Raw genomic sequence first — 114,726 nt, 5'->3', positions numbered from 1 at the left:
CCTGCCGACGCCGCTGGCCGGATCGAGCGCGCCGCGGCTGCCGCTCGATCCGGGCGGCCATCTGGCGAAAACGCGCGCGGTGCGCGATTTCTTCGACTATTGTCTGACCGCGCAAAGCGACCTGAACGCGCCTGCGCTCGACGCACTGGTCGCACGCGAGGTCGCCGCGCAGCTCGACGGCACCGTCGCGCAGGTGGAGGCGCTCGACGTGTGGCACCGGTATCGCGTGTACCTGGCCGAACTGGCGAAGCTGCCGGGCGCGGGTGCGGTGGCCGACAAGTCCGACCTCGCCACGCTGCAGCTCGCGCTCGACCAGCGCGCGTCGATCGCGCGTCGCGCGCTCGGCGAGTGGAACGAGCCGTTCTTCGGCGCGGAGCAATGGCGGCAGCGCTATGACCTCGCGCGGCTGAAGATCGCGCAGGATCGCACGCTGACCGATGCGCAGAAGGCGGAGCGGCTCGCTGCACTCGAACAGCAATTGCCGCCCGACGCGCGTGCGGAGCGGCAGCGCGTCGCGCAGCAGCAGGCCGCGATCGCGCAGATTGCGCAGCTGCAGAAATCGGGTGCGACGCCGGACGCGATGCGCGCGCAATTGACCCAGACGCTCGGCCCGGAAGTCGCGGAGCGCGTCGCGCGCATGCAGCAGGACGACGACGCGTGGCAGCGGCGCTACGCGGACTATGCGGCGCAGCGCGCGCAGATCGTCGCGCTGGGGCTGACGCCGCAGGAGCGCGACGCGGAGATCGCGGCGTTGCGCCAGCGCATGTTCACGAAACCGGGCGACGCGGTGCGCGCGGCGTCGCTCGACCGCGGCGCGGCAGCCGCAGCGGCAGCGCAGTAGGCCGCCGCAGCGGCGCGCGCGGCTTCACGCCGCGCGCGTCATGCGTGACGGCAGGTGGCGCTCGATCGTCGCCGCGAGCGTGTCGAACGCGGGGCCGATGCTTTCGTGCGCGACGCACGCATAGCCGAGCAGCAGGCCCGGCCGTGCGGCGTCGGCCTGGCTGTAGTAGCTCGTCAGCGGCCGCACGATCACCCCCGCGTCGAACGCGCTCTGCGTGACCGCGCGATCGTCGCACGCATCGGGCAGGCCCAGCACGAGATGCAGGCCGGCTTCGTCGCCCATCACCGGCAGCGCGTCGCCGAACCGCGCATGGATCGCATCGATCAGCAGCTGCCGGCGCTCGCCGTACAGCGTGCGCATGCGCCGCACGTGCGAGGTCAGGTGGCCGTCCATGATGAACTCCGCGAGCACGGCCTGCTGCATCAGCTGGCCCTCGCGGTACAGCTCGGACAAACCGGTGCGGAACGTGTCGACGAGATGCTCCGGCACGACCATATAGCCCATCCGCAGGCCCGGGAACAGCATCTTGCCGAGGCTGCCGACGTAGATCACGCGGCCGCCGTCGTCGAGCCCCTGCAGTGACGCGAGCGGGCGGCTGCCGTAGCGGAATTCGCTGTCGTAGTCGTCCTCGATGATCCAGCAGCGGGTCTGCCGCGCGTATTCGAGCAGCATCCGGCGCCGCGCGAGGCTCATCACCATGCCGAGCGGATACTGGTGCGACGGCGTGACGAGCACGAGCCGCGGCGGATGCTGCAGGTCGCTCGCGCGCGGGTCGAGCCCTTCCTGGTCGACCGGCACCGGCGCGAGCGTCAGCCCGGCCGCCTGCAGCACGCTGCGCACGCCCCAGTAGCACGGCTCCTCGACCCACGCGCGATCGCCGATGTCGGACAGCAGGCGCACGGCGAGATCGATCGACTGGTGGATGCCGGTCGTGATGATCACCTGGTCCGGCGAACACTTCACCGAGCGCGCGACGCGCAGGTAATCGGCGAGCGCGCGCCGCAGCGGCCGGTAGCCGCCGCCCGGCGCGTAGGTCAGCAGCTCCGGGTTCGCCTCCTTCCATAGCCGCGCCTGCAGGCGGCTCCATGTCCGGCTCGGAAATTCCGACACGTCCGGCACGCCCGGCATGAACGCCCCCCACTGGCGACGCGACACGCCCGCATGTTCGATCAACTGGCGGCCGCGCATCGACAGGCCGCCCTGCGCGCCGTCCTGCGGCGCTGCCGCGCCGTTCGCGGGCGGCGGCGGCGCGGCGCCCGGCGCGTGCATCGCCGCGGCGTCCGGGCGCGTGTCGGCGACATAGGTGCCGCTGCCGGTGGTCGTCAGCACGTAGCCCTCGGCGGTGAGCTGGTCGTACACATGCAGCACGGTATTGCGCGCGATCGACAGGTCGGTGGCCAGCGTGCGCGAACTGGGCAGCTTGGTGCCTGGCCCTAATTCTCCGGTCAGGATCGCCTGCTGCATCAGCTGCAGCAACTGGCGGTACATCGGCTCGGACGAGCTGCGGTCGATGCGCGCGGCAAGCCAGTCGGCAAGGATCACGGTATCCAAAGTGGTCCTACTAGGAATATTGAAATGGTTCCCTAGTATAGAACCGTGCCAGCCGTATAGTCGTCTGCATCTCAATAATGCGTGTCGCGTTGCAAGGGGACAGCCTCGATGAAGACCGATGAAGTGATCGTCAGCTTTCGCGGTGTGCGGAAGACCTACGACGGCGAGACGCTCGTCGTCAAATCGCTCGACCTGGATATCCGCCGCGGGGAATTCCTGACGCTGCTCGGGCCGTCCGGCTCGGGCAAGACCACCTGCCTGATGATGCTGGCCGGCTTCGAGTTCCCGACGGGCGGCGAGATCCGCCTGGAAGGCGAGCTGCTGAACAACGTGCCGCCGCACAAGCGCAACATCGGCATGGTGTTCCAGAACTACGCGCTGTTCCCGCACCTGACCGTCGAGCAGAACGTCGCGTATCCGCTGACGGTACGCAAGCTGCCGGCCGGCGAGCGCGCCGAGCGCGTCGCGCATGCGCTGAAGATGGTGCAGATGGAACGCTTCGCGAAGCGCTACCCGGCGCAGCTGTCGGGCGGCCAGCAGCAGCGCATCGCGCTGGCCCGCGCGCTCGTGTTCGAGCCGCAGCTCGTGCTGATGGACGAGCCGCTCGGCGCGCTCGACAAGCAGCTGCGCGAGCACATGCAGTACGAGCTGAAGGCGCTGCATGAAAAGCTCGGTGTGACGTTCGTGTACGTGACGCACGACCAGGGCGAGGCGCTGACGATGTCGGACCGCGTCGCCGTGTTCGACAAGGGCATCGTGCAGCAGCTCGACACCGTCGACCGCCTGTACGAATCGCCGTGCAACGAATTCGTCGCGAACTTCATCGGCGACAGCAACCGGCTGCGCGGCACGATCGCGCGCGTCGACGGCGAATTCTGCGAATTCCGCCTCGGCGACGGCACCAGGCTCGTCGGCCGCAATGTCGGCAATGCCGTGCCCGGCGCGGACGCGGTCGCGTGCATCCGTCCGGAACGCATGAACCTTGCGCCGCATGCCGCGAATGGTCATACGAATGGCCATGCGAACGGCGCGGCCGCGAACCTGCTGACCGGCGAGGCGCGCAGCCTCATCTACTTCGGCGACCACGTGCGCATGCGCTGCGCGGTGCCGGGGCAGGACGAATGCTTCGTCAAGGTGCCGCTCGGCACCGGCGCGCTCGACGCGTTCGCGCCCGGCGCGCCGGTCGGGCTCGCGTTTGCGCCCGAGCACCTGCGCGTGTTCGCGTAAGCGCGGTTTCACGATTTTTCCCGCAGTACGTCGTCAATAACAACGGCTCACTTCCACCACGATAGGAACCATCATGAATCGAGCAAGCTTTACCGCACGCCGCACCGCGTTCGCGCTGGCGCTGGCGGTATTCGGCGCGTCGGCATCGGCGGCCGAGATCACGGTCGTCAACTTCGGCGGCGCGAACGGCGATGCGCAGAAGGTCGCGTTCAACCAGCCGTTCGAGAAGTCGACGGGCACCAAGGTGACCGCCGTCGAATACAACGGCGAGCAGGCGAAGGTGAAGGCGATGGTCGAGGCCAAGCACGTCAACTGGGACGTGGTGGAGGTCGAATCGGGCGACCTGAACCGCGGCTGCGACGAGGGCCTGTACGAGAAGCTCGACTGGTCGAAGATCGCGAAGAAGTCCGAGCTGATTCCGGAATCGCCGCAAACGTGCGGCGTCGGCTTCTTCGTGTGGTCGACCGCGCTCGCGTACAACGCTGACAAGCTGAAGACCGCGCCGACGAGCTGGGCCGATTTCTGGGACGTGAAGAAATTCCCGGGCAAGCGCGGCATGCGCAAGGGCGCGCGCTACAACCTCGAATTCGCGCTGATGGCCGACGGCGTCGCGCCGAAGGACGTCTACAAGGTGCTCGGCACGAAGGCCGGCCAGGACCGCGCGTTCAAGAAGCTCGACGAGCTGAAGCCGAACATCCAGTGGTGGGAGGCGGGCGCGCAGCCGCCGCAGTTCCTGGTGGCCGGCGACGTCGTGATGTCGACCGCGTACAACGGCCGCATCAGCGCCGCGCAGAAGGAAGGCAAGAACCTGAAGGTGGTGTGGAACGGCAGCATCTACGACCTCGACTACTGGGCGATTCCGAAGGGCACGCCGAACAAGGCGCTCGCCGAGAAGTTCATCGCGTACTCGCTGACGCCGAAGCCGCAGCAGGACTACGCGCAGCACATCTCGTACGGCCCGGCCAACATCGCCGCGATCAAGGCGCTCGACGCGAAGACGCTCGCGAACCTGCCGAACTCGCCGAGCAACGGCAAGAACGCGGTGCTGCAGGACATCGGGTTCTGGACCGACCACAGCGACGAGCTCGAACAGCGCTTCTCCGCATGGGCGTCGAAGTGATCGCGTTGCAGGCCTGACGCAACCGGCCGCGCGACGCGAGCGCAACACGACGCGTCGCGCGGCATGCCGCCGGCCCCTGGTCCGGCCGGAGAGAACCGTTGAATACCATGACGATCGCTTCCTCTTCGTCGACGCCGTCGACTGCCGCGCTGAAACGCGAGCTGAAGGCCGCCGAATCCCGCAAGCGCGCGATGGCGCTGCTGCTGGTCGCGCCGCTCGCGCTGTTCGTGCTGCTCATCTTCGTCGTGCCGATCGGCGCGCTGCTCACGCGCGCGGTGCAGAACCCGGAAATCGCGACCGCGCTGCCGAAGACGGTGGCCGCGCTGTCCGGCTGGGACCGCAAGGCGCCGCCTGCCGATGCCGCGTACGCGGCGCTTGCCGCCGACATGACACGGGTGGCGGACAGCGAGGCGATGGGCGCGCTCGCGCGGCGGCTCAACACCGAGATTCCCGGCTACCGCTCGCTCGTCGCGAAGACGGCGCGCGCGATGCCGCTCAAGGGCGACGACGGCCAGGCGCTGTCGCCCGCGCAGCAGCGCGCGAAACTCGTCGAGCTCGACGCGCGCTGGGGCGACGCCACATACTGGCAGGCGATCGCGAAGAACGGCAGCGCGTATTCGCCGTTCTACCTGCTCGCCGCGCTCGATCACAAGCAGGACGGCTTCGGCAACCTCGTGCAGGCCGATCCGGACCAGTCGATCTACCTCGCGATCTTCGGCCGCACGCTCGTGATCGGCGTCGCGGTGACGCTGTTCGCGCTGCTGCTCGGCTATCCGCTCGCGTACTGGATCTCGACGCTGTCGGAGCGCCGCGCGAACCTCGTGATGATCCTCGTGCTGATTCCGTTCTGGACCTCGGTGCTGGTGCGCGTCGCCGCGTGGATCGTGCTGCTGCAGAGCGAAGGGCTCGTCAACAAGGCGCTGATCGGCAGCGGGCTGATCGCGCAGCCGCTCGCGCTGCTGTTCAACCGCGTCGGCGTGTACATCTCGATGACGCACATCCTGCTGCCGTTCATGATCCTGCCGCTGTACAGCGTGATGAAGGCGATTCCGCCGACTTACCAGCGCGCGGCCGTGTCGCTCGGCAGCCATCCGTTCGCCGCGTTCTGGCGCGTGTACGTGCCGCAGACCTATCCGGGCATCGGCGCGGGCGCGCTGCTGGTGTTCATCCTCGCGATCGGCTACTACATCACGCCCGCGCTGCTCGGCGGGCCGAACGACCAGATGGTCAGCTACTACGTCGCGTACTTCACCAACGTGACGATCAACTGGGGCATGGCGTGTGCGCTCGGCGGGCTGCTGCTCGCGGCGACGCTCGTGCTGTACGCGATCTACAACCGCTTCACGCGCTCGAACGTGAGCCTCGGCTGAGCCGCGGGAACAAGGGAAGGGGAATCCGAACATGAAACTGCTCGCCAGGCCGCTGTTCGCGCCGCACATGTCGTTCGTCGAGCGCGCGTGGTACGTCGCATTGCGCGTGCTCGTCGTGCTGACGCTGCTGTACCTGATCCTGCCGGTGCTCGCGATCGTGCCGCTGTCGTTCTCGTCGAGCACGTTCCTCGTGTATCCGATCCCGGGCTTCTCGATGCGCTGGTACGAGAACCTGATCGCGTCGGACGAGTGGCGGATGGCCGCGAAGAACAGCTTCATCGTCGCGCCGTCGGCGACCGTGGTTGCGACCGTGCTCGGCACGCTCGCGGCGATCGGGCTCACCAAGGCCGACTTCCGCGGCAAGGGGCTGCTGATGGCCGTGCTGCTGTCGCCGATGATCGTGCCGGTGGTCGTGGTCGGGGTGGGGATGTACCTGTTCTTCGCGCCGCTCGGCCTCGCGAACACCTATACGGGGCTGATCGCCGCGCACGCGGCGCTCGGCGTGCCGTTCGTCGTCACGACGGTGGCCGCGACGCTGCAGGGCTTCAATCACAACCTGGTGCGCGCGAGCCTGTCGCTCGGCGCGAATCCGGTCACGACGTTCTTCCGCGTGACGCTGCCGGTGATCGCGCCGGGCGTGATGTCGGGCGCGCTGTTCGCGTTCGCGACGTCGTTCGACGAGGTGGTGGTCACGCTGTTCCTCGCCGGCGCCGACCAGACGACGCTGCCGCGCCAGATGTTCACCGGCATCCGCGAGAACATCAGCCCGACGATCGCCGCGCTCGCGACGATCCTGATCATCTTCTCGACGAGCCTGCTGCTCGCGCTCGAATGGCTGCGCGGGCGCAATGCGCGGCGCGCGGTGTCCTGACGGGCAAACGGCGCGCGGCCGGGTGGGCCGCGCGCCGTTCGTCATGCCCGCACGTCATGCGTCACGCATCGCTCAGAACCCGCCCGACTTGACCAGCTGGTTCAGGTTCGCGATGTTCAGGCTGCCGAAGCCGGTCGTCAGATCCCAGCCCGTGGCGGCCTTGTAGCCATAGCCCTGATAGCCGTTGTTGCCGGACACGACGTCATAGCGGACCAGCGACGGGTGCGACGGAACCGCGCTGTAGAAGTTGCCGGCCGGGAACCCGACGCCCGTGCCGTTCGCCGCGAGAATGCGCGCCCAGAAGCCCGTGAACAGCGGCGCGGACAGGCTCGTGCCGCCGATCTGCTGAAGCTGGCCGTAGTTGTAGATCAGCGCGCCGGTGCTTTGCGCGGCGTCGAACGACACGTCCGGCAGCTGGCGGTTGCTGCCCGACTGCCACGACGGGGCCGGCAGGATCGTGCTGACGCCGCCGCCCGTCGACCACAGCTTGCCGTTGCCGTCGAGGCCTTCGTTCCATACCGTCTCGTTCGAGAACGCGCCCGAGGAGGTGGTGTACAACGTCGTGCCGCCGATCGCGAGCACGTGCGGCGACGAGGCCGGCCACGACACCGTGTAGTTCGCGCCGTCCGGATAGCCGCGGTTGTTGCACTCGTACACGCCTTCGTCGCCGGACGACACCGAGAACGTCTGGCCCTGCGCGGCCGCCGTCGTGAAGATCTGCTCCTCGGCGTCGAGCGTGCCGTCGGCGTTCGCATCCGTCTCGCACCAGCCGAGCGACACGTTGATCACCTTCGCCGTGTTGTCCGACACCGCGCGGTTGAACGCCTGCGTGAGCCCGGTGTTGCCCGACGCGTTCAGGTCCGCCATGTAGAACACCAGCTTGCCGACCTGGCCGCCCGCCGCGCCGACGATCGACTGGCTGTCGAGGTCCCATTCGCCCTGGCCGTCCTGGTCGTCGCTGTAGGTGCCGCCGGTGCCGTTGGTCTTGACGGTCTGCGTCGACACCGTGCCGTAGCCGTTGCTCGACGTGAAGGTCTTCAGGTCGCGCAGCGTCTGCGCGACGCCGCCGATCGTGATGATGCCGACCGTCACGCCGGCCGCGGTCGGCACGCCGGTCGCGTTGTACAGGCCCGGGAATTCCTTCGGATAGTGGCCGGTTGCCGTGCCGGCGGCGAGCGGCGTCGGCTTCGACACGTTGCCGATGCGCAGCAGCGGATGGGCGCGCGCGACGTTCTGCAGCCCCAGCACCGAGCCGACGACATCGCCGAGCGCGCGCGGCACCTGCGCGGTGGACGCGTTCGCGAAGCCCGAGCGGCCCGCGTACTGGAAGTGCACGAGCGACGTGTTGAACGCGGTCTTGATCGTGCCGGCCGTGCCGCTCGCGGACACGAGCAGCCGGTTCGGCGCGACCTCGATGTTGACGAAGCCGCTCTTGCGCAGATAGTCGACGACCGTCTTGACCTGCGCGTCGGTCGGCGCGTAGTCGGCGAGGAACTGTTCGTGCGTGAGGAACTGACGGTAATGCGCGCTGCCGGGCCGGCTGACGTCGCGGGCGAGCTGCTTGAGCTGCGCGGCGTTGCGCAGCTTCAGGCTCACGACGACGTTGGTCGTTTCGCCCGCGGCCAGTTCGAGCGACGGCGCCGCACTGCGCGCCAGCAGCTGCGGGCCGGTCAGAAAGGCCTTCGTATGCGTGTCGACCCAGTCCGTCGCGCCGTGCGCGGCGCCGGCGGCGAGCAACAGCGGCCCCACGCACGCGAGCAGGCGCGGAGACGGGAGGGGAAGCGAAAACCAGGCATTCCGTTTCATCGGGTGTCCTTATGAGGAAAGACGACTTGGTTGGGACCCCCGGCCCTTGTGGGGCCGCGAGCGGAGACGAGCGTAGGGCGTCGATGTGCCGCAAGTAGCTGCCAGATTTCCCAGCTGTCAGATCTGACAAGGATCCCGGCCGCGGGGGCGTCGCCGGCATGGCGGGCAGGGCGGTTCGGCCGGGCGGCCGGCGGGCGGCTGAGTGCGGCGATTGCGTGAATGCGGGCAGCGCGTGTGCCGTGGAGGCAGGCGGCGGATTCGTCGCGGCGGCGGCCCACCTGTTACAGCGGCGCACGCAACGCAGGCGATCGGTGCACGCCGGGCATTGCGCTCGCAACGCCGCCGCGCACTATGTGGTCAGTGGCGCGGCGGCAGGCCGCCGCCGCAGCGGCGCGGGACGTCCCGCGCGCGGGAAACCGGCCGATGCCGCCCGGGTTGTGCCGAATGGTGGAACAGCGCGCGCGATAGTCTTGCAGGCGGCTTTCGGATCGGGCGTCGCGCGCCCGCTTTAGAGCGAACGCTCTATTTCCGGCGCGGACGAAAAAAAACCCGGCGCGAGGCCGGGCTTCCAAATCGGCCGCAGCCGCCGAAGCGGCCACGGCACCTGCAAAAGCAGGCGCTTACGCTGCGAGCAGCGAGCGCAGCACGAACGGCAGGATACCACCGTGCTTGTAATAGTCGACTTCGATCGGCGTATCGATGCGCAGCAGCACCTGCACGCGCTTCGTTTCGCCGTTCTTGCCGTGGATCACGAGCGTGACGTCCTGTTGCGGCTTGAAGTCGTCGCCCAGGCCTTCGATGTCGAACGTCTCGTCGCCGGTGATGCCGAGCGACTGGATGCTGTCCGAGCCCTTGAACTGGAGCGGCAGCACGCCCATGCCGACCAGGTTCGAACGGTGGATCCGCTCGAAGCTGCGGGCGATCACGGCCTTCACGCCGAGCAGCTGCGTGCCCTTGGCCGCCCAGTCGCGCGACGAGCCGGTGCCGTACTCTTCGCCCGCGAACACGACGGTCGGGGTGCCCGCGTCGACGTACTTCATCGCCGCGTCGTAGATCGACAGCTGTTCGCCGCTCGGCTGGTGGATCGTCAGGCCGCCTTCGACGCGCGTGCCGTCGGCCTTCGCCGGGATCATCAGGTTCTTGATCCGGACGTTCGCGAACGTGCCGCGCATCATCACGTCATGGTTGCCGCGGCGCGAGCCGTAGCTGTTGAAGTCGGCCTTCTGCACGCCGTTCTCCTTCAGCCACTTGCCGGCCGGCGAATCTTCCTTGATCGAGCCTGCCGGGCTGATGTGGTCGGTCGTGACCGAATCGCCGAAGATGCCGAGCGCGCGCGCGCCCTTGACCGTGACGATCGCGTCGGCCGGCTCCATCGAGAATTCCGTGCCGAAGAACGGCGGCTCCGCGATGTAGGTCGACTTCGGCCAGTCGTAGACCTGGCCCGATTCGCCTTCGATCTTGCTCCAGAGGTCGCCCTTCTTGGTGAGCTTCGAGTAGTTGTCCTCGAACTTCTTCGGATCGAGCGCGTACTTCAGCAGCGCGTGGATTTCCTCGCTCGTCGGCCAGATGTCGCCGAGGTAGATGTCCTTGCCGCCCTTGCCCTGGCCGACCGGTTCGGTCATCAGGTCGCGCGTGATGTTGCCGGCGATCGCGTAGGCCACGACCAGCGGCGGCGATGCCAGGAAGTTCGCGCGGATGTTCGGGTGGATGCGCGCCTCGAAGTTGCGGTTGCCCGACAGCACGGCCGCCGCGACGATGTCGTTCTTGACGATCGCTTCGTTCAGTTCCGGCGTCAGGTCGCCCGCGTTGCCGATACAGGTCGTGCAGCCGTAGGCCGCGACTTCGAAGCCGAGCTTCGACAGGTACGGCAGCAGGCCCGTCTTCGTCAGGTATTCGGTGACGATGCGCGATCCCGGCGCGAGCGACGTCTTGATGTGCGGTGCGACGCTCAGGCCGGCTTCGACGGCCTTCTTCGCGAGCAGGCCCGCGGCCAGCAGCACGCTCGGGTTCGACGTGTTCGTGCACGACGTGATCGCGGCGATCAGCACGTCGCCGTTCTTCACGTCCACGCCGTTGCTCGTCGTGTATTGCGTGTTCAGGTCGTCCGCCTTCTTCGCGAAGCCGTTTTCCGCGACCGGCTTCGAGAACAGGTCGGTGAACGTCGACTTGACGTTGCCGATCTCGATGCGGTCCTGCGGGCGCTTCGGGCCGGCCAGCGACGGGGCGACCGTGAGCAGGTCGAGCGTCAGCGTCTTCGTGTAGTCGATGTCGCCGGCCTTCGGAATGCCGAACAGGCCCTGCGCCTTGAAGTAGTTCTCGAACGCGGCGATTTCCGCCTTCGTGCGGCCCGTGCCCTTGAAGTAGTCGATCGTCTTCTCGTCGACCGGGAAGAAACCCATCGTCGCGCCGTATTCCGGGGCCATGTTCGCGATCGTCGCGCGGTCCGGCAGCGAGAGCGACTTCGTGCCTTCGCCGAAGAACTCGACGAACTTGCCGACGACCTTCTCCTTGCGCAGCATCTCGGTGATGGTCAGCACCAGGTCGGTGGCCGTCACGCCTTCGCGCAGCTGGCCCTTCAGCTCGACGCCGACGACGTCCGGCGTCAGGAAGTACACCGGCTGGCCGAGCATGCCGGCTTCAGCCTCGATGCCGCCCACGCCCCAGCCGACCACGCCGATGCCGTTGATCATCGTCGTGTGGCTGTCCGTGCCGACGAGGGTGTCCGGGTAGTAGACGGTGCCGTCCGCGTCCTTCTTCTGGTGGACGCCGCGCGCGAGGTACTCGAGGTTCACCTGGTGGACGATGCCGATGCCCGGCGGCACGACCTTGAACGTGTCGAACGCCTGCATGCCCCACTTCATGAACTGGTAGCGCTCGTTGTTGCGCTGGAATTCCAGCTTCATGTTCAGGTCGAGCGCGTCCTTCTGCGCGAAGTAGTCGATCTGGACCGAGTGGTCGACGACGAGATCGACCGGGACCAGCGGCTCGATCTTCTTCGGGTTCTTGCCCGCGCGCTTCGCCACACCGCGCATGGCCGCGATGTCGGCGAGCAGCGGCACGCCCGTGAAGTCCTGCAGCACGACGCGCGACACGACGAACGGAATCTCGTCGACGCGCTTGTCCGCCGGCTTCCAGTTCGCGAGCTGTTCGATGTGCTCCTCGGTGATCTTCTTGCCGTCGTAGTTGCGCAGCACGGACTCGAGCACGATCCGGATCGACACCGGCAGGCGCTCGATCTTCGTCTTCAGTTCCTTGCCGAGCTGCGGCAGCGAGTAGAACTTGCCTTTGCCGGAACCGCTGTCGAATTCCTTGAGGGTCTTGTGGAGATTGTGGGCCATGGTGATTTTCCTGGGTTCAAGTCTAGGAAACAATAAGTCCTGTATCTGACCTGGGGGCTGTTTGCGGATGAAACGTGCATGCGTTGCCCCGAGAAAGGCCGCTCGCAAGGACGGCGACGCTGCGAGCGGCCTTTCTCGGGGCAACCCAAATTTTGAAATTTACGACACGGGAATGCCCCAAATCGGCCGCATGGCGGCGTCGTTCGTCGCTTGTTTGGCACGGCCAAACGGCGCTCCTCACTCCTTGCCCTGCGACCGATTTGGGGCATTCGCATGCACGTTTCATCCGCAAACAGCCCCCTATATCACATACAAGTCGACGTACTCATTGACCGGCATCGCTTCGAGCTTTGCCTGGTCCAGCGACACGTCGAGAATCGCTTGTTGCTGCTTTGCCGGGAAGCGGCGGGCGAGGTTGGTCCTGAACTTCTCGACCAGGAGCGGGATGCCGTCGGCGCGGCGTCGCTGGTGGCCGATCGGGTATTCGACCGCCACTTCGGCAAGCGTCGATCCGTCCGCGAACTCGATCGTCAGCGCATTCGCGATCGATCGCTTGTCCGGATCGTGGTAATCCTTCGTGAACTGCGGATCCTCGACGCACACGGTTTTCGCGCGCAGCGCGTCGATGCGCGGGTCCGCGGCGACCGCGTCCTCGTAGTCGGCCGCCGTCAGCCGGCCGAACAGCAGCGGCACCGCGACCATGTACTGGATGCAGTGGTCGCGGTCGGCCGGGTTGGCGAGCGGCCCCTGCTTGTCGATGATGCGGATCGCGGCCGCGTGCGTGCGGATCGTGATCCGGCGGATGTCGTCGGTCGTGCGGCCCGCCGCGGCGAGCTGCGCGTGCAGCTGCAGCGCCGCTTCGGCGGCCGTCTGCGCATGGAATTCGGCGGGGAACGCGATCTTGAACAGCACGTTTTCCATCACGTACGTGCCGTACGGGCGCTGGAAGCGGAACGGCTGCCCTTTGAACAGCACGTCGTAGAAGCCCCAGGTCGGCGCGGTGAGCGCCGACGGGTAGCCCATCTCGCCGGTTTTCGCGATCAGCGCGAGGCGCACCGCGCGCGACGTGGCGTCGCCGGCCGCCCACGACTTGCGCGAACCCGTGTTCGGCGCGTGGCGGTAGGTGCGCAGCGCGTGCCCGTCGACGAACGCGTTCGACACCGCGTTCAGCAGTTCGTCGCGCGTGAGCCCGAGCAGCTGGCCGACCACGGCGGTCGACGCCACCTTGACGAGCAGCACGTGGTCGAGCCCGACCTGGTTGAATGAATTCTCGAGCGCGATGCAGCCCTGGATCTCGTGGGCCTTGATCATCGCGGTGAGCACGTCGCGCATCGCGAGCGGCGGCTTGCCGGCGGCGATGGCGGTGCGCGACAGCCAGTCGGCCGTCGCCAGGATCCCGCCGAGATTGTCGGACGGATGCCCCCATTCGGCGGCGAGCCAGGTGTCGTTGAAGTCCAGCCAGCGCACCATCGCGCCGATGTCGAACGCGGCCTGGACCGGATCGAGCTGGAACGCCGTGCCGGGCACCTTCGCGCCGTTCGGCACGATCGTGCCCGGCACGACGGGCCCCAGGAGCTTGGTGCACGCGGGGTAGGACAGCGCCTCGAGCCCGCAGCCGAGCGTGTCGATCAGGCAATGTCGCGCCGTCTCCCGCGCGAGCGGGCTGTCGGCCGCGGTGTTCAGCACGTAGTCGACGATGTCGACGAGTACCGTATCCGGGGCGGGGCGGACGTTGGAGACCGGGGCGGGCATCGAGGCGCCTGGGGGGAACGCGCTTAGTTCGTGACCGGCTTCAGCTCGTTCGACTGCGTCGGCGCCGGCGAGCCCTGCGCCATTTCCGGCGTCACGCACTCGTCCGCGAGGCGCTCGCCGCCGTTCGCGTCGCTGAACAGCATCGCCTTGGTCGGGATCACGACCAGCTTGAAGCCCGCGGCCGGATCGTAGAACGTGTCCGCGCCCGTCGTCGTTGCCTGGCGCGGCAGCTTGTAGTTCTTCTTCGCCCAGTGGACCGTGATCACCTGGTCACGCTTCATGTCGCCGGCGAGGTCGAACGACAGGCCTTCCTTGCACGACCACTTGGTTGCGCCTTCCGGCACCGAATCGACCTTCGCGGCGGCGGCGGCCTTCGCCTTCTTGCTGCGCGGGATGATGCGCTTGGCCGGTGCCGGGCGCTTGGCCGTTGCCTTCTTCGCGGTCGTGCCCGCTTCCTGGGCAAACGCACTCGGAGCCGACACCAGCATCGTGGCGGACAGGGCGCCGATGGCGGTAGCGATCAGGAGTTTCTTCATGGAGTCAGAACCTTTCGAAAATCAGTTGACAAGGCCGGCAGCGTCAGGCAGCCGGCCGGATTGAACTGCACGCGCCCCGGAAGCGCGCAGCGGCCGCTATTTTCACCTATTTGGCCACGCATATTTCAGGTTTTCGGGCTCCGTTACGTTTTTTGTCGATTGGCAACCAGATGGCCGATTCACGCCCCGGGCGCGGCGGCCTTGCCGAACAGCGGCGCGGCCTCGGCGGGCACCGCCTGGCCGGTCGCCCGCGCGCGGCGCAGCACCGACCAGTAATAGCGGTAGCTCGCGCGGTCGTGCAGCGTGTCGCCGTGGCGCGTCGGGCCCCAGTCGGCGGCCTGCGCGGCCAGCAGGATCTCGGCGGCGAGCGCGACTTCGTCGGTGCGCGGCGCGAACGCGTCGACGATCGGCCGAATCTGCGACGGGTGGATGCTCCACATCCGCGTGAACGCGAACTCGTCGCGCGCGCGGCGCGCGTCGTTCGCGACGACGCCCATGTCGCGCACCTCGGTCGTCACGTTGTGCGACGGCGTCTTGCCGTGCGCGTGGCAGGCCGCGGCGATCTCGAGCTTCGCGCGGCGCACGAGCGGGTGCTCGAACTGGCCGGGCGAGCGCATCGCGGTGTCGGGAATCGCGCCATGGTGCGCGGAAACGAAATCCATCAGGCCGAAGCTCAGCGTGCCGACCAGCGGCAGCGCGGCGAGGGCGGCCGCGTGCGCGAGCGCGCCGTGGGTTTCGACCAGCACGTCGACCGGAATCGGCTGCGCGATGCCGAGCTCGCGGCGCGTGCCCTCGATGAACGCGCACATCTCGGCCGCGTCGGCGGCGTTGGCGATCTTGGGCAGCGTGAGGTAGGCCGGCGGGCGCGCCGCGCGCAGGATGATGCGCACGTCATCGCGCCAGTGCGGGTGGGAAAAGTCGTGGATCCGCGCGCCGACCCGCCCGAAGCGGTTCTCGGCGCCGCCGAGCAGGCTGGCGACCAGCCCCGCGTGCGCGGCTTCCTGGCCGACGGCCGCGCCGTCCTCGCAATCGAGCGTGATGTCGAACACCGGGCCCAGTTCGGCCTGCAGCGCGAGCGACTTGCGCATCAGCTTCTCGCTGCCCGCATAGTGGTCGCAGCATGGCAGGATCGCGGGCGGGGACGCCCCGTCGTACAGCACTTCGGCAGGAGTGAGCGCGGACATCTTCTTCTACGTCAAGGAGGCGGGCCAACGTGGAGAAAATCGGATTCGGGCGCGTTCTGGGCCTGCGCGGCGCACCGCGCACGCGGCAAAACGCATCCGGATCGGATCGGGGGCGGGGCGGCAGCCGCCGCCGCCCCGCGCCGAGGCCGGGCGCCCAAGGGCTGCCCGGCCAGCGCCTGCTTACTTCAGCAGGTGAGCGACGCCGTCGCGCTCTTCGAGCAGCTCGGCCAGCGTGCCGTCCATCTTCTCGCGCGAGAACGCGTCGATTTCCAGGCCTTCGATGCGCTTGTACTCGCCGTTTTCGCACACGACCGGCACGCCGTAGATGATGTCTTCGGGGATGCCGTACGAGCCGTCCGACGGGATGCCCATCGTGACCCACTTGCCGTTCGTGCCGAGCACCCAGTCACGCACGTGGTCGATCGCGGCGTTCGCCGCCGACGCTGCCGACGACAGGCCGCGCGCTTCGATGATCGCCGCGCCGCGCTTGCCGACGGTCGGGATGAACGTGTCGCGGTTCCACACGTCGTCGTTGATCAGCTTCAGCAGCGATTCGCCTTCGGCGGTCGCGAAGCGGAAGTCCGGGTACATCGTCGGCGAGTGGTTGCCCCACACGGCGAGCTTCTCGATCGAAGCGACCGGCTTGCCCGACTTGGCCGCGAGCTGCGACAGCGCGCGGTTGTGGTCGAGGCGCAGCATCGCCGTGAAGTTCTTCTTCGGCAGGTCCGGCGCCGACTTCATCGCGATGTACGCGTTCGTGTTGGCCGGGTTGCCGACGACCAGCACCTTCACGTCGCGGCTCGCGACTTCGTTCAGGGCCGCGCCCTGGACCGTGAAGATCTCGGCGTTCGCCGACAGCAGGTCCTTGCGCTCCATGCCCTTCGAGCGCGGACGGGCGCCGACCAGCAGCGCGACGTCGGCGTCCTTGAACGCGACCTTCGGATCGTCGGTGATCACGACGCCCGCGAGCAGCGGGAACGCGCAATCGTCCAGTTCCATCACGACGCCTTTGACGGCGGCTTGGGCTTGCGGGAGGTCGAGCAGTTGCAGGATGACCGGCTGGTCCTTGCCGAGCAGGTCGCCGTTCGCGATGCGGAACAGCAGCGAGTAAGCGATTTGACCTGCGGCGCCGGTGACGGCAACGCGCTTAGCGGGCTTAGCCATTGAAAATCTCCAGGACGGGTGAAGCGAGGGATGCTCGTGAAAACGCCATTCTATGCGCGTTATGCGAAGCGTTGCATTGAAGCAGGGCGGAGGACTCGCGGTTGCTTGCGCGGTGACCTGGAGACGGGCCGAGGCACGTGGCCGGGGGCGCGCCGTGCGACTCGCGAACCCTTGCTCGCCCCGGAGTGTAGGAGCCGACGGGCCCAAAGTCAAACAGTATCATATGTCTTATATAAGACAGATGTTTTGCGGAATTTGAGTGGACGAAAAACCTGGGTTTGTGATGAAATGCGCGCCATGACATCGAACCAGGCGAACAACGCGAATCCGACCGGCGCAGGCGGCCCAGGGCAGCCGGGCGCGGCCGAGGTCGCGCCGGCGCCGTCGCCGACGTTCAGCCCTTTATACCAGCAGATCAAGGCATTGATCACGCAGAGCCTGGAAACGGGCGAATGGAAGCCGGGCGAGATCATCCCGAGCGAGGTGGAGCTCGCGGCCCGCTACAAGGTCAGCCAGGGCACCGTGCGCAAGGCGATCGACGAGCTGGCCGCGGAAAACCTGGTGGTTCGCCGGCAAGGGAAGGGCACGTTTGTTGCGACGCACAATGAAGACCGCGCGCAATTCCGCTTCCTGCGCCTGCTCGCCGACGACGGCGCGGAGCACGCGCACGTGAGCCGCCTGCTCGAGTGCCGGCGGATGCGCGCGCCGGCCGAGATCGCCCGCCAGCTCGACCTGAAGCCGGCCGACCCGGTGGTGCAGGTGCGCCGCCTGCTGGAGTTCGAGAACGAGGCGACGGTGCTGGACGAGATCTGGCTGCCGGGCGCGATGTTTCGCGGGCTCACGTTCGAGCGGCTGAGCGAGTACAAGGGGCCGCTGTACGCGATGTTCGAGACGGAGTTCGGCACCCGCATGATCCGCGCGTCGGAGAAGATCCGCGCGGTGGCCGCGGAGCCGGCGGTGGCCGACCTGCTGCACGTGCCGCCGGGCTTCCCGCTGCTGTCGGTCGAGCGCGTGTCGTACACGTACGGCGATCGGCCCGTGGAAGTGCGCCGCGGCTGGTACGTCACCACCGGGTACTACTATCAGAACGACTTGAGCTAGAAATGAAGTGGCTCACGCCGAATGCATTCGCCATCCCCATGTAGCGCGAAGCATGTTTCGGGCCGCCTTTATTCCGTGTCGCGTAACGATCCTGAGCAGGTTTTCGCTGCAGCGCGATATAAAAAGGCGCTAAAATTGCGGATTAGTGTGACAACATAAGTAGGGGTCTAGCATGACTGACGCAGTAAGAAAGCCGAGGCCGGAATACCGGAACATCGGATTCGGCGATATCACGATGAAATATCGCATGCCGCTGGCAGCGATCTTGTCGATTCTCCATCGAGTCAGCGGCGCGCTGCTGTTCCTGTTCCTGCCGTTCCTGCTGTTCCTCTTCGACCAGAGCCTCACCTCCGAGCTCAGCTTCGAAGGCTTCAAGTTCTTCCTCTCCAACATCGTCGTCAAGCTGATCGTCCTCGCGCTGTCGTGGGCGTTCTTCCATCACTTCTGCGCCGGCATCCGTCACCTGCTGATGGACGTCAACCACGACGCGGTCACGAAGGAAAGCGGCAAGAAGACGGCCGTCGTCGTGTTCGTCGTCTCGATCGCCCTCACGATCGCCATGGCCCTCAAACTGTTCGGAGCATTCTAAGAAATGGCAGCCAACAACCGAATCGGCTCGAAGCGCCTCGTCGTCGGCGCACACTACGGCCTGCGCGACTGGCTCGCGCAACGCGTGACGGCCACGATCATGGCCGTCTACACGGTCATCCTGCTGGTGCTGTTCTTCGGCGCGCATGATTTCTCGTACGAAGGCTGGGCATCGATCTTCGCCGCGCAATGGATGAAGCTCGCGACCTTCGTGATGCTGCTCTCCCTCTTCTACCACGCATGGGTCGGCGTGCGCGACATCTGGATGGACTACGTGAAGCCCGTCGGTGTGCGCCTGCTGCTGCAATCGCTGACCATCGTCTGGCTGCTCGCATGTGCGGGCTACGCCGCGCAGATTCTCTGGAGAGTGTAAAGAATGGCTGCAATCAAAAATTCCCTCCCGCGTCGCAAGTTCGACGTCGTGATCGTCGGCGCGGGCGGCTCCGGTTTGCGCGCGGCGCTGCAACTGTCGCGCGCGGGCCTGTCGGTCTGCGTGCTGTCGAAGGTGTTCCCGACCCGCTCGCACACGGTCGCCGCACAGGGCGGCATCGGCGCGTCGCTCGGCAACATGAGCGAAGACAACTGGCACTACCACTTCTACGACACGATCAAGGGCTCCGACTGGCTCGGCGACCAGGACGCGATCGAATTCATGTGCCGTGAAGCGCCGAACGTCGTGTACGAACTCGAGCACTTCGGCATGCCGTTCGACCGCAACGCGGACGGCACGATCTACCAGCGCCCGTTCGGCGGCCACACCGCGAACTACGGCGAGAAGCCGGTGCAGCGCGCCTGCGCGGCCGCCGACCGTACCGGTCACGCGCTGCTGCACACGCTGTACCAGCAGAACGTCGCGGCGAAGACGCAGTTCTTCGTCGAATGGATGGCGCTCGACCTGATCCGCGACGCGGACGGCGACGTGCTCGGCGTGACGGCCCTCGAAATGGAAACGGGCGACGTCTACATCCTCGAAGGCAAGACGACGCTGTTCGCGACGGGCGGCGCAGGCCGGATCTTCGCGGCATCGACCAACGCGTTCATCAACACCGGCGACGGCCTCGGCATGGCGGCCCGCTCGGGCATCGCGCTGCAGGACATGGAGTTCTGGCAGTTCCACCCGACCGGCGTGGCCGGCGCGGGCGTGCTGATCACCGAAGGCGTGCGCGGCGAAGGCGGCATCCTGCGCAACGCGAACGGCGAGCGCTTCATGGAGCGCTACGCGCCGACGCTGAAGGATCTGGCGCCGCGTGACTTCGTGTCGCGCTCGATGGACCAGGAAATCAAGGAAGGCCGCGGCGTGGGTCCGAACAAGGACCACGTGCTGCTCGACCTGTCGCACATCGGCGCCGAGACGATCATGAAGCGTCTGCCGTCGATCCGCGAAATCGCGCTGAAGTTCGCGAACGTCGACTGCATCAAGGAACCGATCCCGGTCGTCCCGACCATCCACTACCAGATGGGCGGCATCCCGACCAACATCCACGGCCAGGTCGTGGGCACGTCGCGCGACCACAAGGAGCCGATCAACGGCTTCTACGCAGTGGGCGAATGCTCGTGCGTGTCCGTGCACGGCGCGAACCGCCTCGGCACGAACTCGCTGCTCGACCTCGTGGTGTTCGGCCGCGCGGCCGGCAACCACATCGTCGAGCACGTGAAGAACCAGCGCGATCACAAGCCGCTGCCGGCCGACGCAGGCGAATTCTCGCTGGCGCGCCTGAACAAGCTCGACAAGTCGACGTCGGGCGAATACACGCAGGACGTCGCGAACGACATCCGCGCGACGATGCAGAAGCACGCAGGCGTGTTCCGCACGTCGGCGCTGCTGAAGGAAGGCGTCGACCAGATGGCCGGCCTGAAGGCACGCGTGGAAAACATCCACCTGAAGGACAAGTCGAAGGTGTTCAACACCGCGCGCGTCGAAGCGCTCGAGCTGGAGAACCTGATCGAAGTCGCCCGCGCGACGATGGTCTCGGCGGAAGCCCGCAAGGAAAGCCGTGGCGCGCACGCGCACAGCGACTACGAGCACCGCGACGACGAGAACTGGATGCGCCACACGCTGTGGTACAGCGAAGGCGACCGCCTCGACTACAAGCCCGTTCAAATGAAACCGCTGACGGTCGAGTCCGTACCGCCGAAGGCCCGTACGTTCTAAGCCGAATCAAAGGAATCTGAAATGGCAAAACGCATTTTTGAAGTCTACCGCTACGATCCGGACAAGGACGCAGCGCCGCGCATGCAGACGTACGAACTGGATCTCCAGCACGAGCGCATGCTGCTGGATGCCCTGGTCAAGCTGAAGGCCGTCGACGAGACGCTGTCGTTCCGCCGTTCGTGCCGCGAAGGCGTGTGCGGTTCGGACGCGATGAACATCAACGGCAAGAACGGTCTCGCCTGCCTGACGAACCTGAACGACCTGCCGCAGAAGATCGTGCTGCGCCCGCTGCCGGGCCTGCCCGTCGTGCGCGACCTGATCGTCGACATGACGCACTTCTTCAACCAGTACCACTCGATCAAGCCGTACCTGATCAACGACGCGCCGCCGCCCGAGAAGGAGCGCCTGCAGTCGCCGCAGGAACGCGACGAGCTCGACGGCGTGTACGAGTGCATTCTGTGCGCAAGCTGCTCGACGTCGTGCCCGAGCTTCTGGTGGAACCCGGACAAGTTCGTCGGCCCGGCCGGCCTGCTGCAGGCTTACCGCTTCATCGCGGACAGCCGCGACACCGCGACCGGCGAGCGTCTCGACAACCTCGAGGATCCGTACCGTCTGTTCCGTTGCCATACGATCATGAACTGCGTCGACGTGTGCCCGAAGGGCCTCAACCCGACGAAGGCGATCGGCAAGATCAAGGAACTGATGGTTCGCCGTGCGGTTTAAGGCCGGGTTGCAATGAGCGACGATTCGCATCAATCCGACCCGCACCGCCGCGCGCGCCTTCGCTGGCGCGCGCGGCGGGGTCTGCTGGAAAACGACATCATCTTCGAGCGTTTCTTCGGCAGATACGAGCATGACCTCACCGATGCAGACGTAGGCGCGTTGTCGCGCCTGCTCGATCTGAGCGACAACGACCTGATGGACTTGCTCCTCGCGCGCAAGGAACCAGAAGGCGACCTAGACAGCCCGGACATTCACCGGCTGTTGGAGATGCTGCGCAACGTGTAACCGCGTTTCGCCCGTTATCGAATCCCGTTTCTATATTTCGATTGAGGATGTGCCATGACTCCGTCTGATGTTAAAGCCACGCTATCGTTCAGCGACAACTCGCCTAGCGTCGAACTGCCGATCTACAAGGGCACGATGGGCCCGGACGTGATCGACATCCGCAAGCTGTACGGCCAGACCGGCAAGTTCACGTACGACCCGGGCTTCATGTCGACGGCGTCGTGCAATTCGGCGATCACGTACATCGACGGCGACAAGGGCGAACTGCTGTATCGCGGCTACCCGATCGACAACCTCGCGCAGAACGCCGACTTCCTCGAGACCTGCTACCTGCTGCTGAAGGGCGAACTGCCGAACGAAGCGCAGAAGAAGGAATTCGTCGCGACCGTCACGAAGCACACGATGGTCCACGAGCAGATGCAGTTCTTCTTCCGCGGCTTCCGTCGCGACGCGCACCCGATGGCGATCCTGGTCGCCGCGGTCGGCGCGCTGTCGGCGTTCTACCACGACTCGCTCGACATCAACGACCCGCGTCACCGTGAAGTGTCGGCGATCCGCATGATCGCTAAGCTGCCGACGCTCGTCGCGATGGCCTACAAGTACAGCATCGGCCAGCCGTTCGTGTACCCGCAGAACAATCTGTCGTACAGCGCGAACTTCATGCGCATGATGTTCGCGAACCCGTGCGAGGAATACCAGGTCAACGACGTGCTCGTCCGCGCGCTCGACCGCATCCTGATCCTGCACGCCGACCACGAGCAGAACGCATCGACGTCGACGGTCCGCCTGGCCGGCTCGTCGGGCGCGAACCCGTTCGCATGTATCGCGGCCGGTATCGCATGTCTGTGGGGCCCGGCGCACGGTGGTGCGAACGAAGCCGCGCTGAACATGCTCGAGCAGATCGGCACGCCGGACAACATCCCCGAGTTCATCAAGCAGGTGAAGGACAAGAACTCGGGCGTGAAGCTGATGGGCTTCGGCCACCGCGTGTACAAGAACTACGACCCGCGTGCGAAGCTGATGCGCGAAACGTGCTACGAAGTGCTGAACGAACTGGGCCTGCACGACGACCCGCTGTTCAAGCTCGCGATGCAGCTCGAGAAGATCGCGCTGGAAGACGAGTACTTCGTGTCGCGCAAGCTGTACCCGAACGTCGACTTCTACTCGGGCATCGTCCAGCGCGCGCTGGGCATCCCGACGTCAATGTTCACCTGCATCTTCGCGATGGCACGTACGATCGGCTGGATCGCACAGTGGAACGAAATGATCGCGGATCCGGAACAGAAGATCGGCCGTCCGCGTCAGCTGTTCATCGGCGATACGCCGCGCGAAGCGAATCCGATCAACGCACGCTAAGCCGCGTGCGGCGCGAATGGCCGAACGGCCGTTCGCGTCCGGCAATCGCAACACCAGAACACCCCGGTGGGTCAGCCCGCCGGGGTGTTTTGCATTTCGGGCGGCCTGCGCCCGGGCAGGCGGCCGAATCGGTCGCCCCGCGTGCGCGAATTCGACGGAATCGGCTGCGCGCACGGCCGAAATCGACGCAACTGGCCCATTTTGACTCCCGATAATGGTTTGGCACCCGGGGCGGTCGCGCGGCAGATCGCGCAGGCCGCGCCCCATTCCAAGGAGGAGTCGATGCAGTTCACGCAAGCCATCGTTCGCCGGCCCGCCGCATCGTGCGGCGCGGGCCTCACCACCGCGCTGCTCGGCGCGCCCGACCACGACAAGACGCTCGCGCAGTTTGACGCGTACTGCGACACGTTGCGCACGCTCGGCGTCGCGATCACCGAATTGCCGCCGCTCGATGCGTTTCCCGATGCGCACTTCGTCGAGGACGTCGCCGTCGTCACGCCCGAATTCGCGGTGATCACGCGCCCCGGCGCGCCCGCGCGGCGCGGCGAGATCGATCACATCGCCACGCCGCTCGCCGCGCATCGCGAGCTGCTGCCGATGCGCGACGGCCGGCTCGACGGCGGCGACGTGATGCTGGTCGGCAAGCGCTTCTTCATCGGCCTGACCGGCCGCACGGATGCCGCCGGCATCGCGGCGTTCGAGGCGCTGGTGTCGCCGTACGGCTATACGGTCGTCGCGGTGCCGGTCGGCGAGGGCCTGCACCTGAAGTCGGTCGTCAACAGCGTGGGCGACGACACGCTGCTCGTGAACGAAGCGCTCGACGCGCACCCGGCGTTTGCCGGGTTCCGCCGGATCGTGGTCGCACCGGCCGACGAATACGCGGGCAATACGCTGCGCGTGAACGACGCACTGATCACGCCGGCCGGCTACCCGCGCGTGCACGCGCGCCTCGAGACGCTCGGCCTGCCGCTGCGCGTGATCGACACGAGCGAGTTCCGCAAGATGGACGGCGGGCTGACCTGCCTGTCGCTGCGGTTCTAGCCGGCTGGCACGCGGTGCGGTTCGGCCGGATAATGTGGCGCGCGTGCGAGGCGGCAGACGCCGCGTGCGCAAGCCACGACCCGACTGGAGCGAACCCGGATGCCCGACAAGAAGATGCAGCTCGACAAGATCGATCTCCGGATCCTCGACATCCTGCGCAACGATGGACGCATTTCATACCGCAAGCTGTCGGAGCTCGTGAACCTGACGCCGCGGCCGTGCCAGGCCCGCGTGGAACGGCTCGAGGCGATGGGCGTGATCGCCGGCTACCGCGCGGTGATCCATGCGCCGCGCGACAAGAAGTCGATCGTCGTGCTCGCGCAGATCGTGCTCGCCGACCACGGCCGTTCGCAGGCGCCGTTCGAGGAGGAGATGCGCGCGAACCCGGCGGTGCTCGACTGCTGGCTCGTCAGCGGCACGTTCGATTTCCTGGTGCGGCTCGCGTGCGACGATCTCGACGAGTATCGCCGGATCGCGAACGCGTGGCTCGAGAGCCCGCGCTACCGGATCGAGAAAATCGTGACGACGGCCGAGCTGCAGGTGATCAAGCGCAGCGCCGCGTGACGCCGCCGGGCGGCACCGCTTCAGCCGGAACCTGAATATTGCAGTCAATCGGCGCGCGAAGCCGCGCCTGATGATCTGCATCCCGAATCAAATTGGACGGACCGACTCTTTCAGGGTGAATGCTATGGACGCCATGCAAGCGACTGACGCAGGAATCGCATTGCCGCAGACGACGTTGAAGCGCCGCCTGCAAAGCCGCCATATCGCGATGATCGCGATCGGCGGCTCGATCGGCACGGGGCTGTTCGTCGCCTCCGGCGCATCGGTCGCGCAGGCCGGGCCGGGCGGCGCGATCGCCGCGTACGTGGTGATCGGGCTGATGGTCTATTTCGTCGTGACGGGGCTCGGCGAGATGGCCGCGCTGATGCCGGTGTCGGGCTCGTTCGCGGTCTACGGCGAGAAATACGTCGACGCGGGCTTCGGCGTCGCGCTCGGCTGGACCTACTGGTACAGCTGGGCGGTGACGATCGCGATCGAGCTGGTCGCCGGGCAGATCGTGATGCGCTACTGGTTTCCCGGCGTGCCGGGCATCTGGTGGGGCGCCGCGTTCCTGGTGCTGATCTTCCTGCTGAACACGCTGTCGGTGCGCGGCTTCGGGGAATCGGAGTACTGGTTCTCGCTGATCAAGGTCGTCACGGTGATCGCGTTCATCGCCGCGGGGCTGCTGATCGCGGCAGGTGCGATCGGCGCCGGCCACGCGGCAGGCTGGCGGAACTTCACGATCGGCGATGCGCCGTTCGTCGGCGGCGTGCACGCGATGATGAGCGTCGCGCTGATCGCCGGGTTTTCGTTTCTCGGCACCGAGCTGGTGGGGATCACGGCCGGCGAATCGGAGAACCCGCGCACGACGATCCCGCGCGCGGTGAAGCAGATCTTCTGGCGGATCATGCTGTTCTATGTGCTTGCGATCTTCGTGATCGGCCTGCTGATTCCGTACACCGACCCGAACCTGCTCAAGAGCGACGTGACCGACATCGGCGTGAGCCCGTTCACGCTGGTCTTCAGCCACGCGGGGTTTCCGATCGCGGCCGGCGCGATGAACGTCGTGATCCTGACCGCGGTGCTGTCCGCGGGCAATTCCGGCACGTATGCGGCCACGCGGATGCTGTATACGCTCGCGACCGAGGGCCGCGCGCCGGCGATGTTCGCGACGCTGTCGCCGGGCGGCGTGCCGCGCAATGCGCTGTACGCGACGATGGCGGTCGGCGGGCTGTGCTTCCTGACGTCGCTGGCGAACAACCAGCGGATCTATCTGTGGCTGCTGAACACGGTCGGCATCACGGGCTTCATCGCGTGGCTTGGCATCGCGGTCAGTCACTACCGCTTCCGCAAGGGTTTGCTGAAGCAGGGCTACCGGCTCGACCAGCTGCCGTATCGCGCGAAGTGGTTTCCGTTCGGGCCGCTGTTCGCGATCGCGATCTGCGTGGCGATCTCGCTCGGGCAGGACTATCAGGCGTTTTTCGCGGAGAAGATCGACTGGATGGAGGTGCTGTCGATCTACGTGTGGATTCCGCTGTTCGTCGCGATCTGGTGGGGCTACCGGCGGGCCCGCAACAGCCGGCTCGTGCGCTACGACGAGATGGATATCGGCCCGTGGCTGAACCGGCCGGTCGACGCGGTGGATGCGGCGGCGGGGGTGCACGGCCCGGGCCGGTGAGCCGGCGCGTCAGCCCGCCTTCTTCAAATACGCCTTCATGAAATCGACCCACGCGCGCACCTTTTGCGGCACGTGCGGGGTCGACACGTACAGCGCGTACACGCTCTGCCGCGGAAACCGGTAATCGGGCAGCGCGTCGAGCAGCGCGCCGCTCGCAAGATCGTCGCGCACCAGCCATTCCGGCAGCAGCGCGACGCCGCTGCCTTGCCGCGCAAGCGCTTGCAGCACCGACGCGTTGTCCACCACGAGCTGCGGCTTCGCGGCCGGCCGGAACACCTGCTCGCTGCCGTCGCGGTGCACGAGCGGCCACGCGGCAATCCGTTCCAGCCGGCTGTGGCCGAGCTGCGGCAGGCGGGCCAGCGCGTCGGGGGAGTCGATGCGCGGCACGCCGGCGCGTGCGGCCAGGCCGGGCGCCATCACCGGCCGCACTTCATACGTGCCGAGGCACACGCCGCGATACGGCAGATCCCGGAACTGCTCGGAGCGGCCGAGCCGGATCGCGACGTCGAAGCGGTCGCGCACGAGATCCGCCTGCGCCGTATGCGTGTCGAGCCGCACCCGCAGCGCGGGGTGCCGCTGCGTGAACGCATGCAGCGCGGGCGCGACGACCCGCGACGCGTATTCGACCGTCGACGTCACCCGCAGGCTGCCGTGCATCCCGCCGTGCTCGCCGCGTGCGTCGTCGATCGCGCCGTCGGCTTCGTCGAGCACGCGCACGCAGCGCGCGTAGAAGCGTTCGCCTGCGTCCGTCAAGGCGACCCGGCGCGTCGTTCGCGTGAGCAGCGTCACGCCGAGCTCGGTTTCGAGCTGCTTCACGTTGAAGCTGACGGCCGCGCGCGCCTGGTTCAGCGCGGCCGCGGCGGCCGTGAACGATCCCGCTTCGACGACGGCGCGGAAGATCGCGAAACGATCGAGGCTCACCATGGTTGTGTCGATCACCCTGCTTGAAAACGAAGTCCGGAGCGAAGGGTACCGGGAATGTGCGGCGGCGTGGGGCTTAGCCGCCGTTTGCCGCGCTGGGCGCCGCCTTGGCGTGGGGCTTAGCCGCCGTTTGCCGCGCTGGGCGCCGCCTTGGCGTGGGGCTTTGCCGCCGTTTGCCGCCCTGCGTGCCGCCCCGGATTGTCATGATTTTTCGACGGGACCGTTCGCGTCGCCAGCCTTACCGGCGCCGCGGCCGGCCCCTAAACTGCGGCGTTTCGTTCGATTTCCGCCGACATGTCCGCTCGTTCCAGGGTTGCCGCCGTCTATCTGCTCGGGTTCGCCATCGATCTCGCGTGCATGTTCATGCTCAACGCCGCGTATCCGGCGCTGCAGCGCGAGCTGCACGCATCGGTCGCGCAGCTCGCGTGGGTCGGCAACACGTACGTGCTCGGCCTGACCGTCGTGATTCCGCTCGGCGCATGGCTCGCGCGCCGCTTCGGCGAGCGGCGGGTGCTGATCGCATCGCTGCTGCTGTTCGGGTTCGCGAGCCTCGGTGTCGCGCGTGCCGCGTCGATCGGCGCGCTGCTCGCGTGGCGGCTGGCGCAGGGGCTCGGCGGCGGCCTGCTGATTCCGGTCGGGCAGGCGCTCGCGTATCGCGCGTATCCGCCGGACGCACGCGCGCACCTGACGTCGGTCGTGATGATGGTCGCGCTGCTCGTGCCGGCGCTGTCGCCCGCGATCGGCGGGCTGATCGTCGACCGGATGTCGTGGCGCGCGATCTTCGTCGGCATGCTGCCGCTTGCAGTTGCGACCGGCGGGCTCGCATTCGCGTGGCTGCCGGCCGACCGCGCGGGTGCGCGGCCGGCGCCGCTCGACTGGCCGGGGCTCGGCCTGAGCGCCGCCGCGCTCGTCGCGCTGCTGCTCGGCCTGACGTTTGCCGGCCGGCCGGGCGCGGGCCGGCTCGCGCTCGCGATGCTCATGGCCGCGGGCGCCGCCGGGCTCGGCTACGTGGCGCACGCGCGTCGAGCGGCCGCGCCATTGCTCGACCTGCGGCTGCTCGCGCAGCCGCTGCTGCGCGCGGGTGTCGTCGTCTATCTGTGCGTGCCGGGCGTGTTCGCCGGCGTCAATCTCGTCGCCGCGCTGTATCTGCAGAACGAACTGGGGCTGAGCGCCGCGCATGCGGGCGCGCTGATGCTGCCGTGGGCGATCGCGTCGTGCTGCGCGATTGCGACGACACGCCGGGGGTTCGCGCGCTGGGGCCCGAGGCCGCTGTTCGCATGCGGGATCGCGGTCGATTGCGCGGGCATCCTGCTGCTCGCGACCCCGCTCGCCGCGCTCGAAGCGGGGCGCGTGGTCGCGTTCGCCGCGATGGGCTTCGGCGCGAGCCTGTGCACGAGCACCGCGCAGAGCGCCGCGTTCATCGACGTGCCGGCGGACCGCATGGGCGACGCGAGCGCGCTATGGAACCTGAATCGGCAACTGAGCTTCTGTGTCGGCGTGGCGGTGCTCGGCAGCGCGTTCAACGGGCTGTCGTCGCTCGCCGCGGGCGGCGCTGCGCTGCTGCCTTACCGGCAAAGCTTCGTGCTGGCGGCGCTGTTGACGCTGATCCCGCTGCTGCTCGTCGCACGACTTGCGCCGCGCGGCTCAAGCAGCGCACAACCGGTTTCCCGACAATCGTGAAGGACCACCCATGAACCTGCCGAATCCGTATTTCCAGGAAGTCGTCGACGCGCATGTCGATATCGAGCAATGGCTGTCCGGCCGCGCGGCCGGCGGGCGGCCCGCGCCGGTGCTCGCGCGGCTGCTTGCCCGTTTCTCGCCGCGGTTCACGATGATCACGCTGCAGGGCGCGGCGATCGATTTCGCAGGTGTCGACGCGCCGTTCTCGCAGGGGCACGGCGTGCGCCCCGGGCTGCGGATCGAGATCGACGCGCTGCAGGTGATCGCCGAATGGGACGGCGGCGCGGCGATCGGCTATCGCGAGACGCAGGCCGACGACGCAGGGCGGCGCACCGTGCGGCGCTCGACCGCCGTGTTCGAGCGCGACGCTCGCGGACGCATCGTGTGGCGGCATTTGCACGAGACGCCGGCGGCGGAGTGAGGCCGAGCGCGTCGAGAGCGGGCTGCGTCGCGCCGGCGGATCGACGGCCGGCCGCGGCGCGACGCAGCGCCCGCAGGACGCTTACCGCGCGACGGCCTCGAGCAACGCCGCCGCGGCGAGCTTGCCGATATTGTTGGACGCGAGCGGGCTGTCGCCGGTGATCAGCTTGCGGTCCTGGTGGCAGCGGCCGGTGATGTCCCGGTTCAGCACCGTGACGCCGAGCTTCTCGAGGCTTTCGCCGACGAGCCAGGGCAGCGGGCCCGGCATGTAGCCGATGTCGAGGTTCGCCCCCTTGTCCAGCGAATCGGGGAACACGCAGATTTCGTAGCCCTTGAACGGATAGCGGCCCGGATCCTCGTCGACGGCCGACGCCAGCAGGCACGACGGGCCGTGGCACAGCGTGACGATGTGCCGGTCGTGGTCCAGCGCCCACTGCAGCGTGCGCTTGACTTCCCGGCTGTGCGGGATGCCGGCCAGCACGCCGTGGCCGCCCGGCACGAACACGGCGATATAGGGCGAATCCGCGCCGAGGCTGCTTTCCAGCACGTCGGACAGCTTCAGCGGCGCCTTCAGCTTCGGCAGGTATTTCCGGTAGGTGCCCTGGACGGCCTCGTCCTCGCCGGGCATCGCCCACAGTTCGAGCTTCGCGGGGTTGCCGGACAGCGTCGCGATGTCGATCTCGAAGCCGGCCTTGTCCATGTGATACATCGGCAGCAGCATTTCGACCGGGTGATTGCCGGTCGAGAACATCTTGCCGTTGGTCATCAGGATGTAGCGCTCGTCGCTCGCAATCATCAGGACTTTCCACTTGCCGCCCCGGTACGGATTCGGGTAATCCGTGCCGTCGAAGTCCGTTTTCGACGACGTGTACATCGACAGGGAGTAGGGCGAAGGGAAGAACGCATTGTTCTCGGCGGGATCGGGGGTGGGCGCTTTGTCCAGGTCCTGGCGTTCGGAAGTCATGGCTACTCCTTTCTCGGGTTGGAACTTACGGCGGGCCGCAATGGGCGCCCACGCGCTCGCCGCGGGACGCCTTCGGGCGAATCTTACCGTTGCGTCCGGCGCGTGCGTCCCCCCGAACAGGTGGGCTGACGCGAACGCGATCCTTCTGCATGGCGCGCGCGGCGCCGGCTCACCCCCTGACAGGGGGGGTGTCCGGCCGGTGGCCGCTGGGTATCGTGGTCGACATTCCGGCTCGGGCGGCGCACCGCTTCCGGCCGGCCGTTTCGCATGCATTCCCGCATAGGAATGAAGAGGAGACGCCACGGTTTCGCGGTCCGACGCGCCCCGCAGCACGACCCCGGTCACCGGTGTCGGCGGCGGGCGCGGCCGCATCGGCAATCGTCGTCCGCTTATGGAGGCATTCATGAATGAGTCGTCCACGCCTGCGCCGGCGGCCCCGGCATCGTCCGCCTGCGCGTACCCGCTGCTGATCAAGCAGCTGCTGCATACGCCGCTCGCGACGCGGCCCGAGCAGGCGATCGTCTACAGCGACCAGGTCCGGTACGACTACTGGACGTTCCGGCACCGTGTCGGGCAGCTTGCCAGCGGGCTGTCGGCGGCCGGCGTCGCGCCCGGCGACACGGTGGCCGTGATGGACTGGGACAGCCACCGCTACCTCGAGTGCTACTTCGCGGTGCCGATGATGGGCGCGGTGCTGATGACCGCGAACGTCCGGCTGTCGCCCGACCAGCTGCTCCATACGCTGAACCACTCGGGCGCGCGCATCGTGCTCGTCCATCGCGACTTCCTGCCGCTGCTCGACGGCCTGCGCGCGCGGCTCGAGACGGTGCGCCGCTTCGTGCTGATCGGCGACGGCGAGCCGACGGCGCTCCCCGACGGCTTCGTCGACGAATACGAAAACCTGGTGGCCGGCGGCTCGCCCGATTTCGTGTTCCCCGATTTCGACGAGAACACGCGCGCGACCACGTTCTACACGACCGGCACGACCGGGCTGCCGAAGGGCGTCGCGTTTACCCATCGCCAGCTCGTGCTGCACACGCTCGCGGGAATGGCGGCGCTGTCGAGCGCGCGCGAGCGCGGGCGCGTGCACCGCGACGACGTGTACATGCCGATCACGCCGATGTTCCACGTGCATGCATGGGGCATGCCGTATATCGCGACCGCGCTCGGGCTCAAGCAGGTGTATCCGGGCCGCTATGCGCCGGACGGTTTGCTCGCGCTGATCGCGCGCGAGTCGGTCACGTTCTCGCATTGCGTGCCGACGCTGCTCGGGATGATCCTGGACAGCCCGGCGTCGGCGTCGGTCGACCTGTCGTCGTGGAAGGTGCTCGTCGGCGGCTCGCCGCTGTCGGACGGGCTGGCGCGTGCCGCGCTCGCGCGCGGCATCGACGTGTACACCGGCTACGGAATGTCGGAAACCTGCCCGCTGATGACGATCGCGCAGGTCGATCCGCCCGCTGGCGGCGACGACGCGCCGTGCGGCGACGACGTCGCGCGCCGCACGCGCACGGGGCTGCCGCTGCCGCTCGTCGACCTGCGCATCGTCGATGCGAACCTGCGCGACGTGCCGCACGACGGCCGCTCGAGCGGCGAGGTGGTGGTGCGCATGCCGTGGGCGACCGCCGGCTATCTGGGCGACGAGGCCGCGTCGGCGGCGCTGTGGGAGGGCGGCTATCTGCATACGAACGACATCGGCGTGATCGACAAGGACGGCTGCCTGCAGATCACCGACCGCATCAAGGACGTGATCAAGACCGGCGGCGAGTGGGTGTCGTCGCTGGCGCTCGAGGACATCCTGTCGCGGCATCCGGCGGTGCGCGAAGCCGCGGTGATCGGCATCAAGGATGCGAAGTGGGGTGAGCGGCCGCTGGCGCTCGTCGTGCTGGCCGACACCCATGTCGGGCGCGTCGGGCCGGCCGAGCTGCAGGCGCACGTGAAGGGCGTCGCCGATCGCGGGCTGATCTCGCGCTACGCGGTGCCGGAAAAGCTGCTGATCGTCGCGTCGATCGAGCGCACCAGCGTCGGCAAGATCAACAAGCGGGCGCTGCGCGAGCGCTACCAGGACGCGTGACGCGCACGCGCGGTCAGCCGCGCGTCGTCCCGCCGAGATCGTCGAACAGCCGCGCGTTGTCCCAGTACGCGCGGATTCGCGCGATGCGCCCCGCGGCGTCGAGTTCAAAAATGAACGCGTGCTTCAGCGAGAACGCATGGCCGCGATTCGCGATGCCGAGGAAATCGCGCGCCTGCGTGCCGCCGATCGTCACCTCGACCGTCACGTGACGGCCGGCGCTGTCGGGGTGGAGCGCAGTGATTTCGTTCGACAGATCCGGAAAGGCGTCGATCAGCGATGCCCAGATCGCCTTGCCCTGCACGGCGGCTGGCCCGGCCGCATCGAGCGGCACGTAGTCGATCGTCGCATGCTCGGCGCACAGCGCGAGCATGCCGTCGATGTCGTGGCGCCGATAGCGATCGAAGAACGCTTCGGCGATTTCGCTGCAATTCATGGCGGCTCCCTGCGCACGGGCGCGCAACGGTGGACGCGAGCGGGCGCATGCCGGCCGCATCGTCGAGCACCCAGCATGAAGCGGCGGCCCGCATCGGCGTAACCCCCCGAATGGGGGGCTGATCGTCCGGCGGCCGATCGACAAGAATGCGAGCCTTTGCATTCGACCGGCGCGACCGGCGCGACCGGCCGGACGATGCCGCATGGCCCGGTCAGGAGAACCCTGACTATCGGCGGCCGGCATCGTATGTTTATGCTGTTACGCGGAACATCGCGGCCGCCCGCGCCGGCCGGGCGCCCGAGTGCGGTTGCCATCGGGAGAACATCGCGACAATGACGTCCAGGAAAAGCAGGCAGGCGGCGCTGTCCGTCGAGGCCGACGCGATCGACGTGCTGGTGCGCACCAAGCTGGTGCCGGCGCTGGCGCGCGAGCTCGTGCCGCGATCGATTCCGATCGGGCGGCTGAGGCGCGGCCTCGAGCGCCGGCTGACGGTCGTCAGCGCACCGGCCGGCTACGGGAAGACGACGCTGCTCGCCGAGTGGCGCAACGTGCTGCTGTCGACGGGCGTGAAGGTCGCGTGGGTCAGCCTCGACCTGGACGACGACAACCCGTCGATCTTCTCGTCATACCTGATCGAGTCGATCGTCGGCGCGACGGGCGGCATCGGCAGCCGCGCGCAGCGCCTGCTGCGCGATCGCGCGCTGATTCCGCTGAAGGTCGTGTTCGACGAATTGCTCAACGAGCTCGATGCGGCCGGCGTCGAACTGTTCGTGATGCTCGACGATTTCGACCGCCTCGCGTCGCCGGTGATACACGACGCGGTGTTCGGGCTGCTGCGTTACGCGCCGTCGAACCTGCACGTCGTGCTGTCGTGCCGCGCGACGCCGGCGCTGCCGCTCAGCCATTTCGAATCGCGCGACCAGCTCGTGCGCGTGGACGCGGACGACCTGCGCTTCGACGAACAGGAAACCCACGCGTTCTTCGACCGGGTGGCCGGGAAGGCGCTCGACGCGGCCAGCCTCGAACGGCTGCGCGCGGCGACCGAAGGCTGGGTGTCGGGCCTGCAGCTCGCCGCGCTCGCGCTGCGCGACGAAAGCGACGAAAACGACGCGGCGCGCGTCGCGGAGCAGGTCGGCAACGCGCGCGCGGGCATCGCCACCTACCTGAACGAGAACGTGATGACGCACGTGCCGGACGCGATCCGGCATTTCCTGCTCTGCACCGCGGTGCTGGACCGGATGACGCCGCCGCTGTGCGACGCGCTGACCGGCGCGCGCGACGGCGCGGACTGCCTCGAATGGCTGAGCGTGCACAACCTGTTCATCAAGTCGATCGACGGCGGGCGCGAATGGTATCGCTATCACGCGCTGTTTTCGCAGTATCTGCGCGAGGAACTGGCGCTGCGGCAACCCGGGGCGATCGCCGCGCTGCATCGGCGCGCGAGCGAATGGCATGCGGGCCGCCACCAGTGGCCGGACGCGGTGAGGCACGCGCTCGCGGCCGGCGATTTCGACGCGGCCGCGGCGTGGGTCGAGGCGTGCGCGATGAAGTTCATCGCGGCGAGCGACGTGCGCACGGTGCTCGACTGGGTGTCGCGGCTGCCCGACCATGCATCGAAGGGGCGGCTGCGCCTGCGCGTCGCCCATGCGTGGGCGCTGGCGCTCGCGATGCAGACGGTCGATGCGCGCCACGCGCTCGAAGCGATCGAGGCGGATATCGACGCGGGGCGGCTCGGCACGGACGACGTCACCGCGACCGAGCTGCTCGCGGTGCGCTCGCTGATCGCGGCCCTGTCGGATCGCAGCGCCGAATCGCTGCATCTCGGCGAGCGCGTGATGGCGGCCGGCCCGAAGCCCGGCTCGTGGATCGAGCAGATCGGCCAGACCACGCTGATCTTCGGGCTGAGCTACGCGGGGCGCATCGACGATGTGCTGGCGCTGCGCGCGCGTGCGGAGCGGGCCGCGCACGGCGACGTGCCGCTCTATGCGAACGTGTACCGGCGCAACATGTCGGGCTTGGCCGAATTCGTCGCGGGGCGCCTGCACGACGCGTCGAAGACCTTCGAGGCGGCACTGCAGTCGGCCGAGCGCGCGGCGGGGCGGCTGTCCGCGGCGACGGCGCTGTCGGCCGGCTACCTGTCGTCGATCTACTACGAATGGAACGACCTCGCGAAGGTGCGGGAAGCGCAGCGCGAGCGCTTCCAGATCGCGATGCAGGCGTGCTCGCTGGGGCCGCTGCAGCGCTTCATGCAGACCGCCGCGCTGCTCGCGTTCGACGCCGGGCAGGCCGTGCGCGCGCACGAGATTCTCGACGAGGCCGACCATGTCGCCTGCGGCCGGCAATGGCTGCGCCTGCGCGTGGCGTGCATGGCGACCGGCATTCGCCTGTACCTGAAGGAAGGCAACCTGACGCGCGCGAACCGGCTCGGGCATGCGCTTGCGTCGCTGGTGCCGGCCGCGCCGCCCGATGCGGTGTCGAGCTACGTCGAGACGTGGCAGATCGCGCAATCGGCGCAGGCGCGGCTGCTGCTCGGCGACCAGCGCGAACATGACGCGGCGAGCCTGATGGCGGCCGTGCACGAACAGGTCGCGGCGCGCGGGTTCGACTGGCTCGCCGCGCAGGCCGCGACGCTGCGCGCGGCGGCGCTCGAGCAGGCGGGGCACGCGGACGCCGCGCTCGACGTGCTCGCGCAGGCGCTCGAATACGGCCAGCGCAACGGGCTCGTGCGCACGTTCATCGACGAAGGCGCGGTGCTCGAGCGGCTGATCGCGCGCATGCAGGCGCAGGCGGAGCGTTTTCCGCAGGTCAGCGCGTGGTACGTGCGCGAGCTGGCGCAGGCGTTCGATGCGCACCGCAAGTCGGCCGGTGCGCAGGCCGCGCGGTCCGAGACGGCGCAGACGGCCGGCAACCTGAGCGCGCGCGAGGTCGAGATCCTCGACTATGTCGCGCGCGGGCTGTCGAACAAGGAGATCGCCCGCGCGCTGCGCGTCGCGCCGGAGACGATCAAGTGGCACCTGAAGAACATCTTCGAAAAGCTCAACGTCACGTCGCGCATCCAGGCGGTGCGCAGCGGGCTCGCGCTCGACCGGCCGCGTTCGCGCATGCACGACGGCGACGCGTGAGCGCGCCGGCACCGGCTTCAATCCTTCGACGAATCGGCAGGCGGATTCGCATTGCGCCCGGCGTGATGCAAATTTGCATCCGTCGATCGGCAATTCACGACGTGCGATCGCGCAGGGCGATCGATAGACTGCCTCTTCATCGCGATGCGGCGAAGCGGGGAGGTCCCCGGATTCGAGCGCGCATCGGCGTACTGCAGAGGATCGAATCGTGAATGATCAAATGAAAGCACTCCCGACCGAGATGAGCGCCGTCGAAATCGTGCGCCCCGGCGGCCCCGAAGTCCTGGTTCCGACGACGCGCCCGGTGCCGTCGCCGGCGGCCGGCGAAGTCCTGATCCGCATTCACGCGGCCGGCGTGAACGGCCCGGACGTGTTCCAGCGCAAGGGCCTGTACGATCCGCCGCCGGGGGCGTCGGATCTTCCCGGCCTCGAGATTGCCGGCGACGTCGTCGCGCTCGGCGCGGGCGTCACGCGCTTCGCGATCGGCGACAAGGTTTGCGCGCTGATTCCGGGCGGCGGCTACGCGGAGTACGCGGTTGCGAACGAGAGCAACACGCTGGCGATTCCCGAAGGCCTCGGCATGGTCGAGGCGGCCGCGATGCCGGAAACCTTCATGACGGTGTGGCTGAACCTGTTCCAGCGCGGCAAGCTGGCGCGCGGCGAATCGGTGCTGATCCACGGCGGCGCGTCCGGCATCGGGACGACGGCGACGATGCTCGCGAAGGCGTTCGGCGCGTCGACGATCATCACGACGGTCGGCTCCGACGCGCAGCGCGACGCGAGCCTGCGGCTCGGCGCGGATCTCGCGATCGATTACCGGAACGAGGATTTCGTCGAGGCCGTCAAGCGCTTCACCGATGGCAAGGGCGTCGACGTGATCGTCGACATCATCGCCGGCGACTACGTCGCCCGCAATTACGCGGCCGCCGCGATGAACGGGCGGATCGTGCAGATCGGCGTGATCAACGGGCCCGCGAAGGAGCTCGACCTGTTCCCGATGCTGACCAAGCGCCTGACGCACATCGGCTCCACGCTGCGTTCGCGCACCTACGCGGAGAAGGCGCAGATCATCCACGAGCTCGAAGCCGCGGTGTGGCCGCTGATCAAGCAGGGCGCGGTGAAGCCGCTGATCCATCGCCAGTTCGACCTGCGCGATGCGCGCGGCGCGCACGAGCTGATGGACTCCGGCCTGCACATCGGCAAGATCGTGCTGAAGACGGCGGCCGGGCAGCGCGACTGATCTGAACAATGGCCGCCGGCCGCAAGCAATCCTGACGAGCGTTTCACACTGCCGGGCAGCGCGACAGCCCCCCGTGCGGGGGGTGATTGCGCGCGCATGAATCGCCGACAATCCGGTTCAGCGCACGGGCCACGCACCCGGGACGTCATTCGGGCGCAATGAAAGGCGATGGATCGGAATGGACATGCTTGAAAACATGCGGACCTTCGTCCGCGTTGCGCAGGCGGGCAGCTTCACCGCGGTCGCGAAGCAGACGGACGTGGCGATCGCGCAGGTGTCGCGGGCGATCGCCAGCCTCGAGGAGTACGCGCAAACGCGGCTGCTGCACCGGACGACGCGCAAGATCGCGCTGACCGACAGCGGGCGGCGCTACTTCGAGCGCGTGTCGTCGATCCTGAGCGACGTCGACCAGGCGAACGCCGAGGCGCGCAACGCGCTCGTGCGGCCGTACGGCCGGCTGCGCATCCACACGATGCCGGGGCTCGGCCAGAGCCACGTGACCGCGTCGATCGTCGCGTACCAGGAAAGGTTCGCCGACGTGTCGGTCGAGATCACCTATTCGCAGCGCATGCCGAACCTGGTCGAGGAAGGCTACGACATCTCGATCCTGACCGCATCGAGCCTGCCGGATTCCGCATACATCGCGCACACGTACGGCAAGAGCCACAGCATCCTCGTTGCATCGCGGGACTACCTCGACACGCACGGCACGCCGTCGACGCCGGCCGATCTCGACGCGCACGCGTGCCTGCGTCTCGACACGCCGGCCGAGCCGAACGGCGAATGGCTGCTGCATGGCGAGGACGGCAGTGTCGTATCGCATTCGGTGCTGATGGCCCCGTTCCAGGTGAACGCGCCCGAGGCGATGATGGTGGCGTTGCGCGCGGGGCGCGGCATCGGCTCGCTGGCGATCTATTCGGCGCTCGACGAGCTGAGAAGCGGGCGGCTCGTCCGGGTGTTGCCGGGCTACCGGCTGCAGCTGCTGGACGTCTATGCGATCTATGTGTCGCGGCAGTTCATGGATGCGAAGGTGCGGACCTTTCTCGATCACCTGCGCAGCACGCTGCCGCCCGCGTTGAGCGCGGACGAACAGGCGCTGGAGGCGATGGCGATGCAGGCTCGCAGCGAGGTGTAGCAAGCGGGCGCGCATCCGCCGTTTTCCGTTGGTTCTTGTCACGTGGAGGAGGGGAAGATGAAGGTACGCAGCATGATCGTTGTCGCCGGTGTCGCCATGGCGTCGTCGCTGGCGTGTTACGCGCAATCCGCCGCGCCCGATGCCGCGGCGCCGGGCGCGCAGGCGGCACAAGCCGCGCCGGCGCCGGCGTCGCCGAAAGCCGCAAAGAAGGCGGAGCGCGCCGCGAACCGCGCGTTCGCGAAGAAGGTGCGCCTGGCCATCATGAAATCGCCCGGCATCGGCGATGCGCAGGTGACGGTGTTCGCGAAGGCGAAGACGGGCGAGGTGACGCTGGCGGGCGTCATCACGGACCAGTCGCAGGACCGCGCCGCGGTCGAGGCGGCGCGCGGCGTGCAGGGCGTGACGTCGGTGACGAGCAAGCTCGGGCTTCGGCTCGAAGGCGGGCAATGACGCGGCCCGCGTGACGCGCATCGCGGCACGATGCCCGGCCCGGCAAGGCGGTGGTCCGCCGGCCGGGCCTTTTTGCGTGAACGACGCGACAACGCTGCCGATCCGGCGGTCCGTCACACCCCCCAAGCGAGGGGCTGCATTTGCGCCGCCCCGCTCCTAAGCTCGTTCCACCCGATACCCGCTCGCCGCCGATCCGGTGGCGCGGTTCGAGGTGCCGCACGCTTCGCGAAGCCCGATGCATGCCGCTGCCGAAATGCAGCCGGCGCATACCATTAGAACAACGAAAAGCTCGGTCGAAGCGGCGGCGAAGCTGTCGATCCGTCAACTGAAAATGGAGGAGACTCATGGAGTTGAATGCAAGCGCGGTCTCGCGCATTCGCGCGCACGCGACGTTTCGCGAACTGGCGGCGCGCCGCGCCCGCCTGTCCTGGTCGTTGATCGCAGGCGTGCTCGGTGCGTATTTCGCACTGGCTGCCTGCGTGGCGTTTCGCCCCGGGCTGCTGCGTGCGCCCGTCGCGGCAGGGCACGTGACGACCGTCGGCGTGGTGGCGGCGATCGCGGTGATCGTGGTCGGCTGGGCGTTCACGTGGCTGTACGTCTGGCGCGCGAACGGGAAGTTCGAACGGCTCAACGACGCGCTGCTCGGCGAGGTGACGAAATGACGGGCCCGGCACGACTTGCGGCGGCGCTGATCGCGCTCGCGCCCGGCGGATTCGCATGGGCCGGGCCGGCCGTGGAGGGGGCGCGGCGGCAGCCGCTGAACCTCACGGCGATCGCGATGTTCATGGCGTTCGTGTGCATCACGCTCGGCATCACCTGGTGGGCCGCGAACCGCACGAAGACGGCGAACGACTTCTTCACCGCGGGCGGCGGCATCAGCGGATTCCAGAACGGCCTCGCGGTGGCGGGCGACTACATGTCCGCCGCGACGCTGCTCGGTGTCGTCAGCCTCGTCTACTCGAAAGGCTATGACGGCCTGCTCTATGTGGTGGGCTTCTTCGTCGGCTGGCCCGTGATGCTGTTCCTGATGGCCGAGCGGCTGCGCAATCTCGGCAAGTTCACGTTCGTCGACGTCATCGCTTACCGGCTCGATCCGGTCAGCACGCGCTGGATGGCGGCAACCAGCTCGCTGACGGTGGTGTTCTTCTACCTGATCGTGCAGATGGTCGGCGCGGGCGAGCTCGTGCAGCTGCTGTTCGGGATCGACTACAGCTATGCGGTGGTGGGCGTCGGTCTCCTGATGATCGTGTACGTGACGTTCGGCGGCATGATCGCGACCACGTGGGTGCAGATCATCAAGGCCGTGCTGCTGATGTTCGGCGGCACGCTGCTCACGGTGCTCGCGCTCGCGCATTTCGACTTCAGCTTCGAACGGCTCGCGGCGCGGGCGGTGGCGGTTCACCACGGCGGCAGCATGCTGCTCGGGCCGGGGCGGCTGTTCGCGGACCCGGTGTCCGCCGTGTCGCTGTCGCTCGCGACGGTGTTCGGCCTGTCCGGGCTCCCGCACGTGCTGATGCGCTTCTTCACGGTGCCGAACGCACGCGAGGCGAGGAAGAGCGTGTTCGTCGCGAGCACCTGCATCGGCTACATGTTCGTCGCGATGTTCGTGATCGGCCTCGCGAGCATCGTGATCGTCGGCACCGATCCGCAGTTCTTCGAAGGCGGCCGCGCGGGCGGCACGCTGCTCGGCGGCGGCAACATGGTCGCGATGCATCTGGCGCGCGCGACCGGCGGCGACCTGTTCCTCGGCTTCCTCGCGGCGGTGACGTTCGCGACGATCCTCGCCGTGGTGTCGGGGCTGGCGCTGGCCGGCGCGTCCGCGGTGTCGCACGACATCTATGCGAACGTGCTGTGCAAGGGGCGCGCGAGCGGCGACGCGGAAGTGCGCGTGACCAAATGGACGACGCTCGCGATCGGCGCGATCGCCGTGGCATTGGGCATCGTGTTCAAAGGGCAGAACCTCGCGTTCCTGGTCGCGCTGGCGTTCAACGTGGCCGCGTCGGCGAATTTCCCGCCGCTGGTGCTCTCGATGTACTGGAAGGGGCTGACGAGCCGCGGCGCGGTGTGGGGCGGCTTCGCCGGGCTCGTGTCGTCGGTCGGGCTGGTGATCCTGTCGCCGGCCGTGTGGAAGGCCGTGCTCGGGCATCCGGCCGCGATCTTTCCGTACGATCATCCGGCGCTGTTCACGATGCCGCTGGCGTTTCTCGTGAGCATCGTGGTGTCGTCGCGCGACCGGAGCCGGGCGGCGAACGACGAACGGCACGCGTTCGATGCGCAGTTCGTGCGCGCGCAGACCGGCCTCGGCGCGGAGCAGGCGGCGCGCCATTGAGCGTGCGGCGCGGCGTGCCGTGTGCATGGCGCGTTCATCAACGCTTTCCGTCTCCTGCGACGACTTGCGCGGCCTGCTGCGGCACGGGCAGCGGCGAATCGGGCGCGGCAATGGCGCTGAGCATGAAATGCAGGCTCGCGAGCGCCGCCTGGAGATGTGGCGCGCTTCGTCGTGCGCCGCTTTCCTGCGCCATCTGCCGACGCAGCGCATCGATCGCGGCCTGCACCGCGCGCGTGGCGTCGGCGGCGCGGGCCGGCGTCGGCGCCTGGAACAGCGCCCGGATCGCGCGGCATGCCTGATCGGCGGATGCCAGCCACGCGGGCGCGATATCCGATCCGGCCCGCGATGCGGCCTGTGCCATCGCATCGCGCAGGTCGATCACCGCGGAGCCGGTTTCGAGCACCGCGAGAAACCATTCGAGCGATTCGCCGATCGCCGCGCGATCGTCCTGCGAAATCGTCCGCAGTTGGTACATGAGATCGCGGGTGCGGCTCTCGAAGCGCGCGCGCAGCGTCGCAAGCGCGCCGGTACAGGCAAACGCGACCTGCTCGCGCAGGTCCGCGACCAGATGCCGGCGCAGCGCGCGCATCGTCGGCGGCAGGAACAGTTCGAACGCGAGCGCCGCCATCAGCATCGACAGCACCAGCGCGATCGCGTCGTTGATGAACGAGGTCGGGTCGTATGCGACGACGTTGTCGGGGCCGGTCAGGAAGCAGAAGTAGATGCAGTAGCCGACGCCGTAGCCGGCCAGCGACGGGCGCGTCGTCAGCCAGCAGCCGAGCGCGAGCGGCGGCGCGAGCACGACGCAGAGCAGCGGGAAGCCGTCGATCGCCGGATACACGAAGAACATCACGACGAGCCCGATCGCGGACGCGCAGGCCGTGCCGATCGCCATCTGGAACGCCGTCCGGGACGGCCGCGCGGACGACGCGACGAGCGCGCAGATGGCGCCGCCATTCAGCACGAGCAGCGCGCCGGACGGCCACGCGGTCGCGATCCAGAACAGGCTGAGCACGAGCGTCAGCAGCATCGCGCGCGTGCCCGCGACGGCCGCGACGAGCGGATTGGTGCGCGGTTCGAAGCGGGCGGGCCATTGTTCGCGCGCGTGCGCGGCCGACGCGAGCGACACGCAGGTGCGCGCGTAGGCGACGTAGCTGTCGACGAAGCGGTCGAGCAGTTCGATCGCCGTGTCGAATTCCTGCAGCGCCGGGGCGCGGGCCGCATCGACGCGCGTTCGCACTGCGTCCGCGCGGCCGGGCAGCGCCGCCCGGAAGGCTTCGAGCGATGCGACGAGCGCTTCGGCGAACACGTGCGCGTCGTCCGGCGCGCGCTGCCGTGCCGCATCGATTCGCGCGGCCAGTTCCGACAGGCAGCCGTCGATGGCCGCCGCGGCCGGGCCGGGTTGTCCGGCGTGCAGCCGCGCGACCCGCTGGCTCAATGCGTGCAGGCGCGTCGACGCCGCCATCCATTCCGCATTGAGCCGGGTCAGGCGGCCGTTGCTCAGGCGGGTGTCCGGCGTTTCGAACACGGCGGCGCTGCGGGCCGCCTCCGAATGAACGGTTTCGTCGACCACACGCAGGTTCAGCGCTTCGAGAAAGGCCCGCTCGGTGCGCCCGCCGAGCACCGTGCGCACGTCGTCGGCGAACTGCATGAAGCCGCGCCGGTTCGCGCGATGGAGCTGCGCGCTCAGGTGCTGCGGGAAGACCAGCGCGCTGACGGCGCCCGAGCACAGGATGCCGATCGTGACCTCGGTCACGCGCGTCATGGCCGACAGGAACGCGGCGTCCGGGTGCTGCCACGACGGAATGCCGATCAGCGCGGCCGTGTAGCCGGCGAGCACGAACCCGTAGGTGCGGAAGTTGCGGTTGCGCGCGGCGCCGGCCGTGCATACGCCGATCCACAGCGCCGTCGCGCCGAGGAAGAGTTCGGGCGTCTGGCCGAACAGGCCGATCAGCACCAGCATCGCCAGCAAGCCGACCACCGTGCCGCAGATCCGGTACAGGCTCTTCGCGAGCACCATCCCGCTCTGCGGCTGCATCAGCACGAACACGGTCGTCATCGCCGTGCGCGGCATCGGCAGCTCGAGCTTCATCGCGATGCCGAGCGCCAGCAGTGCGGCGAGCAGCGTCTTGAACACGTAGAGCCACGTGACGCCGCTCGTGCGTGCCCAGTCGCGGGCGGCATCGGCGAGGGCCGAAAGCGTTTGGTTATCCGAAATGTGTGACGGTGATTCTGGAGGCGAGGCGCGCATGAGGGGCTGGGTGCATCCTGCATGCATGACGCTGCGCGGATGCCGGTGGGCGAATTGACGGGGGGATTGTAGGTGCGCGGCAGGCGTTCGAGTGTTGCGCGTCACGTTAAACGCTTTTCCCGAATCGGGATCGACGCGGCGCGACTTGCCGCGAGCGGCGCCGCCCGCTCCGCGGAAAACCGGCGACCACGCCGATCCGGTTTTCGCGGGCGATGCGGCGCCGGGCCGTCAGCCCTGCTTCAGCACGTCGAGCAGCGCCTTGGCCGCCAGCTCGGACGACGCGGGGTTCTGGCCGGTGATCAGCAGCCCGTCGATCGCGACGTACGGCTCCCAGTCGTTGGTTTTCGAATAGCGGCCGCCGTTCGCCTTCAGTTCGTCCTCGACGAGGAACGGCACGACGTTGGTCAGGCCGACGAGTTCTTCTTCCGAATTCGAGAAGCCGGTGACGGACTTGCCGGCGACGAGCGGCTTGCCGTCCGGCGCCTTCGCATGGCGCAGCACGCCCGGTGCATGGCACACGGCCGCGACCGGCTTGGCCGTCGCGACGGCCCGCTCGATCAGCGCGATCGAATCGGCATCCTCGGCGAGATCCCACAGCGGCCCGTGTCCGCCCGGATAGAACACCGCGTCGAAATCGTCGATCGATACGTCGGACAGCTTGAGCGTGGCCGCGAGCGCCGCGCGTGCGGCGGCGTCCGCGTCGAAGCGGCGGGTCGCATCGGTCTGGAATGCGGCGTCCGCGCTCTTCGGGTCGAGCGGCGGCTGGCCGCCGGCGATGGAGGCCAGCGTGATGTCCGCGCCGGCATCCTTCAGCACGTAGTACGGCGCGGCGAATTCTTCGAGCCAGAAGCCGGTTTTCTCGCCGGTCGAGCCGAGGGTGTCGTGGGAGGTCAGGACGAAAAGCAGTTTCATGGTGTGTGTCGATGAGAGGAGGGGGATGAAAAAACGTCGTGCGGCATTGCGTCAGGCACCAGCCTGGGCGATACGCACGACGACCTTGCCGAAATTCTTGCCCGCGAGCAGCCCGATCAGTGCGTCCGGCGCGCGTTCGAGGCCGTCGACGACGTCCTCGAGCGGCGTCACGTGGCCGGCCTTCAGCCATTCGCGCATGTCGTGCAGGAACGGCTGATAGCCGCTCGCGTAGTGGTCGAGGATGATGAAGCCGCTCCATGCGGATGCGCTTCTTCAGCAGCGTGTCGGTGAGGCGCGGCAGGCGATCGGGGCCCGGCGGCAATTCGCTGTCGTTGTATTGCGAAATCAGGCCGCACACCGGCACGCGCGCGCCGACGTTGAGCAACGGCAGCACGGCGTCGAAGATCGGGCCGCCGACGTTCTCGAAATAGACGTCGATGCCGTTCGGGCAGGCGTCGGCCAGTTGTCGCGCGAGGTCCGGCGCGCGCCGGTCGAGGCACACGTCGAAGCCGAGCGTGCCGGTGACGTAGCGGCATTTTTCGGCGTCGCCCGCGATGCCGACCACGCGGCAGCCTTTCAGCTTCGCGATCTGGCCGACGGCGGCGCCCACCGCGCCGCTCGCGGCGGCCACCACGACCGTTTCGCCCGGCTGCGGCTGGCCGATCTTCAGGAGTCCCGTATAGGCGGTGAAGCCCGGCATCCCGAGGATGCCCAGCGCATGCGACGGATGCTCGAGCGCCGTGCCGAGCGGCATCAGGTCGGTGCCGTCCGACAGCGCATAGTCCTGCCAGCCGCTATCGGCGAGCACGAGGTCGCCGACGGCGAACGCCGGGTGCTTCGACGCGACCACACGGCTGACCGTGCCGCCGACCATCACGTCGCCGAGCGCGACCGGCGGCGCATAGGACGGCGCGTCGCTCATGCGCCAGCGCATGTAGGGGTCGAGCGACAGGTAGAGCGTCTGCAGCAGGACTTCGCCGCTGGACGGCGCGGGAACCGCGGCGGTCTCCAGGCGGAAGTTCTGCGCGACCGGCGCGCCGGCCGGACGGCTGGCCAGCACGAGCCGGCGATTGACTGTTTCGGGGTGTGACATGGGTGACCTCGGGATTGCGGTGTTCGCCGGGCGGTTAGGGCGCGCCGGCCGGTGCGATGCGCGGGTTCTGTTGCGCGAAAAAGTAGACCAGTCGTCTATAAAATGATCCAAAAAAAGCGCCGGATGACCTCCGACGTCCCGGCGTCCGGCTCGCGTGCCGGTCCGGCATCGCCGCCCGGACGGCGGGAGGGCGATGGAGAGCCGGGAGTCGTGCCCCCTGGATGCAGGCGGCGTGGCGGTCGGGACGGTTCATGCAGCGGATCATACGTTCCAAGTAGACCAGTCGTCTAGTAAATTCCGGGCAGACGAGCTGTCCCTCCCCATTCGGGGGGCTCCGTCGCACGGGCCATGCGGCGCAAGACGACACACCCTAGATGAACCGCAGCAAATAGATCGTGACCGTCAGCGTCGCCGCGGAGACGACGCTCGACGCGACCAGCGTGGCGCCCGCGGTCGGATCGTCGATGTCGTACGCGAGGCCGAACAGGATGCCGAACGAGCCGCACGGAATCGCGGCCAGCAGCACGAGCTGCCCGGCGAGCGGCGCCGGCACCGCGAACAGCCGCACGCACAGCCACGCGAGCAGCGGCTGCACGAGATGGCCGAGCAGCAGCGCCACGAACACCTCCGCATTCAGGCGGATCGGCAGCGCGGCGAGGATCAGGCCGGTCGAGAACAGCGCGAGCCCGGCCGTCGTGCCGCCGATGAGGCCGAGCGACTGGCCGATCAGCGCCGGCAGATGCCAGCCGAGCAACGAAAATGCGATGCCGGCGAGCGGCGCGACGACCACCGGCCTGGTGAACGTGTTGCGCAGCGCGCGTGCGAGCAGCGGTGCCTGCGGCTGGCGCGGGCGCCCGGCGCTTCGGGCCCGTTCGAGCAGGATCAGGCAGGCCGGCGACATCACCACCGACGCGATCGTGATCGCGAACGCGACGGTCAGCGTGCTCGACTCGCCGTACACGGCGACCAGCAGCGGCAGCCCGACCGCCGCGAAGTTCGGCATGCCGACCGTCACGGCCCGCACGGCGCGGCGGCTCGCATCGACGTGGAACACGTGCTTCGACAGCGCGAGCGACGCGAAGTACGGCACGAGCATGACGATCGTAATCACGGCGATCGGCGCGAGGTGGCTCGCGAGCGCCGCGCGCGGCATCTTCGCGGTGTAGACGAACAGCGCGAACGGCAGCGCGTAGTCGACCAGCATCGTGTTGATCGACACGATCGGCAGGTTGCCGGCGTGGGATTTCCGGGCGAAATAGCCCATTGCGATCGAAAAGAAGAACGGCACCAGTGCGTGCGCGAGTTCGGAAGTCATGGCGGGTCCGGATCGGGTAACAGGGGCGCCGCGCAGCACGGTCGCCGCTGCCACCTTGATGCGCCGGCGGCGTTTTTTGACCCCCCCGGAACGGGGGTACAGCGCGCGGCGGCGCGGCGCTATGGTGGGCGCAACGCGTCGACGGGCCGGCAGCGCGCCGGCCGACGCCGTGGGCCGGCGCGTCGTGCCGGCCATCGTTTTCGCTTCCGGAGAATTGCCATGGACAACGCATCAGGGCTGAGCAGGCAGGACGTGATCGAACGGGCCTTCGCAATGCCGCTGAATTCGCCGCCGTATCCGCCCGCGCCCGACAAGTTTCTCGACCGGCCCGCGCTGACGGTCACCTACCGCTCCGATCTCGAGCGGATCCGGCAACTGGTGCCCGAGCCGCTCGAACTGCGCGACCCGCTCGTCAGCATCGCGTTCCTGTACATGGTCGCGCCGGGCCTCGGCGACTACTACGAGATCAGCCAGAGCATTTCCGCCTATCTCGACGGCGAGGCCGTCAGCTTCCGCCCGTCGATGTACGCGGGCAACGTCAACGCGATCCTCGACGGCCGCGAGATCTGGGGGCTGCCGAAGAAGTTCGGCTCGCCGATGCTCGCGCTGCAGACCGACACGCTGGTCGGCACGCTCGACTACAGCGGCAGCCTCGTCGCGAAGGCGACGATGGCGTACAAGCATCGGGAAATGGACTTCGACCGGGCAAGACAGGCACTCACGACGCCGGGCGTCGTGCTCAAGATCATTCCGCACGTGGACGGCAAGCCACGCATACTGGAGCTCGTGCGGATCGACTACCAGGACGTCGTCGTGAAGGGTGCGTGGACGGGGCCGGGCACGCTCGAGCTGTTTCCGCATGCGCGCGCGCCGCTCGCGGAGCTGCCGGTGCGCGAGATCGTGTCGGTCACGCACACGATCTGCGATACGACGCTGCCGTACGGCAGGGTCGTCCACGATTACCTCGCCTGATGGCGAACCGAGGAGTCACTTGTCATGGTCATTGAAATCGCCCAGATCGACCTGATCGAAAACGGCGCGTCCGGATTCGAGCGCGCGGTTGCGCAAGCGAAGCCGCTGATCGAGCGTGCGCCCGGCTGTCACGGCGTGCGGCTCTATCGCGGCATCGAGCACCCCGACCGCTATCGGCTGATGGTGCAGTGGGAGAGCGTCGAATTGCACGACGTGTTTCGCCGGACCGCCGATTTCCAGCGCTGGCGCGAGCTGGCGGGGCCGTTCTTCGCCGGCCCGCCTTCGGTCGAGCATGTGAGCGAGGTTTGATGCGCCGGGTGCGGCGCCGTGCGCGAGCGCGGCGCCGACCGGCTTGGGTTCGGACATTCACGCAAGGAGATCGCGCGGTGGCGCTCACCGATATCAGCACGCAGATTCAACTGGCGCGGCGGCCGAACGGCCAGCCGGTCGTCGCCGATTTCGCAACGGTCGAGGTGCCGCTGCCGCCGCTGTCGGCCGGCGAGATCCGGGTCCGCAACGACTACGTGTCGGTCGATCCGTACATGCGCGGGCGGATGGACGATCGGCCGTCGTACGTCGAGCCGTTCAAGCTGAACGAGACGATGACGGGCGCCGCGATCGGCCGGGTGGTCGAAAGCGCGTCGGGCGACTTCTCGCCCGGCGACCTCGTGCTGCACCGGTACGGCTGGCGCGATGTCGCGCAGGGCGCGGCGGAAGACTTCGCGCGGGTGGACGAGGTGCCGGGCCTGCCGGCCAGCGTTCATCTCGGCGCGCTGGGCGCGACCGGCATGACCGCGTACGTCGGCTTGCTCGCGGTCGCGCGGCTGCGTGCGGAGGACGTCGTGTTCGTGTCCGCGGCGGCCGGCGCGGTCGGCTCGCTCGCGGGCCAGATCGCGCGCCTCAAGGGCGCCGCGCGCGTGATCGGTTCGGCCGGCAGCGACGCGAAGGTGGCGGCCGTACGCGATCGCTACGGATACGACGCGGCGTTCAACTATCGCCGCGCGCCCGTGCTCGAGCAGCTCAGGGCGGCGGCCCCGGCCGGCATCGACGTGTATTTCGACAACGTGGGCGGCGATCATCTCGAAGCCGCGCTCGCGACGTTCAATTACGGCGGGCGCGCGGCGATCTGCGGCGCGATTTCGCGCTACGACGATGTCGGCGCGGCACCGGGGCCGCGCTTCATGGAAAACATCGTTTATCGCAGCCTGACGTTGACGGGCTTCCTGCTGCACGACTATCGGCAGTATCGCGACGCGTTCGTCGACGAGATGGCCGCGTGGCTGCGGGGCGGGCAGGTCGTGTTCGACGAGACGATCGTCGACGGCATCCGCCGCGCGCCGGATGCGTTCATCGGGCTGATGAACGGCACCAACACCGGCAAGATGCTGGTCAGGATCGCGTGAGCCGGCGGAGGGCCGGCGTGGCGTCCGGCTATCGGGCCGCCTTCGGCTTCGCTGCCGCGCTGCGTTCGCCCGGCGCGCGCACGAGCGCCACGATGGCCTTCACCGCTTCGTCCTCGATCCCCTTGATGTCCGACGGAAACCGGTTGCGCTGCGGGATCAGCACGAACAGCCCCTCGATCTGGCAGGTGATCAGCGCGGCCCTGCGCGACAGTTCGAGCGGCGTCAGGTCGGGGTTCACGTCCGACACGAACGCGCCGATCACGCGGCGCTGAAACTGATAAGCGTCCTCCACGCTCTTGCGCGCGAATTCGTGCGTGTGGGCCAGCGCCTGGATGTTCACGAACAGGCTCTGGGTCCGGGGCAGCTTGCCATCCTCGATCAGCAGCCGCACGACCTTTTCCAGCCGCGCTTCCGGCGACAGTGTCGCGTCGGTCCGGATGCCGTCGTAGGAGCGCGAATACGTCGCGATGGTTTCCGTGATGATGGCCGCAAACAGGTCTTCGCGGGACGGGAAGTAGTGCTGCAGGTTCGACAGCGCCAGGCCGGCGCTCGTCGCCACCTTGCGCATGCTCAGGCCGCCGTAGCCTTCCTTCACGAAGATGTCGATCGCGCTCGCCAGGATGCGGGCGACGGTCTGGCGCCCGCGCTCGGTCAGCGTGCGCGGGCCTTCGCCCGGCTGCGGTTCCGCAGGCGCGTCCGGCCGTCGGCCGGCATGCGTGTTTCGTCGGGGCTTGTTCTGCTCGTCGTCGTGGCTCATCTGTTCCATCGGGATGGATGCGTTTCCTGGCGCGCCGGAATCGGTGGATTCCGGCGCTCGCGATGCGCCATTGTCGGTCAGTCGACTCATCCCGAGCAAGACGCCGTCCTGTTTTCGATTGCTGAGAACTGCGACGGGATGCGCGGTGCGTGTTTGCGATTCACCAAAATATAGGTCGATTGGCCTATTTGCAGGATCTGAATTTGAGGTTCGCCGAGGCTGAGCGGGCCGGGAGCTTGCCGGATTCGTATCGCTCGCATGCGGGACATCGATCACCTCGTCGTGCCCCAGCTCGCGATCGATTGCCATCGCGATCCGGCTCAGTCCGCGCCGCCCATGTGCTTCAGGAACCGCCGCTGCGCGACGATCAGCTCGCGGTAGGTGAGCACCCGATAGGGCACGCCGTGGCGTGCGGCGATCGGCGCGGCGAGTGCCGCGAGTGCATCGCAGTGGCGATGGTGCCAGGTCGGGAACAGATGATGGGTCGCGTGACGGTGCAGCCCGCCGAGCCAGAACGCGAGCCAGCGCGGCTCGGGCAGCCAGTCGACGGCAGTATGCAGCCCGTGCTCGCGCCAGCCGTGCGGCAGCGGTTCGCAGTCGGGCGCGCGGTAGAACGCGACGTCGGCCCAGTGGGTGCCGAGCAGCAGCCCGACGACGAAGCACGACGCGCACATCTGCGCGAGCACGTAGGCGGCAACGACGCTGCCCCATCCCACCCCCATGCCGTGCAGGACCCAGACGGGCAGCGCGAGCATCAGCGCGAAGTGCGCGAGCTTCGCGCCGACGAACACGAGCCAGCCGCGCATGCCGGGCAGCGGGCGGTGCCGCGCGACGGGCGTCTTGCCGAGCCGATCCGACCAGTCGTAGATCCAGCCGATGTACGGCATCGACAGTGCCGCGATCAGCGGCCAATACAGGTGCTGGTAGCGATGGTGCGGGCGACGTGTCTGGAACGGCGTCTGGCACAGGAAGAAGTTTTCCTCGAGATCGAGGTCGCGGCCCTCGATGTTCGCGTACGGGTGATGAAATGCGATGTGGCGCACGCGCCAGTACGCCGGCTCGATCCCGAGCGGCACGGTGACCGCGCGCGCGATCCACGCGTTCAGCCGGCGGCCCGAGGTGGGCGATACGCGAGGCGGTCCGATCAGCGTGCCGTGCGCGGCGTCGTGCATGAAGTTGATGGCGAGCACGGCGAACAGCATCACGAACGCGACGTACCCGAGCGCGAAGCGCGCCGGGCCGCCGGCCGTCAGCGCGAAACCGCCTGCGCCAAGCGCGGCGGTCAGCAGGGCGGCGCCCTTGAGCCACTGCCGCGCGTCCGCGTAGCGGTGGTCGTCCGCCCCGCGCAGGTAGGCGGCGGATGCGGCGCGCAGCTCGGCGTCGAATGGCGGCGTGCCTTCGGGCCACACATGGGTGGCGGGCCGCGGGTCCATCAGCGTGCTCCGAGCATCGTGCGGTGCCGCTCGCGCGCGAACAGGCAGGCGGCGCCGTGCAGTCCGACCAGCGCGACGAGCGCACAGCCGAGCGGGTCGCGCCAGCCGAACCCGCCGACGAAGCAGAGCGGCATAGCGAGCGCCGCGGTGCTCCATGCGGCGCGCGCCCACGCGCGTCCGTCCGACAGCGCGCCGAGCGCGATCGTCTGCGCGGCGATCCAGCCGAACAGCAGCGGCTCCTGCGGCGCAGGGAACGTGCCTTGCCGGTGCACGTAATAGATGACGACCGCGAACAGCGCGAGCCCGCCCATCGCGATCCAGCCGTCGCCGAGCCGCAGCGGATCGCGCGCGGGCAGCCGGGGCGTCGCGAGCCCGAGGTAGCGCAGTAGCGGGATGTTGTTTGCCCAGAACGGGTTGTCGGTGCGCACCGCATCATGCACGCCGTAGCGGATCGGCGCGTGCGGCAGCTCGGGCTGGTAGGTGCCGAACAGCGTGTCCCAGATCAGCAGCGTGCCGCCGAAGTTCTTGTCGATGTATTCCGGGTTCAGGCCATGATGAACGCGGTGGTTCGCCGGCGTCACGAAGAAGCGGTCGAGCCAGCCGGACCGGTAGATCGTGCCGCTATGGTTGTAGAACTGCACCGAATAGTGGAACCCGCCCACCAGCACGAACGCCTCGACGGGCACGCCGAGCACGGCGAGGCCCGCGAAGAACGGGATCGACGTGAGCGACGAGTACCAGGAATTGCGCACGCCGAGCGACAGGTTGAAATGCTCGCCTTCGTGGTGGACGACATGGACCGCCCACATCAGCGGGATCTTGTGATGCAGCCGGTGCAACCAGTAGAAGCAGAAATCCCACGCGAAGAACGTGAAGATCCACACGCCGGGCGTGCCGAGCCGGTCGACCCAGTGCAGGTTCGCGTGTGCGGACAGCCACGCGAACGCCGCGACCTCGACGCCGCGGAACAGCCACAGCACGATGTGCCCGGAATTCAGGTTGAAGATCACGTCGCGCCACGGCGCGCGCTGCCCGCGCAGCCAGCGCAGGCCGGCCACGTCGGCGACGACGAGCGCCAGCATCACGGCGAGCGGTAAAGCGAACACATTCATCAGGTCAGCCTCCGGGAGAACGCGGGCAGCCTTGCGGCGAGCATCCCGCAGACGAGCGCGACGAGCACGCCCGCTGAAATGTCGAGCGCCAGGTGGCGGCGCGTCTGTACGATCGAGCAGGTGATCGCCGCGCTCCACAGCACGACGAGCGCGCTGCGCCATGGGCGGCGTGGGTCGATCAGCGCGCGTGCGGCGAGGCAGGTCAGTGCCGCGTGCAGCGACGGCAGGCAGTTCTGCGCGGAATCGCCCGCCGCGAGGAGCCGCAGCGTGACGGCGCTCGGTGACGTGCCGTCGACCGGCGGGTAATTCAGCGTGGTCGGGAACAGCACGAAGACGATGCCGGACGCGAGCGCACTGAACTGCATCGCGCGCATCAGCCACGGCACGCGCGCGGCGTCCGCACGAAGATACGCGTACGGGATCAGCGCAAAGAACGACAGGTAGAGCCACACGCCGCGCGGGTCGAACGGGACGAGCCGGTCGAGCGCGCTTTCGGCGAGCACCGTCCCGGGGCCCTGCAGGACGCCGGACAGGGTATAGGCGACGCCGACCGCGCCCCAGCCGAGCGCCATCGCGCGCAGTCGCGGCGGCAGCGTGATCATCGCGCCTCCTTCGCGCGGACGATGCGGCGCCGCTTCTGCGTGAAGTCGCGCGCGGGCACGGCCGGGCTCAGCGTCCATGCGAGCGCGTCCGTGGCGACGCCGAGCCGCGCGAACACGTCGACGAGATGCTGCCGGCAGGCGGCGAGCATGCCGGACGCCGCGCCGTCCGCGCCCGTGTCGACCGCGAGCGTGAGCGTGAGCGCGGCGGGCGCCGTCTGCGTCAGCCGGTAGTCGGCGTGCAGCGGCAGCGCCTGCGCGAGCGCCCGCGCGCACACGTCGGCGAACACGGTGCACGGCGCCCCGTCGCGGCCGGGCAGCACCAGCATGTCGTCGCAGCGTCCCTCGATCCGCTCGATCGCGAGCGCCGGGCTGCCGCACGGGCAGGGCGCGCGGCGCACCGCGAGCACGTCGTCGAGCCGGTAGCGGACGATCGGCTGTGTGGAACGCGTGAAATCGGTGATGACCGGCACGAAGCGCGTGCCGTCGAGCCACTGCGGTTCGACGTGGAGGAATTCCTCGTTCAGGTGCAGCGTGCCGTGCGTGCACGTCGCGCCCAGGAAGCCCTCGGTCGCCTGGTAGACCTCGTCGACGCGCCCGAACGTTTCGGCCAGCAGCACGCGGTCGAGCGGTTCCAGCACTTCGGCGACCGCGATGACGCGAGCCGGGCGCACGGCCAGCCGGCCCTCGCGCACGGCGAGCGCGAGCGAGCACAGCACCTGGGCCGGCGCGACGACGATCGTCGGCCGGTACGCGTCGAGCTGCGCGACCAGCGACTCGAACGGCTCGAACAGGTCGTAGAACGCGAACGACAGCCACGGCGTGCGCACCGCCGTGTACAGCCGGTTGTTCGCGCGCAGGAACAGCGCGACCCGTTCGCGATGCAGCAGCCCGTGCGGCAGCAGCTTCGCGAGCAGCACGCCGGCCCATGTCGCGCGCTCGGCCGGGCTCGCGACGAACACGCCGCGGCTGCCGGACGTGCCCGACGACAGGCCGACGCTGTAGTGCCCGAGCATCGGGCTGAAGTCGCGCGACTGCTCGGCGCGATGCGCGCACGCGAGCACCTCGTCGAGCGTCAGCCCCGCGGTGTTCATCGTATCGAAACGCGTGAGCATCGCCGCCTTGTCCATCAGCGGCCATGCGTCGCGCGGCTGGCTCGCGTACGGCGCGAACCACGGGCTGCGCGCGAGCACGGTGCGTGCGAAGCGGTCGAGCCCGCGCGCCTGGTGGCGCTCGAGCGCCGTGCGGTCCGCGAAGCGGCGCGTGCGGGTGCGGGCGTAGGCCCACAGCAGGCGGTGCGGCTGCATCACAGTGCGCCCTCGTGCGTGAGCAGGATCGTCGCGCGGCCGCCGGCGTCGAGGCGATGCAGCCGGTCGAGCGTCGCGTAATAGGCGCGCGGATCGTCCATGATCAGGTGCGCGATCCGCGACGGTCCGCGCGGCTCGCGGTAGCCCTGCGGCGACCATGCCGAATCCGACGCGAGCAGCACCCAGCCGCTGTCGGTCGCGACGAACGCGCCGAGATGGCCCGCCGCGTGGCCGGGCAACTCGACCAGCAGGATGTCGCCTCCGGCATTCGGCAGCGTGTAGGCGTGCTCGAACGGCGCGAGTTCCGCGGGCAGCGCGACGCGCTCGAAGCTTTCGACGAAGCGCGCGCGCGTGTCGAAGTCGTCCGGCATCAGGCCCGGCACGAAGCCGCGCCTGAGCGCCGCGATGCCGCGCAGCGGGCGCGTCGCGCGCCAGCCGTCCCCGGAGCAGATCATCGGCACGCCCGGGAAGTCGCGCAGGCCCGCGATGTGGTCGCCGTGGAAGTGCGACAGCACGATGCCGTCGAGATCGGCGGGCCGCAGGCCTTCGCGCGCGAGCTGCGCGGCGATCGCGTCGGCGGCGTCGAAGTGCACGGGCGTCACCTTGCGGTACAGCGCGAACACGCCGCGCCGCGTGTGGTCGAGGAAGTGCGACGCGTAGCCGGTGTCCCACAGCCAGCGCCGGCCGTTCGCCTGCAGCAGGTAGCAGCGCGACGGGAACGCGCACGCGGAGAAGCCGGCGCCGCGCAGCGCGACGCAGCCGGGATGGGTGCAGTAGCCTGCTTCAAAGGCCGTAATGGTTGCCATGCGTACGAATCCAGTCCGCGGTGAGACGAATGCCGTCGTCGATCGAGAACGGCGGCCGGTAGCCGAGCAGCGCGGCGGCGCGTGCGTTGCTGAGCGTCATGTCGAAATGGAGCGCGCCGATCCCGTAGCGCGTGAGCAGCGGCTCGCGGCCGCGCACGTGGCCGCCCAGCTCGGAGACGCGCGCGAGCGCGTCCAGGAGCGGATACGGCAGCGGGCGGATCCGGTAGCGCAGCTGCAGCGCGTCGCCGAGCAGGCGCGCGAGCAGCGACGCGAGCGTGCACGGCTCGAAGTTCGTGATGTTGAACGCGGCGCCCGATGCGACCTGCGCGTGCGTCGCGACCCGCAGCGCATGCACGACGTTGCCGACGTAGGTCAGGTCGACGAGCGCGGCGCCGCCGCGCGGCAGCGGCAGCACGCCGCGTCGCGCGTGCAGCAGCTGCAGGATGCGTGGCACGATCACGCGGTCGTGCGGGCCGAACAATCCGCGCGGGCGCAGCAGCACGAAGGTCGTGCCGGGATGCGCGCCGGCGAGCGCGCACAGTTCGTCTTCGGCCTGCGCCTTGGTCGCCGCGTAGTGATTCACGAAGCGCGCGGCGCGATACGACTCGTCGATGTCGCGGTGATGCCGGTAGTCGAAGTAGATCGACGGCGTCGATACGTGCACGAAACGCGGCACGCCGCGCGCGGCGGCGGCTTGCGCGAGCCGGCGGGTCGCGGTCACGTTCGACGCGACGAAGTCGTTCAGCCGGCCCCACGGCGACGACAGCGCCGCGCAGTGCCACACCGCGTCGACGTCGCGCAGCAGCGCGTCGGCCTGCGCGTCGTCGAGCGTTGCGAGTTCCGCCGGCACGAACTCCGCGCCGGCCGCGCGCAACGCGTCGCCCGCTTCGAGATTGCGGCCGGTTGCCCGCACGGCGCGGCCGTCCGCCAGCAGTGCGTCGACGGCGTTGCGGCCGAGCCCGCTCGTCGCGCCGGTGACGAGGATCTTCATGCGACGAGCACCATTCCGCCCACCGTCAGTCCGGCCGCGGTGCCGATCAGCAGCGCGCGGGTGCCGCGCGTGAAGCGTCCCTGCTCGATCGCTTCGTGCAGCGCGGTCGGGATCGACGCCGCGACCTGGTTGCCGTGCTGCGCATAGATGTCGACGAGCGAGTCGGGGCGCATGCCGAGACGCTTGCGAATGTGTTCCATCGCGAGGTGGCTCGCCTGATGCGGGATCACGACGTCGACGTCGCGCGCTGCGCGCGCGTTGCCGCCGAACAGCTGCTCGAGGAAGCCGCCGATTACCGTGGACGCGAGCCGGAACACGCGCTTGCCATCCATCCGGAACAGGTAGTCGGCCGGCTCGGCGCCGTTGCGTGGATTGCGGCGCGTGCCGCCCGCCCGAATCTCGCAGAACGCGTTGCCGGCGGGATAGGTTTCCATCCGGAATGCCTCGATGCCGGTGGCCGCATCGCCGCGCTCGACGATCGCGGCGGCCGCGCCGTCGCCGAAGATCAGCGATGCTTCCGGGTCGTTCCAGTCGATGCCGCGCGACGCAAGGTCCGACGCGACGATCGCGATGCGCCGGTACGCGCCGCTCGCGAGCAGGCTCGCCGCGACCTGCAGCGCGACGACGAAGCTCAGGCAGCTCGCGTTCACGTCGAACGCGGCGGTGCCGGCCGGCAGCCCGGCCGGCCCGAGAATCCGGCTCGCGGTGCTGGGCAGCGCCTGCTCGCCGACGCCCGACGCGGACAGCAGCAGGTCGATCGACGCGGGGGCGACCTGGCCGCGGTGCAGCGCGTCGCGCAGCGCGGCCGCGGCAAGCCCGGATTGCGTTTCGGCATCTTCGGCGTAGTAGCGGACGTCGATGCCCGACTTCTTGCGCGAGAAACCCGGCGGGTGCTTGAGCAACGCGTCAAGCGCGCTGGACGAGACGCGCCGCGACGGCAGCGCCTTGCCGGTGCAGATGATCTGGATGGGCAGCATGGCGGGGAACGGTGGAAGCGGGATGCGCGCGGTCATGCGTGAACGCGGCACGCGATTCTCGGCCTTGAAAGGCAATGACGGACTTCGGCGGAATGGATATCAGGCGCGAAGTATTCGATGAAACAGGGCGCCTTTCTTTCTCTCGGTTTGATTATCATTTTGAACGTTATTGCGCTATTCCATGGACGGATTCGAATATCGATCCGCCCGTGGCCTGCGCCTTTAAAGCAGGGCAACCGTGCCGGCCCACGTCGCTTGCAGCCGGGACGCGATACGGCAAGCGGTCCGCATGCTAACAAAATCGGTCGCTTTCAGGGCAGCGTAATTGAAAAAGTTCACCTTTCGGTACTTTCCGGTGCGCAGTGTGATGCTCGTGAAAATCCGCGCGTTGAAATGGTCCGGCGTCGCACGTGAAATCAAGTCGATCGAAAATTGCGAGGAATCTGTGACGCCTATTCGGCTCTTTGCATGAGACCTGCAAGATCACGCCGTGCTGATGAGTCGCGATATCGAGCCGTCGCTGCCTTTTCTCGATAATGGGGTGCAGGCCTTTGCGGGAAGCACCCGTCTCTCGTCTCGGACCGGGCGGCGAGTCTTGCCCGCTTCTGCCGCGGTTCGCCACCGCCCCCTGCCGGGTAATACCGATACAGGTATTGCCACTACCAGCCAAACCACTGTTTTTAATGGGTTTTTTCGCGCTTTGCCTGCGCCGGAGCGCGATCTGCGTGGCATAATCGACCGCATCCGCAAGCCTTGAAGTCACAACGACCCCGCATACCCATGGCACAGACGCTCTACGACAAACTGTGGAATTCCCACGTGGTCCACACCGAGGAAGACGGCACGACATTGCTCTACATCGACCGTCAGCTGCTGCATGAAGTCACGAGCCCGCAGGCGTTCGAAGGGCTGAAGATGGCGCAGCGCCCGGTGTGGCGCATCAGCGCGAACCTCGCCGTGTCGGACCACAACGTCCCGACCACGGATCGCAGCCACGGCATCGCCGATCCGGTCTCGAAGCTGCAGGTCGACACGCTCGACGCGAACTGCGACAGCTTCGGCATCACCCAGTTCAAGATGAACGACGTGCGCCAGGGCATCGTGCACATCATCGGGCCCGAGCAGGGCGCGACGCTGCCGGGCATGACGATCGTGTGCGGCGATTCGCACACGTCGACGCACGGCGCGTTCGGCGCGCTCGCGCACGGCATCGGCACGTCCGAAGTCGAGCACGTGCTCGCCACGCAAACCCTGCTGCAGAAGAAGAGCAAGAACATGCTCGTGAAGGTCGAGGGCCAACTGCCGCGCGGCTGCACCGCGAAGGACATCGTGCTCGCGATCATCGGCAGGATCGGCACCGCGGGCGGCACGGGCTACGCAATCGAATTCGGCGGCTCGACGATCCGCGCGCTGACGATGGAAGGCCGGATGACGGTCTGCAACATGGCGATCGAGGCGGGCGCGCGCGCCGGCATGGTCGCCGTCGACGATACGACGATCGACTACCTGAAGGGCCGTCCGTTCGTGCCGACCGGCGCGGAATGGGAGCAGGCCGTCGAATACTGGCGCCAGTTCAAGTCGGACGACGGCGCGCAGTTCGACAGCGTCGTCGAGCTGAACGCGGCCGAGATCGTGCCGCAGGTCACGTGGGGCACGTCGCCGGAAATGGTCACGTCGATCGACGGCCGCGTGCCCGATCCGGAACGCGAGAAGGATCCCGTCAAGCGCGACGCGATGGAGCGGGCGCTGGCCTACATGGCGCTCGAGCCGAACACGCCGATCGAGGCGATCGCGGTCGACAAGATCTTCATCGGCTCGTGCACGAACGCGCGCATCGAGGATATTCGCGCGGCCGCGTACGTCGTGAAGAAGCTCGGCCGCCGCGTCGCGTCGAACATCCGCCTCGCGATGGTCGTGCCGGGCTCGGGCCTCGTGAAGGCGCAGGCCGAGCGCGAAGGGCTCGACAAGGTGTTCACGGAAGCGGGCTTCGAATGGCGCGAGCCGGGCTGCTCGATGTGCCTCGCGATGAACGCCGATCGCCTGGAGCCGGGCGAGCGCTGCGCATCGACGTCGAACCGCAACTTCGAAGGCCGGCAGGGGCAGGGTGGCCGCACGCACCTCGTCAGCCCGGCGATGGCGGCCGCGGCCGCCATCGAAGGCCATTTCGTCGACATTCGCAAGCTGGGGTGACGCGTGAACGCATCGATCATCGGCCGGCTGGCCGGCATGCTGGCACTGGCGGGGCTCCTGTTCGGCCTCGCGGGCTGCAACACCGTCGCGGGCTTCGGCCAGGACGTGAACGCGGCCGGCAATGCGATCAAGCGCGCCGCCGAGTGACGCGCGGCGCCGGAACCTTGTCGACGTGCGCCGGCTGAGTGCCGGCCCACCCATCGGATAGACGGATCATGGAAAAATTCATTGTGCATACCGGCGTCGTGGCGCCGCTCGATCGCGAGAACGTCGATACCGACGCGATCATCCCGAAGCAGTTCCTGAAGTCGATCAAGCGCACCGGCTTCGGCCCGAACGCATTCGACGAATGGCGCTACCTCGACCACGGCGAGCCGGGCCAGGACAACTCGAAGCGTCCGCTGAACCCGGACTTCGTGCTGAACCAGCCGCGCTACCAGGGCGCATCGGTGCTGCTGGCGCGCAAGAACTTCGGCTGCGGCAGCTCGCGCGAGCACGCGCCGTGGGCGCTGCAGCAGTACGGCTTCCGCGCGATCATCGCGCCGAGCTTCGCCGACATCTTCTTCAACAACTGCTTCAAGAACGGCCTGCTGCCGATCGTGCTGACCGAGCAGCAGGTCGACCACCTGTTCAACGAGACGTACGCGTTCAACGGCTACCAGCTGACGATCGATCTCGCCGCGCAAGTGGTGCGCGCGCCGGACGGCCGCGAGTACGCGTTCGACGTCGCCGCGTTCCGCAAGTACTGCCTGCTGAACGGCTTCGACGACATCGGCCTGACGCTGCGTCACGCCGACAAGATCCGCCAGTTCGAGGCCGAGCGGCTCGCGAAGCAGCCGTGGCTGAACAACAAGCTGGTCGGCTGACACCGTCCTTGCGGCGGGCGTGCACGGCGCGCCCGCCGTCCCGCATTCAATACCCATCCAGTCAGGAATAACGCATGAAGATTGCAGTGCTGCCCGGCGACGGCATCGGTCCGGAGATCGTCAAGGAAGCGGTGAAGGTGCTGAACGCACTCGACGAGACGTTCGCCCTCGAGGAAGCGCCGGTCGGCGGCGCGGGCTACGAGGCGAGCGGCCACCCGCTGCCGGACGCGACGCTGAAGCTCGCGAAGGAAGCCGACGCGATCCTGTTCGGCTCGGTCGGCGACTGGAAGTACGACTCGCTCGAGCGCGCGCTGCGCCCCGAGCAGGCGATCCTCGGCCTGCGCAAGCACCTCGAGCTGTTCGCGAACTTCCGCCCGGCGATCTGCTATCCGCAGCTCGTCGACGCGTCGCCGCTGAAGCCTGAGCTGGTCGCGGGCCTCGACATCCTGATCGTGCGCGAGCTGAACGGCGACATCTACTTCGGCCAGCCGCGCGGCGTGCGCGCTGCTCCCGACGGCCCGTTCGCCGGCGCGCGCGAGGGGTTCGACACGATGCGCTACTCGGAGCCGGAAGTGCGCCGCATCGCGCACGTCGCGTTCCAGGCGGCGCGCAAGCGCGCGAAGAAGCTGCTGTCGGTCGACAAGTCGAACGTGCTCGAAACGTCGCAGTTCTGGCGCGACATCATGATCGACGTGTCGAAGGAATATGCGGACGTCGAGCTGTCGCACATGTACGTCGACAACGCGGCAATGCAGCTCGCGAAGGCGCCGAAGCAGTTCGACGTGATCGTCACCGGCAACATGTTCGGCGACATCCTGTCGGACGAGGCGTCGATGCTGACCGGCTCGATCGGCATGCTGCCGTCGGCGTCGCTCGACAAGAACAACAAGGGCTTGTACGAGCCGTCGCACGGCTCCGCGCCGGACATCGCGGGCAAGGGCATCGCGAACCCGCTCGCGACGATCCTGTCGGCCGCGATGCTGCTGCGCTACTCGCTGAATCGTGCCGAGCAGGCCGATCGCATCGAGCGCGCGGTGCAGACGGTGCTCGAGCAGGGCTATCGCACAGGCGATATCGCGACGCCGGGCTGCAAGCAGGTCGGCACGGCGGCGATGGGCGACGCGGTGGTTGCGGCGCTGTAAGAAATATGTAAAGGGTGCGAACGCGGCCGAAGCAATGGCCCGTTCGTGCCGGGTTGGCCGTTGTGCGGCCAGACAGGTTTGTGTAGACTCGAACGATGGCGCTGATTTCCCTGATCTCCCCGGTCCTGAAAACCCACGGCAACACTGCCCGTGCGGTTACGCGCGCCATCGTCATCACGAAAACCATTACCACGAAAACGATCATTAAACGCTGATCGTCCGTCGTGCCCGCCTTTTTCCCCGCGCGGTCACGCCGGGGGCGGAAATGGCGGGGAAGCTCCATTCAAAGGGTTAGTCATGAACGTAGGTCTCGTAGGTTGGCGCGGCATGGTCGGCAGCGTCCTGATGCAGCGCATGCAGGAAGAGGGCGATTTCGACCTGATCGAACCGGTGTTTTTCAGCACCAGCAACACGGGCGGCAAGGCGCCGTCGTTCGCGAAAAACGAGACTACGCTCAAGGACGCGACCAACGTCGACGAGCTGAAGAAGTGCGACGTGATCATCACGTGCCAGGGCGGCGACTACACGAACGACGTGTTCCCGAAGCTGCGCGCGGCCGGCTGGAACGGCTACTGGATCGACGCGGCGTCGTCGCTGCGGATGAAGGATGACGCGGTCATCATCCTCGATCCGGTCAACCTCGACGTGATCAAGGACGCGCTGGTCAAGGGCACGAAGAACTTCGTCGGCGGCAACTGCACGGTCAGCCTGATGCTGATGGCGCTCGGCGGCCTGTTCCGCGAGAACCTCGTCGACTGGATGACGGCGATGACCTACCAGGCCGCATCGGGCGCGGGCGCGCAGAACATGCGCGAGCTGCTGTCGCAGATGGGCGCGCTGAACGGCGCGGTGCAGGAGCAGCTCGCCGATCCGGCGTCGGCGATCCTCGACATCGACCGCCGCGTGCTGGCCACGATGAACAGCGATGCGATGCCGACCAGCCACTTCGGCGTGCCGCTCGCGGGCTCGCTGATTCCGTGGATCGACAAGGATCTCGGCAACGGCATGTCGAAGGAAGAGTGGAAGGGCGGCGCGGAAACCAACAAGATCCTCGGCAAGCCGGCGATGGGCGAGCCGGGCTCGATCCCGGTCGACGGCCTGTGCGTGCGGATCGGCGCGATGCGCTGCCATTCGCAGGCGCTGACGATCAAGCTGAAGAAGGACGTGCCGCTCGACGAGATCAACGGCATCCTCGCATCGGCGAACGACTGGGTGAAGGTCGTGCCGAACGAGCGTGAAGCGTCGATGCGCGACCTGTCGCCGGCGAAGATTACCGGCACGCTGACGGTGCCGGTCGGCCGCCTGCGCAAGCTCGCGATGGGCGGCGAATACCTGTCGGCGTTCACCGTCGGCGACCAGCTGCTGTGGGGCGCGGCCGAGCCGCTGCGCCGCATGCTGCGCATCCTGCTCGACAAGTAAGCCCGACAGGGGCATCCGGCCCGTGGGCCGGATGGTCCACGCAAGCGCGCCGCGCCGGTCGTGACGATGTCACGGTCCGGCGCGGCGCGTTTTTCATGGGCGCGTCAGCGCATGTTCAGCACCGCCTGGTCGACGGCCTGCTGCGTCTTGATCGTCTGCGCGTTCGCCTGGTAATTGCGTTGCGCGGTGATCAGGGCGACGAGCTGGGTCGTCAGGTCGACGTTCGAGTTCTCCAGCGCACTGCCCTGCAGCGTGCCGTGGTTCGTGCTGCCCGGCGCGGAGATCTGCGGCACGCCCGACGCGGAACTCTCGGCGTACTGGTTGCCGCCGATGTTCACGAGGCCGTTCGGGTTGTTGAAGTTCGCGAGCGCGATCTGGCCGAGCACCGCGCTCTGGCCGTTCGAGTAGTTGCCGGACAGCTTGCCGTCGGCGCCGATCGAGAAGGTCGTCAGCGTGCCGCTCGCGAAGCCGTCCTGCGCGAGGTTGTTCACGCCGTTCTTGCCGCCGTACTGGGTCGTGCCGTTCAGATCGAGCGTCAGCGGCTGCGGCGTCGCGGAGCCGCCGGTGGCCGGGATCGTGAACTGGAACTGGCCGGTCGAGCCGGTGACGGGCGCCGCAGGCGTCGTGCTCGCGATCTGGCCCGACGTGTTGAACGCGACGGTGCCGAGATTGGTCGGCGTCTGGCCCTTCACACCCGCATACGCCTGCCACGTGCCGGCCGGCGCCGCGCTCTTCACGAAATACATGTCGACCTGCTGCGCGCCGCCGAGCGAGTCGTACACCTGGATCGACGTCGAGTAGTTGTACGTCGTGCTGTCCGTCGCGGAGAACGGCGCCTTGGCCGGCACCTTGTCCTGCGAGTTCAGGTTGAACTGGCCGGTGATCCTGGTCGTCGCGGTGGGCGCGAGGTTGGTGGTCGGCGCCTGCATCGGCACGGTTGCCGCGGTGTTGATCACGCCGCCCGCGGCCGCGCCGTAACCCATCAGGTTGCGGCCATGCGAGTCGACGATGAAGCCGTTCTTGTCGCGATGGAACGTGCCGTCGCGCGAATACGTGACCACGCCGTTGTTCGACATCTGGAAGAAGCCGTTGCCGTTGATCGCGACGTCGAGCGCGTTGCCCGTCGTGTTGATCGTGCCCTGGCCGAACTGCTGATCCACCGACGCGAGCCCCGAGCCGATGCCGATCTGGGTGTTGACCGACGTCGCGACCGAGTTCGCGTACATGTCGGAAAAGTGCGCGCGACTTTGCTTGAAGCCCACTGTGTTCGCGTTCGCGATGTTGTTGCCGATCACGTCGAGATTGTTCGACGCCCCGGCCAAACCGCTCAAGCCTTGCTGATAGCCCATGTTCGGTCCCCGTAACGAGCTGGTAAATAAATGCAGTCGTGCGACTGCGCGGTAATACTCCCTTGATTTGTCGTGGCGTCAGTCCGACTGATCGGTCATGGTCGGATTGCGCTGATTTTTATTTGAAACAGATCGTAATGTTGGTCGTTCGGGGATTTGTGTAAATTTGTATAATGTGGGCGAATTGCAAACGAAAGGTCGTTTTTTTGAAGGAATCCGGGCGCGATGATGGGCTTGTAAGCCTTGCTGGGCGGGGTGTTTCGTAGGATGAATGGTCAATTCTCCGATTAGAGGCGGGAATTGCCTTCTGATCGATCGATTGGAAATAATTGGAATGTGATTCGTTGCGCGGCGCGGGATTTATTTGAATTTTCGGCCGTGATTTTATTAACGGCAAGCGCGGCGAATTATTGATGGTGGCGATGGTGTTTTATTCTCGGACTACAGATTTTGTGCTGGCGGTTTGGGGCAGGCCCGGTGCGCGCGATACGACGCCGGCCGCGCGACATGCCCGGCGCAAAAACGTGAAAGCCCCGAACCGTTTCATGGCCGGGGCTTTCTTGCATCGATTCCTTTGGCACGAGGAGAGGATGCGCTGCGGAGCAAAGGCGGATGGAATCGTTCTCGGCGGGAGGTTGATCTACGAAATTGTTGTACTTGGTGGGCGTGTGTTTGTGAGTCATTCAGGGCGCGGCGGATCTGACGATGGCATGGCAGGCAAGGCGGCCCGGATTGTGCCGTCGGTACGTCGGGCTCCCTGAAACGTCGCGGGCGCACGGCCCGATGTGCGTCAACCGGGGACGAATTCGGCCCGAATCCGGGCGCGTGAAGTAAACTACGCGGTTACGACGCGCAGACCAGCGGAAAGCGTCGCGTTCTGCGCGGCGCTTTTGCATTTCTGCGGCGACTTTTTTGACGCTTCCAAACGCGAATCCGAGCCGCGCGCCAGCGTGGCGATAGAGCCAACGATGTCCCGAATTTCCATGTTTCCGCGTCAATCTCGCTTGTCGCGCGCCGTGTGCGGCGCGCTGGCGGTCCTCGCACTCGGCGCGGCCGCCTCGACCTGGGCGGCAGGCGACGCCGCGGCGGCCGAAGCCGGCGCGGCCGCGCCGCTCACCGTGACGGTCCAGCCGGGCCAGTCCCTCAACGATCTTGCCAAGGCGGCCACGCAGTCGAGCGACCCGGGCGTGCTGGCGCGCGCGGGCCGCGCGCTGTTCGATGCGAATCCGCAGGCGTTCATGAAGCGCGATCCCAGCCGGCTGAAGGTCGGCGCGACGCTGACGCTGCCGGCGCTCGATGCGACGGGTGCGGCGGTCGCATCCGGCGCTGCGGTGGCTTCCGGGGCGGCGCCTGCATCGGCCGCCGCGCCTTCGGCCGCGCACCCCGGTTCGGCGGCGCATCCCGCGTCGGCGGCGCTGGCGACCTCCGCAGCGTCTGCCGCCCACGCAGTGCAGCCGAGCGACGCGCATGCGGCGACGGCGGCAGGCGCGTCGGCCGCCGTCGGTGCATCCGCGGCTCACGGTGCATCCGCACCGGCTGTCCAGCCGGCATCGCCGGCGGCCGGCGCGAGCAGCGGCCCGCACGTGTGGAGCGGCGCGATTCAGTCCGCGCCGTCATCCGCCAGCGAGGCGACGGTGCCGTCCGCGCAGGGCAGCATGGCCGCCGGCCCGAATGCCGCTCCGAATGCGGCGCCGGCCGCCGCCGCGTCGCAACCGCGCCCGTCCAGCCTGCAGCAGTTGCTCGCGCTGAAGAATCGCGTGCTGATGGAACTGCAGAAGCACGGCATCGGCAAGCCGGGCGCGACGGCCGGCGCGGGCAACGCGCCTGCGCCTTCCGCGCCGCGTGCGGCCGCGAACGACGCAAGCGCATCCGCGGCGGCGTCGAATGCCGATGCGGCCGCGGCAAGCGGCGCCGCGTCGAGTGCGGCGCAGCCGCAGACGGCGCCCGTGCGTCCCGCCGTGACGCCGGCGCCGACGCAGGCGGGAGCGGCAGGGCAGCTCGACTGGCGCGTGGCTTCCGCGGCCGGTGCGGCGGTGGTGCTGGTCGCCGGTTTCTTGTGGCGCAAGCGCCGCAACGCACGTCGCGACGAGGCAGCCGCCGGCGCCGCAACCGTCGCTGCCGGCAGTGACGACGTGACGCCGTCCCCGGCACAGGAACTGCCGATCCAGCCCGAGACGCCGGTGTCGCGCGATGCGGCGGCCGACGTGTATCTGGCGGCGGCGACCGCGGCGGCGGCAGAGACCGAGGCCGCCGAGGCGCACGTGCATCGCGACGTGCCGGTTGCGCCGGTGTCCGTCGAGCCCGAGCAAGCGGAACCTGCGGTGCATGTGCACGACGCACCGGACGCTGCCGCCAATGTGGACAAGACCGCTGACGAGCCGGTCGACGGGGTGCCCGCGACACAGTCGGCGGCGGACACGCAGCACGCTGCAGCAGACACGCAGCACGCGATCATGCAGAGCGCGATCACTGCGCTCGGCAGCCTCGACATGCCGCTGCCGCCGCGCGTGCTCGACGAATCGACGCCGGCGGCGCACGACACGGCCACGACGGCAGCGCTGTCTGCCGATGAGCAAGTCGCAACTAACGGTCAATCCGCCCCGCGCCCGCCAATTGGTGCCGCGGATCCGACCCCGGAACATCTTGCCGAGCAGGACGACGCGCTGGAGTGGGATGACGGCGCGTTCCTGCACGGCCGTTCGGGCGCGACGTCGTCGGCCCCCGCGTTTGCACCGCTTGGCGGCGCGCAATTCGGCGCGCTGAAGCTCGATTTCGATCTCGACCTGCCGTCCGCGCCCGGCGCGGCGCTGCCGGCGCTCACACCCGACGAGCTGGCGCGCATCGCGCGCAACAAGCTCGACCTCGCGAGCGAATACGTCGAACTGGGCGACGTCGCCGGCGCGCGCACGCTGCTGCAGGAAGTCGTCGACGCGAACGACGCGGCGACGCGCGACGATGCGCGCGCGCTGCTCGCGAAACTGGCGGCCGAGGCGTGATGCGGATCGCGCTCGGCATCCAATACGACGGCGCGGCGTTTTGCGGCTGGCAGTCGCAGCCGCACGGCAAGACCGTGCAGGACGCGCTCGAGCGCGCGCTGGCGGAGTTCGCGCAGACGCCGCTGCATACGACGGTGGCGGGGCGCACCGACACCGGTGTGCATGGGCTCGGGCAGGTCGTGCACTTCGATACCGAGCTGGACCGCGCGGATTTTTCATGGGTGCGCGGCACCAACGCGTTCCTGCCGCCGACGGTCGGGGTGCAATGGGCGAAGCCGATGCCGGACGCGTTCCACGCGCGCTTCTCGGCGTTCGAGCGTACCTATTACTACGCGCTGTACGTGCATCCGGTCCGTTCGCCGATGCTCGACAGCCGCGCCGGCTGGATCCACACGCCGCTCGATGACGACGCGATGCGCGAGGCCGCGGCGTGCCTGATCGGCGAGCATGACTTCTCGTCGTTCCGTTCGTCGGAATGCCAGTCGAAGACGCCGGTCAAGCACCTGTACCAGATCGACATCCGGCGCGTGGGCCACTTCCTTCATTTCCGGTTCCGCGCCAACGCGTTCCTGCACCACATGGTGCGCAACCTGATGGGCTGCCTCGTCGCGGTCGGGCGCGGCCGCTATCCGGCCGAGTGGCTCGCGGAGGTGCTCGCCGGCCGCGACCGCAACCGCGCGGCGCCGACCTTCATGGCCGATGGGCTGTATCTTGCCCATGTCGGCTATCCTGCGGAATTCGCCGTCCCGCCCGCGCAGCTCGGCAGCGTGCCGTGGAGCGGCGTCTGGGCTGATCTGGATCCACAACCATGACCGACCACGCGCTCCCACCCGATCCCGCCGCCGTGCCGCCGCGCACGCGCATCAAGCTGTGCGGCTTGTCGCGCCCCGAGGACGTGCTGCATGCGGCGGCGCTCGGCGCCGACGCGATCGGCCTCGTGTTCTACCCCAAGAGCCCGCGCGCGGTCACGATCGCGCAGGCGGCCGAGCTGGCGCGCCTCGCGCCGCCGTTCGTGTCGGTCGTCGGCCTGTTCGTAAACGCGAGCGCCGCCGAGATCGAGGCGGTGGTGCGCGACGTGCCACTCACGCTGCTGCAGTTCCACGGCGACGAAACGCCTGAACAATGCGACGCGCTGGGCCGCGCGGCCCGGCTGCCGTGGCTGCGGGCGGTGCGCGTCGGCCCCTCGACGCAATCGGCCGATTTGGTAGAATCGACTCTTCATTATTCGAAAGCGCGCGGCCTCCTGTTCGACACCCTCGTGCCGGACTACGGCGGCAGCGGCAAGGTCTTCGATTGGTCACTTATTCCCGCAGAGCTCGCGCGTCGGGCCGTTTTGAGTGGTGGCTTGAACGCGCAAAACGTCGGTGATGCGATTCGCCAGTTGCGTCCGTTCGCGGTCGATGTCTCCAGTGGCATCGAAGTGGAGGGCGCGAAGGGCGTGAAGGATCACGCCCGGATGGCGGCGTTCGTGCGCGCGGTGCGCGAAGCGGACGCCAAGTGATGCAAGCCGGTGCAGCGCCGCAAGCGGGGCGCGCACCGACCGATCGAGAGTGACACCATGTACAACCTTCCTGATGATCGCGGCCATTTCGGCCCGTATGGCGGCGTGTTCGTCGCCGAGACGCTGATTCACGCGCTGGACGAACTGCGCGCGGCGTATGCGAAATTCCAGAACGATCCCGACTTCGTCGCCGAATTCGAGCGCGAGCTGAAGCATTTCGTCGGCCGTCCGTCGCCGATCTACCACGCGCAGCGCTGGAGCGACACGCTCGGCGGCGCGCAGATCTACCTGAAGCGCGAAGACCTGAACCACACCGGCGCGCACAAGATCAACAACGTGATCGGCCAGGCGCTGCTCGCGAAGCGGATGGGCAAGAAGCGCGTGATCGCCGAGACGGGCGCCGGCCAGCACGGCGTCGCGACCGCGACGATCTGCGCGCGCTTCGGGATGGAGTGCGTCGTCTACATGGGCGCCGAGGACGTGCGCCGCCAGGCCGCGAACGTGTACCGGATGAAGCTGCTCGGCGCGACGGTCGTGCCGGTCGAATCGGGTTCGCGCACGCTGAAGGACGCGCTCAACGAAGCGATGCGCGACTGGGTCACGAACATCGAGAACACGTTCTACATCATCGGCACGGTGGCGGGCCCGCACCCGTACCCGATGATGGTGCGCGATTTCCAGCGCGTGATCGGCGACGAGTGCAAGGTGCAGATGCCGGAACTCGCGGGCCGGCAGCCGGATGCGGTGATCGCCTGCGTCGGCGGCGGCTCGAACGCGATGGGCATCTTCTATCCGTACATCGACGACGCGTCCGTGCAGCTGATCGGCGTCGAGGCGGCCGGCGACGGCCTGGACACGGGCCATCACGCGGCCTCGCTGATCGCCGGCAGCCCCGGCGTGCTGCACGGCAACCGCACCTACCTGCTGCAGGACGACGACGGCCAGATCATCGAGACGCATTCGGTGTCGGCGGGCCTCGACTATCCGGGCGTCGGCCCCGAGCACGCATGGCTGAAGGACAGCGGCCGCGCGCAGTACGTCGGCATCACCGACGAGGAAGCGCTGAAGGCGTTCCACGACTGCTGCCGGATCGAAGGGATCATCCCGGCGCTCGAATCGAGCCACGCGATCGCGTATGGCGTGAAGCTCGCACCGACGCTGCCGAAGGACAAGATCCTGCTCGTCAACCTGTCGGGCCGCGGCGACAAGGACATGCACACGGTCGCCGAGCGATCGGGCATTACACTCTGACCCCGACCGATGCGTGACCTGATCGAACAGCCGGCGGGCGGCGCCGCGAGCGAGGCGGAGGCGGTGCAAGCCGCCGTTGCCGAGGCGCGCGCGCTGCCCGCCGGCATCGAATTGCACAACCGCGATTTCATGACCGAAGCCGCCCGTTTGCCGGACGCGTCGATCGACCTGATCGTCGCCGATCCGCCGTACGGCCTCGGCAAGGACTACGGCAACGACTCGGACAAGCGCTCGGGCGACGCGTTTCTCGCGTGGACGCGCGAGTGGCTCGAGCTCGCGATTCCGAAGCTCAAGCCGAGCGGGTCGATGTACATCTTCTGCACGTGGCAGTACGCGCCGGAGATCTTCAGCTTCCTGAAGACGAAGCTCACGATGGTCAACGAGATCATCTGGGACCGGCGCGTGCCGAGCATGGGCGGCACGACGCGCCGCTTCACGTCGGTGCACGACAACATCGGCTTTTTCGCGGTGTCCAAGGCGTATTACTTCGATCTCGATCCGGTCCGCATCCCGTACGACGCCGATACGAAGAAGGCCCGCTCGCGCAAGCTGTTCGAAGGCAGCAAGTGGCTGGAGATGGGCTACAACCCGAAGGACGTCTGGTCGGTCTCGCGCCTGCACCGGCAGCACGCGGAGCGCGTCGATCATCCGACCCAGAAGCCGCTGGAAATCATCGAGCGGATGGTGCTCGCAAGCTGCCCGCCGGGCGGCCGCGTGCTCGACCCGTTCATGGGCAGCGGCACGACCGCGGTGGCCTGCGCACGGCAGGGGCGCGACTTCGTCGGCTACGAGATCAACGAAAGTTATTGCGCGATCGCGCACGAGCGCGTTGCCGCGCTCGCTGCGCCGGCGTGCGCGTGAGTCGCGCCGCCGCTTCGCCGAACGAATCGAGGAAAATTGTCATGTCCCGTATCCAGCAGACCTTTGCCGCGCTCGCCGAACAAGGCCGAAAGGGCCTGATCCCGTTCATCACCGCCGGCGATCCGGACCCGGCGAAAACCGTCGACTTCATGCACGCGCTCGCCGAAGGCGGCGCGGACGTGATCGAGCTCGGCGTGCCGTTCTCCGACCCGATGGCCGACGGCCCCGTGATCCAGCGCTCGTCCGAGCGGGCGCTCGCGCGCGGCGTCACGATGAAGCGCGTGCTCGCCGACGTGAAGCGCTTTCGCGAGCGCGACCAGAAGACACCCGTCGTGCTGATGGGCTATGCGAACCCGATCGAGCGGATGGGCGTCGACACGTTCGCCGCCGAAGCGAAGGCGGCCGGCGTCGACGGCGTGCTCGTCGTCGACTACCCGCCCGAGGAAGCGGCGGCGTTCGCCGAGAAGATGCGCGCCGCGCAGATCGATCCGATCTTCCTGCTCGCGCCGACGTCGACCGACGAACGCATCGCGGAAGTCGGCAAGATCGCGAGCGGCTACGTGTATTACGTGTCGCTCAAAGGGGTGACCGGCGCCGGAAATCTGGATGTTTCGAGCATTGCGGGTAAAATCCCGGCCATCAAGTCGCGAGTGCCGGTTCCGGTAGGCGTCGGCTTCGGCATTCGCGACGCCCAGACGGCGCGCGCGGTGGCCGAAGTGTCGGATGCCGTCGTGATCGGCAGCCGTCTGGTGCAGCTCCTCGAGAGCGCCGCGCCGGAAGGCGCCGTCGCCGAACTGAAGGCGTTCATCGCCGAGTTGCGCGCCGCGCTGGACGGCGCGGGCAAGACGGCCGCATAAACAACTTAGGAAAGCGGGCAGGGCGCGCATCGCCCTGCCCGCCACGGAACAGGAAACCATACGATGAGCTGGCTCGACAAACTGTTGCCGCCGAAGATCAAGCAGACCGATCCGAAAAGCCGCAAGGGCATTCCGGAAGGCCTGTGGATCAAGTGCCCGTCCTGCGAGGCCGTGCTGTATCGCAACGACGTGGAGGCGAACCTGCACGTGTGCCCGAAATGCGATCACCACATGCGGATCGGTGCGCGCGAGCGCCTCGACGGGCTGCTCGATCCGGAAGGCCGCTATGAGATCGGCCAGGAGATCGTGCCGGTCGACACGCTGAAGTTCAAGGACAGCCGCAAGTATCCCGATCGTCTGAAGGAAGCGATCGACGAGACGGGCGAGACCGACGCGATGGTCGTGATGGGCGGTGCGATCCACACGCTGCCGGTCGTCGCCGCGTGCTTCGAGTTCTCGTTCATGGGCGGCTCGATGGGCTCGGTCGTCGGCGAACGCTTCGCGCGCGGCGCGCAGAATGCGCTCGAGCAGCACGTGCCGTTCATCTGCGTCACCGCTTCGGGCGGCGCGCGGATGCAGGAAAGCCTGCTGTCGCTGATGCAGATGGCAAAGACCACCGCGATGCTGACCAAGCTCGCCGAAGCGAAGCTGCCGTTCATCTCGGTGCTGACCGACCCGACGATGGGCGGCGTGTCGGCGAGCTTTGCGTTCCTCGGCGACGTCGTGATCGCCGAGCCGAAGGCGCTGATCGGCTTCGCCGGCCCGCGCGTGATCGAGCAGACGGTGCGCGAGAAGCTGCCGGAAGGCTTCCAGCGCGCGGAATTCCTGCTGAAGACGGGCGCGATCGACATGATCGTCGACCGCCGCAAGATGCGCGACGAGATCGCGCAACTGCTCGCGCTGCTGCAGCGCCAGCCGGCCGACGCGCTGGCCTGACCGGCGCAGGCGCAGGACTTTGAACCGCGCGCGTCGCCTGGCTCGTCGGCCAGGCGGCGCGCTTCGTTTTTTGGCGTAGTGGCGGTACCGAATCACGTTCAGACCCGATGAGCACTTTTCCCACTCTCGACGCGTGGCTTTCGCATCTCGAACGCGCGCACCCGGTCGGCATCGACATGGGCCTGGCCCGCATCGGCCAGGTCAAGGCGGCCCTCGGGCTCGAATTCGCGTGCCCGGTGATCACCGTCGGCGGCACCAACGGCAAGGGCTCGACCTGCGCATTCCTCGAGACGATCCTCGTGCGGGCCGGCTACAAGGTCGGCTGCCACACGTCGCCGCATCTGCTCGAATTCAACGAGCGGGCGCGGGTGAACGGCCAGACGGTCACCGATGACGAACTGCTGCCGCACTTCGAGGCGGTCGAGGCGGCGCGCACGTCGCTGCCCGAGCCGGTATCGCTCACATACTTCGAATTCACGACGCTCGCGATCCTGCACCTGTTCGCGTCGCGCGGGCTCGACGCGGTGATCCTCGAAGTCGGCCTCGGCGGCCGGCTCGACGCGGTCAACATCATCGACACCGACTGCGCGATCGTCACCAGCATCGACATCGACCACACCGAATACCTCGGCGACACGCGCGAGCAGATCGCGTTCGAGAAGGCCGGGATCTTCCGTCCGGGCAAGCCGGCGATCTGCGGCGACCCGGCCGCGCCGCAGACGCTGGTCGACCATGCGGAAGCGATCGGCGCGGACCTGTGGCTCGTCGGCCGCGATTTCCGCTACGAGGCGCAGCCGGGCGCGGAGCGCCAGCAATGGAGCTACCTCGGCCGCGACAAGCGCTATCCGGCGCTCGCGTACCCGGCGCTGCGCGGCGCGAACCAGCTGATCAATGCGTCGGCCGCGCTCGCCGCGCTCGAGTCGCTGCGCGCGGTGCTGCCGGTGTCCGCGCAGGACATCCGGCTCGGGCTCGCGAACGTCGAGCTGCCGGGCCGCTTCCAGGTGCTGCCCGGCAAGCCGGCGATCGTGCTCGACGTCGCGCACAACCCGCACGCGGCGGCCGTGCTCGCGCAGAATCTCGGCAACATGGGCTTCTTCCCGTACACGTACGCGGTGTTCGGCGCGATGCACGACAAGGACATCGACGGCGTGCTGCACCACCTGAAGGGCGAGATCGACCACTGGTGCGTGACCGATCTGCCGCTGCCGCGCGCGGCGAGCGCCGAGCAGCTGGAGGCCGCGCTGCGCCACGCGGGCGTCGAGGATGGCGCGGATTCGAGCGTCACGCGCTACACGTCGCCGGCCGATGCGTTTCGCGATGCACTAAAAAGAGCATCGGAGAATGATAGAATCGTGGTTTTCGGCAGTTTCCATACGGTAGCTGGCGTGATGGCCTATCGTAAATCGCAGCAACACTGACTGACGGGCAGTTTCGGACTCAGCCATTCATGGGAATTTTCTCGTTCGGCAAGAAAGACGACGACGCGCCCACCCGGCGCGGCGGTCGTACCGGGGCCTCCCGGAACGTGCGTAGCGAGCGCACTGAACGCGTCGAGCGCCGCTCGCGCCGCACCGAGCGTCCGGAATCGGACGCGCTGCTCCTCGATCCGACCCTTCCAGAAAAGCAACGCGCGCGCCGCCGCCTCGTCGGCGCGATCGCGCTCGTGGTGGCCGCCGTCATCGTGCTGCCGATGGTGCTCGACTCGCACCCGAAGCCGGTGACCGACGACATCTCGATCGACATCCCGAACCGCCCCGCGCACCAGGCCGCCGCGCCGCGCAGCGACGAAGACGCATCCGACGTGCAGGCCGGCGTCGCGCACGACGAGCCGCCCGCATCCGACACGGCGATCGCCGCGGCCGTGCCTGCCGCGAAGGAACCCGCCAAGGAACCCGCCAAGGAAGCCGCCAAGCCGGCGGCGAAGCCCGATACCCCGACCACCACCGCCAGCATGGCGCCGAAACCCGCGCCGAAGCCCGCCGCGCCCGCCGCGAAGCCGGCAGCGCCGAAGCCGGCGCCGGCTGCCGTCGCGAACGCCGATGCGGCCGGTTCGGACGGCGATGCCGCGACACCGTCGTCGCCGGCCGGCGCGCGGTTCGCGGTGCAGCTCGGGTCGTTCAAGGACGACGCGACGGCGCGCTCGTGGGCCACCAAATTGAAATCGGCGGGTGTGCCCGCATATGTCGAACATCGCAAGCAGGCCGACGGCAGCATGGCCACGCAATTGCGTGCAGGGCCGTTCGCGGATCGCGCGGCGGCGTCCGCCGCGATCGCGAAAGTGCGCGAAGCCGGGTTGACCCAGTAACGCACGATGCTGACCGCTTTCGACTACGCTGTATTGGTGGTAATCGTGTTGTCGGCGCTGCGCGGTGCGTGGCGCGGCTTCGTATCGGAGATTTTCGGGCTGATCGGCTGGATCGCGGCGATCGTGATCGCGAGCCGCTACGTCGGGCTCGTGGTGCCGTACATGCCGGCGAACTGGCCGGGCGGCGCGCTGACGCAGTGGGTGCTCGGGTTCGCGCTGCTGGTGATCGGCGTGGTGTTCGTGGCCGGCGTCGCGAACGCGCTGCTGTCGCGGATCGCGCAGGCCTCGGGCCTCGGCGGCGTCGACCGGTCGCTCGGCATGATGTTCGGGCTCGTGCGCGGCGGCGTGCTGGTGGTGCTGCTGGTCGCGGCAGCCGGGCTGACCGAGCTGCCGAAACAGGAATTCTGGCGCAATGCGCTTTTGCGTCCGATTGCCGAACAGGGCGTGCATGAGCTGAAGTCGCTCCTGCCCGACGGCATGGCCCAGTACGTACGCGTGTGACGACGCGGCGGCCAGGCAGGACGGAACCGTTTTTGTATCCTCTGAAGGACATGCCATGTGCGGCATCGTAGGTGTTATCTCCCAATCCCCGGTCAACCAGCTGATCTATGACAGCCTGCTGCTCCTGCAGCATCGCGGTCAGGACGCGGCGGGCATCGCGACGGCGGACGGCAGCAATTTCCATATGTACAAGGCGAACGGCATGGTGCGCGACGTGTTCCGCACGCGCAACATGCGCAGCCTGCCCGGCACGTACGGCATCGGCCAGGTCCGCTACCCGACCGCCGGTTCGGCGTCGAGCGAGGCCGAGGCGCAGCCGTTCTACGTGAATGCGCCGTTCGGGATCATCCTCGCGCACAACGGCAACCTGACCAACTGGCAGCAGCTGAAGGACGAGATGTTCCGGATCGACCGTCGGCACATCAACACCAACTCCGACAGCGAGGTGCTGCTCAACGTGTTCGCGCACGAGCTGCAGCTGTCGACCACGGGCCTCGAGCTCGATCCGGCCGCGCTGTTCAAGGCGGTCGCGGGCGTCCATCGCCGCGTGCAGGGCTCGTACGCGATCGTGTCGCTGATCGCCGGCTACGGCCTGCTCGCGTTCCGCGATCCGTTCGGCATTCGCCCGCTCTGCATCGGCAAGCTCGAAACCGAGCACGGCACCGAATGGATGCTCGCGTCGGAATCGGTCGCGGTCGAGGGCATCGGCTTCGAGTTCGTGCGCGACGTGCAGCCGGGCGAGGCGATCTTCATCGACCAGGCCGGCAACTTCCACAGCCAGCAGTGCGCGGAACAGCCGACCCTCAATCCGTGCATGTTCGAGTACGTGTACCTCGCGCGTCCGGATTCCTGCCTCGACGGCGTGCCGGTCTACAACGTGCGCCTGCGCATGGGCGACTACCTCGCGGAGAAGATCAAGCGCGAGCTGCCGAACGTGCCGATCGACGTCGTGATGCCGATTCCCGATTCGTCGCGGCCGGCCGCGATGCAGGTCGCCGCGAAGCTCGGCGTCGAGTATCGCGAGGGCTTCTTCAAGAACCGCTACGTCGGCCGCACGTTCATCATGCCGGGCCAGGCGGTGCGCAAGAAGTCGGTGCGCCAGAAGCTCAACGCGATGAGCATCGAGTTCAAGGACAAGCACGTGCTGATCGTCGACGATTCGATCGTGCGCGGCACGACCTCGCACGAGATCGTGCAGATGGCGCGCGATGCGGGCGCGAAGTCGGTGATCTTCGCGTCGGCCGCGCCGCCCGTGAAGTTCCCGAACGTGTACGGCATCGACATGCCGACGCGCGGCGAACTGGTCGCGCACGGCCGCAGCGACGAGGAAGTCGCGAAGATCATCGGCGCCGACCACCTGATCTACCAGGACGTCGACGACCTGCGCCGCGCGGTGCGCGACATCAACCCGAAGCTCGAACGCTTCGAGGCGTCGTGCTTCGACGGCAACTACATCACCGGCAACATCACGCCCGAGTACCTCGACGCGATCGAGCGCGCGCGTCTCGCGCCGGCGTCGCAGGCCGACCGCGACGCGAGCGGCGACACCGCGCGTTCGCAGATGAACCTGCAACTGTCGGTGGAGTGAGCCCGGCACACGCTGCCGGACAAGCGTGATAGGATGTGGCCTTGCGTCGATTTGATTTCAGCTTGCGGACGCGGGGCTTCCTCCCCAAACAGCTAAAGCGAAGGCCGGCGGCAGCCGGCCCGAGTCGACCGCTGTCGTACCGCACCGAAGCCCGCTGATGCCGACGCATAGCGGGCTTTTTGTTTGGTCTGGTCCGCGCGACGCCGCGCGGACATCGAAAACGGAAAACGCAACATGGACGACTCACTCAACTTCGACACGCTGGCCGTGCGCGCGGGCACGCTGCGCAGCGATTTCAACGAGCACTCGGAAGCGCTGTTCCTCACGTCGAGCTTCTGCTTCAAGAGCGCGGCCGAAGCGGCGGAGCGCTTCGCGAATTCGGAAGACTACTTCACCTATTCGCGCTTCACGAACCCGACCGTGACGATGTTCCAGGAACGTCTCGCGGCGCTCGAGGGCGGCGAGGCGTGCATCGCGACCGCGTCGGGGATGGCCGCGATCATGTCGGTCGTGATGGCCGCACTGCAGGCGGGCGACCATATCGTCAGCTCGCGCAGCCTGTTCGGCTCGACGCTCGGCATGTTCTCGCAGATCTTCAGCAAGTTCGGCATCACGACGACCTTCGTCGATCCGACCGACCTGAATGCATGGAAGGAAGCGGTGCGTCCGGAAACCAGGATGTTCTTCCTCGAGACGCCGTCGAACCCGCTGACCGAACTCGCCGACATCGAAGCGATCGGCAAGATCGCGAAGGCCGCGAACGCGCTGTTCGTCGTCGACAACTGTTTCTGCAGCCCGGTGTTGCAGCAGCCGCTGAAGCTCGGCGCGGACGTCGTGATGCACTCGGCGACGAAGTTCCTCGACGGCCAGGGGCGCGTGCTCGGCGGCGCGCTCGTCGGCTCCAGGGAATTCATCATGGGCAAGGTGTTCCCGTTCGTGCGCAGCGCGGGCCCGACGCTGTCGGCGTTCAACGCGTGGGTGCTGCTGAAGGGGATGGAGACGCTGTCGCTGCGCGTCGAGCGCCAGTCGGCGAACGCGCTGGAACTCGCGCAATGGCTCGATACGCATCCGGCCGTCGCGCGCGTGTTCTATCCGGGCCTCGCATCGCATCCGCAATATGAACTCGCGAAGCGCCAGCAGAAGGCGGGCGGGGCAGTCGTGTCGTTCGAGCTGAAGGGCGATACGCCGGAGCAGCAGCGTGCGAACGCGTGGCGCGTGATCGACGGCACGAAGCTGATCTCGATCACCGGCAACCTCGGCGACACGCGCACGACGATCACCCATCCGGCCACCACGACGCACGCGCGCATCACGCCGGAAGCGCGCGCGGCCGCGGGGATCACCGAAGGGCTGATCCGTCTCGCGGTCGGCCTGGAGGATGCGACCGACGTGCGCAACGATCTCGCGCGCGGCCTCGAAGGCTGAACGCGGCGGCGCACCGGCCGCCGCGGCCTGGCGCGAACGCGTCAGGTGCGCGCGGCCGGTGTGCCGCGCAGCGCGTCCACCATCCAGCGCAGCGTATCGTCGAGCGGCGTGACGGGCCATTCGCCCACCGCGCGACGCAGCTTGTCGCGCGAGCCGCTCAGGCTTTTCACCTCGTTCTGCCGCACGAAACGCGGGTCGACCGTCACGTCGATCACGTAGCCCGCGATGCGCGACAGCATCGCCAGCACTTCCTTCAATGCATATGCGCGCTCCGAGCAGACGTTGAACGTCTCGCCGGCCGGTGCCGCTTCGATCAGCCGCAGGTATGCGGCCGTCACGTCGCGCACGTCGGAGAAATCGCGGCGCACGTCGAGATTGCCGAGCGAGATGCGCGGTTCGCCGCGCGCGAAATGCGCGGCGAGCTTCGGCAGCAGGTACGCGTCGCTCTGGCCGACGCCCGTGTAGTTGAACGGGCGCGCGATCACGATCGGCAGCCGGTCGAGCCACAGCTTCGCCGCGTATTCCATTGCCAGCTTGCTCACCGCGTAGTCGTTCGCGGGCGCGGGCGCGACGGTCTCGTCGAGCACGCCGGGCGTCGCGTTGCCGTAGACGTTTGCGCTGCTCGCGAGCAGCACCGCGGCCGGGCGGCGGTCGAGGCCCGCGACGGCGGCCAGCAGGTTGCGCGTGCCGACGATGTTGACCTGGTAGGTCTGCGCCGGCGCATCCTGCGCGACGTGCGCGCGGGCGGCAAGGTGCACGACCGCGTCGGGCCGCGCGTCGGCCGCCGCGGCGCGCAGCGCGTCCGCGTCGAGCAGGTCGGCGGGCAGCAGCGTGCAGTTCGCGAGCGCCGGATCGTCGGGCAGCGGCGTGCCGGGCGCGATCGTGCCCCACACTTCATAGCCGGCCGCTTCGAGGCGTTCCGCCATGTAGCGGCCGGTGAAGCCGGTCAGGCCCGTGACGAGCGCACGGCGCGACCGGGGTTCAGAACGTGTCATGGTGCTGGTTCCGCGTCAAATCCGCTTCGACCATCATCTGGCAAAGCTGTTCGAGCGTCGTCTTCGGCTGCCAGCCGAGCTTGGATTTGGCCTTGTCCGCGCAGCCGATCAGCAGGTCGACTTCGGCCGGCCGGTAGAACTTCGGATTCACTTCGACGAGCACGTCGCCCGTCGCCGCGTCGAGGCCGCGCTCCTGCTCGGCCTTGCCGGTCCATTCGATCTGGTAGCCGGCGGCCGCGAACGCCATCCGCACGAAGTCGCGCACGGTCTCGGTGCGGTTGGTCGCGAGCACGTAGGTATCGGGCTCGTCGGCCTGCAGCATCCGCCACATCCCTTCGACATATTCGAGCGCGAAGCCCCAGTCGCGCTTCGCGTCGAGATTGCCGAGCTCGAGGCGGGTTGCCTTGCCGAGCTTGATCTTCGCGACGGTGTCGGTGATCTTGCGCGTGACGAACTCGCGGCCGCGCAGCGGCGACTCGTGGTTGAACAGGATCCCGCTGCTGCCGAACAGGCCGTACGACTCGCGGTAGTTCACCGTCGTCCAGTGCGCGAACAGCTTCGCGACGCCGTACGGGCTGCGCGGGTAGAAGGTCGTGGTTTCCGTCTGCGGGATCGCCTGCACCTTGCCGAACATTTCGGAGGTCGAAGCCTGGTAGAAGCGCGTCTTCGGGCTGACGACGCGGATCGCCTCGAGCAGGTTCAGCGTGCCGAGGCCCGTCACTTCGGCGGTGGTCGACGGCTGGTCGAACGACACGCCGACGAAGCTCTGCGCGGCCAGGTTGTACAGCTCGTCCGCCTGCGTGCGCTCGAGCAGGCGCAGGCTCGAACCGGCATCGGTCAGGTCGTGCTCGACGAGCGTGAGGTTCGGGTGCGTGTCGACGCCGAGCTCGGCGATGCGCCAGAAATTGACCGAGCTGGTGCGGCGGTAGGTGCCCGTGACCTGGTAGCCCTTGTCCAGCAGCAGCTTGGTCAGGTAGGCGCCGTCTTGCCCCGTCACCCCGGTAATGATGGCCTTGCGAGTTTGGCTCATGGCGATGTCCTAGTCGAAACGATGAAATGGTCAAGCGGTGGTGCGTGCCGCCGCCGGGAGCGCGCCGCGCGCGGGGCCGCGCGTGAGACGGCGCTCGAAGCCGTACCAGCAGGCGGTGGCGTACGCGAGCGTGATCGCGAGCGCGAGCGCGGCGGTCACGTAGCGGTTCAGGTGCAGCGGCCACAATGCGTACAGCACGCTGAGATGGATCAGGTACACGGTGTAGCTGACGGTGCCCACGTAGACGAGCGCGGGGTGCGTCAGCACGCGCTGCACGAGGCCGCGGCCGCGCAGCGCGATCACGACGATCGACGTGCACAGCAGCAGCGACACGCTGTACAGCGCCGCATTCGACAGCGGCGTGTTCGCGGCCCGGAAGCGCGGGAACGACAGGTGCAGCCAGCCGAGGATCGCGAGCGACACCAGCACGCCGGCGATCGCGAGCGGGTAGAACGGCTCCAGTGCGCGGCGGTCGCGGCGCAGCACGATCGCGAGCAGCGCGCCCGCGGCGAGCAGGTCCATGCGGAACGGCGTCAGGTAGTAGATCGGCCAGAACGCGTCGAACCACGGCGTCGCGATCGCACGCAGCACGGGCGCGGCGACGATCAGCGCGGCCGCGATCCACAGCAGCGCGCGCTCGGAGCACCACAGCACGACGAACGGCCAGAAGATGTAGAACTGCTCCTCGACCGCGAGTGACCACAGCACGTTGAGGCTGTCGTGGCCGATGCTGCCGAGCGACAGCCCGATGTTGGTCGAGAAGAACGCGAACCACGGCCAGTGCGGCAGCCAGGTCGGGCCGAACAGCAGCGCCGACACGACGAGCAGCAGCACGTACGGCGGCAGGATGCGGCGCACGCGGCGCGCGTAGAAGTGGCCGAAGTACGACTGCCCGCGCGCCTTGCGCTCGAGCAGGATGCCGGTGATCAGCAGGCCGCTCAGCACGAAGAACAAGTCGACGCCCATCCACAGCGGCGCCTTCAGCGCGTGCTGCAGGAACACGGCGCCCACGGCGATCGCGCGCAGCCCGTCGAGCTGGACGATGCGGCCGTGTTGCGGGAGCGGCGTGTCGGCGGCGCGTCGCGTATTCGATGCGTGAATGTAATCCATGCGATTAAGTGGAATATCGAAGCGAAATCGATTCTAGGGAAAAGAAATCGGCAAAAAAACGCGCGTCAATCGCGCGCAGAAAAACATTCGATTTCCGGTCGCATCGATCACGTAAAGAAAAAATATCCACCCGATTGGCATGGATCGGCCCGGATCGCCCGCCTCGGCGCGGCATTTTCTACAGCCCGGACCATGCGGGGCGGTCGTTCTTGCCGCTTTGCCGCCGCTTGGTGGATGGGTTCCGGTTCGATATTTCACGCGGAAACATCCCCAAATATTTCCAAATTTCTTGTGATTATTTTTGCTTGTAACCTGCATCGCGTCGTTTGAAACCCATTTAGCGACACGGCATTCGCATGGCTTTGCGCCGCGGCGCCGGGTCGTTGAAGCATCGATGGAGAAACGCATTGCGACGTCTGATACTGGCTGGCATGGCGGTGTGCGCGGCGCTGCTGACGTGCGCCGCGCCGGCCGAAACGGTGTTGCCCGCGACGACCTCGTGGATCGGCAACACGTTCGGCTATGGCGACGGCACCTGGACGCAGATCGACATCCGCGCGATCGCGGTGACGCCCGACGGCAAGGTGTATACGAATGCGCCGTGGGACGAGAGCGGCGCGGAAGCGAGCGTCTACCAGGACGGCAAGATGCTCGGCTTCGCCGGCGGCACGCACGGCTGGGGCAATCTCGGCGGCAATGCGGTCGCGGTGAACGGCAAGTATGCGTATGTCGCGATCGGCGTCGGCAACGAGCGCGGCCATCTCGTGTCGCCCGGCATCTGGCCGGAGAAGGGCAAGCAATGGTTCGGCATTTCGCGGCGCACGCTCGGCGACACGAAGCAGGCCGCGCCGTTTCGCGCCGCGCCGCAGGTGGCGGCGGGCGGCCGGGCGGACGCCGGCCGCGCGCGGATGGCCGCGAGCTTCATGATGCTCAACGAAGTGCCGGCCGCCGCGAAGCCGGACGCGGGCGAGCTGAAGGCGGAAGTCGGCGGCCTCGCGGCCGACGACAGAACGCTGTTCGCGACCAATCCGTCGCATGACGAAGTCGTCGTGTACGACGCCGAGACGATGCAGAAGAAGGGCGCGTGGAACGCGCACGAGCCGGGCCGCATCGCGCTCGCGGGCGACGGCACGCTGTGGCTGCTCACGGATACGGTGAGCGGGCCCGCGCGTCTCGCGCACGTCCGCGCGGACGGCCGCCGGATCGACGACGCGCCCGCGCTGCCGGAGAACGCCGAAGCGGTCGACGTGACGGTCGATGCGAAGGGCCGCGTGCTGGTTGCCGACAACGGCCCGCGCCAGCAGATCCTGATCTTCGCGAAAGGCGACAAGGGCTATGCGCTGGCCAGCACGTTCGGCGAGCGCGGCGGCATCTTCGCGGGCCCGGTGCCGGGCCGGCCGGGGCCGCAGCGCTTCAACGGGCTGACCGGCGTCGGCGTCGACCGCGCCGGCAATCTCTACGTCGCGACCAACGGCATCGGGCCGCGCCACGACACGATCGGCGCCGGGCTCGGCGCGGTGCTCGAGAGCTATGCGCCGGACGGCAAGCTGCGCTGGCAGGTGCAGGGGCTGCTGTTCGTCGACGGCGCGTGGGTCGACCCCGCGCGGCCGAACAGCGTCTACACGGGCAACAAGCGCTTCGAGCTCGACCTGTCGAAGCCGGCCGGCCAGGAATGGAAATACGCGGGCTTCCTGTCGAACCGCTTCAAGTATCCGGACGATCCGGTGTTCCACGTCGACCAGTGGCCGGGCACGCCGATGGCGCGCCGCCTCGACGGCCGCACGTTCCTGTACCTGACCGACATGTACGCGGATCACCTGAAGATCTACCGCTTCGACGCGAAGCGCGACGGCGAGGTGGCGATCCCGTCGGGGCTGATCGCCGGCCGTGCGCGGCCCGTCGACAAGGTGCCGAACAAGCCGCCGGGCGGCGACTGGATGTGGCGCGATGCGAACGGCAACGGCCGGCTCGACGCCGACGAGTTCGACATCAACACGACGGGCAAGGCGAAGGCGGGCGGCTGGGGCTGGTGGGTCGATACGAAGGGCGACATCTGGCGCACGAGCGACGTGCGCGGCATCCACCGGTTCCGCTACGGCGGCGTCGACAAGGCCGGCAACCCGATCTATGCGTACGACAAGGTCACGACCTACCCGATGCCGCAGCCGTTCACGCAGCTGCGCCGCGCGCTCTACGAGCCGCAGACGGACACGCTGTACGTGACCGGCTACACGCCGGACGCGCCGCCGCAGCCGGGCATCAACAAGGAAGTGGGGCGCGTGCTGACCCGCTTCGACAAGTGGTCGACCGGCTCGCCGGTCGCCCGCTACACGATCGCGCTGCCGTGGCAGCCGGACGCGAAGCCGATCCTCACGCTGGCCGGGATCACGGTCGAGGGCCGCTACCTGTTCGCGGTGGAACCGGTCGGCAAGATCCACGTGTACGACAAGGAAAGCGGCAAGGAGCTCGGCGTGATGAACCCGGGGCCGGAGGTCGGCCGGGCATCCGGCTGGGTCGACGTGCCGTTCGGCATCAGCGCGTACCGGCGCGAGAACGGCGAGTACCTCGTGTTCGTCGAGGAAGACGCGCGCGGCAAGGTGCTGATGTATCGCTGGAAACCGTGACGGGCGGCGCATCGTCACCCGGCACAAGGCGGAAGCATGGACAAAGGCATTCTCAAGAACGTTTCGATCAATTTCATCGGGCTGATCCTGCCGACCTTCGTGTCGCTGGTGACGGTGCCTGCGTATATCCACGCGCTCGGCGTCGAGCGCTACGGCGTGGTCAGCCTCGTGTGGACGCTGATCGGCTATTTCGGGATCCTCGATCTCGGCATGAGCATGGCCGCGCAGAACCACATCTCGAAGGCGCTCGCGAGCGGCAACGACGCCGAAAGCGCGCGCGTGTTCTGGAGCGCGTTCTGGCTGAATCTCGGCACCGGCATCGTGGGCGGGCTGCTGATCTACTTCGGCGCGTTCGTCTACACCGCGTACTTCACGAAGGTGTCGGCCGAGATGCAGCACGAGGTGTATCTCGCGCTGCCGTGGCTCGCGCTCGCGATTCCGCTCGCGAACGTGTCGTGGGTGTTCGCCGGCGCGATCAACGGCGCCGAGCGCTTCGGCGTGTTCAACACGAACCAGACGATCGGCACGTTCCTGTTCCAGCTGCTGCCGCTCGGCGCCGCGTGGTGGATCGCGCCGAACCTGCAGACGGTGCTGGCCGCCGCGGTGGTCGCGCGGCTGGTCGCGGCGGTGATGCTCGGCCACGCGAGCCTGAAGGTGCTCGGCATCCGCCGCATCGATCCGCCGCAGTGGGGCACCGCGAAGGGGCTGTTCAACTTCGGCGGCTGGATGCTGATCGCGAGCACGACCAGCATGATCGCCGACACGCTCGACCGCGTGATGCTCGGCGCGGGCATGGGCGCGAAGTTCGTCACCTATTACACGGTGCCGCAGAACCTCGTCACGCGCCTGAACATGCTGCCGAACGCGCTCGTGCGCACGCTGTTCCCGCGCCTGTCGGCGGTCGGCCGCGAGCACGCCGATACGCTCGCGCGGCAGTCGCTCGAATTCCTGAACGGCGTGTTCACGCCGGTCGGCATCGTCGCGATCTTCGCGCTCGCGCCGTTCCTGACGCTGTGGGTCGGCCCCGATCTCGCCGCGCATTCGGCGCCGGTCGGCCGCGTGCTGGTGATCAGCGTGTGGCTCGTCGGGCAGGCGAGCGTCACGCGGATCCTGATCCAGTCGCAGGTCAATCCGTCCCGCGCGGCGTTCGCCGGGCTCGTCCAGATGCCGTTCTTCGTCGGCGGCCTGTGGTTCGGCATCCATCACTTCGGGCTGACCGGCGCGGCGGTGGTCGTCGCGGCGCGCGCGCTCGTCGATTACGGCGTGCTGCTGTACCTGTCGGCGATCCGCATGCGCGCGATCGTGCTCGACATGGCCGCGCATCTCGCCTTCCTGCTCGCGAGCCTGTTTCTCGCGCAGGCGTGGCCGGGGCTCGTCGAGTCGATCGGCCTCTGCGCCGCCGTGCTGGTGCTGAACGTCGCGTGGTCGCTCACGATGACGCCGGGCCTGCGCGCGCTCGTGCGCGATCTTTTTGTCCGTCTCAATGCGAGGAGAACCGCATCATGAATCGCGATCTGGCGGAACACGCCTTAGTGAATCTGGCCGCGGCCGATGCCGCCGTCGTCGAACCCCGTGACGCCGCCGCGCTGCGCCGCACCGCGCCGGCCGAACCCGCGGCCGCGCGCCATGCGGCCCGGCCGCTGCGCGTGGCGATCGTGCACGACTGGCTCGTCACGTACGCGGGCGCCGAACGGGTGCTGGAGCAGATCGTCGCGTGCTTTCCGGACGCGGACCTGTTCAGCCTCGTCGATTTCCTCGACGATCGCGCGTTCGTGCGCGGCAAGCCGGTCACGACGTCGTTCATCCAGAAGCTGCCGTTCGCGCGCACCAAGTACCGCAGCTACCTGCCGCTGATGCCGCTCGCGATCGAGCAGCTCGACGTGTCGGGCTACGATCTCGTGATCTCGAGCAGCCATGCGGTCGCGAAGGGCGTGCTGACCGGGCCCGACCAGGTGCACATCAGCTACGTGCATTCGCCGATCCGCTATGCGTGGGACCTGCAGCACCAGTACCTGGAACAGTCGAACCTCACGCATGGGCCGAAATCGCTGCTCGCGCGGATGATCCTGCACTACATCCGCAACTGGGACACGCGCACCGCGAACGCGGTCGACGGCTTCGTCGCGAATTCCGCGTTCATCGCGCGGCGCATCAAGAAGGTCTACCAGCGCGACGCCGACGTGATCTTTCCGCCGGTGGACGTCGACGCGTTCTCGCTGAACCCGGTCAAGGAGGATTTCTACCTGACCGCGTCGCGGATGGTGCCGTACAAGAAGATCGACCTGATCGTCGAAGCGTTCTCGCAGACGCCGGAGCGCAAGCTGGTCGTGATCGGCGACGGCCCGGAAATGCAGAAGGTCCGCGCGAAGGCCGGCCCGAACGTCGAGATCATGGGCTACCAGCCGTTCGCGGTGCTGCACGACCGGATGCGCCGCGCGAAGGCGTTCGTGTTCGCGGCCGAGGAGGATTTCGGCATCTCGGTGGTCGAGGCGCAGGCGTGCGGCACGCCCGTCATCGCGTACGGCAAGGGCGGCGCGCTCGAGACGGTGTGCGACCCGCAGTCGGGCGCGCAGCCGACCGGGCTGTTCTTCGACGAGCAGACGGCGCGCGCGATCGTGGCGGCGGTCGACGATTTCGAACGCGCGCCGCAGCGGTTCACGCCGCAGGCGTGCCGCACGAATGCCGAGCGGTTCTCCGCCCAGACGTTCCGGCAGCGCTTCCTCGACTACGTCGAGGCCGCGCTGCCCGGCGCGACCGCGCAGCCGCGCGCCGGCGCGATGCCGCCGCCCGCCGCGCACGGCCCGGCGACGCTGGTGCTCGACCAGAGCGGCGTGCTGGGCGGCGCCGAGCTGTCGCTGCTGGAGATCATGAAGCACATGCGCGCGAACGCCGACGTGCTGCTGTTCGCCGACGGGCCGTTCCGCGCGGCGCTCGACGAGATCGGCGCGCGCGTCGACGTCGTCGAGCAGGGCGCGCTGGCGGGCGTGCGCAAGCAGGGCGGCGTGTCGGCCGGCGCGGTGAAGGAGCTGATCCGGCTGGTGCGCGACGTCGCGCGCCGCGCGCGCCGCGCCGAGGTGATCTACGCGAACACCCAGCGCGCAATGGTGGTCGCCGCGCTGGCCGGGCGGCTTGCGCGCAAGCCGGTGGTCTGGCATCTGCGCGACATCGTCAGCGACGACCATTTCGGCCGCAAGCAGCTGCTCGCGATCAAGCATTGCGCGCGGCTCGGCGTGACGCGGGTGATCGCGAACTCCGACGCGTCCGCGCAGGCGTTCCGTGCGCTGACGGGCTTCACGCCGCAGCATGTCGACGTCGTGTTCAACGGCATCTCGGCCGAGCCGTTCGACGCGCTGGCGGGCGTCAGCCAGGCCGCGCTGCGCGCGCGCTTCGGCCTGCCCGAGCATGCGTGGCTGGTCGGCTCGTTCAGCCGGCTCGCGCGCTGGAAGGGCCAGCACGTGCTGCTGGAAGCCGCCGCGCGCCACCCGGAGCTGCATGTCGTGCTGGTCGGCGCGCCGCTGTTCGGCGAGGACGACTATGCGGCGCAGCTGCATGACATTGTCGCTCGGCACGGGATGGGCGACCGCGTGCACTTCCTCGGCTTCCAGCGCGACGTGGCCGCGTGCATGAAGGCGGTCGACGTCGTCGCGCACACGTCGATCACGCCCGAGCCGTTCGGCCGCGTGATCGTCGAGGGGATGCTCGCGCGGCGGCCGGTGGTCGCGGCGCGCGCGGGCGGCGTGGTCGAGATCATCGAGCATGACGACAACGGCCTGCTGTGCGAGCCGGGCGATGCGCATGCGCTGGGCGCGGCGCTGGCCGCGCTGCAGTCGGATCGCCAGCTGCGCGAGCGGCTCGTCGCGAGCGGCCACGTGACGGCGCTGCGCCGCTTCGGCACGAAGACCTACGTGGAGCGTGTCGAGAAGATCCTGGCGGATACCGCGCGCGCGGCGAAGAAGAGGCGGTAAAGCCCGCATGGCCGCATGAATGCGGCATGCCGGATCGGCCCCCGGGCGGCAATGCGCCGTGCCGGGGGCTTTGTCTTTGTCCGCTTACGGCCGGGAAGGTCGGTGCGCGTCGCGCCTGACGATGCTGCACGGCGATGCATCGAAAGGGCGCTTGGTCGAAGAAAGCGAAATCGGCGGGCCGTGACGGCGCACAAGCAAAAACCCCCGCACGGCCATCCGCCGTGCGAGGGTTTCGGTGCCGCGCCGGGCGCTCAGGCGGCGCGTTCGGGCGTCGGCGTGACGACGCGCGCGCCGCGCGACGGCTTGAAGCTCGCCGACCAGCGCATCGCGGGCAGCTCGAACAGCCGGTAGAACAGGTAGGCGACCGGAATCGCGAGCGCCATGAACGCGAACGACGGCCAGATCGACAACTGCAGTTCGGAGTGGAACAGCACCGAGCCGAGGCAGACGAACAGCGGCAGGTGGATCAGGTATAGCGAATAGCTGAAATCGCCGAACCAGCCGAGCACGCGCAGCGGCCGCGTCGGGCGCGGCGGACGGGCGAGCGCGCGGTACAGGAAGCACGCGAAGCCGGCCGCCCACAGCTGGAACGCGCCGTATTGGCCGAAGTGGAACGCGGCGCAGCCGGCGGCCAGCAGCACGGCGGCGGCCGCGTACCACGCGCGCGACGGCGCGGCGGCGGGCGCCGCGCGGCGCGACTGCTGCGCGCGCACGTCGGCGATCCACGCGCCGATCGTCCACGACAGCCAGTACGACGTGAAGAACTGCAGGTCGTGCCGTTCGAGCAGCCAGGCCGATGCGACGTTGACGAGCGCGACCGCGGCCACGACGGCCGGCATGCCGATGCGCCGCCGCACGGCGAACAGCAGCGGATAGATCGCGTAGAACTGCACTTCGAGCGACAGCGTCCACAGCGCGCCGTTCGAGCCGTACGTGTAGCCGGCGACGCCTTGCAGCGAGAACAGGTTCACGAGGAACGCGGTCAGGCCGACGTCGCGGATCTTGTGGCTGACGGGTTCGATCTGCAGGCTGACCGCGTCGAGCGCGAGCGTGAACAGCAGCGCGGCGAGCAGCACCGGATAGATGCGCGCGAAGCGGCGCGCCCAGAAGTTCGGCGCGTTCAGCCGGTACGACGGGTCGGCGGCGAGCTTGAGCGACGCGTTGCGGTGGATGCAGTAGCCGCTGATCACGAAGAAGATCGGCACGCCGGCCGAGCCCCACGCGAACGGGAAGGTCAGGTAGCCGACGAGCACGCTCGGGTCGAGCGCATGGCCGTAGGCGCGATGAAAGCCTTGCATCCCGACCCAGACGACCTGCCGGCAGTGGAAATAGGCGACGAGCAGCGCCGCGAAGCCGCGCATCGCGTCGATCACGTGCTCCTTGTGATCGGCGGCGGGCGGCGCATTCACAGTCGATCCGCTGAATGCTTGCATGCGATTCGGTTCCTTGCGACGAATGGAGGGGAAGTTGCGCTCCATCGTAATCCGCAAGAAATCGCTCAATGAATAAAAAAATCGCGCGCTGAAATAATGACATTCCATCTCGCGGATTTATTCAGTCCCGATATCGGTTTCAGCGTGCGGCCAATTATTTGTCGATTTTTTTCTGATAGTTTGAAGCTCCAGTTGATAGATGCAAGGAGCGGCAAGATGGACATGCACTGGATCGCGAGCGCAGCAGTATTGGTGATCATGGCCGTACTGTCGGCGTACCGCGAGGCGCTGAAGAACGAGCCGATTCGACCGGCCTTCGAATGGGGCGGCGCGCCCTATGCCGAGGAATTCGAATCGTAAGAATTTGTATCCGGAAAATCGGTAAATTGTCGCCGGCCGGGGTAATGCACCGGCAATATCGACCGGCTCGCGACGATTATCCGTTAATCGAAGTGGTGAGGCGAAAGGCCTTGTCGGAAAATGGTGGCGGATCGATTTTGAAATGCGGTCGAATCGCGCCGCGCCGTCCGGAAAATCAATGCGCCCTGTCGTGAAACGACGCGGCGCAACCAACGCAATCAGGATGCGATCATGCTGAAAGTTACCAAGGCCGTGTTCCCCGTTGCCGGTCTCGGCACACGGTTCCTCCCGGCGACGAAGGCGAGCCCGAAGGAAATGCTGCCCGTCGTCGACAAACCCCTGATCCAGTACGCGGTCGAGGAAGCGATCAATGCGGGCATCACCGAGATGATCTTCGTCACCGGGCGCAGCAAGCGCGCGATCGAGGATCACTTCGACAAGTCCTATGAAATCGAGGCGGAGCTCGAGGCGCGCGGCAAGGAGAAGCTGCTCGAGCTGGTGCGCGGCATCAAGCCGAGCCACGTCAACTGCTTCTACGTGCGCCAGCCGGAAGCGCTCGGCCTCGGCCATGCGGTGCTGTGCGCGGAGAAGCTGGTGCACGGCGAGCCGTTCGCGGTGATCCTCGCCGACGACCTGCTGCACGGCGAGCAGCCGGTGCTCAAGCAGCTCGTCGACGTGTTCAACCACTATCACAGCTCGGTGATCGGCGTGGAGACGATCGCGCGCGAGGACAGCCGTTCGTACGGCGTCATCGAGGGCCGCGAGTGGGAGGAGGACATCATCAAGCTGTCGGGCATCATCGAGAAGCCGTCGCCCGAGGATGCGCCGTCGAACCTCGGCGTGGTCGGCCGCTACGTGTTCATGCCGACGCTGTTCGATCACCTGCGCAAGATCAAGCCGGGCGCGGGCGGCGAACTGCAGCTGACCGACGCCGTGCAGTCGCTGCTCGCGCACGAGCAGGTGCTCGCGTACCGCTACTACGGCACGCGCTTCGACTGCGGCAGCAAGATCGGCTACCTCAAGGCGACCGTCGAGCTGGCGCTCCAGCATCCGGAAGTGAGCCGCGAGTTCGAGGCGTATCTGCGGACCTGTTTGCCCGCGCTGGCTGCCGTCGCTTAGCATCCCTGCGCGTCACGTTTCAGGTGGTGGTTGTTCCGTTGGCCCCGGTACGCATTGCGTCCGGGGCTTTTTTGCGGGTGGGCCGGGCGGGGATGTCCTCGTCGTCGCGGTATGCAGCCGTGCAGCCGGGGTGGAACGCGGCGTAGGTGGCGAAGCGGGCCGCGGATACGGCGTGCATCCGCTGGAATCGCGCGCGGCATTGCATCAATGCACGATGGCATTTTTCAGGCGCAAGCATGGCGACGTTTCACCGCGTATCGGCGACGTCCTGCTGCTGCACCCGTAGCTCGTCGCCGGCCGCTTGCAAGCGTGCCGGAGGCCGCGCGATGCAGGGCCGCGCCGCCGTCAGCGCGCGGACGTGCGTTGCGGCGCCGCGAAATGCCGTGCGAGCCGCGCGGCGATCGGCTTCTTGCAGTCGAGCAGCCTTTTTTCGAGATAGCGCCAGGAAAGATGCGCGAGCAGCACCGCGAGCCCGAACTGCAGCATTTCGGGCACGACGTCCTGGACGATCTGCGGCACGTGCGCGTGCTGGAAGCCCGCCGGCATCACGCCGAAGCGCGCGGGGATCAGGTTGTGGAACAGGTAGAAGCCGTAGCTGATCGTGCCGAGGTAGACGAGCGGCGCGCGGTCCAGCAGCGCGACGGCGGGATGGTCGGGGGCGCCGACGATCCAGAGCAGCAGCGCGCCGAGCGACGCGGACAGGCCGAGGTCCGCGATGCCCGCCAGCGCGTTCGGCAGCGTGGTGCACGCGGGCAGCACGAGGAAGAACACGACGCCTGCCGCCGCGAGCCAGCCGGGCGGCAGGCGGTGCGACACGACGGGGCCGTGGCTGGCCAGCGCCATCGCGCCGACACCGCCGAGCGCGATCAGCGCGAAATTCCACGGCGAAAACGCATAGATCAGCACCGGTGACGCGCCCGCCAGATAGAGGCCGAGATGCGCGGCCGCACACAGCGCGATCGCGGCGATGCCGAGCGCGATGTGCCGCGCGGACGGCGTGGCGAGCAGCGCAAGCGGCGCGATCAGGTAGAACTGCTGTTCGACGGCGAGGCTCCAGAAGTGCGACGTCGAGCCGGGCCAGCCGTTCTTGACCACGCCGATCCATGCGTTCGACAGGAACAGCGCGTGCCACGCGAGACCGAGATCGACGTCGCGCTGGTAGAACAGCGCATGCGCGAGCGCGAGCGCGGCGAGCAGCAGGTAGTAGACGGGGAAGATCCGCAGCGCGCGCTTCGCGAGGAACAGGCTGAATGCGTGACGCTGCGTCAACGTGCCGCGCTCGATCTCCTGGCGGCTGCGATGCAGCTCGCCGACGATCAGGAATCCGCTGATCAGGAAAAACGTCCACACGCCGAGCTTGCCGACGTCGATCGCGAGGACGTGGCCCTTGTGGGACAGGAAGACGAGGATGACCGCGATGGCGCGCAGGCCGTCGAGTCCCTTGACGTATCTGATTTCGCGCATGAGGGCATCCGGGCATTGGGCGACGGCAGTATAGGCGCGCAAATATCGAACGTAATTCGCGAAACGACGCGTACGTATAGGCGTTTTTTGCGTTTCGCGCGGTGTCGTAGTCAGCAGCGCGCAACAAAACCTGCTGGAAACCCGCGGAAAACACACAAAAGTGCTGCACGAAGCGTCATGGCGCTTGTAGAATCCGGCGTTGAAGCGCGCGTGTTGCGTGCTTCGTGTATCCAACGACCACACCTGGTAGGAGAAACATGGCGACTTCCGCAAAAAAGGTGGCCAAGAAGGCTGCCGCACCGGCCAAGAAAGTGGCTGCCAAAAAAGCCGAGCCCGCGAAGAAAGTAGCGGCCAAGAAGGCCGTCGTCGCGAAGGCTCCCGCCGCTCCGACGCCGCTGAAGGACAAGTTCACGAAGGCTTCGCTCGCGACGCACATCGCTGAGCGCGCAGCCGTCGAAGTGAAGGCCGTCAAGGCAGTGCTGGCCGCACTCGAGAACGTCGTGCTGGGCTCGGTCCACAAGAAGGGCGCAGGCGAGTTCACGCTGCCGGGTCTGCTGAAGATCACGGCGCAAGCTGTGCCGGCGAAGAAGAAGCGCTTCGGCAAGGATCCGTTCACGGGCGAAGAGCGTTGGTTCCCGGCAAAGCCGGCCAGCGTGCGCGTGAAGGCACGTGCGCTGAAGAAGCTGAAGGACGCGGCTGCATAAGTGCGGCGCGACAGGCGCCGGCCCGTGGGCCGGCGGCTGTGGCGGTGTCCGACGATCCCCGTACGCGAAAGCGTACGGGGATTCTTTTTTTGTGGCGTGGGCGTGGGCGTGGCGGGCGAGTGGATGAAGTCGCGTTGAAGCGACGAGGCGAAGCGCGTGCGCGTGCGGGATGTGCGGCGGGTATCGGCGTAACGCGTTCGTGATGTCCTCGGTTGCGGCGCACGTTCGTCAATTCGGCGCGGGTCGATGCAGGGAGCGCGAACGGAGCGGGATGCTTGGGCGTCGTTTCTGCGGCTGCATGCGACGCAGCGGATGCGTCTGCATCTCCGTTCGCATCGACGCATGCCTTGCCGGTGTCGCAGCGGCTTGCCGTCGATGACGGTTCGTGCCCGGTGGCGATGCGAGCCGGAGGCTGCGCCAAACGCGCCGTGTTCGGGCTGCAAGATCGAAGTGGAGGGTTGCTGCATCCGTGCAGCCGCAGCGGCAGCAGCGAGCGCTTGAGGCGCCCGGCAATCGAATCGACTGCCGTGGGTCTGCGTTCTGCTGGAGCGGGCCCTGTCGCCTGCTTGGGAGGGGGCGAGCAGGTGATGTCGGCGGTATCGGGAAGGGGCGTCTATCGCCTTATCAGCACGCTGAATGACATACGGCGCACGGCCGCGCCGAGTGCTGAACCCGAGTGCTCGAACACGCCTGCGCGATGCGTAAACGGTCATGTCTCGCCGGCCGCAGGCAAGAAAAAAGCCAGCCATGGCCGAAACCGATGACTGGCTTTGCAGGCCGGCGACACGGCATCCGAAGACGCCGCGTGCCGGGAACATTGTTTTTAGAACTTGTGGCGCAGGCCGAGTGCAACCACTTCTTGCGACTTCGTGCCGGCGAAACCATACGAGCCGACCGATGCTTGCGCGGGCTGCCGTACGCCGTCGACGAGCTGCGTGCCGCTTGCGTGCTGGTATGCGCCGACCAGGTAGACGTCCGTGCGCTTCGACAGCGAGTAATCCGCACCCAGCGAAACCTGATGGTACTTCGCGTCCGTGTCGCCGCTTGCCTTCGTGTACGCGTAGCCGAGACCCAGCAGCAGCGGCGGCGTGACCTGGTACGTCACGAAGCCGCGGCCCGTGTTGTACTTTTGGGTCGAGCTGAAGCCCGAGAATGCGTCCGGCTTGTACTGCGCATTGCTGTAGCCAATGCCGAACGTCACCGGGCCGATCGCGTACTGACCTGCAACCTGGGCGATCCCGATCGACTTGGCCGTCACGTAACCCGAGTTGATCGGACCTTCGACGATGTTGTCGGACGTCGTCGAACCCCAGCCGGAGCGGAGGCCGGCGGCCGTCGGCGACGGGTTGTTCGCGTAGAAGTAGCCGGCAGCAACGCCAACCGGGCCGTTGTTGTAGGCGGCTGCGACCGACCAGGTCTGGCCCGAGCCCGTCTTGCCTGCCACGCCGCCGAGGGCGTACATGCCTTCGACCTGGAAGCCGGCGAACACCGGCGACGTGTACTTGATTGCGTTGCTGACGCGCAGGCTGTTGTCGTTGTTGTCGACGTCACCCGGCGTTGCGAAGACGCTGCCGAAATAGTTGTCGGCCGTTACGGCCTGGACCAGGTCGACGAGCGGGTCATACTGGCGACCCAGCGTGAGCGTACCGTACTGGCTGCTTTCCAGACCGACGTAAGCCTGACGACCGAACATGCGCTTGCCCTGGCCCAGCGCACCCGACGTCGAGTCGAAGCCGTTTTCCAACTGGAAGATTGCCTTCAGGCCACCACCGAGGTCCTCGGCACCCTTCAGGCCGAAGCGGCTGCCTTGCAGGTTGCCGCTACCCATCGCCCACATATTGTTGCCTTGACCTGCGTTACCGTGAACATAGGTGATCGACGTGTCGATCACGCCGTACAGCGTCACGCTCGACTGAGCCTGAGCAGCGCCAGCAGCGCCCAGCAGGGCGAGCGAGAGGGTAGAAAGTGCAATTTTCTTCATCGTTGAGTTTCTCCACGCGAGTAATTCGTGAGTCGTTATTTGTTGCGGATTGCAGAATAGCTCAGTGCCATACGCGCAAGAAAGCTCAAAAAATAAAGTGTCTCCAAAACATCACACCGGAGAAAAATCCATATAGATCAAGGACATCAAGCACTATTCCTATTTTTGAAATAGTTGACAATTGCTGCGGCGCGATTGTTGTGACGCTCGGCATGCACCACGAGCGACCCTTTGATTCCCTGCAATGGTGCGATGAAAATGCGATTGGCAAACGTTTGCGCATGCCGCGGCGAGCGTTTTGGACGCGAGGGCGTGTCCGGCGCGGCGCGTCATGCGCCGGGACCTCCGGAAAAGACTCAGTTGCGCAAATTGTGCTACTCGCGTAAGCGAATCGCCAGACATTGAAATCGCATCGCCGCGTCACGACTCGCGCGGCCGGCTGGCTTCGGATGTTTCCGTCGGCGGGCCGGCCGGATCCCCATGCGCGGCGCCCCTCGCCGCCGCGAATTCCGCGCCGAGCAGCAGCACGGCGGCGGAGAAGTACAGCCACATCAGCAGCACCGCGAACGACCCGGCCGCGCCGAACGCGCTCGCGGTGCCGGCATGCGCGAGATACAGCGCGAACAGCTTCTTGCCGCCGGAGAACAGGATGGCGGACACGCTGCCGCCGATGGTCGCGTCGCGCCACGCGACGCGCGCGTCCGGCAGGAACTTCATCAGCGTGGCGAACGCGGCCGCGAGCACCGCGATGCCGGCGAAGAACTGCACGACGTTGGTGATCGCGATATACGGCGAATCGCCCCATAGCCACATGCCGACGAACGTGATCGCCGTGTCGAGCACGAGCGAGACGATCAGCAGGAACGCGACGCCGAGCACGAGCCCGAACGAGACCAGCCGCACCCGCACGAGGCCGAGCACGTTCGACCAGCGCCTCTCGGCCGCCGGCCAGATCACGCTCAGCGCGGTGTTGAGCGACGCGAACGTTGCCGACGCACCGACCGCCAGCGCGGCGAACGAGATCAGCGTCGCGAGGCCGCCGCGCTGGCCGCTGCGGTGCGCGTTCTGGACGATGGTCTGCACGCTCGCCGCCGCGTCGTCGCCGATCAGCTGGCGCGCCTGCTCGAACACCTGGCCGCGCGCGGCATCGTCGCCGTAGAACCAGCCGGCCACCGCGATCACCATCACGAGCATCGGCGCGAGCGAGAACGCCGAATAGAACGCGATGCTCGCGGCCATCGTCGTGCAGCGGTCCGACGAAAAACGCTGGAACGCGGCCAGCGCCCAGTTGGCCTGCCGTCTTGCCAGGCGGGTCGCATCAGCGGGAATATGTGGTTTCATCGCGTATCGGGTCGTGACGCGGGAGGGCGACGCCACGTAAAGCTCCATTTGTGCATACCGGACAATTCAATATTGATACGAAGATTCGAACATAGTTGCGTGAACTGTCTATAATTCCTTTCGATCCCCCCACAATAAAGCCGAGACCATCATGCTACAAATGTCCCGGCGCCAGTTCCTGAAAGTGACCGCCACGTCGCTCGCCGGATCGAGTCTTGCCCTCATGGGCTTCTCGCCGACCGAAGCGCTCGCGGAGGTCCGTCAGTACAAGCTGGCGCGAACCGTCGAAACACGCAACACCTGCCCATACTGCTCCGTCGGCTGCGGCATCCTGATGTACAGCCTGGGCGACGGCGCGAAGAACGCGCAGTCGAGCATCATCCACATCGAAGGCGACCCCGACCACCCGGTCAATCGCGGCACGCTGTGCCCGAAGGGCGCGAGCCTGATCGACTTCATCCACAGCCCGAGCCGCCTGATGCATCCGGAATACCGTGCACCGGGTTCGGACAAGTGGGAGCGCATTTCGTGGAACGACGCGCTCGACCGCATCGCGAAGCTGATGAAGGCCGACCGCGACGCGAACTTCGTCGAGACGACCGACGACGGCGCGAAGGTCAACCGCTGGCTCACGACCGGCATGCTGGCCGCATCGGCGGGCAGCAACGAGGTCGGTTACCTGACGCACAAGGTCATCCGCAGCACGGGGATGCTCGCGTTCGACAATCAGGCGCGTGTCTGACATGGCCCGACGGTGGCAGGTCTTGCCCCGACGTTTGGCCGTGGAGCGATGACGAACCATTGGGTCGACATCAAGAACGCGGACGTGATTCTCGTGATGGGCGGCAATGCAGCCGAGGCCCATCCGTGCGGATTCAAGTGGGTAACGGAGGCGAAGGCGCACCGCAAGGCGCGGCTGATCGTCGTCGACCCGCGCTTTACGCGCACCGCCTCGGTGGCGGACTACTACGCGCCGATTCGCACCGGCACCGACATCGCCTTCCTGGGCGGCGTCATCAACTATCTGCTGACGAACGACAAGATCCAGCATGAGTACGTGAAGAACTACACGGACTTCTCGTTCATCGTGCGCGAGGATTTCGCGTTCAACGACGGCATCTATTCCGGCTACGACGCCGAGAAGCACGCGTACCCGGACAAGTCGAGCTGGGACTACGAGCGCGGCGACGACGGCTTCGTGAAGGTCGACCCGACGCTCGCGCACCCGCGCTGCGTCTACAACCTGCTGAAGCAGCACTACGCGCGCTATACGGCCGAGATGGTCGAGCAGGTGTGCGGCACGCCGAAGGACAAGTTCCTGAAGGTCTGCGAGATGCTCGCGACCACCGCCGTGCCCGGCCGCGCCGGCACGATCCTGTACGCGCTCGGCTGGACCCACCACTCGATCGGCGCGCAGATGATCCGCACCGGCGCGATGGTGCAGCTGCTGCTCGGCAACATCGGCATCGCCGGCGGCGGCATGAACGCGCTGCGCGGCCACTCGAACATCCAGGGGCTGACCGACCTCGGGCTGATGTCGAACCTGCTGCCGGGCTACATGACGCTGCCGATGCAGTCCGAGCAGGACTTCGACGGCTACATCAAGAAGCGCGCGCAGCAGCCGCTGCGGCCGAACCAGCTCAGCTACTGGAAGAACTACAAGGCCTTCCATGTCAGCTTCATGAAGGCGTGGTGGGGCGATGCGGCGACCGCCGAGAACAACTGGGGCTACGACTACCTGCCGAAGCTCGACAAGCAGTACGACCTGCTGCAGACGATCGAGCTGATGAATGCCGGCAAGATGAACGGCTACATCTGCCAGGGCTTCAACCCGCTTGCGGCCGCGCCGTCGAAGGTGAAGACGGCCGCGGGGCTCGCGAAGCTGAAGTGGCTCGTGATCATGGATCCGCTCGCGACCGAGACGTCGGAGTTCTGGAAGAACCACGGCGACTACAACGACGTCGATTCGTCGAAGATCCAGACCGAGGTGTTCCGTTTGCCCACCACGTGCTTCGCGGAGGAAAACGGCTCGCTCGTGAGTTCGAGCCGCGTGCTGCAATGGCACTGGAAGGGCGCGGAGCCGCCGGGCGAGGCGCGCAGCGATCTCGAGATCATGTCGGGGCTGTTCCAGCGCATGCGCGATGCGTACAAGAAGGACGGCGGCAAGTTCCCCGACCCGATCGTCAACCTGACCTGGCCGTACGCGAACCCGGAAAGCCCGACGCCCGAAGAGCTCGCGAAGGAGTTCAACGGCAAGGCGCTGGCCGACCTGCCCGATCCGAAGGATCCGGCCAAGACGCTCGTGAAGAAGGGCGAGCAGCTCGCCGCGTTCGCGCAGCTGAAGGACGACGGCACGACGGCGAGCGGCTGCTGGATCTTCTGCGGATCGTGGACGCAGGCCGGCAACCAGATGGGGCGGCGCGACAACTCGGATCCGACCGGCATCGGCCAGACGCTCGGCTGGGCGTGGGCATGGCCCGCGAACCGGCGGATCCTGTACAACCGCGCATCGTGCGACGTCGGCGGCAAGCCGTTCGACCCGACCCGGAAACTGATCGGCTGGAACGGCAGCGCGTGGTCGGGCCCGGACATTCCCGACTACAAGGCCGACGAGTCGCCCGAGACCGGCATGGGCCCGTTCATCATGAACCCGGAAGGCGTCGCACGCTTCTTCGCGCGCGCCGGGATGAACGAAGGCCCGTTCCCCGAGCACTACGAGCCGTTCGAGACGCCGCTCGCCGCGAACCCGTTCCATCCGAACAACCCGCAGGCGCTGAACAACCCGGCCGCCCGCGTGTTCCCGGACGATCGCGCGTCGTTCGGCAAGGTCGCGGAGTTCCCGCACGTCGCGACGACCTATCGTCTGACCGAGCATTTCCACTACTGGACCAAGCATGCGCGGCTGAACTCGATCATCCAGCCCGAGCAATTCGTCGAGATCGGCGAAGACCTCGCGAAGGAAGTCGGCGTCGCGCACGGCGATCGCGTGAGGGTGTCGTCCAAGCGCGGCCATATCGTCGCGGTGGCGCTCGTCACGAAGCGGATAAAGCCGCTGACGGTCGACGGCAAGAAGGTCCAGACGGTCGGTATCCCGTTGCACTGGGGCTTCAAGGGGTTGACGAAGCCCGGCTATCTCGCGAATACCCTGACTCCGTCCGTGGGTGACGGCAACTCGTACACACCGGAATTCAAGTCGTTCCTGGTGAAGGTCGAAAAGGCGTAAGGGGAAAGAGATGGCATTGCAATCGCTGGATATCAAGCGCGTGTCGGCCACCACCACGCCGCCGCCCACGGCGCGCGAGCCGGTGACCGGGAGCGTCGCGAAACTGATCGACGTGTCGAAGTGCATCGGCTGCAAGGCGTGCCAGACGGCGTGCATGGAGTGGAACGACCTGCGCGACGAAGTCGGCACCAACGTCGGCGTGTACGACAACCCGGCCGACCTGTCGGAGCACTCGTGGACGGTGATGCGCTTCGCCGAATACGAGAACCCGGCGGGCGACCTCGAATGGCTGATCCGCAAGGACGGCTGCATGCACTGCGAGGATCCGGGCTGTCTGAAGGCGTGCCCGTCGCCGGGCGCGATCGTGCAGTACAACAACGGGATCGTCGATTTCCACGAGGAGAACTGCATCGGCTGCGGCTATTGCGTGACCGGCTGCCCGTTCAACGTCCCGCGGATCTCGAAGAAGGATCATCGCGCGTACAAGTGCACGCTCTGCTCCGACCGCGTCGCGGTCGGCCAGGAGCCGGCCTGCGTGAAGACCTGCCCGACGGGCGCGATCGTGTTCGGCACCAAGGAGGACATGAAGCAGCACGCGGCCGAGCGGATCGAGGACCTGAAGGAGCGCGGCTTCGAGCACGCGGGGCTGTACGATCCGCAGGGCGTCGGCGGCACGCACGTGATGTACGTGCTGCACCATGCCGACAAGCCGTCGCTGTACCACGGCCTGCCGGACAACCCGTCGATCAGCCCGATGGTGAAGCTGTGGAAGGGCATCGCGAAGCCGCTCGCGGTCGCGGGCATTGCGCTCACGGCGCTGGCCGGCTTCTTCCACTACACCCGGGTCGGCCCGAACGAGGTGAGCGACGAGGAGGAAGCCGCCGCCCGCGACGAAGCGCGACGCATCAAGGAGGACGCGAAATGAAGCACGACGACCCCAACCTGATCGTCCGCTACACGGCGAACGAGCGGACGAACCACTGGATCACCGCGATCACGTTCGTGCTGCTCGCGCTGTCGGGGCTCGCGCTGTTCCATCCGTCGATGTTCTGGCTCACCGCGCTGTTCGGCGGCGGCCAGTGGACGCGGATCCTGCACCCGTTCGTCGGCCTCGTGATGTTCGTGTCGTTCGCGGTGATGGCCGTGCGCTACTGGCATCACAACGTGCTCGACCGCGACGACGTGCAGTGGCTGCGCCAGATCGACGACGTGCTCGCGAACCGCGAGGACAAGCTGCCGGAGATCGGGCGCTATAACGCCGGACAGAAACTGCTATTCTTCGCGATGGTGGCGTGTCTCGCGCTGTTGCTGCTGTCGGGCATCGTCATCTGGCGGCGGTATTTCTCGTTCTACTTCCCGATCGGGGTGATCCGGATCGCGGCAGTCGTCCACGCCGTCGCGGCGTTCGTGCTGATCGTCGGCATCGTCACGCATATCTATGCGGCGCTGTGGATCAAGGGCTCGATCCGGGCGATGGTGCGCGGCACGGTAACCCTCGGCTGGGCGCGCAAGCACCATCCGAAGTGGTTCCGTGAAAGCGTGAAGTAGCGCACCGGAACGGGGCGGCGCGCCGGTTGCGGCGCGCGGCTCCGGCCATTGCCGGAACTTGCCTGAAGCGCCGACGCGTCGGCGCTTGTTTTTTTGGAAGACACTCTCGTGACACAACGCATTCTTGAGCCGACCGAGATCTCGGCGCTCGATCATTCGGCGATTCCGCGCTTCCGCCTGCCGGAACGCGCCACGGTTTTCTCGGCGCGCGCCGCGCGCCTGCGCCAGCTGGCCGACCTGAACCCGATCGGCGGCTACCTGCGGCTGATGGCGGTGCTCGCCGACGCGCAGCACGCGGTGCTGCAGGATTTCGCCGCGCAGATGCCGTCGCCGGACGCGATCGCGCGCGCGCAGCAGCATTCGATGCCGCTCGTGCCGGCGCTCGGCGGCGAGCGCGATCCGCAATGGCGGGCCGTGCTGTATGAACTGCTCGACCGCGTCGAAGGCGCCGGGCTCGTCAATCCGGCGCTCGCGAAGCTGCTCGACCGGCTCCGCCTGATGGCGCCGGCCGAGCTCGACGCGCAGGCCGATGCGATCCTCGCGCTGCGCTTCGCCGAAGTCGAACCGGCCACCGCGCCGTTCCTGATGGCCGCGCTGCAGGTGGTGTGGACCGACCTCGCGAGCCGCACGCCGCCGGCCGACGTGCCGTTCCTCGACCAGCCGGGGCTGTGCCCGGTGTGCGGCACGCACCCGGTCGCGAGCGTGGTGCGCGTGGGCGGCCAGTACGAAGGCTACCGGTTCCTGCAATGCGGGCTGTGCACGACCGAGTGGCACATGGTGCGCACCAAGTGCTCGCACTGCGATTCGACGAAGGGCATCGCGTACCACGGCATCGAGGGCGGCAGCGAAGCCGTGAAGGCCGAATCGTGCGACGAATGCAAGACGTACCGCAAGATCGGCTACCAGAACAAGGATTACGATTTCGAGCCGCTCGCGGACGATCTCGCGAGCCTCACGCTCGACCTGCTGATGAACGAGGCCGGCTATCAGCGCAGTTCGCCGAACCCGCTGCTGTGGCCGGACGTGTCGCGGGAAGAATGAACGCCTTGCCCGGGGCCGGGGCCTGCGCCTGAGCGCTCGCCCCGGCCCACAGGAGACCACACACACGTGACTGAACCTGCATTGAACGAACTGAACGCGGTGCTCGCGCGCGTGCCGTCGGTGGAGCGCGTGCTGTCGTCGGCGCCGCTGCAGCCGGTGCTCGACACGTACGGCCGCACCCGTGTGCTGAACGCGGTGCGCGCGGAGCTCGAACGCTGGCGCGCTGCGGCGCAGCACGATCCGGCGGCGGCCGGGCCGCTCGACGAAGCGCGCATTGCCGCGGCCGTCGCCCGCGCGCTGGCCGCGCAAAGCGCCGGCGCGGTGCGCACCGTCTTCAACCTGACGGGCACCGTGCTGCACACCAATCTCGGCCGTGCGCTGCTGCCCGACGACGCGGTGCGCGCGGTGGTCGCGGCGCTCACCCAGCCGGTGAATCTCGAATTCGACCTCGCGACCGGCCGCCGCGGCGACCGCGACGACCTGATCGACGATCTGCTGTGCGAACTGACCGGCGCCGAGGCGGCGACCGTCGTCAACAACAACGCGGCCGCGGTGCTGCTGACGCTGTCGGCGCTCGCGCCGAAGCGCGAGGTGATCGTGTCGCGCGGCGAGCTGGTCGAGATCGGTGGCGCGTTCCGCATTCCCGACATCATGAGCCGCGCGGGCGCGCGCCTGCGCGAGGTCGGCACCACCAATCGCACGCACCTGCGCGACTACGAAGAAGCGATCGGCCCGCGCACCGCGCTGCTGATGAAGGTGCATTGCAGCAACTACGCGATCTCGGGCTTCACGAAGGAAGTGACGCTGCCCGAACTCGCGCCGCTTGCGCGCGCGCACGGCGTGCCGGTGGCCGTCGATCTCGGCAGCGGCACGCTCGCCGACCTCACGCAATGGGGGCTGCCGCATGAGACGACGGTGCGCGAAACCGTGGCCGGCGGCGCAAACGTTGTCACGTTCAGCGGCGACAAATTGCTGGGCGGGCCGCAGGCCGGCCTGATCGTCGGCGATCGCGCGCTGATCGGCAAGATCAAGAAACATCCGCTCAAGCGCGCGCTGCGCGTCGGCAAGCTCACGCTCGCCGCGCTCGAACCCGTGCTGCGCCTGTACCAGGCGCCGGAATTCCTGCGCGAGCGGCTGACGACGCTGCGGCTGCTGACGCGCCCGCAAGCGGACATCGCCGCGGCGGCCGCGCGCGTGCAGCCCGCGCTGCAGGCGGCAATCGGCAGCGGCTACACGGTGAGCGTCGAGCCGATGTTCAGCCAGATCGGCAGCGGCGCGCTGCCGGTCGACCAGTTGCCGAGCGTCGGGCTCGTCGTGCGCACGCCGGACGGCAAGCGCGGCGGCCGCGCGCTCGCGCAGCTCGAGAAGCAGCTGCGCGGCTGGCCGCGCCCGGTGATCGGGCGCATCGCCGACGGCGCGCTGCGGCTCGACCTGCGCTGCCTCGAAGCCGACGACGAGGCGGCCCTCGTCGCGCAGTGCGCACGCTTCGCGGAGCCGGCTGCATGATCGTCGGTACGGCGGGACACATCGATCACGGCAAGACGACGCTCGTGCGCGCGCTGACGGGCGTCGACACCGATCGCCTGAAGGAAGAGAAGGCGCGCGGCATCTCGATCGAGCTCGGGTATGCATACACGCCGCTCGACAACGGCGACGTGCTCGGCCTGATCGACGTGCCGGGCCACGAGAAGCTGATCCATACGATGGCGGCCGGCGCATGCGGCATCGACTTCGCGCTGCTCGTGATCGCCGCCGACGACGGCGTGATGCCGCAGACCCGCGAGCATCTGGCGATCCTGCAACTGCTCGGCGTCACGCACGGCGCGATCGCGCTGACGAAATGCGACCGCGTCGACAGCGCGCGCCGCGCGCAGGTGCGCGACGAGATCGCCGCCTGGCTGCACGATTCGACGCTGGCCGATGCGCCGGTGTTCGAGACGCGCGCGACCGACGCGGACGATGCGGGCGTCGCGGCGCTCAAGCGTCATCTCGGCGACGCGGCGATCGCGTGGCGCGCGCGCCGCGACGACGGGCTGTTCCGGCTCGCGGTCGACCGCGTATTCACGCTGGCGGGGCAGGGCACGGTCGTGACCGGCACTGCGTTCGCCGGCCAGGCGAAGGCCGGCGACACGCTCGCGATCGTGCGCACGGGCGGCGCGGCGCGCGTGCGCAGCATCCATGCGCAAAACCGGCCGGTCGACGTCGGGCATGCGGGCGAGCGATGCGCGCTGAATCTGGCCGGGGTCGACAAGGCCGACGTGGAACGCGGCGATACGGTCGCGGATGCGCGGCTCGTCGCGACGTCGCCGCGCATCGACGTCGAGCTGACGCTGCTCGCCGATGCGGGGCTGACGCTTACGCACTGGGCGCCGCTGCATGTGCATCTCGGCACGCTGCACCGCGTTGCGCACGTCGCGCTGCTCGATGGCGAATCGCTCGCGGCCGGCCAACGGATGCGCGTGCAACTGGTGTTCGACGAGCCCGTGTTCGCGCTGCCGGGCGACCGCTTCATCGTGCGCAATCCGCAGGCGACGCGCACCGTCGGCGGCGGGCGCGTGCTCGATCCGTTCGGGCCCGTGCGCAAGCGCCGGACGCCGGCGCGCCGCGCATGGCTCGACGCGCTGGCGATATGGCTCGACGAGGGGCGGCTCGATGCGCTGCTCGGCGAGGCGCCGCTCGGCATTCCGCGCGCGACGCTCACGCACCTGACCGGCTTCGCGCCGGGCGCGCTGACGTTGCCCGACGACGCGCTGGCGATCGGCCAGCACGGCAGCGCGGCGAACGACGGCTGGGTGATTGCCCGCGCGCATTGGCGCGCGCTGCAGGCGAAGACGGTCGATACGCTGCGCGCGTATCACGAGCGCATGCCGGACGAGCAGGGGATCGATGCGGCGCGCCTGCGCCGGATGGCGGCGCCGCTCGCCGGCGATGCGCTGTGGCGCGCGCTGGTCGATGCGCTGGTGGAGGGCGGCGATGCTGCGAGAAGCGGCCCGTGGCTGCATCTGCCGTCGCATACGGTGAATCTCGACGCGCGCGAGGAGGCGCTCGCGCAGACGCTGCTGCCGCTGATTCGCGCGGGGCGTTTCGATCCGCCGTGGGTGCGCGATCTCGCGCGCGAAACGGGGGCGGCCGAGGAGGCGGTGCGTGCGCTGCTGCGCAAGCTCGCGCGGCGCGGCGATGTGCATCAGGTCGTGCGCGACCTGTTCTATCACGCGGACGTGGTGCGGGATCTCGCGATGCTCGTCGCGCAGCTCGTGCGCGCGCGCGAGGGCGGGCTCGACGCCGCGACGTTTCGCGACGCGACGGGGCTTGGCCGCAAGCGCGCGATCCAGATCCTCGAATTCTTCGATCGGGTTGGGTATACTCGCTTCCACCGCGATTTACACCTCTTGCGCCCAGATAGCGACTGGCTCGGTATGACGGCGTAGACCCGCGTTTTTTCCCCAAGGAAGGCATCCGTATCCGGTGGTGCGGCTGGACTTCAAATCCAGTAGGGGGCGTCAGACGCTCCCTGGTAGGTTCGACTCCTGCTGCCTTCCGCCATCCAACGCTTCCCGGCTATTCCGACGGCTTCCGTGAATACCCCATAGATCGCTGATTTCAAAGCGATTTGTGGGTAACGGCATGCTTGCGGCTTCCATCGAGGCTCCGCACAATCTCCCCATGAAGTAGGGGTAGCGAGCCGGGCTTTGTGGGCAGGAACGGCGGGCGACATGGCAGGACGACGTTAGAATGCTGCGCTGGCGCGCGCGGACGCAGGGTTCGGGCAGCCTCCGTCACCCATGTCAAGCGCATGAACAAATTCTCCGACATGAGCACGTTCGTGGCCGTCGTCGAATCGGGCAGTTTCTCCGAAGCGGCGCGGCGTCTCGGCACCACCAAATCAATCGTCAGCCAGCGTGTCCAGCGTCTCGAGAAACGCCTCGACTGTCCGCTGCTCAAGCGCGGCCGCCCGTTGCAGCTCACTGAACCGGGCGCGCGTTTCTTCGAGCGGTCACGGCATCTTCTGCAGGAACTCGAACGCATCGAGGACGACGTACACGAAGCCGGCTCGAGCCTGAGTGGAACGCTCAGGCTCGCGGTGCCCGTGACCTTCATCACGCGCCAGCTCGCGCCGCTGCTGTCGCGCTTCTCCGCGAAGTACCCGGCGCTATGCATCGACGTCGAAGCGGACGACCGGCTGTCCAATCTCCACGACGGTCGATTCGACGCGGCGATCCGCATCGGGCCGCTTGCCGACTCCAGTCTCGTGGCGCGCTCGCTCGCCGGAAATCATCATTTGGTGTGCGCGAGTCCTGCCTATCTCGCCCAGCGCGGCGTGCCGGCGCACCCCGACGACCTGGCGCGGCACGATGGACTGATCTATCTGAATCGCGAGCCGAACGGTATGTGGTGCCTGCCGGTCGACGGCGAGCCGAAATCGTTTCGCATCGGCACGCGCATGCGGACCGACTCGGGCCATCAATTGCTCGCCGGCGCGATCGCCGGCCTCGGCCTCGCGATCCTGCCGACTTTCCTCGCGTCCGATGCGCTGCTTTCCGGCGAACTGGTTCCGGTGCTGTCCGGCTACGCGCCGCCGGGCGGCCACGTTTCCGTCGTATATCGCAAGAGCATCCGCACGTCACCCAGGATTCACGCGCTGCTCGACTTCCTGACCGATGCGATCGGCCGTCCCGCGAGCTGGGATGTTCCGCTGATCGAACGCGGGATCCTGCCGCGCGCCAAACCGGCCTGACGACCTCCTCGATCGCGCCGGCCGACACGCCGCGTGCGATCGAACCGCGCCGTTCGGAAAAACCGAACTGCCGGTTCGCCCGCCGCCGGCTATGCCGGCGTGCCTCCCGTTCGTAAGCTGGCGGCCGCACTCCATCGAGGAAAGGCCGACATGAACGAAACCACGCTCAAACATCCGGCGCGACGCGCCATGCTCGCGCGAGCCGTCGCGCATTCCGCGGCGCTTGCCGCCGGCTCGCTGCTCGGCAGCGACGCGCTCGCGGCACCCTCGGCCACGGCCGATGCATCGGCTCGGCGCCCTGCCCGAAGCGGCCGGCAGACGGTCGACGTGCTGATCGTCGGCGGCGGCTCGGCCGGCGCGGTGATGGCGGCGCGCCTGAGCGAGAAGGCGAGCCGCAACGTGCTGCTGCTCGAAGCCGGCCGCAACTACGCCGCGTGGGACTATCCGCGCGTGATCGCCAGCAGCGACCGCGTCGGCGGCGACGCGCCGCACGAATGGGGATATCGCACGCAAGCCGGCTACGTCGATCATTCGATCGGCGCGCTGCGCGGCAAGGTGCTCGGCGGGAGCTCCGCGATCAACGGCGCCGTCGCGATCCGCGCGCGGCCGCAGGACCTGAAGCACTGGAACCTGCCGGGCTGGTCGTATGCGGACATGCTGCCGTCATTCAAGCGCCTCGAACACCGCGATTCCGGCAGCGCCGAACTGCACGGCCATGCGGGACCGCTGCCGGTGCGCCAGCTGACCCGCGACGACGTCACGCCGATGCAGCGTGCCTTCATCGACGCGGCCGTCGCGAACGGCTACCGCGCCGTCGACGACTTCGACGGGCTGGACGCGAACGGTGTCGGGCCGTATCCGATGAACATCGTCAACGGCGTGCGCGTCAACACCGGGATCGCGTACCTGACCAACGAAGTTCGCGCCAGACAGAACCTGCGGATTCGCGGCGATGCGCTCGTCGATCGCGTGCTGTTCGACGGGGATCGCGCGATCGGCGTCAGGCTCGACAGCGGCGAAGAAATCCATGCAAACGAAGTGATCCTCAGTGCGGGCGCATACGGCAGCGCCGCGATCCTGCTGCGCTCGGGCATCGGTCCGGGCGCCGACCTGCGCGCACTGTCGATCCCCGAGGTCGCGGCGCTCCCCGTCGGCCAGCGCCTGCAGGATCATCCGTTCTATTACAACGCGTACGCGGCTCGCCCCGACCGAATCGGCGACCCGTCGCCGGTCATCGGCGCATTCCTCTGGACGAACAGTTCGACCGCTCAGGAAGGCGATCTCGATCTGCACATCACGGCGACCCATCTGTTTCCGCACGACCAGAGCCCGACCGGGGTCGGCTTCGTGCTTGCGGTGGCGTTGACGCGCCCGCTGTCCGTCGGCAGTCTGAAGCTCGCGAGCCGCCGCCCCGGCGACGCACCGCTCATCGACCTGAACTTCCTCGCCGACGAGCGGGATCGTGCGCGCCTCCTGGATGGAATCAGATTGTCGCGCCGCATCGGCCGCACCGCGCCTTTGTCCGACCTGATTCACGAGGAACTGAATCCGGGGCCGCTCGCCCTGACCGACGCGCAGCTCCTCGCGTCGGCCCGGTCGACGCTCGATACCTATCACCATCCGACGTCGACGGCGCCGATGGGCGCGATCAACGATCCGCACGCTGTCGTCGATCTCGACGCACGCGTGCACGGCGTGCGCAATCTGCGCGTCGTCGACGCGTCGATTTTCCCGGAGGCGATCTCCGTCGCCACCAACATCACCACGATCGCGACGGCCGAGCACATCGCCCATCGCTACATCTGATCGAGGAACACCATGATGTCCAAGCTTCATGCCCTGCACTGGATCGACGGAGAGCGCGTCGATTCCCCCCTCCACCGCGATTCCGTCGATCCTGCCACCGGCGCGGTGATCGGCCGCTACGCCGACGGCGGAGAACCCGAGGCGCGGGCGGCCGTCGCCGCGGCGCTGAGCGCGTTTGAAGGCACGCGCTGGAAACGTGACGCCGCATTGCGCGCCACGGTGCTCGACGAACTGGCGGCCGCGTTCGAACGACGCGCCGAAGCGTTGATCGACCTGCTGTCGCTCGAGAACGGCAAGGTCAAGCCCGAAGCGCGCTTCGAGATCTCGATGGTGCCATCGAAGCTCCGCTATTACGCCGCGCTGGCGCGGGCCGAACGGGGGCACAGCGGCACGCCGAAACCCGATGTCGTCTCGTTCGTGCTGCGCGAGCCGATGGGCGTCGCCGGCATCATCGTGCCGTGGAATTCGCCGGTCGTGCTGATGATTCGCTCGCTTGCGCCCGCGCTTGCCGCCGGTGCGACCGCCGTGATCAAGATGCCCGGGCAGACTGCCCAGACCAACGCGCTGGTTGCCGACGTGCTTTCGGAAGCCCGGTCGCTGCCGCGCGGCGTCATCAACCTGTTCAGCGAATCGGGCGCGGACGGCTCGAAATTTCTCGTTGCATCTCCCGATGTGCCGGTCATCAGCTTCACCGGATCGACCGCCACCGGCCGGGCCATCTCCAGCGTGGGTGCGCAGCGGCTGAAGCGCTTCGGACTCGAACTCGGTGGCAAGACGCCGCATGTCGTATTCGACGATGCGGACCTTGACGAGGCGCTGCCCATCCTCGAAAAATCGCTGACCGTGTTCGCCGGCCAGTTCTGCATGACCGGCTCGCGCGTGCTCGTGCAGCGCGGCATCGCGGATGCGCTGCGCACGCGCCTCGCCGAACGCCTTCGCGGCGTGCGTGTCGGACCCGCCGCCGATCCGCGCAGCGACATGGGGCCCCTCATCGACAAGGCCAACGTCGAACGCGTCAACCAAGCGGTCGACCGGGCAATCGCGGCCGGCGCGCAGGTGGTGGTGCGCGGCGGCCCCGTGACCGACGGCGACCTGGCGCGCGGTGCGTTCTATCGCCCGACGCTGCTGGAAGTCGACGACCCGAAGCTCGACATCGTGCAACAGGAAGTGTTCGGGCCGGTGATGACGATGCAGGTATTCGAAACCGAGGCACAAGGCGTCATGCTCGCCAACGACAGCGAATACGGGCTGGCCGCCGCGGTATGGACACGCGACGTGCAGCGCGCGCTGCGCGTTGCGCAGGCGCTGCAGGTCGGCACGGTTTGGATCAACGACTGGGCGAAGGTCTACGACGAGTTCGAGGAGGGCGGCTACCGCCAATCCGGGCTCGGTCGCCTGAACGGTGCCGCCGCGATCGACGATTTCATCGAATACAAGCACGTCACCCTGAAAACCGGGGCAATTCAATAGCGGCCGGAACGCGCGCATGGGTGTGGCGCCCCCTGCGACAGCGTTGCAGCGGCATGCATCGCGTGCCGCTGCGTCGCGCCGGCCCGCGTCCGAATCCATCCATCAACTGGAACACTCGATGTCCGTCGAACCGGAGCAACTCGTCGATGCGTTATATGGCGGCGCAGCCTCCCCGCCGCCTCGTCGCGTCAACCATGCAAAAGGGATATTGCTGCGGGGCCACTTCGTCGCCACCCGGCACGCCGCGCGGCTGAGCGTCGCGTCGCACTTTCAGGGGCAACGGATTCCGATCCTGATTCGGTTTTCCAATTTCGGCGGCGCACCCGATGTTCCCGACAACGCGCCGCGCGCGAATCCGCGCGGACTCGCGATTCGCTTCATGCTGCCGGGCGGCGCGACAACCGATCTCGTCGCTCATTCCGCGAACGGGTTTCCCGCCCGCACGCCGGCCGAATTTCTCGCGTTCCTGCACGCGGTCAATCGGGCCGACACCCAGCCCGAGTTCCTTGAACGCCATCTCGTCGCGCACGAAGCGGCGAGGCGCTTTGTCGCGCTGCCGCTGGCGACCCCGCGCAGCTATTTGACCGAGCAATTTCATGCAATGCACGCGTTTGTCTTCACTGGCCTCGACGGGTGCAGGACGGCGGGCCGCTACATCGTGGAACCGGAAACCGAGGTCGAGCACTGGAGCGACGAAAGGGCAGCGGCGTTGCCGGCGGATTTTCTGCAACGGGATATTCGAACGCGCGTCGCGCGCGGACAGGCGCGCATGAAATTAACGCTGCAGGTCGCTGGCCCGGGCGATCGGCTCGACGATATCTCGGTCGCCTGGCCGGACGACCGGCCGCGCGTTGATCTTGGAGAAATCGCATTGACCGACGTGACGACGGACGAGACGGCCCAGGAGCGCGTCGCTTTCGATCCCGCACGCCTGACGACCGGCATTGACCACGCGGGCGATCCGATGCTGGCGGTTCGGCACCGGGCCTATGCCAATTCGTTCGCGCGACGCCGTGCGTTGGCGCATGGGGATAGTGGGGTGGAATAGCGCGAATGACGCGCGATGCGCGTCGACGATATCGGCTTGATCGGAACAGTTGCTTTGAATATAGGCTGTTTAGATAAAAACAATAAAAATGAGGGAAACTTCCTGATGGCAGGCACGCGTTTCTTCAGGGCAAACTGACGCGAACAATGAAGTGCCATGTTCGCGAAATCCACGATATGGAGGCCTGAATGAATAGAAGGGCGCATTGGGCTGCGGCCGCCGCCATCACGGCAGCGCTGATGACTTCAGGATGCGGCGGCGATTCGGTGGAGTCCGCACCCGCCACGCCTGCCGTTTCGGAAGCCGTGGCCAGTCCTCCAGGAAATGGCGAATCTGCCGGCATGAATCCCGCGACGACCGGCGACGGCGCCAACGCGTCCGCCGTCGTGAAGCGAACCGATATCGCCGGCTTGACGAAGTTCGTCAACGTATTCATCGGCACGGGCGCGCCCAAGGCGGGCGGCCTTTTCCCCGGCAACCTGAATCCGGCGGCGCAAGCGCCGTTCGGCATGGTCAGCTTCGGTCCCGATACGCCCGGCAGCAGGGCGCCATGGGGTAACGGTTCCGGCGGCTATTACTACTCCGATACGACCATCGACTTTTTCAGCCTGACCCATCTGGCGGGCCCCGGTTGCCGCGGGCAGGGCGCGGTTGCAATGATTCCGGGCGGCGGTTCGCTGTCGTTCTCGCACGATGACGAGGTGGCGTCGCCCGGTTATTACGGCGTGAGGACCGGCAATGGCATTCTCAGCGAGTTCACGGCAACGACGCGTACCGGGATGGCGCGCCTCACCTATCCGTCCGGTTCGGCGCCGACCCTCGTCATCAATGCGCTGCGCAGCAACGGCATGAAGTCGGGCGTGCCGACCACGCTGATACCGGACCCGGTCAACATTGCTGTCGATGCGCGGGCGGGCGTCGTGTCCGGCACGACGGTGGTCGGCGCGTTCTGCGGCGGCACCTGGTACAAGCCGGTGAACTTCTACATCACGTTCGATACCCCGCTCGATCCGAAGGCAACCCAAGTCGCCAACGGTGTTGCAACGCTCGTGTTCGTGCCCAAGGCCGGTGGCGGCAAGACGACCGTGCAGCTGAAGGCCGGCATTTCATCCGTCAGCGTGGCGAATGCCAGGCTGAACCTGACGACGGAAAACCCCGGCTGGTCGTTCGACAAGGTCAGGGGCAAGCTGGATGCAGCCTGGAACAGCCGGCTCAACACGATCCAGCTCGATCTCGCCCAGCCGGGCGCGACGGGAAGACTTGGGGATGCGCAAGCCAGGACTGCGAAGGATTACGTCACGCAGTTCTATACCGCGCTTTATCACGCGATGGCGGGACCGACGGTCTACAGCGACGTCAACGGCGATTACCGCAGCATGCGCCAGGCCAATCTCGCCGATCCGTCGAACACGGCGCCCCGACGCGACACGGCCAACGTGTCGCAGTATCCGGTGCCCGGCAATCCGAATGCGTACCGTACGCATTATTCGGGATTCTCGCTGTGGGATACGTACCGCTCGCTGACGCAATTGCAGGCGCTGATGTTCCCGGGCGAGACGGGCGACATGATGCAATCGCTCGTGGCCGATGCGAAGCAGTGCGGCGCGTTTCCGCACTGGGTGGACGGCAGCGACGACACCAAGCCGATGGAAGGCGACCACGCACCGAACGTAATCGCGGGTGCCTATGCGTTCGGCGCACGCGGCTTCGATACCGGCAGCGCGCGCAAGTACATGCTGCAATCCGCGTTCGGCACGGGCGGGCCGGGCAGCCCGTTCGTCGAGGGCGCCTGCAACGACATGGGCAGCGTCGACGACGGCGCTGGCGTGAACACGGTCGGCGACTTCTATCTGAAGAACGGCTATGTGTCGACCGAGGTTGCCGGGAACCATCACGCGGGCTCGATGACGCTGGAACTGACCGCGACGGACACGTCGATCGGCAACTTCCTCGCCGCGCTCGGCCGTGCCGACGACGCAAGCACCGTCGCTGCGCTGCGCAAGCGCGGCCGCAACTGGCTCAACATCTTCAACGCGAACATTCCGCCCGGAAACGACTACTACGGTGAAACGAAGGGGCTCGTCACGAAGAACTCGAGCGGACAATGGGACTTCAGTCTCAACAACAATCGCGGCTTCCATGAATCGACCGAGCCGAACTACATCTGGACGATCGGCCACGACTACACGGAGCTGATCAGCCAACTGGGCGGCAACGCCGCGGCCATCGCGCGCCTGAACACGTTGTTCGGCCTCAGCCAGGCCGATCCGTTCGACGGCCCGTTGCCGAGCGCGTCGACGCTCAACAGCGGCGAATCGGGCAGCACGCTGTATATCGGCAACGAGCCGTCGCTGCAGACGCCGTGGGCGTACAACTGGACCGGCAGGCCGCAGCTCACGCAGCGCGTGATCCCGATCGTGATGACGAAGACCTTCTTCAACGCGCCCGGCGGCCTGCCCGGCAACGACGACTTCGGCGCGACGTCCGGCTTCTACCTGTGGGCGAGCCTCGGCCTCTATCCGGTCGTGCCGTCGGCGCCCGGCCTCGCGATGTCGACGCCGCAGTTCAAGGGCATGACGGTCTGGCTCGCCGACGGCACGAAGAAGCTGCGCATCGAGTCCGACGACGAGGCGCTGCTGAACGGCAAGCCGTACATCAAGTCCGTGCAGCTCAACGGAAAGGCCTACCCGGGATCGTGGCTGCCGCTCGCGGCCATTGCCGACGGCGGCACGCTGACCTACACGTTGTCGTCCACGCCGACCGACTGGGCAACGGGCGCCGCGCTGGCGCCGCCGTCCGGCCCCGGTGCGGACTACACGAAGGCCGTCGCGAAACCGTCGCGTTGATCCTGTCGCAAGTCGAGGCGGCTGCGCGACGCGGTCGGATTCCGCTACTGCACATCAAAGGAGGACGCATGAAGAGACGATACAACGCCGGATTGACTGCACTCCTGACGAGCGTGCTGCTCGTCGGCTGCAACGGGGACGACGGCATGTCGTCGTCCAGGGTTTCGTCGGCGGCCGCGGCTGCCGCGCGGCCCGGGACGGGAAGCCCGGGCAGCACGATCCGCCCATCGGCCGACACGACCGTCGTCCCCGAGGAATCATACGTGCGGGCGTCGTTGACCCAGTACGTCAATCCGTTCATCGGCACGGCCAACGCCAGTGTCCGGGCGACCGACCCGGTGCCGGCCGGCGAGCGCGGCGGCACGTTCCCCGGCGCCACCATGCCGTTCGGCATGGTGCAGTGGACGCCGATGACGCCCAGCATCAAGCCCGGCGGCGGCAAGGATACGCCGGTCGGCTATGTCTATACGGAGAACACGATCATCGGCTTCCCGCTCACGCAGATGAGCGGCGCGGGCTGCGACGGCAATTCCGGCGAACTCCCGGTCATGCCGGCGCTCGATCCGGCCACCGTGGCCTCGAACCTCGTCAAGCCGGTGCCGAACTTCAGGCATGAGAACGAAACCGCGTCGCCGGGCTACTACCGCGTCGCGCTGAACGACGGCATCAAGGTGGAACTGACCGCGACGACGCGCACCGGTTTCGGGCGCTTCACCTTTCCCGACAGCGCGCGGGCGCCGGCGCTCGTGATCGACGCCACGCGCACGAATACCAAG

General features: G+C 67.7%; 96 protein-coding genes, 1 tRNA gene and 1 pseudogene (2 of these 98 cut by a window edge). 66 read left to right on the top strand and 32 right to left on the bottom strand.

Features of this window, described 5'->3' with window-relative positions; genetic code table 11:
- Positions 1–841, top strand: partial view of a lipase secretion chaperone gene (locus ABFO07_RS25090; RefSeq protein WP_059808597.1) — the 3' portion only. It extends 206 nt beyond the left edge of the window; 841 of the gene's 1,047 nt are visible here — the last part of the coding sequence; its start codon lies beyond the left edge, outside the window; the stop codon is at positions 839–841.
- Positions 842–865: 24 nt separating this feature from the next.
- On the opposite strand, the gene ABFO07_RS25085 is transcribed toward ABFO07_RS25090, so the two are convergent.
- The gene (locus tag ABFO07_RS25085; protein ID WP_059808594.1) at positions 866–2,392 is read right to left on the bottom strand and encodes a PLP-dependent aminotransferase family protein; all 1,527 of its coding nucleotides are present in this window, start codon (positions 2,390–2,392) and stop codon (positions 866–868) included.
- Positions 2,393–2,500: 108 nt separating this feature from the next.
- On the opposite strand from ABFO07_RS25085, the gene ABFO07_RS25080 reads away from it, so the two are divergent.
- From ABFO07_RS25080 to ABFO07_RS25065, 4 genes are all read left to right on the top strand, one after another.
- Positions 2,501–3,619: an ABC transporter ATP-binding protein gene (locus tag ABFO07_RS25080; RefSeq protein WP_059808591.1), complete on the top strand. Its 1,119-nt coding sequence runs from the start codon at positions 2,501–2,503 to the stop codon at positions 3,617–3,619.
- Between the two features lie 73 nt (positions 3,620–3,692).
- On the top strand, positions 3,693–4,739 hold the full coding sequence (locus ABFO07_RS25075) for an ABC transporter substrate-binding protein (RefSeq protein ID WP_059565999.1): 1,047 nt from the start codon (positions 3,693–3,695) through the stop codon (positions 4,737–4,739).
- A 107-nt stretch (positions 4,740–4,846) separates the two neighbouring features.
- A complete protein-coding gene (locus tag ABFO07_RS25070; protein WP_059566000.1) occupies positions 4,847–6,109 on the top strand; it encodes an ABC transporter permease in 1,263 nt (420 codons plus the stop codon).
- Positions 6,110–6,140: 31 nt separating this feature from the next.
- On the top strand, positions 6,141–6,980 hold the full coding sequence (locus ABFO07_RS25065; RefSeq protein WP_059566001.1) for an ABC transporter permease: 840 nt from the start codon (positions 6,141–6,143) through the stop codon (positions 6,978–6,980).
- 72 nt (positions 6,981–7,052) lie between these two features.
- Here ABFO07_RS25065 and ABFO07_RS25060 read toward each other — a convergent pair whose 3' ends face one another.
- The 6 genes from ABFO07_RS25060 to ABFO07_RS25035 all read right to left on the bottom strand — a co-directional run bounded on the left by ABFO07_RS25060 (position 7,053) and on the right by ABFO07_RS25035 (position 16,760).
- Positions 7,053–8,786, bottom strand: a complete 1,734-nt coding sequence (locus ABFO07_RS25060; protein ID WP_059808586.1) for a S53 family peptidase — start codon at positions 8,784–8,786, stop codon at positions 7,053–7,055.
- A 620-nt stretch (positions 8,787–9,406) separates the two neighbouring features.
- Positions 9,407–12,124 carry an aconitate hydratase AcnA gene (gene acnA / locus ABFO07_RS25055; protein ID WP_059566003.1) on the bottom strand — a complete coding sequence of 906 codons (2,718 nt, stop codon included), beginning with the start codon at positions 12,122–12,124 and terminating at the stop codon, positions 9,407–9,409.
- Positions 12,125–12,424: 300 nt separating this feature from the next.
- Positions 12,425–13,876: a bifunctional 2-methylcitrate dehydratase/aconitate hydratase gene (locus ABFO07_RS25050; protein ID WP_059808582.1), complete on the bottom strand. Its 1,452-nt coding sequence runs from the start codon at positions 13,874–13,876 to the stop codon at positions 12,425–12,427.
- A 23-nt stretch (positions 13,877–13,899) separates the two neighbouring features.
- Positions 13,900–14,412: a hypothetical protein gene (locus tag ABFO07_RS25045; RefSeq protein WP_059566005.1), complete on the bottom strand. Its 513-nt coding sequence runs from the start codon at positions 14,410–14,412 to the stop codon at positions 13,900–13,902.
- A gap of 179 nt (positions 14,413–14,591) precedes the next feature.
- Positions 14,592–15,596: an HpcH/HpaI aldolase/citrate lyase family protein gene (locus ABFO07_RS25040; protein WP_347468749.1), complete on the bottom strand. Its 1,005-nt coding sequence runs from the start codon at positions 15,594–15,596 to the stop codon at positions 14,592–14,594.
- 180 nt (positions 15,597–15,776) lie between these two features.
- Positions 15,777–16,760, bottom strand: a complete 984-nt coding sequence (locus ABFO07_RS25035) for a malate dehydrogenase (RefSeq protein ID WP_059566007.1) — start codon at positions 16,758–16,760, stop codon at positions 15,777–15,779.
- A gap of 297 nt (positions 16,761–17,057) precedes the next feature.
- Between ABFO07_RS25035 and ABFO07_RS25030 the strand changes: the two genes are divergently transcribed.
- The 10 genes from ABFO07_RS25030 to ABFO07_RS24985 all read left to right on the top strand — a co-directional run bounded on the left by ABFO07_RS25030 (position 17,058) and on the right by ABFO07_RS24985 (position 26,227).
- Positions 17,058–17,861, top strand: coding sequence for a GntR family transcriptional regulator (locus ABFO07_RS25030; RefSeq protein ID WP_059566044.1), 804 nt, complete (start codon positions 17,058–17,060; stop codon positions 17,859–17,861).
- Between the two features lie 172 nt (positions 17,862–18,033).
- Positions 18,034–18,450, top strand: a complete 417-nt coding sequence (gene sdhC / locus ABFO07_RS25025; RefSeq protein ID WP_059566008.1) for a succinate dehydrogenase, cytochrome b556 subunit — start codon at positions 18,034–18,036, stop codon at positions 18,448–18,450.
- A gap of 3 nt (positions 18,451–18,453) precedes the next feature.
- Positions 18,454–18,822 (top strand): succinate dehydrogenase, hydrophobic membrane anchor protein, encoded by a 369-nt coding sequence (gene sdhD / locus ABFO07_RS25020; protein WP_006487767.1) that lies wholly within the window; start codon positions 18,454–18,456, stop codon positions 18,820–18,822.
- 3 nt (positions 18,823–18,825) lie between these two features.
- Positions 18,826–20,601 carry a succinate dehydrogenase flavoprotein subunit gene (gene sdhA / locus ABFO07_RS25015; protein WP_059566009.1) on the top strand — a complete coding sequence of 592 codons (1,776 nt, stop codon included), beginning with the start codon at positions 18,826–18,828 and terminating at the stop codon, positions 20,599–20,601.
- Positions 20,602–20,622: 21 nt separating this feature from the next.
- Positions 20,623–21,324 carry a succinate dehydrogenase iron-sulfur subunit gene (locus tag ABFO07_RS25010; RefSeq protein ID WP_010089182.1) on the top strand — a complete coding sequence of 234 codons (702 nt, stop codon included), beginning with the start codon at positions 20,623–20,625 and terminating at the stop codon, positions 21,322–21,324.
- Between the two features lie 12 nt (positions 21,325–21,336).
- Positions 21,337–21,609 (top strand): succinate dehydrogenase assembly factor 2, encoded by a 273-nt coding sequence (locus ABFO07_RS25005; RefSeq protein WP_031400668.1) that lies wholly within the window; start codon positions 21,337–21,339, stop codon positions 21,607–21,609.
- 54 nt (positions 21,610–21,663) lie between these two features.
- Positions 21,664–22,965 carry a citrate synthase gene (gene gltA / locus ABFO07_RS25000; RefSeq protein WP_059566011.1) on the top strand — a complete coding sequence of 434 codons (1,302 nt, stop codon included), beginning with the start codon at positions 21,664–21,666 and terminating at the stop codon, positions 22,963–22,965.
- A 282-nt stretch (positions 22,966–23,247) separates the two neighbouring features.
- Entirely contained in the window at positions 23,248–24,006 is a 759-nt protein-coding gene (locus ABFO07_RS24995) for a dimethylarginine dimethylaminohydrolase family protein (RefSeq protein WP_059808909.1), read from the top strand.
- Positions 24,007–24,105: 99 nt separating this feature from the next.
- Positions 24,106–24,570 carry an Lrp/AsnC family transcriptional regulator gene (locus ABFO07_RS24990; protein WP_059808572.1) on the top strand — a complete coding sequence of 155 codons (465 nt, stop codon included), beginning with the start codon at positions 24,106–24,108 and terminating at the stop codon, positions 24,568–24,570.
- Positions 24,571–24,694: 124 nt separating this feature from the next.
- Positions 24,695–26,227, top strand: coding sequence for an amino acid permease (locus ABFO07_RS24985; RefSeq protein WP_124516130.1), 1,533 nt, complete (start codon positions 24,695–24,697; stop codon positions 26,225–26,227).
- A 9-nt stretch (positions 26,228–26,236) separates the two neighbouring features.
- On the opposite strand, the gene ABFO07_RS24980 is transcribed toward ABFO07_RS24985, so the two are convergent.
- Positions 26,237–27,151 carry a LysR family transcriptional regulator gene (locus ABFO07_RS24980; RefSeq protein ID WP_060362880.1) on the bottom strand — a complete coding sequence of 305 codons (915 nt, stop codon included), beginning with the start codon at positions 27,149–27,151 and terminating at the stop codon, positions 26,237–26,239.
- A 291-nt stretch (positions 27,152–27,442) separates the two neighbouring features.
- Between ABFO07_RS24980 and ABFO07_RS24975 the strand changes: the two genes are divergently transcribed.
- Both ABFO07_RS24975 and ABFO07_RS24970 read left to right on the top strand, forming a co-directional pair.
- Positions 27,443–28,828, top strand: a complete 1,386-nt coding sequence (locus ABFO07_RS24975) for an MFS transporter (protein ID WP_322229215.1) — start codon at positions 27,443–27,445, stop codon at positions 28,826–28,828.
- Between the two features lie 10 nt (positions 28,829–28,838).
- Entirely contained in the window at positions 28,839–29,249 is a 411-nt protein-coding gene (locus ABFO07_RS24970) for a DUF4440 domain-containing protein (protein WP_347468746.1), read from the top strand.
- A gap of 81 nt (positions 29,250–29,330) precedes the next feature.
- On the opposite strand, the gene hchA is transcribed toward ABFO07_RS24970, so the two are convergent.
- Positions 29,331–30,212, bottom strand: a complete 882-nt coding sequence (gene hchA, locus ABFO07_RS24965; RefSeq protein ID WP_059566017.1) for a glyoxalase III HchA — start codon at positions 30,210–30,212, stop codon at positions 29,331–29,333.
- A 391-nt stretch (positions 30,213–30,603) separates the two neighbouring features.
- Between hchA and ABFO07_RS24960 the strand changes: the two genes are divergently transcribed.
- Positions 30,604–32,283 carry a fatty acid--CoA ligase gene (locus ABFO07_RS24960; protein ID WP_430733061.1) on the top strand — a complete coding sequence of 560 codons (1,680 nt, stop codon included), beginning with the start codon at positions 30,604–30,606 and terminating at the stop codon, positions 32,281–32,283.
- 13 nt (positions 32,284–32,296) lie between these two features.
- On the opposite strand, the gene ABFO07_RS24955 is transcribed toward ABFO07_RS24960, so the two are convergent.
- Positions 32,297–32,716 carry a nuclear transport factor 2 family protein gene (locus tag ABFO07_RS24955; protein WP_347468744.1) on the bottom strand — a complete coding sequence of 140 codons (420 nt, stop codon included), beginning with the start codon at positions 32,714–32,716 and terminating at the stop codon, positions 32,297–32,299.
- A gap of 332 nt (positions 32,717–33,048) precedes the next feature.
- Here ABFO07_RS24955 and ABFO07_RS24950 point away from each other — a divergent pair, with 332 nt between their 5' ends.
- The 6 genes from ABFO07_RS24950 (at position 33,049) to actP (ending at position 40,992) form a co-directional block, all read left to right on the top strand.
- On the top strand, positions 33,049–35,838 hold the full coding sequence (locus ABFO07_RS24950) for a LuxR C-terminal-related transcriptional regulator (protein WP_347468743.1): 2,790 nt from the start codon (positions 33,049–33,051) through the stop codon (positions 35,836–35,838).
- A gap of 241 nt (positions 35,839–36,079) precedes the next feature.
- On the top strand, positions 36,080–37,078 hold the full coding sequence (locus ABFO07_RS24945) for an NAD(P)H-quinone oxidoreductase (RefSeq protein ID WP_059891168.1): 999 nt from the start codon (positions 36,080–36,082) through the stop codon (positions 37,076–37,078).
- Between the two features lie 178 nt (positions 37,079–37,256).
- Positions 37,257–38,213, top strand: coding sequence for a LysR family transcriptional regulator (locus ABFO07_RS24940; RefSeq protein ID WP_059884305.1), 957 nt, complete (start codon positions 37,257–37,259; stop codon positions 38,211–38,213).
- Between the two features lie 57 nt (positions 38,214–38,270).
- Positions 38,271–38,663: a BON domain-containing protein gene (locus ABFO07_RS24935; protein WP_059566022.1), complete on the top strand. Its 393-nt coding sequence runs from the start codon at positions 38,271–38,273 to the stop codon at positions 38,661–38,663.
- Positions 38,664–39,007: 344 nt separating this feature from the next.
- Positions 39,008–39,325 (top strand): DUF485 domain-containing protein, encoded by a 318-nt coding sequence (locus ABFO07_RS24930; RefSeq protein ID WP_059884304.1) that lies wholly within the window; start codon positions 39,008–39,010, stop codon positions 39,323–39,325.
- Positions 39,322–40,992, top strand: coding sequence for a cation/acetate symporter ActP (actP, locus tag ABFO07_RS24925; RefSeq protein WP_347468742.1), 1,671 nt, complete (start codon positions 39,322–39,324; stop codon positions 40,990–40,992). Before ABFO07_RS24930 ends, actP begins: the two co-directional genes overlap by 4 nt.
- Positions 40,993–41,029: 37 nt before the next feature.
- On the opposite strand, the gene ABFO07_RS24920 is transcribed toward actP, so the two are convergent.
- From ABFO07_RS24920 to ABFO07_RS24905, 4 genes and pseudogenes are all read right to left on the bottom strand, one after another.
- Complete coding sequence (locus ABFO07_RS24920) at positions 41,030–43,243, bottom strand: FUSC family protein (protein WP_430733060.1); 2,214 nt, start codon at positions 43,241–43,243, stop codon at positions 41,030–41,032.
- A gap of 228 nt (positions 43,244–43,471) precedes the next feature.
- Complete coding sequence (locus ABFO07_RS24915; RefSeq protein WP_060352380.1) at positions 43,472–44,155, bottom strand: type 1 glutamine amidotransferase domain-containing protein; 684 nt, start codon at positions 44,153–44,155, stop codon at positions 43,472–43,474.
- Positions 44,156–44,206: 51 nt separating this feature from the next.
- Positions 44,207–45,248, bottom strand: a pseudogene (locus ABFO07_RS24910) (NADP-dependent oxidoreductase).
- A 370-nt stretch (positions 45,249–45,618) separates the two neighbouring features.
- Positions 45,619–46,563, bottom strand: coding sequence for an AEC family transporter (locus tag ABFO07_RS24905; protein ID WP_347468740.1), 945 nt, complete (start codon positions 46,561–46,563; stop codon positions 45,619–45,621).
- Positions 46,564–46,782: 219 nt separating this feature from the next.
- Between ABFO07_RS24905 and ABFO07_RS24900 the strand changes: the two genes are divergently transcribed.
- The 3 genes from ABFO07_RS24900 to ABFO07_RS24890 all read left to right on the top strand — a co-directional run bounded on the left by ABFO07_RS24900 (position 46,783) and on the right by ABFO07_RS24890 (position 48,938).
- The gene (locus ABFO07_RS24900) at positions 46,783–47,535 is read left to right on the top strand and encodes an acetoacetate decarboxylase (protein WP_347468739.1); all 753 of its coding nucleotides are present in this window, start codon (positions 46,783–46,785) and stop codon (positions 47,533–47,535) included.
- 24 nt (positions 47,536–47,559) lie between these two features.
- Positions 47,560–47,844: an antibiotic biosynthesis monooxygenase family protein gene (locus ABFO07_RS24895; RefSeq protein WP_060150246.1), complete on the top strand. Its 285-nt coding sequence runs from the start codon at positions 47,560–47,562 to the stop codon at positions 47,842–47,844.
- Between the two features lie 77 nt (positions 47,845–47,921).
- Positions 47,922–48,938, top strand: a complete 1,017-nt coding sequence (locus tag ABFO07_RS24890; RefSeq protein WP_196493957.1) for an NADP-dependent oxidoreductase — start codon at positions 47,922–47,924, stop codon at positions 48,936–48,938.
- 28 nt (positions 48,939–48,966) lie between these two features.
- Here ABFO07_RS24890 and ABFO07_RS24885 read toward each other — a convergent pair whose 3' ends face one another.
- From ABFO07_RS24885 to ABFO07_RS24850, 8 genes are read right to left on the bottom strand one after another with little or no spacing between them, the layout of a single operon-like run.
- Positions 48,967–50,004: a TetR/AcrR family transcriptional regulator gene (locus tag ABFO07_RS24885; protein WP_347468738.1), complete on the bottom strand. Its 1,038-nt coding sequence runs from the start codon at positions 50,002–50,004 to the stop codon at positions 48,967–48,969.
- A gap of 11 nt (positions 50,005–50,015) precedes the next feature.
- Positions 50,016–51,128 (bottom strand): fatty acid desaturase family protein, encoded by a 1,113-nt coding sequence (locus tag ABFO07_RS24880; RefSeq protein ID WP_347468737.1) that lies wholly within the window; start codon positions 51,126–51,128, stop codon positions 50,016–50,018.
- Complete coding sequence (locus tag ABFO07_RS24875) at positions 51,128–52,240, bottom strand: sterol desaturase family protein (protein ID WP_347468736.1); 1,113 nt, start codon at positions 52,238–52,240, stop codon at positions 51,128–51,130. The genes ABFO07_RS24880 and ABFO07_RS24875 overlap by 1 nt, the downstream gene beginning before the upstream one ends.
- Positions 52,240–52,842, bottom strand: a complete 603-nt coding sequence (locus ABFO07_RS24870; protein ID WP_059963315.1) for a phosphatase PAP2 family protein — start codon at positions 52,840–52,842, stop codon at positions 52,240–52,242. The genes ABFO07_RS24875 and ABFO07_RS24870 overlap by 1 nt, the downstream gene beginning before the upstream one ends.
- The gene (locus ABFO07_RS24865; protein ID WP_347468735.1) at positions 52,839–54,146 is read right to left on the bottom strand and encodes a F390 synthetase-related protein; all 1,308 of its coding nucleotides are present in this window, start codon (positions 54,144–54,146) and stop codon (positions 52,839–52,841) included. The genes ABFO07_RS24870 and ABFO07_RS24865 overlap by 4 nt, the downstream gene beginning before the upstream one ends.
- On the bottom strand, positions 54,146–54,952 hold the full coding sequence (locus tag ABFO07_RS24860; protein ID WP_347468734.1) for an MBL fold metallo-hydrolase: 807 nt from the start codon (positions 54,950–54,952) through the stop codon (positions 54,146–54,148). Before ABFO07_RS24860 ends, ABFO07_RS24865 begins: the two co-directional genes overlap by 1 nt.
- The gene (locus ABFO07_RS24855) at positions 54,930–55,943 is read right to left on the bottom strand and encodes an NAD-dependent epimerase/dehydratase family protein (RefSeq protein ID WP_347468732.1); all 1,014 of its coding nucleotides are present in this window, start codon (positions 55,941–55,943) and stop codon (positions 54,930–54,932) included. The genes ABFO07_RS24860 and ABFO07_RS24855 overlap by 23 nt, the downstream gene beginning before the upstream one ends.
- On the bottom strand, positions 55,940–56,920 hold the full coding sequence (locus tag ABFO07_RS24850; protein WP_196483095.1) for a 3-oxoacyl-[acyl-carrier-protein] synthase III C-terminal domain-containing protein: 981 nt from the start codon (positions 56,918–56,920) through the stop codon (positions 55,940–55,942). Before ABFO07_RS24850 ends, ABFO07_RS24855 begins: the two co-directional genes overlap by 4 nt.
- A 117-nt stretch (positions 56,921–57,037) precedes the next feature.
- On the opposite strand from ABFO07_RS24850, the gene ABFO07_RS24845 reads away from it, so the two are divergent.
- From ABFO07_RS24845 to asd, 7 genes are all read left to right on the top strand, one after another.
- The gene (locus ABFO07_RS24845; protein WP_124490215.1) at positions 57,038–57,334 is read left to right on the top strand and encodes a hypothetical protein; all 297 of its coding nucleotides are present in this window, start codon (positions 57,038–57,040) and stop codon (positions 57,332–57,334) included.
- A gap of 366 nt (positions 57,335–57,700) precedes the next feature.
- Positions 57,701–59,110: a 3-isopropylmalate dehydratase large subunit gene (gene leuC, locus ABFO07_RS24840; protein ID WP_059808516.1), complete on the top strand. Its 1,410-nt coding sequence runs from the start codon at positions 57,701–57,703 to the stop codon at positions 59,108–59,110.
- Positions 59,111–59,146: 36 nt separating this feature from the next.
- Positions 59,147–59,257 (top strand): entericidin A/B family lipoprotein, encoded by a 111-nt coding sequence (locus ABFO07_RS24835; protein ID WP_059566047.1) that lies wholly within the window; start codon positions 59,147–59,149, stop codon positions 59,255–59,257.
- A 68-nt stretch (positions 59,258–59,325) separates the two neighbouring features.
- A complete protein-coding gene (leuD, locus tag ABFO07_RS24830) occupies positions 59,326–59,976 on the top strand; it encodes a 3-isopropylmalate dehydratase small subunit (RefSeq protein WP_059963323.1) in 651 nt (216 codons plus the stop codon).
- A gap of 74 nt (positions 59,977–60,050) precedes the next feature.
- Positions 60,051–61,118: a 3-isopropylmalate dehydrogenase gene (gene leuB / locus ABFO07_RS24825; protein WP_059884289.1), complete on the top strand. Its 1,068-nt coding sequence runs from the start codon at positions 60,051–60,053 to the stop codon at positions 61,116–61,118.
- A gap of 95 nt (positions 61,119–61,213) precedes the next feature.
- The gene (locus ABFO07_RS24820) at positions 61,214–61,333 is read left to right on the top strand and encodes a hypothetical protein (RefSeq protein WP_017329997.1); all 120 of its coding nucleotides are present in this window, start codon (positions 61,214–61,216) and stop codon (positions 61,331–61,333) included.
- A gap of 82 nt (positions 61,334–61,415) precedes the next feature.
- Positions 61,416–62,537 (top strand): aspartate-semialdehyde dehydrogenase, encoded by a 1,122-nt coding sequence (gene asd, locus ABFO07_RS24815; RefSeq protein WP_059566036.1) that lies wholly within the window; start codon positions 61,416–61,418, stop codon positions 62,535–62,537.
- A 104-nt stretch (positions 62,538–62,641) separates the two neighbouring features.
- Here the strand turns inward: asd and flgE are convergent, their stop codons facing one another.
- The gene (gene flgE / locus ABFO07_RS24810) at positions 62,642–63,886 is read right to left on the bottom strand and encodes a flagellar hook protein FlgE (RefSeq protein ID WP_059884287.1); all 1,245 of its coding nucleotides are present in this window, start codon (positions 63,884–63,886) and stop codon (positions 62,642–62,644) included.
- A gap of 968 nt (positions 63,887–64,854) precedes the next feature.
- Here flgE and ABFO07_RS24805 point away from each other — a divergent pair.
- The 12 genes from ABFO07_RS24805 to ABFO07_RS24750 all read left to right on the top strand — a co-directional run bounded on the left by ABFO07_RS24805 (position 64,855) and on the right by ABFO07_RS24750 (position 78,107).
- Entirely contained in the window at positions 64,855–66,882 is a 2,028-nt protein-coding gene (locus ABFO07_RS24805) for a FimV/HubP family polar landmark protein (protein ID WP_347468731.1), read from the top strand.
- Positions 66,882–67,694 carry a tRNA pseudouridine(38-40) synthase TruA gene (gene truA / locus ABFO07_RS24800; RefSeq protein ID WP_059563515.1) on the top strand — a complete coding sequence of 271 codons (813 nt, stop codon included), beginning with the start codon at positions 66,882–66,884 and terminating at the stop codon, positions 67,692–67,694. The genes ABFO07_RS24805 and truA overlap by 1 nt, the downstream gene beginning before the upstream one ends.
- A complete protein-coding gene (locus tag ABFO07_RS24795) occupies positions 67,691–68,383 on the top strand; it encodes a phosphoribosylanthranilate isomerase (protein ID WP_347468730.1) in 693 nt (230 codons plus the stop codon). The genes truA and ABFO07_RS24795 overlap by 4 nt, the downstream gene beginning before the upstream one ends.
- Before the next feature lie 57 nt (positions 68,384–68,440).
- Entirely contained in the window at positions 68,441–69,634 is a 1,194-nt protein-coding gene (gene trpB / locus ABFO07_RS24790; protein ID WP_059884284.1) for a tryptophan synthase subunit beta, read from the top strand.
- A gap of 9 nt (positions 69,635–69,643) precedes the next feature.
- Entirely contained in the window at positions 69,644–70,495 is an 852-nt protein-coding gene (locus ABFO07_RS24785) for a DNA-methyltransferase (RefSeq protein ID WP_017329989.1), read from the top strand.
- Positions 70,496–70,536: 41 nt separating this feature from the next.
- Positions 70,537–71,352: a tryptophan synthase subunit alpha gene (gene trpA, locus ABFO07_RS24780; protein ID WP_059563518.1), complete on the top strand. Its 816-nt coding sequence runs from the start codon at positions 70,537–70,539 to the stop codon at positions 71,350–71,352.
- A gap of 63 nt (positions 71,353–71,415) precedes the next feature.
- Positions 71,416–72,288 carry an acetyl-CoA carboxylase, carboxyltransferase subunit beta gene (gene accD, locus ABFO07_RS24775; protein WP_059563519.1) on the top strand — a complete coding sequence of 291 codons (873 nt, stop codon included), beginning with the start codon at positions 71,416–71,418 and terminating at the stop codon, positions 72,286–72,288.
- 107 nt (positions 72,289–72,395) lie between these two features.
- The gene (folC, locus tag ABFO07_RS24770; RefSeq protein WP_059563520.1) at positions 72,396–73,706 is read left to right on the top strand and encodes a bifunctional tetrahydrofolate synthase/dihydrofolate synthase; all 1,311 of its coding nucleotides are present in this window, start codon (positions 72,396–72,398) and stop codon (positions 73,704–73,706) included.
- Between the two features lie 29 nt (positions 73,707–73,735).
- Complete coding sequence (locus ABFO07_RS24765) at positions 73,736–74,593, top strand: SPOR domain-containing protein (protein WP_347468728.1); 858 nt, start codon at positions 73,736–73,738, stop codon at positions 74,591–74,593.
- Positions 74,594–74,599: 6 nt separating this feature from the next.
- A complete protein-coding gene (locus ABFO07_RS24760) occupies positions 74,600–75,094 on the top strand; it encodes a CvpA family protein (RefSeq protein WP_059563522.1) in 495 nt (164 codons plus the stop codon).
- Between the two features lie 55 nt (positions 75,095–75,149).
- On the top strand, positions 75,150–76,682 hold the full coding sequence (purF, locus tag ABFO07_RS24755; RefSeq protein WP_059563523.1) for an amidophosphoribosyltransferase: 1,533 nt from the start codon (positions 75,150–75,152) through the stop codon (positions 76,680–76,682).
- A 234-nt stretch (positions 76,683–76,916) separates the two neighbouring features.
- Positions 76,917–78,107 (top strand): O-succinylhomoserine sulfhydrylase, encoded by a 1,191-nt coding sequence (locus ABFO07_RS24750; RefSeq protein ID WP_059884280.1) that lies wholly within the window; start codon positions 76,917–76,919, stop codon positions 78,105–78,107.
- Between the two features lie 41 nt (positions 78,108–78,148).
- Here the strand turns inward: ABFO07_RS24750 and ABFO07_RS24745 are convergent, their stop codons facing one another.
- From ABFO07_RS24745 to ABFO07_RS24735, 3 genes are read right to left on the bottom strand one after another with little or no spacing between them, the layout of a single operon-like run.
- The gene (locus ABFO07_RS24745; RefSeq protein WP_059808487.1) at positions 78,149–79,102 is read right to left on the bottom strand and encodes an NAD-dependent epimerase/dehydratase family protein; all 954 of its coding nucleotides are present in this window, start codon (positions 79,100–79,102) and stop codon (positions 78,149–78,151) included.
- Complete coding sequence (gene gmd, locus ABFO07_RS24740; RefSeq protein WP_059563526.1) at positions 79,089–80,132, bottom strand: GDP-mannose 4,6-dehydratase; 1,044 nt, start codon at positions 80,130–80,132, stop codon at positions 79,089–79,091. Before gmd ends, ABFO07_RS24745 begins: the two co-directional genes overlap by 14 nt.
- Positions 80,133–80,162: 30 nt before the next feature.
- A complete protein-coding gene (locus tag ABFO07_RS24735; protein ID WP_059563527.1) occupies positions 80,163–81,242 on the bottom strand; it encodes an acyltransferase family protein in 1,080 nt (359 codons plus the stop codon).
- Here ABFO07_RS24735 and ABFO07_RS24730 point away from each other — a divergent pair.
- The 4 genes from ABFO07_RS24730 to ABFO07_RS24715 all read left to right on the top strand — a co-directional run bounded on the left by ABFO07_RS24730 (position 81,228) and on the right by ABFO07_RS24715 (position 87,831).
- The gene (locus tag ABFO07_RS24730; RefSeq protein WP_347468726.1) at positions 81,228–81,572 is read left to right on the top strand and encodes a hypothetical protein; all 345 of its coding nucleotides are present in this window, start codon (positions 81,228–81,230) and stop codon (positions 81,570–81,572) included. The genes ABFO07_RS24735 and ABFO07_RS24730 overlap by 15 nt on opposite strands.
- 101 nt (positions 81,573–81,673) lie before the next feature.
- On the top strand, positions 81,674–83,866 hold the full coding sequence (locus ABFO07_RS24725) for a hypothetical protein (protein WP_059563528.1): 2,193 nt from the start codon (positions 81,674–81,676) through the stop codon (positions 83,864–83,866).
- A gap of 36 nt (positions 83,867–83,902) precedes the next feature.
- Complete coding sequence (locus ABFO07_RS24720) at positions 83,903–85,372, top strand: oligosaccharide flippase family protein (RefSeq protein ID WP_059563529.1); 1,470 nt, start codon at positions 83,903–83,905, stop codon at positions 85,370–85,372.
- Complete coding sequence (locus tag ABFO07_RS24715; RefSeq protein ID WP_060013726.1) at positions 85,369–87,831, top strand: glycosyltransferase family 4 protein; 2,463 nt, start codon at positions 85,369–85,371, stop codon at positions 87,829–87,831. Before ABFO07_RS24720 ends, ABFO07_RS24715 begins: the two co-directional genes overlap by 4 nt.
- A gap of 251 nt (positions 87,832–88,082) precedes the next feature.
- On the opposite strand, the gene ABFO07_RS24710 is transcribed toward ABFO07_RS24715, so the two are convergent.
- Entirely contained in the window at positions 88,083–89,264 is a 1,182-nt protein-coding gene (locus tag ABFO07_RS24710; protein ID WP_059563531.1) for an acyltransferase family protein, read from the bottom strand.
- A gap of 216 nt (positions 89,265–89,480) precedes the next feature.
- On the opposite strand from ABFO07_RS24710, the gene ABFO07_RS24705 reads away from it, so the two are divergent.
- Both ABFO07_RS24705 and galU read left to right on the top strand, forming a co-directional pair.
- Positions 89,481–89,624, top strand: coding sequence for a hypothetical protein (locus ABFO07_RS24705; protein ID WP_017329973.1), 144 nt, complete (start codon positions 89,481–89,483; stop codon positions 89,622–89,624).
- 231 nt (positions 89,625–89,855) lie between these two features.
- Entirely contained in the window at positions 89,856–90,743 is an 888-nt protein-coding gene (galU, locus tag ABFO07_RS24700) for a UTP--glucose-1-phosphate uridylyltransferase GalU (RefSeq protein WP_059563532.1), read from the top strand.
- A gap of 19 nt (positions 90,744–90,762) precedes the next feature.
- Here galU and ABFO07_RS24695 read toward each other — a convergent pair whose 3' ends face one another.
- Complete coding sequence (locus ABFO07_RS24695) at positions 90,763–90,981, bottom strand: hypothetical protein (protein ID WP_124546202.1); 219 nt, start codon at positions 90,979–90,981, stop codon at positions 90,763–90,765.
- A gap of 107 nt (positions 90,982–91,088) precedes the next feature.
- A complete protein-coding gene (locus ABFO07_RS24690; protein ID WP_347468725.1) occupies positions 91,089–92,207 on the bottom strand; it encodes an acyltransferase family protein in 1,119 nt (372 codons plus the stop codon).
- A gap of 257 nt (positions 92,208–92,464) precedes the next feature.
- On the opposite strand from ABFO07_RS24690, the gene ABFO07_RS24685 reads away from it, so the two are divergent.
- Entirely contained in the window at positions 92,465–92,911 is a 447-nt protein-coding gene (locus tag ABFO07_RS24685; protein WP_059563534.1) for an HU family DNA-binding protein, read from the top strand.
- A gap of 823 nt (positions 92,912–93,734) precedes the next feature.
- Here ABFO07_RS24685 and ABFO07_RS24680 read toward each other — a convergent pair.
- Positions 93,735–94,892: a porin gene (locus ABFO07_RS24680; protein WP_059563535.1), complete on the bottom strand. Its 1,158-nt coding sequence runs from the start codon at positions 94,890–94,892 to the stop codon at positions 93,735–93,737.
- Between the two features lie 420 nt (positions 94,893–95,312).
- On the bottom strand, positions 95,313–96,233 hold the full coding sequence (locus ABFO07_RS24675) for a YihY/virulence factor BrkB family protein (RefSeq protein WP_059911159.1): 921 nt from the start codon (positions 96,231–96,233) through the stop codon (positions 95,313–95,315).
- A gap of 151 nt (positions 96,234–96,384) precedes the next feature.
- On the opposite strand from ABFO07_RS24675, the gene fdnG reads away from it, so the two are divergent.
- The 11 genes from fdnG (at position 96,385) to ABFO07_RS24620 (ending at position 111,104) form a co-directional block, all read left to right on the top strand.
- Entirely contained in the window at positions 96,385–99,456 is a 3,072-nt protein-coding gene (gene fdnG, locus ABFO07_RS24670; RefSeq protein WP_081068445.1) for a formate dehydrogenase-N subunit alpha, read from the top strand.
- A 10-nt stretch (positions 99,457–99,466) separates the two neighbouring features.
- On the top strand, positions 99,467–100,381 hold the full coding sequence (gene fdxH, locus ABFO07_RS24665; protein ID WP_059808450.1) for a formate dehydrogenase subunit beta: 915 nt from the start codon (positions 99,467–99,469) through the stop codon (positions 100,379–100,381).
- Positions 100,378–101,004, top strand: a complete 627-nt coding sequence (locus ABFO07_RS24660; protein ID WP_059808447.1) for a formate dehydrogenase subunit gamma — start codon at positions 100,378–100,380, stop codon at positions 101,002–101,004. Before fdxH ends, ABFO07_RS24660 begins: the two co-directional genes overlap by 4 nt.
- Positions 101,005–101,112: 108 nt before the next feature.
- On the top strand, positions 101,113–102,045 hold the full coding sequence (gene fdhE, locus ABFO07_RS24655) for a formate dehydrogenase accessory protein FdhE (protein ID WP_175038303.1): 933 nt from the start codon (positions 101,113–101,115) through the stop codon (positions 102,043–102,045).
- Positions 102,046–102,111: 66 nt separating this feature from the next.
- On the top strand, positions 102,112–103,551 hold the full coding sequence (gene selA / locus ABFO07_RS24650; RefSeq protein ID WP_059884269.1) for an L-seryl-tRNA(Sec) selenium transferase: 1,440 nt from the start codon (positions 102,112–102,114) through the stop codon (positions 103,549–103,551).
- Positions 103,548–105,473: a selenocysteine-specific translation elongation factor gene (selB, locus tag ABFO07_RS24645; protein WP_059884268.1), complete on the top strand. Its 1,926-nt coding sequence runs from the start codon at positions 103,548–103,550 to the stop codon at positions 105,471–105,473. The genes selA and selB overlap by 4 nt, the downstream gene beginning before the upstream one ends.
- 19 nt (positions 105,474–105,492) lie before the next feature.
- A tRNA-Sec gene (locus tag ABFO07_RS24640) sits at positions 105,493–105,588 on the top strand.
- A gap of 250 nt (positions 105,589–105,838) precedes the next feature.
- Entirely contained in the window at positions 105,839–106,780 is a 942-nt protein-coding gene (locus tag ABFO07_RS24635; protein ID WP_059884267.1) for a LysR family transcriptional regulator, read from the top strand.
- Positions 106,781–106,930: 150 nt separating this feature from the next.
- On the top strand, positions 106,931–108,586 hold the full coding sequence (locus ABFO07_RS24630) for a GMC family oxidoreductase (RefSeq protein ID WP_347468724.1): 1,656 nt from the start codon (positions 106,931–106,933) through the stop codon (positions 108,584–108,586).
- 12 nt (positions 108,587–108,598) lie between these two features.
- The gene (locus ABFO07_RS24625; RefSeq protein ID WP_059963358.1) at positions 108,599–110,056 is read left to right on the top strand and encodes an aldehyde dehydrogenase family protein; all 1,458 of its coding nucleotides are present in this window, start codon (positions 108,599–108,601) and stop codon (positions 110,054–110,056) included.
- A 118-nt stretch (positions 110,057–110,174) separates the two neighbouring features.
- Complete coding sequence (locus ABFO07_RS24620; RefSeq protein ID WP_347468723.1) at positions 110,175–111,104, top strand: catalase family peroxidase; 930 nt, start codon at positions 110,175–110,177, stop codon at positions 111,102–111,104.
- A gap of 124 nt (positions 111,105–111,228) precedes the next feature.
- On the opposite strand, the gene ABFO07_RS24615 is transcribed toward ABFO07_RS24620, so the two are convergent.
- Entirely contained in the window at positions 111,229–111,531 is a 303-nt protein-coding gene (locus tag ABFO07_RS24615; protein WP_155633066.1) for a hypothetical protein, read from the bottom strand.
- Between ABFO07_RS24615 and ABFO07_RS24610 the strand changes: the two genes are divergently transcribed.
- Together ABFO07_RS24610 and ABFO07_RS24605 are read left to right on the top strand one after the other, a co-directional pair.
- Positions 111,515–113,950: a GH92 family glycosyl hydrolase gene (locus tag ABFO07_RS24610; protein WP_059989179.1), complete on the top strand. Its 2,436-nt coding sequence runs from the start codon at positions 111,515–111,517 to the stop codon at positions 113,948–113,950. The genes ABFO07_RS24615 and ABFO07_RS24610 overlap by 17 nt on opposite strands.
- Positions 113,951–114,018: 68 nt before the next feature.
- Positions 114,019–114,726, top strand: partial view of a GH92 family glycosyl hydrolase gene (locus ABFO07_RS24605; RefSeq protein ID WP_322229290.1) — the 5' end (the start) only. 2,298 nt of this gene lie beyond the right edge of the window; 708 of the gene's 3,006 nt are visible here — the first part of the coding sequence; it begins with the start codon at positions 114,019–114,021; the stop codon falls past the right edge of the window.

It is taken from the genome of Burkholderia stagnalis, from assembly GCF_039848545.1.
GTDB lineage: Bacteria > Pseudomonadota > Gammaproteobacteria > Burkholderiales > Burkholderiaceae > Burkholderia > Burkholderia stagnalis.
Note: the sequence above shows the minus strand (reverse complement) of the source record. Positions and strands in the feature narration are given on the sequence as shown.

Bases quoted from the DNA above. Each gene is read 5' to 3' on its own strand.
- hchA (WP_059566017.1), bottom strand. From the start codon at position 30,212: ATGACTTCCGAACGCCAGGACCTGGACAAAGCGCCCACCCCCGATCCC.
- ABFO07_RS24695 (WP_124546202.1), bottom strand. From the start codon at position 90,981: ATGCTTGCGCCTGAAAAATGCCATCGTGCATTGATGCAATGCCGCGCG.
- ABFO07_RS24940 (WP_059884305.1), top strand. From the start codon at position 37,257: ATGGACATGCTTGAAAACATGCGGACCTTCGTCCGCGTTGCGCAGGCG.
- ABFO07_RS24715 (WP_060013726.1), top strand. From the start codon at position 85,369: ATGAATCGCGATCTGGCGGAACACGCCTTAGTGAATCTGGCCGCGGCC.
- ABFO07_RS25035 (WP_059566007.1), bottom strand. From the start codon at position 16,760: ATGGCTAAGCCCGCTAAGCGCGTTGCCGTCACCGGCGCCGCAGGTCAA.
- ABFO07_RS24915 (WP_060352380.1), bottom strand. From the start codon at position 44,155: ATGAAACTGCTTTTCGTCCTGACCTCCCACGACACCCTCGGCTCGACC.
- gltA (WP_059566011.1), top strand. From the start codon at position 21,664: ATGACTCCGTCTGATGTTAAAGCCACGCTATCGTTCAGCGACAACTCG.
- galU (WP_059563532.1), top strand. From the start codon at position 89,856: ATGCTGAAAGTTACCAAGGCCGTGTTCCCCGTTGCCGGTCTCGGCACA.
- ABFO07_RS24920 (WP_430733060.1), bottom strand. From the start codon at position 43,243: ATGCGCGCCTCGCCTCCAGAATCACCGTCACACATTTCGGATAACCAA.
- ABFO07_RS24675 (WP_059911159.1), bottom strand. From the start codon at position 96,233: ATGAAACCACATATTCCCGCTGATGCGACCCGCCTGGCAAGACGGCAG.
- ABFO07_RS25060 (WP_059808586.1), bottom strand. From the start codon at position 8,786: ATGAAACGGAATGCCTGGTTTTCGCTTCCCCTCCCGTCTCCGCGCCTG.
- ABFO07_RS24975 (WP_322229215.1), top strand. From the start codon at position 27,443: ATGTCCGCTCGTTCCAGGGTTGCCGCCGTCTATCTGCTCGGGTTCGCC.
- ABFO07_RS24960 (WP_430733061.1), top strand. From the start codon at position 30,604: ATGGAGGCATTCATGAATGAGTCGTCCACGCCTGCGCCGGCGGCCCCG.
- ABFO07_RS24985 (WP_124516130.1), top strand. From the start codon at position 24,695: ATGGACGCCATGCAAGCGACTGACGCAGGAATCGCATTGCCGCAGACG.
- ABFO07_RS24950 (WP_347468743.1), top strand. From the start codon at position 33,049: ATGACGTCCAGGAAAAGCAGGCAGGCGGCGCTGTCCGTCGAGGCCGAC.
- ABFO07_RS24945 (WP_059891168.1), top strand. From the start codon at position 36,080: ATGAGCGCCGTCGAAATCGTGCGCCCCGGCGGCCCCGAAGTCCTGGTT.
- ABFO07_RS24690 (WP_347468725.1), bottom strand. From the start codon at position 92,207: ATGCGCGAAATCAGATACGTCAAGGGACTCGACGGCCTGCGCGCCATC.
- gmd (WP_059563526.1), bottom strand. From the start codon at position 80,132: ATGAGCCAAACTCGCAAGGCCATCATTACCGGGGTGACGGGGCAAGAC.
- ABFO07_RS24805 (WP_347468731.1), top strand. From the start codon at position 64,855: ATGTCCCGAATTTCCATGTTTCCGCGTCAATCTCGCTTGTCGCGCGCC.
- ABFO07_RS25080 (WP_059808591.1), top strand. From the start codon at position 2,501: ATGAAGACCGATGAAGTGATCGTCAGCTTTCGCGGTGTGCGGAAGACC.
- ABFO07_RS24875 (WP_347468736.1), bottom strand. From the start codon at position 52,240: ATGAATGTGTTCGCTTTACCGCTCGCCGTGATGCTGGCGCTCGTCGTC.
- trpB (WP_059884284.1), top strand. From the start codon at position 68,441: ATGTACAACCTTCCTGATGATCGCGGCCATTTCGGCCCGTATGGCGGC.
- ABFO07_RS24900 (WP_347468739.1), top strand. From the start codon at position 46,783: ATGGACAACGCATCAGGGCTGAGCAGGCAGGACGTGATCGAACGGGCC.
- ABFO07_RS24835 (WP_059566047.1), top strand. From the start codon at position 59,147: ATGCTGGCACTGGCGGGGCTCCTGTTCGGCCTCGCGGGCTGCAACACC.
- ABFO07_RS24860 (WP_347468734.1), bottom strand. From the start codon at position 54,952: ATGGCAACCATTACGGCCTTTGAAGCAGGCTACTGCACCCATCCCGGC.
- ABFO07_RS25050 (WP_059808582.1), bottom strand. From the start codon at position 13,876: ATGCCCGCCCCGGTCTCCAACGTCCGCCCCGCCCCGGATACGGTACTC.
- leuD (WP_059963323.1), top strand. From the start codon at position 59,326: ATGGAAAAATTCATTGTGCATACCGGCGTCGTGGCGCCGCTCGATCGC.
- ABFO07_RS24955 (WP_347468744.1), bottom strand. From the start codon at position 32,716: ATGAATTGCAGCGAAATCGCCGAAGCGTTCTTCGATCGCTATCGGCGC.
- ABFO07_RS24750 (WP_059884280.1), top strand. From the start codon at position 76,917: ATGGACGACTCACTCAACTTCGACACGCTGGCCGTGCGCGCGGGCACG.
- ABFO07_RS24970 (WP_347468746.1), top strand. From the start codon at position 28,839: ATGAACCTGCCGAATCCGTATTTCCAGGAAGTCGTCGACGCGCATGTC.
- ABFO07_RS24935 (WP_059566022.1), top strand. From the start codon at position 38,271: ATGAAGGTACGCAGCATGATCGTTGTCGCCGGTGTCGCCATGGCGTCG.
- selB (WP_059884268.1), top strand. From the start codon at position 103,548: ATGATCGTCGGTACGGCGGGACACATCGATCACGGCAAGACGACGCTC.
- purF (WP_059563523.1), top strand. From the start codon at position 75,150: ATGTGCGGCATCGTAGGTGTTATCTCCCAATCCCCGGTCAACCAGCTG.
- ABFO07_RS24680 (WP_059563535.1), bottom strand. From the start codon at position 94,892: ATGAAGAAAATTGCACTTTCTACCCTCTCGCTCGCCCTGCTGGGCGCT.
- asd (WP_059566036.1), top strand. From the start codon at position 61,416: ATGAACGTAGGTCTCGTAGGTTGGCGCGGCATGGTCGGCAGCGTCCTG.
- ABFO07_RS24765 (WP_347468728.1), top strand. From the start codon at position 73,736: ATGGGAATTTTCTCGTTCGGCAAGAAAGACGACGACGCGCCCACCCGG.
- ABFO07_RS25070 (WP_059566000.1), top strand. From the start codon at position 4,847: ATGACGATCGCTTCCTCTTCGTCGACGCCGTCGACTGCCGCGCTGAAA.
- ABFO07_RS24995 (WP_059808909.1), top strand. From the start codon at position 23,248: ATGCAGTTCACGCAAGCCATCGTTCGCCGGCCCGCCGCATCGTGCGGC.
- ABFO07_RS24820 (WP_017329997.1), top strand. From the start codon at position 61,214: ATGGCGCTGATTTCCCTGATCTCCCCGGTCCTGAAAACCCACGGCAAC.
- ABFO07_RS25075 (WP_059565999.1), top strand. From the start codon at position 3,693: ATGAATCGAGCAAGCTTTACCGCACGCCGCACCGCGTTCGCGCTGGCG.
- ABFO07_RS24990 (WP_059808572.1), top strand. From the start codon at position 24,106: ATGCCCGACAAGAAGATGCAGCTCGACAAGATCGATCTCCGGATCCTC.
- ABFO07_RS24850 (WP_196483095.1), bottom strand. From the start codon at position 56,920: ATGCTGCCCATCCAGATCATCTGCACCGGCAAGGCGCTGCCGTCGCGG.
- ABFO07_RS24720 (WP_059563529.1), top strand. From the start codon at position 83,903: ATGGACAAAGGCATTCTCAAGAACGTTTCGATCAATTTCATCGGGCTG.
- ABFO07_RS24785 (WP_017329989.1), top strand. From the start codon at position 69,644: ATGCGTGACCTGATCGAACAGCCGGCGGGCGGCGCCGCGAGCGAGGCG.
- ABFO07_RS24660 (WP_059808447.1), top strand. From the start codon at position 100,378: ATGAAGCACGACGACCCCAACCTGATCGTCCGCTACACGGCGAACGAG.
- ABFO07_RS24745 (WP_059808487.1), bottom strand. From the start codon at position 79,102: ATGACACGTTCTGAACCCCGGTCGCGCCGTGCGCTCGTCACGGGCCTG.
- ABFO07_RS24880 (WP_347468737.1), bottom strand. From the start codon at position 51,128: ATGGACCCGCGGCCCGCCACCCATGTGTGGCCCGAAGGCACGCCGCCA.
- ABFO07_RS24620 (WP_347468723.1), top strand. From the start codon at position 110,175: ATGTCCGTCGAACCGGAGCAACTCGTCGATGCGTTATATGGCGGCGCA.
- ABFO07_RS24865 (WP_347468735.1), bottom strand. From the start codon at position 54,146: ATGCAGCCGCACCGCCTGCTGTGGGCCTACGCCCGCACCCGCACGCGC.
- ABFO07_RS24705 (WP_017329973.1), top strand. From the start codon at position 89,481: ATGGACATGCACTGGATCGCGAGCGCAGCAGTATTGGTGATCATGGCC.
- ABFO07_RS24710 (WP_059563531.1), bottom strand. From the start codon at position 89,264: ATGCAAGCATTCAGCGGATCGACTGTGAATGCGCCGCCCGCCGCCGAT.
- accD (WP_059563519.1), top strand. From the start codon at position 71,416: ATGAGCTGGCTCGACAAACTGTTGCCGCCGAAGATCAAGCAGACCGAT.
- acnA (WP_059566003.1), bottom strand. From the start codon at position 12,124: ATGGCCCACAATCTCCACAAGACCCTCAAGGAATTCGACAGCGGTTCC.
- ABFO07_RS25010 (WP_010089182.1), top strand. From the start codon at position 20,623: ATGGCAAAACGCATTTTTGAAGTCTACCGCTACGATCCGGACAAGGAC.
- sdhA (WP_059566009.1), top strand. From the start codon at position 18,826: ATGGCTGCAATCAAAAATTCCCTCCCGCGTCGCAAGTTCGACGTCGTG.
- sdhC (WP_059566008.1), top strand. From the start codon at position 18,034: ATGACTGACGCAGTAAGAAAGCCGAGGCCGGAATACCGGAACATCGGA.
- ABFO07_RS24855 (WP_347468732.1), bottom strand. From the start codon at position 55,943: ATGAAGATCCTCGTCACCGGCGCGACGAGCGGGCTCGGCCGCAACGCC.
- ABFO07_RS24895 (WP_060150246.1), top strand. From the start codon at position 47,560: ATGGTCATTGAAATCGCCCAGATCGACCTGATCGAAAACGGCGCGTCC.
- flgE (WP_059884287.1), bottom strand. From the start codon at position 63,886: ATGGGCTATCAGCAAGGCTTGAGCGGTTTGGCCGGGGCGTCGAACAAT.
- ABFO07_RS25005 (WP_031400668.1), top strand. From the start codon at position 21,337: ATGAGCGACGATTCGCATCAATCCGACCCGCACCGCCGCGCGCGCCTT.
- ABFO07_RS25045 (WP_059566005.1), bottom strand. From the start codon at position 14,412: ATGAAGAAACTCCTGATCGCTACCGCCATCGGCGCCCTGTCCGCCACG.
- ABFO07_RS24685 (WP_059563534.1), top strand. From the start codon at position 92,465: ATGGCGACTTCCGCAAAAAAGGTGGCCAAGAAGGCTGCCGCACCGGCC.
- ABFO07_RS24635 (WP_059884267.1), top strand. From the start codon at position 105,839: ATGAACAAATTCTCCGACATGAGCACGTTCGTGGCCGTCGTCGAATCG.
- sdhD (WP_006487767.1), top strand. From the start codon at position 18,454: ATGGCAGCCAACAACCGAATCGGCTCGAAGCGCCTCGTCGTCGGCGCA.
- ABFO07_RS24735 (WP_059563527.1), bottom strand. From the start codon at position 81,242: ATGGATTACATTCACGCATCGAATACGCGACGCGCCGCCGACACGCCG.
- actP (WP_347468742.1), top strand. From the start codon at position 39,322: ATGACGGGCCCGGCACGACTTGCGGCGGCGCTGATCGCGCTCGCGCCC.
- ABFO07_RS24630 (WP_347468724.1), top strand. From the start codon at position 106,931: ATGAACGAAACCACGCTCAAACATCCGGCGCGACGCGCCATGCTCGCG.
- ABFO07_RS25030 (WP_059566044.1), top strand. From the start codon at position 17,058: ATGACATCGAACCAGGCGAACAACGCGAATCCGACCGGCGCAGGCGGC.
- ABFO07_RS24870 (WP_059963315.1), bottom strand. From the start codon at position 52,842: ATGATCACGCTGCCGCCGCGACTGCGCGCGATGGCGCTCGGCTGGGGC.
- ABFO07_RS25065 (WP_059566001.1), top strand. From the start codon at position 6,141: ATGAAACTGCTCGCCAGGCCGCTGTTCGCGCCGCACATGTCGTTCGTC.
- trpA (WP_059563518.1), top strand. From the start codon at position 70,537: ATGTCCCGTATCCAGCAGACCTTTGCCGCGCTCGCCGAACAAGGCCGA.
- ABFO07_RS24760 (WP_059563522.1), top strand. From the start codon at position 74,600: ATGCTGACCGCTTTCGACTACGCTGTATTGGTGGTAATCGTGTTGTCG.
- ABFO07_RS24885 (WP_347468738.1), bottom strand. From the start codon at position 50,004: ATGGCAATCGATCGCGAGCTGGGGCACGACGAGGTGATCGATGTCCCG.
- ABFO07_RS24905 (WP_347468740.1), bottom strand. From the start codon at position 46,563: ATGACTTCCGAACTCGCGCACGCACTGGTGCCGTTCTTCTTTTCGATC.
- ABFO07_RS24980 (WP_060362880.1), bottom strand. From the start codon at position 27,151: ATGGTGAGCCTCGATCGTTTCGCGATCTTCCGCGCCGTCGTCGAAGCG.
- leuC (WP_059808516.1), top strand. From the start codon at position 57,701: ATGGCACAGACGCTCTACGACAAACTGTGGAATTCCCACGTGGTCCAC.
- fdxH (WP_059808450.1), top strand. From the start codon at position 99,467: ATGGCATTGCAATCGCTGGATATCAAGCGCGTGTCGGCCACCACCACG.
- ABFO07_RS24930 (WP_059884304.1), top strand. From the start codon at position 39,008: ATGGAGTTGAATGCAAGCGCGGTCTCGCGCATTCGCGCGCACGCGACG.
- ABFO07_RS24725 (WP_059563528.1), top strand. From the start codon at position 81,674: ATGGCGGTGTGCGCGGCGCTGCTGACGTGCGCCGCGCCGGCCGAAACG.
- ABFO07_RS25040 (WP_347468749.1), bottom strand. From the start codon at position 15,596: ATGTCCGCGCTCACTCCTGCCGAAGTGCTGTACGACGGGGCGTCCCCG.
- ABFO07_RS24795 (WP_347468730.1), top strand. From the start codon at position 67,691: ATGACCGACCACGCGCTCCCACCCGATCCCGCCGCCGTGCCGCCGCGC.
- folC (WP_059563520.1), top strand. From the start codon at position 72,396: ATGAGCACTTTTCCCACTCTCGACGCGTGGCTTTCGCATCTCGAACGC.
- ABFO07_RS24625 (WP_059963358.1), top strand. From the start codon at position 108,599: ATGATGTCCAAGCTTCATGCCCTGCACTGGATCGACGGAGAGCGCGTC.
- leuB (WP_059884289.1), top strand. From the start codon at position 60,051: ATGAAGATTGCAGTGCTGCCCGGCGACGGCATCGGTCCGGAGATCGTC.
- truA (WP_059563515.1), top strand. From the start codon at position 66,882: ATGCGGATCGCGCTCGGCATCCAATACGACGGCGCGGCGTTTTGCGGC.
- ABFO07_RS24845 (WP_124490215.1), top strand. From the start codon at position 57,038: ATGAAACAGGGCGCCTTTCTTTCTCTCGGTTTGATTATCATTTTGAAC.